Source organism: Rhizobium sp. BR 250, assembly GCF_047445855.1.
Classification (GTDB): Bacteria; Pseudomonadota; Alphaproteobacteria; order Rhizobiales; family Rhizobiaceae; genus Agrobacterium; species Agrobacterium tumefaciens_I.
Window position 1 is genome coordinate 110,950 of sequence record NZ_JARWKW010000001.1, and the last position, 115,343, is coordinate 226,292.

Annotated in this window: 103 protein-coding genes, 2 tRNA genes and 1 riboswitch (2 of these 106 only partly in view); of the genes, 55 read left to right on the plus strand and 50 right to left on the minus strand. The window is 60.1% G+C overall.

The window, feature by feature from the left end:
* The 11 genes from QD336_RS00595 to QD336_RS00645 form a co-directional block, all read left to right on the plus strand.
* On the plus strand, positions 1-1,831 hold the 3' portion of the coding sequence (locus QD336_RS00595; protein WP_499168835.1) for an SPOR domain-containing protein. It extends 1,205 nt beyond the left edge of the window; the window shows 1,831 of its 3,036 coding nt (coding positions 1,206-3,036); its start codon lies beyond the left edge, outside the window; it ends in the stop codon at positions 1,829-1,831.
* A 233-nt stretch (positions 1,832-2,064) separates the two neighbouring features.
* A complete protein-coding gene (nagZ, locus tag QD336_RS00600; RefSeq protein ID WP_499168836.1) occupies positions 2,065-3,081 on the plus strand; it encodes a beta-N-acetylhexosaminidase in 1,017 nt (338 codons plus the stop codon).
* A 58-nt stretch (positions 3,082-3,139) separates the two neighbouring features.
* Complete coding sequence (locus QD336_RS00605; protein WP_499168837.1) at positions 3,140-3,988, plus strand: segregation and condensation protein A; 849 nt, start codon at positions 3,140-3,142, stop codon at positions 3,986-3,988.
* Complete coding sequence (gene scpB, locus QD336_RS00610) at positions 3,978-4,712, plus strand: SMC-Scp complex subunit ScpB (RefSeq protein ID WP_269341178.1); 735 nt, start codon at positions 3,978-3,980, stop codon at positions 4,710-4,712. The genes QD336_RS00605 and scpB overlap by 11 nt, the downstream gene beginning before the upstream one ends.
* A gap of 127 nt (positions 4,713-4,839) precedes the next feature.
* Complete coding sequence (locus tag QD336_RS00615; protein WP_003509722.1) at positions 4,840-5,046, plus strand: twin-arginine translocase TatA/TatE family subunit; 207 nt, start codon at positions 4,840-4,842, stop codon at positions 5,044-5,046.
* A gap of 157 nt (positions 5,047-5,203) precedes the next feature.
* Positions 5,204-5,947: a Sec-independent protein translocase protein TatB gene (gene tatB / locus QD336_RS00620; RefSeq protein ID WP_499168838.1), complete on the plus strand. Its 744-nt coding sequence runs from the start codon at positions 5,204-5,206 to the stop codon at positions 5,945-5,947.
* Complete coding sequence (gene tatC / locus QD336_RS00625) at positions 5,944-6,747, plus strand: twin-arginine translocase subunit TatC (protein ID WP_269341181.1); 804 nt, start codon at positions 5,944-5,946, stop codon at positions 6,745-6,747. The genes tatB and tatC overlap by 4 nt, the downstream gene beginning before the upstream one ends.
* A 102-nt stretch (positions 6,748-6,849) precedes the next feature.
* On the plus strand, positions 6,850-8,133 hold the full coding sequence (gene serS, locus QD336_RS00630) for a serine--tRNA ligase (protein WP_499168840.1): 1,284 nt from the start codon (positions 6,850-6,852) through the stop codon (positions 8,131-8,133).
* A 176-nt stretch (positions 8,134-8,309) separates the two neighbouring features.
* A complete protein-coding gene (surE, locus tag QD336_RS00635; protein WP_269341183.1) occupies positions 8,310-9,080 on the plus strand; it encodes a 5'/3'-nucleotidase SurE in 771 nt (256 codons plus the stop codon).
* Positions 9,077-9,730: a protein-L-isoaspartate(D-aspartate) O-methyltransferase gene (locus QD336_RS00640; RefSeq protein WP_269341185.1), complete on the plus strand. Its 654-nt coding sequence runs from the start codon at positions 9,077-9,079 to the stop codon at positions 9,728-9,730. Before surE ends, QD336_RS00640 begins: the two co-directional genes overlap by 4 nt.
* Positions 9,731-10,075: 345 nt before the next feature.
* Complete coding sequence (locus tag QD336_RS00645; RefSeq protein ID WP_499168842.1) at positions 10,076-11,653, plus strand: peptidoglycan DD-metalloendopeptidase family protein; 1,578 nt, start codon at positions 10,076-10,078, stop codon at positions 11,651-11,653.
* A gap of 106 nt (positions 11,654-11,759) precedes the next feature.
* On the opposite strand, the gene QD336_RS00650 is transcribed toward QD336_RS00645, so the two are convergent.
* From QD336_RS00650 to moaA, 7 genes are all read right to left on the minus strand, one after another.
* Positions 11,760-13,022, minus strand: a complete 1,263-nt coding sequence (locus QD336_RS00650; protein WP_499168843.1) for a hypothetical protein — start codon at positions 13,020-13,022, stop codon at positions 11,760-11,762.
* Positions 13,023-13,062: 40 nt separating this feature from the next.
* On the minus strand, positions 13,063-15,039 hold the full coding sequence (locus QD336_RS00655) for a phospholipase D-like domain-containing protein (RefSeq protein WP_499168844.1): 1,977 nt from the start codon (positions 15,037-15,039) through the stop codon (positions 13,063-13,065).
* A 138-nt stretch (positions 15,040-15,177) separates the two neighbouring features.
* Positions 15,178-15,693 (minus strand): molybdopterin-guanine dinucleotide biosynthesis protein B, encoded by a 516-nt coding sequence (mobB, locus tag QD336_RS00660; RefSeq protein WP_269341192.1) that lies wholly within the window; start codon positions 15,691-15,693, stop codon positions 15,178-15,180.
* A complete protein-coding gene (gene mobA, locus QD336_RS00665; RefSeq protein ID WP_499168845.1) occupies positions 15,690-16,331 on the minus strand; it encodes a molybdenum cofactor guanylyltransferase MobA in 642 nt (213 codons plus the stop codon). Before mobA ends, mobB begins: the two co-directional genes overlap by 4 nt.
* Positions 16,328-17,527: a multidrug effflux MFS transporter gene (locus QD336_RS00670; protein WP_269341195.1), complete on the minus strand. Its 1,200-nt coding sequence runs from the start codon at positions 17,525-17,527 to the stop codon at positions 16,328-16,330. Before QD336_RS00670 ends, mobA begins: the two co-directional genes overlap by 4 nt.
* 1 nt (position 17,528) lies before the next feature.
* Positions 17,529-18,497 (minus strand): DMT family transporter, encoded by a 969-nt coding sequence (locus tag QD336_RS00675; RefSeq protein WP_499168846.1) that lies wholly within the window; start codon positions 18,495-18,497, stop codon positions 17,529-17,531.
* Between the two features lie 168 nt (positions 18,498-18,665).
* The gene (gene moaA / locus QD336_RS00680) at positions 18,666-19,715 is read right to left on the minus strand and encodes a GTP 3',8-cyclase MoaA (protein WP_499168848.1); all 1,050 of its coding nucleotides are present in this window, start codon (positions 19,713-19,715) and stop codon (positions 18,666-18,668) included.
* 132 nt (positions 19,716-19,847) lie between these two features.
* Here moaA and QD336_RS00685 point away from each other — a divergent pair, with 132 nt between their 5' ends.
* From QD336_RS00685 to QD336_RS00695, 3 genes are all read left to right on the plus strand, one after another.
* The gene (locus QD336_RS00685; protein WP_269341198.1) at positions 19,848-20,216 is read left to right on the plus strand and encodes a gamma-butyrobetaine hydroxylase family protein; all 369 of its coding nucleotides are present in this window, start codon (positions 19,848-19,850) and stop codon (positions 20,214-20,216) included.
* 231 nt (positions 20,217-20,447) lie between these two features.
* Positions 20,448-22,259, plus strand: a complete 1,812-nt coding sequence (locus QD336_RS00690; protein ID WP_499168850.1) for a monovalent cation:proton antiporter-2 (CPA2) family protein — start codon at positions 20,448-20,450, stop codon at positions 22,257-22,259.
* Between the two features lie 50 nt (positions 22,260-22,309).
* Complete coding sequence (locus QD336_RS00695) at positions 22,310-22,918, plus strand: pyridoxamine 5'-phosphate oxidase family protein (protein WP_499168852.1); 609 nt, start codon at positions 22,310-22,312, stop codon at positions 22,916-22,918.
* A 177-nt stretch (positions 22,919-23,095) separates the two neighbouring features.
* Here QD336_RS00695 and QD336_RS00700 read toward each other — a convergent pair whose 3' ends face one another.
* The 8 genes from QD336_RS00700 to QD336_RS00735 form a co-directional block, all read right to left on the minus strand.
* Positions 23,096-24,166 carry a GGDEF domain-containing protein gene (locus QD336_RS00700; RefSeq protein ID WP_269341202.1) on the minus strand — a complete coding sequence of 357 codons (1,071 nt, stop codon included), beginning with the start codon at positions 24,164-24,166 and terminating at the stop codon, positions 23,096-23,098.
* 547 nt (positions 24,167-24,713) lie between these two features.
* Positions 24,714-25,931 carry a molybdopterin molybdotransferase MoeA gene (locus QD336_RS00705; protein ID WP_499168854.1) on the minus strand — a complete coding sequence of 406 codons (1,218 nt, stop codon included), beginning with the start codon at positions 25,929-25,931 and terminating at the stop codon, positions 24,714-24,716.
* Positions 25,932-26,423: a cyclic pyranopterin monophosphate synthase MoaC gene (gene moaC / locus QD336_RS00710; RefSeq protein ID WP_499168855.1), complete on the minus strand. Its 492-nt coding sequence runs from the start codon at positions 26,421-26,423 to the stop codon at positions 25,932-25,934. It lies immediately after the preceding gene.
* Between the two features lie 6 nt (positions 26,424-26,429).
* Complete coding sequence (gene trpC / locus QD336_RS00715) at positions 26,430-27,245, minus strand: indole-3-glycerol phosphate synthase TrpC (RefSeq protein ID WP_499168857.1); 816 nt, start codon at positions 27,243-27,245, stop codon at positions 26,430-26,432.
* 10 nt (positions 27,246-27,255) lie between these two features.
* Complete coding sequence (trpD, locus tag QD336_RS00720) at positions 27,256-28,269, minus strand: anthranilate phosphoribosyltransferase (RefSeq protein WP_499168858.1); 1,014 nt, start codon at positions 28,267-28,269, stop codon at positions 27,256-27,258.
* A 14-nt stretch (positions 28,270-28,283) separates the two neighbouring features.
* Positions 28,284-30,176, minus strand: coding sequence for a peptidyl-prolyl cis-trans isomerase (locus QD336_RS00725; RefSeq protein WP_269341209.1), 1,893 nt, complete (start codon positions 30,174-30,176; stop codon positions 28,284-28,286).
* A gap of 270 nt (positions 30,177-30,446) precedes the next feature.
* On the minus strand, positions 30,447-30,581 hold the full coding sequence (locus QD336_RS00730) for a hypothetical protein (RefSeq protein WP_256387174.1): 135 nt from the start codon (positions 30,579-30,581) through the stop codon (positions 30,447-30,449).
* Positions 30,582-30,623: 42 nt separating this feature from the next.
* Positions 30,624-30,803: a hypothetical protein gene (locus QD336_RS00735; protein WP_046798466.1), complete on the minus strand. Its 180-nt coding sequence runs from the start codon at positions 30,801-30,803 to the stop codon at positions 30,624-30,626.
* Positions 30,804-31,240: 437 nt separating this feature from the next.
* Between QD336_RS00735 and coaD the strand changes: the two genes are divergently transcribed.
* From coaD to QD336_RS00765, 6 genes are all read left to right on the plus strand, one after another.
* On the plus strand, positions 31,241-31,735 hold the full coding sequence (gene coaD, locus QD336_RS00740; RefSeq protein ID WP_269341211.1) for a pantetheine-phosphate adenylyltransferase: 495 nt from the start codon (positions 31,241-31,243) through the stop codon (positions 31,733-31,735).
* 29 nt (positions 31,736-31,764) lie between these two features.
* Entirely contained in the window at positions 31,765-32,334 is a 570-nt protein-coding gene (locus tag QD336_RS00745) for a peptidylprolyl isomerase (RefSeq protein ID WP_499168860.1), read from the plus strand.
* A gap of 36 nt (positions 32,335-32,370) precedes the next feature.
* Positions 32,371-32,880: a peptidylprolyl isomerase gene (locus tag QD336_RS00750; RefSeq protein WP_046798353.1), complete on the plus strand. Its 510-nt coding sequence runs from the start codon at positions 32,371-32,373 to the stop codon at positions 32,878-32,880.
* 238 nt (positions 32,881-33,118) lie between these two features.
* Positions 33,119-34,201, plus strand: a complete 1,083-nt coding sequence (gene queA / locus QD336_RS00755) for a tRNA preQ1(34) S-adenosylmethionine ribosyltransferase-isomerase QueA (RefSeq protein WP_269341214.1) — start codon at positions 33,119-33,121, stop codon at positions 34,199-34,201.
* Positions 34,201-35,331, plus strand: coding sequence for a tRNA guanosine(34) transglycosylase Tgt (gene tgt, locus QD336_RS00760; RefSeq protein WP_269341215.1), 1,131 nt, complete (start codon positions 34,201-34,203; stop codon positions 35,329-35,331). Before queA ends, tgt begins: the two co-directional genes overlap by 1 nt.
* 171 nt (positions 35,332-35,502) lie before the next feature.
* Complete coding sequence (locus QD336_RS00765) at positions 35,503-36,660, plus strand: aminodeoxychorismate synthase component I (RefSeq protein ID WP_499168863.1); 1,158 nt, start codon at positions 35,503-35,505, stop codon at positions 36,658-36,660.
* A 125-nt stretch (positions 36,661-36,785) separates the two neighbouring features.
* On the opposite strand, the gene QD336_RS00770 is transcribed toward QD336_RS00765, so the two are convergent.
* The 8 genes from QD336_RS00770 to QD336_RS00805 form a co-directional block, all read right to left on the minus strand.
* Entirely contained in the window at positions 36,786-38,063 is a 1,278-nt protein-coding gene (locus QD336_RS00770) for a type III PLP-dependent enzyme (RefSeq protein WP_499168865.1), read from the minus strand.
* Positions 38,047-39,579 (minus strand): AMP-binding protein, encoded by a 1,533-nt coding sequence (locus QD336_RS00775; RefSeq protein WP_499168867.1) that lies wholly within the window; start codon positions 39,577-39,579, stop codon positions 38,047-38,049. Before QD336_RS00775 ends, QD336_RS00770 begins: the two co-directional genes overlap by 17 nt.
* The gene (locus tag QD336_RS00780; protein WP_499168868.1) at positions 39,576-39,839 is read right to left on the minus strand and encodes an acyl carrier protein; all 264 of its coding nucleotides are present in this window, start codon (positions 39,837-39,839) and stop codon (positions 39,576-39,578) included. The genes QD336_RS00775 and QD336_RS00780 overlap by 4 nt, the downstream gene beginning before the upstream one ends.
* Before the next feature lie 106 nt (positions 39,840-39,945).
* Positions 39,946-40,686 carry a hypothetical protein gene (locus QD336_RS00785; RefSeq protein WP_499169245.1) on the minus strand — a complete coding sequence of 247 codons (741 nt, stop codon included), beginning with the start codon at positions 40,684-40,686 and terminating at the stop codon, positions 39,946-39,948.
* A 286-nt stretch (positions 40,687-40,972) separates the two neighbouring features.
* Entirely contained in the window at positions 40,973-42,100 is a 1,128-nt protein-coding gene (locus tag QD336_RS00790; RefSeq protein ID WP_499168869.1) for an S-(hydroxymethyl)glutathione dehydrogenase/class III alcohol dehydrogenase, read from the minus strand.
* Positions 42,101-42,251: 151 nt separating this feature from the next.
* Positions 42,252-43,709, minus strand: a complete 1,458-nt coding sequence (gene trmFO / locus QD336_RS00795; protein ID WP_499168871.1) for a methylenetetrahydrofolate--tRNA-(uracil(54)-C(5))-methyltransferase (FADH(2)-oxidizing) TrmFO — start codon at positions 43,707-43,709, stop codon at positions 42,252-42,254.
* Positions 43,710-44,231: 522 nt separating this feature from the next.
* The gene (locus QD336_RS00800; protein WP_003495735.1) at positions 44,232-44,375 is read right to left on the minus strand and encodes a DUF1127 domain-containing protein; all 144 of its coding nucleotides are present in this window, start codon (positions 44,373-44,375) and stop codon (positions 44,232-44,234) included.
* 454 nt (positions 44,376-44,829) lie between these two features.
* Entirely contained in the window at positions 44,830-44,976 is a 147-nt protein-coding gene (locus tag QD336_RS00805; RefSeq protein WP_173987005.1) for a DUF1127 domain-containing protein, read from the minus strand.
* A gap of 648 nt (positions 44,977-45,624) precedes the next feature.
* Here QD336_RS00805 and QD336_RS00810 point away from each other — a divergent pair.
* A tRNA-Leu gene (locus QD336_RS00810) sits at positions 45,625-45,707 on the plus strand.
* 240 nt (positions 45,708-45,947) lie between these two features.
* Positions 45,948-47,426 carry a trigger factor gene (tig, locus tag QD336_RS00815; protein ID WP_269341224.1) on the plus strand — a complete coding sequence of 493 codons (1,479 nt, stop codon included), beginning with the start codon at positions 45,948-45,950 and terminating at the stop codon, positions 47,424-47,426.
* 138 nt (positions 47,427-47,564) lie between these two features.
* Here tig and QD336_RS00820 read toward each other — a convergent pair whose 3' ends face one another.
* Positions 47,565-48,344 (minus strand): carbon-nitrogen hydrolase family protein, encoded by a 780-nt coding sequence (locus QD336_RS00820; protein ID WP_499169246.1) that lies wholly within the window; start codon positions 48,342-48,344, stop codon positions 47,565-47,567.
* Positions 48,345-48,994: 650 nt separating this feature from the next.
* Here QD336_RS00820 and QD336_RS00825 point away from each other — a divergent pair.
* Positions 48,995-49,642 carry a hypothetical protein gene (locus tag QD336_RS00825; RefSeq protein ID WP_499168874.1) on the plus strand — a complete coding sequence of 216 codons (648 nt, stop codon included), beginning with the start codon at positions 48,995-48,997 and terminating at the stop codon, positions 49,640-49,642.
* 246 nt (positions 49,643-49,888) lie between these two features.
* Here QD336_RS00825 and sthA read toward each other — a convergent pair whose 3' ends face one another.
* The 3 genes from sthA to QD336_RS00840 all read right to left on the minus strand — a co-directional run bounded on the left by sthA (position 49,889) and on the right by QD336_RS00840 (position 54,619).
* A complete protein-coding gene (gene sthA, locus QD336_RS00830) occupies positions 49,889-51,292 on the minus strand; it encodes a Si-specific NAD(P)(+) transhydrogenase (RefSeq protein WP_499168876.1) in 1,404 nt (467 codons plus the stop codon).
* 743 nt (positions 51,293-52,035) lie between these two features.
* Entirely contained in the window at positions 52,036-52,569 is a 534-nt protein-coding gene (locus QD336_RS00835; RefSeq protein WP_269341227.1) for a DUF1003 domain-containing protein, read from the minus strand.
* A gap of 115 nt (positions 52,570-52,684) precedes the next feature.
* Positions 52,685-54,619 (minus strand): LTA synthase family protein, encoded by a 1,935-nt coding sequence (locus QD336_RS00840; protein ID WP_499168878.1) that lies wholly within the window; start codon positions 54,617-54,619, stop codon positions 52,685-52,687.
* A gap of 231 nt (positions 54,620-54,850) precedes the next feature.
* Here QD336_RS00840 and QD336_RS00845 point away from each other — a divergent pair, with 231 nt between their 5' ends.
* Complete coding sequence (locus QD336_RS00845; protein ID WP_269341229.1) at positions 54,851-56,530, plus strand: NAD+ synthase; 1,680 nt, start codon at positions 54,851-54,853, stop codon at positions 56,528-56,530.
* A gap of 90 nt (positions 56,531-56,620) precedes the next feature.
* On the opposite strand, the gene QD336_RS00850 is transcribed toward QD336_RS00845, so the two are convergent.
* Positions 56,621-56,998: a glyoxalase superfamily protein gene (locus QD336_RS00850; protein WP_499168880.1), complete on the minus strand. Its 378-nt coding sequence runs from the start codon at positions 56,996-56,998 to the stop codon at positions 56,621-56,623.
* A gap of 184 nt (positions 56,999-57,182) precedes the next feature.
* On the opposite strand from QD336_RS00850, the gene QD336_RS00855 reads away from it, so the two are divergent.
* A complete protein-coding gene (locus QD336_RS00855; protein ID WP_499168882.1) occupies positions 57,183-58,013 on the plus strand; it encodes a TolB family protein in 831 nt (276 codons plus the stop codon).
* A gap of 211 nt (positions 58,014-58,224) precedes the next feature.
* A riboswitch (cobalamin riboswitch) is annotated at positions 58,225-58,408 on the plus strand.
* Between the two features lie 95 nt (positions 58,409-58,503).
* Positions 58,504-59,220 (plus strand): 5,6-dimethylbenzimidazole synthase, encoded by a 717-nt coding sequence (bluB, locus tag QD336_RS00860; protein WP_269341232.1) that lies wholly within the window; start codon positions 58,504-58,506, stop codon positions 59,218-59,220.
* A 199-nt stretch (positions 59,221-59,419) separates the two neighbouring features.
* On the opposite strand, the gene QD336_RS00865 is transcribed toward bluB, so the two are convergent.
* Complete coding sequence (locus QD336_RS00865; RefSeq protein WP_499168884.1) at positions 59,420-60,535, minus strand: DUF2865 domain-containing protein; 1,116 nt, start codon at positions 60,533-60,535, stop codon at positions 59,420-59,422.
* 136 nt (positions 60,536-60,671) lie between these two features.
* Complete coding sequence (locus QD336_RS00870) at positions 60,672-62,987, minus strand: NADP-dependent malic enzyme (RefSeq protein WP_269341234.1); 2,316 nt, start codon at positions 62,985-62,987, stop codon at positions 60,672-60,674.
* A gap of 228 nt (positions 62,988-63,215) precedes the next feature.
* On the opposite strand from QD336_RS00870, the gene QD336_RS00875 reads away from it, so the two are divergent.
* Positions 63,216-64,052: a UDP-2,3-diacylglucosamine diphosphatase gene (locus QD336_RS00875; protein WP_269341235.1), complete on the plus strand. Its 837-nt coding sequence runs from the start codon at positions 63,216-63,218 to the stop codon at positions 64,050-64,052.
* 494 nt (positions 64,053-64,546) lie between these two features.
* Here the strand turns inward: QD336_RS00875 and dgcA are convergent, their stop codons facing one another.
* Positions 64,547-65,530: an N-acetyl-D-Glu racemase DgcA gene (gene dgcA / locus QD336_RS00880; protein ID WP_499168887.1), complete on the minus strand. Its 984-nt coding sequence runs from the start codon at positions 65,528-65,530 to the stop codon at positions 64,547-64,549.
* Positions 65,531-65,673: 143 nt separating this feature from the next.
* On the opposite strand from dgcA, the gene QD336_RS00885 reads away from it, so the two are divergent.
* The 5 genes from QD336_RS00885 (at position 65,674) to QD336_RS00905 (ending at position 70,750) form a co-directional block, all read left to right on the plus strand.
* A complete protein-coding gene (locus QD336_RS00885; RefSeq protein ID WP_269341237.1) occupies positions 65,674-66,834 on the plus strand; it encodes an ABC transporter permease in 1,161 nt (386 codons plus the stop codon).
* A gap of 10 nt (positions 66,835-66,844) precedes the next feature.
* Positions 66,845-67,684 (plus strand): ABC transporter ATP-binding protein, encoded by an 840-nt coding sequence (locus QD336_RS00890; protein ID WP_499168889.1) that lies wholly within the window; start codon positions 66,845-66,847, stop codon positions 67,682-67,684.
* Positions 67,685-67,692: 8 nt separating this feature from the next.
* A complete protein-coding gene (locus QD336_RS00895) occupies positions 67,693-69,063 on the plus strand; it encodes an MlaD family protein (RefSeq protein ID WP_269341239.1) in 1,371 nt (456 codons plus the stop codon).
* Between the two features lie 15 nt (positions 69,064-69,078).
* The gene (locus tag QD336_RS00900) at positions 69,079-69,684 is read left to right on the plus strand and encodes an ABC-type transport auxiliary lipoprotein family protein (protein ID WP_499168891.1); all 606 of its coding nucleotides are present in this window, start codon (positions 69,079-69,081) and stop codon (positions 69,682-69,684) included.
* Positions 69,685-69,784: 100 nt separating this feature from the next.
* Entirely contained in the window at positions 69,785-70,750 is a 966-nt protein-coding gene (locus QD336_RS00905; RefSeq protein ID WP_499168892.1) for an alpha/beta hydrolase family protein, read from the plus strand.
* A 30-nt stretch (positions 70,751-70,780) separates the two neighbouring features.
* Here QD336_RS00905 and QD336_RS00910 read toward each other — a convergent pair whose 3' ends face one another.
* The gene (locus QD336_RS00910; RefSeq protein ID WP_499168893.1) at positions 70,781-71,218 is read right to left on the minus strand and encodes a PACE efflux transporter; all 438 of its coding nucleotides are present in this window, start codon (positions 71,216-71,218) and stop codon (positions 70,781-70,783) included.
* A gap of 674 nt (positions 71,219-71,892) precedes the next feature.
* On the opposite strand from QD336_RS00910, the gene QD336_RS00915 reads away from it, so the two are divergent.
* The gene (locus QD336_RS00915) at positions 71,893-72,141 is read left to right on the plus strand and encodes a hypothetical protein (protein WP_499168896.1); all 249 of its coding nucleotides are present in this window, start codon (positions 71,893-71,895) and stop codon (positions 72,139-72,141) included.
* Positions 72,142-72,281: 140 nt separating this feature from the next.
* Here QD336_RS00915 and QD336_RS00920 read toward each other — a convergent pair whose 3' ends face one another.
* The 4 genes from QD336_RS00920 to QD336_RS00935 form a co-directional block, all read right to left on the minus strand.
* Positions 72,282-72,470, minus strand: coding sequence for a hypothetical protein (locus tag QD336_RS00920; protein ID WP_269341244.1), 189 nt, complete (start codon positions 72,468-72,470; stop codon positions 72,282-72,284).
* 283 nt (positions 72,471-72,753) lie between these two features.
* Positions 72,754-72,984: a hypothetical protein gene (locus tag QD336_RS00925; protein WP_269341245.1), complete on the minus strand. Its 231-nt coding sequence runs from the start codon at positions 72,982-72,984 to the stop codon at positions 72,754-72,756.
* Between the two features lie 203 nt (positions 72,985-73,187).
* Positions 73,188-73,439 carry a hypothetical protein gene (locus QD336_RS00930; protein WP_499168898.1) on the minus strand — a complete coding sequence of 84 codons (252 nt, stop codon included), beginning with the start codon at positions 73,437-73,439 and terminating at the stop codon, positions 73,188-73,190.
* 237 nt (positions 73,440-73,676) lie between these two features.
* Positions 73,677-75,029, minus strand: a complete 1,353-nt coding sequence (locus QD336_RS00935; protein ID WP_499168899.1) for an O-antigen ligase family protein — start codon at positions 75,027-75,029, stop codon at positions 73,677-73,679.
* 269 nt (positions 75,030-75,298) lie between these two features.
* Between QD336_RS00935 and QD336_RS00940 the strand changes: the two genes are divergently transcribed.
* Positions 75,299-76,375 (plus strand): acyltransferase family protein, encoded by a 1,077-nt coding sequence (locus QD336_RS00940; RefSeq protein WP_499168900.1) that lies wholly within the window; start codon positions 75,299-75,301, stop codon positions 76,373-76,375.
* Here QD336_RS00940 and QD336_RS00945 read toward each other — a convergent pair.
* Positions 76,367-77,071, minus strand: a complete 705-nt coding sequence (locus tag QD336_RS00945; protein WP_499168902.1) for an SGNH/GDSL hydrolase family protein — start codon at positions 77,069-77,071, stop codon at positions 76,367-76,369. The two genes, QD336_RS00940 and QD336_RS00945, sit on opposite strands and share 9 nt — an antisense overlap.
* 49 nt (positions 77,072-77,120) lie before the next feature.
* On the opposite strand from QD336_RS00945, the gene QD336_RS00950 reads away from it, so the two are divergent.
* The gene (locus QD336_RS00950) at positions 77,121-78,194 is read left to right on the plus strand and encodes an acyltransferase family protein (protein WP_499168904.1); all 1,074 of its coding nucleotides are present in this window, start codon (positions 77,121-77,123) and stop codon (positions 78,192-78,194) included.
* A 300-nt stretch (positions 78,195-78,494) separates the two neighbouring features.
* Here the strand turns inward: QD336_RS00950 and QD336_RS00955 are convergent.
* Both QD336_RS00955 and QD336_RS00960 read right to left on the minus strand, forming a co-directional pair.
* A tRNA-Lys gene (locus QD336_RS00955) sits at positions 78,495-78,570 on the minus strand.
* Positions 78,571-78,725: 155 nt separating this feature from the next.
* Positions 78,726-78,980 (minus strand): GlsB/YeaQ/YmgE family stress response membrane protein, encoded by a 255-nt coding sequence (locus QD336_RS00960; RefSeq protein WP_269341403.1) that lies wholly within the window; start codon positions 78,978-78,980, stop codon positions 78,726-78,728.
* Between the two features lie 122 nt (positions 78,981-79,102).
* Between QD336_RS00960 and QD336_RS00965 the strand changes: the two genes are divergently transcribed.
* The 3 genes from QD336_RS00965 (at position 79,103) to QD336_RS00975 (ending at position 85,582) form a co-directional block, all read left to right on the plus strand.
* Positions 79,103-81,736, plus strand: a complete 2,634-nt coding sequence (locus QD336_RS00965; protein WP_499168906.1) for a mechanosensitive ion channel family protein — start codon at positions 79,103-79,105, stop codon at positions 81,734-81,736.
* 338 nt (positions 81,737-82,074) lie between these two features.
* Positions 82,075-84,588: a GcvT family protein gene (locus QD336_RS00970; protein ID WP_499168908.1), complete on the plus strand. Its 2,514-nt coding sequence runs from the start codon at positions 82,075-82,077 to the stop codon at positions 84,586-84,588.
* 160 nt (positions 84,589-84,748) lie between these two features.
* Positions 84,749-85,582, plus strand: a complete 834-nt coding sequence (locus QD336_RS00975; RefSeq protein WP_269341253.1) for a response regulator — start codon at positions 84,749-84,751, stop codon at positions 85,580-85,582.
* Positions 85,583-85,613: 31 nt separating this feature from the next.
* Here the strand turns inward: QD336_RS00975 and QD336_RS00980 are convergent, their stop codons facing one another.
* Positions 85,614-87,170 carry a phospholipase D family protein gene (locus QD336_RS00980; protein ID WP_499168909.1) on the minus strand — a complete coding sequence of 519 codons (1,557 nt, stop codon included), beginning with the start codon at positions 87,168-87,170 and terminating at the stop codon, positions 85,614-85,616.
* 159 nt (positions 87,171-87,329) lie between these two features.
* Here QD336_RS00980 and QD336_RS00985 point away from each other — a divergent pair, with 159 nt between their 5' ends.
* The 3 genes from QD336_RS00985 to QD336_RS00995 are packed head-to-tail and all read left to right on the plus strand — an operon-like array spanning position 87,330 to position 88,649.
* Positions 87,330-87,644: an ArsR/SmtB family transcription factor gene (locus QD336_RS00985; RefSeq protein ID WP_006697387.1), complete on the plus strand. Its 315-nt coding sequence runs from the start codon at positions 87,330-87,332 to the stop codon at positions 87,642-87,644.
* On the plus strand, positions 87,641-87,997 hold the full coding sequence (locus tag QD336_RS00990; protein WP_499168911.1) for an SRPBCC family protein: 357 nt from the start codon (positions 87,641-87,643) through the stop codon (positions 87,995-87,997). The genes QD336_RS00985 and QD336_RS00990 overlap by 4 nt, the downstream gene beginning before the upstream one ends.
* A 43-nt stretch (positions 87,998-88,040) precedes the next feature.
* A complete protein-coding gene (locus QD336_RS00995; RefSeq protein WP_269341256.1) occupies positions 88,041-88,649 on the plus strand; it encodes an ATP-dependent Clp protease proteolytic subunit in 609 nt (202 codons plus the stop codon).
* Positions 88,650-88,658: 9 nt separating this feature from the next.
* On the opposite strand, the gene QD336_RS01000 is transcribed toward QD336_RS00995, so the two are convergent.
* A complete protein-coding gene (locus tag QD336_RS01000) occupies positions 88,659-88,982 on the minus strand; it encodes a hypothetical protein (RefSeq protein ID WP_499168912.1) in 324 nt (107 codons plus the stop codon).
* Here QD336_RS01000 and QD336_RS01005 point away from each other — a divergent pair.
* The 6 genes from QD336_RS01005 to istB all read left to right on the plus strand — a co-directional run bounded on the left by QD336_RS01005 (position 88,966) and on the right by istB (position 95,038).
* Positions 88,966-89,313 carry a hypothetical protein gene (locus QD336_RS01005; RefSeq protein ID WP_499168914.1) on the plus strand — a complete coding sequence of 116 codons (348 nt, stop codon included), beginning with the start codon at positions 88,966-88,968 and terminating at the stop codon, positions 89,311-89,313. The two genes, QD336_RS01000 and QD336_RS01005, sit on opposite strands and share 17 nt — an antisense overlap.
* 9 nt (positions 89,314-89,322) lie before the next feature.
* Entirely contained in the window at positions 89,323-91,197 is a 1,875-nt protein-coding gene (locus tag QD336_RS01010) for an AAA family ATPase (RefSeq protein ID WP_499168916.1), read from the plus strand.
* A gap of 294 nt (positions 91,198-91,491) precedes the next feature.
* The gene (locus tag QD336_RS01015) at positions 91,492-91,770 is read left to right on the plus strand and encodes a PAN domain-containing protein (protein WP_499168917.1); all 279 of its coding nucleotides are present in this window, start codon (positions 91,492-91,494) and stop codon (positions 91,768-91,770) included.
* Between the two features lie 300 nt (positions 91,771-92,070).
* Entirely contained in the window at positions 92,071-92,613 is a 543-nt protein-coding gene (locus QD336_RS01020) for a hypothetical protein (protein ID WP_499168918.1), read from the plus strand.
* A gap of 96 nt (positions 92,614-92,709) precedes the next feature.
* A complete protein-coding gene (gene istA / locus QD336_RS01025) occupies positions 92,710-94,236 on the plus strand; it encodes an IS21 family transposase (RefSeq protein WP_499168920.1) in 1,527 nt (508 codons plus the stop codon).
* On the plus strand, positions 94,226-95,038 hold the full coding sequence (gene istB, locus QD336_RS01030) for an IS21-like element helper ATPase IstB (RefSeq protein ID WP_499168922.1): 813 nt from the start codon (positions 94,226-94,228) through the stop codon (positions 95,036-95,038). The genes istA and istB overlap by 11 nt, the downstream gene beginning before the upstream one ends.
* A 49-nt stretch (positions 95,039-95,087) precedes the next feature.
* Here the strand turns inward: istB and QD336_RS01035 are convergent, their stop codons facing one another.
* The 7 genes from QD336_RS01035 to parE form a co-directional block, all read right to left on the minus strand.
* The gene (locus QD336_RS01035) at positions 95,088-96,578 is read right to left on the minus strand and encodes a DUF4236 domain-containing protein (protein ID WP_499168924.1); all 1,491 of its coding nucleotides are present in this window, start codon (positions 96,576-96,578) and stop codon (positions 95,088-95,090) included.
* 240 nt (positions 96,579-96,818) lie between these two features.
* Positions 96,819-97,739, minus strand: a complete 921-nt coding sequence (locus QD336_RS01040; RefSeq protein ID WP_499169247.1) for a TIR domain-containing protein — start codon at positions 97,737-97,739, stop codon at positions 96,819-96,821.
* A 5-nt stretch (positions 97,740-97,744) separates the two neighbouring features.
* The gene (locus QD336_RS01045; RefSeq protein ID WP_262513489.1) at positions 97,745-98,443 is read right to left on the minus strand and encodes an adenylate/guanylate cyclase domain-containing protein; all 699 of its coding nucleotides are present in this window, start codon (positions 98,441-98,443) and stop codon (positions 97,745-97,747) included.
* Positions 98,444-98,454: 11 nt separating this feature from the next.
* The gene (locus QD336_RS01050; RefSeq protein ID WP_499168925.1) at positions 98,455-99,021 is read right to left on the minus strand and encodes a Pycsar system effector family protein; all 567 of its coding nucleotides are present in this window, start codon (positions 99,019-99,021) and stop codon (positions 98,455-98,457) included.
* A 10-nt stretch (positions 99,022-99,031) separates the two neighbouring features.
* On the minus strand, positions 99,032-99,817 hold the full coding sequence (locus QD336_RS01055; RefSeq protein WP_499168926.1) for an E2 domain-associated cysteine-rich protein: 786 nt from the start codon (positions 99,815-99,817) through the stop codon (positions 99,032-99,034).
* Between the two features lie 8 nt (positions 99,818-99,825).
* Complete coding sequence (locus QD336_RS01060; protein ID WP_499168927.1) at positions 99,826-101,352, minus strand: adenylate/guanylate cyclase domain-containing protein; 1,527 nt, start codon at positions 101,350-101,352, stop codon at positions 99,826-99,828.
* A 193-nt stretch (positions 101,353-101,545) separates the two neighbouring features.
* Complete coding sequence (parE, locus tag QD336_RS01065) at positions 101,546-103,666, minus strand: DNA topoisomerase IV subunit B (RefSeq protein ID WP_499168929.1); 2,121 nt, start codon at positions 103,664-103,666, stop codon at positions 101,546-101,548.
* A 224-nt stretch (positions 103,667-103,890) separates the two neighbouring features.
* Between parE and QD336_RS01070 the strand changes: the two genes are divergently transcribed.
* The 4 genes from QD336_RS01070 (at position 103,891) to pyrG (ending at position 108,114) form a co-directional block, all read left to right on the plus strand.
* Positions 103,891-104,772, plus strand: coding sequence for an alpha/beta fold hydrolase (locus QD336_RS01070; protein WP_499168930.1), 882 nt, complete (start codon positions 103,891-103,893; stop codon positions 104,770-104,772).
* 212 nt (positions 104,773-104,984) lie between these two features.
* Positions 104,985-105,755: a triose-phosphate isomerase gene (tpiA, locus tag QD336_RS01075; RefSeq protein ID WP_269341260.1), complete on the plus strand. Its 771-nt coding sequence runs from the start codon at positions 104,985-104,987 to the stop codon at positions 105,753-105,755.
* Between the two features lie 115 nt (positions 105,756-105,870).
* Positions 105,871-106,326, plus strand: coding sequence for a preprotein translocase subunit SecG (secG, locus tag QD336_RS01080; protein WP_269341261.1), 456 nt, complete (start codon positions 105,871-105,873; stop codon positions 106,324-106,326).
* Positions 106,327-106,476: 150 nt separating this feature from the next.
* A complete protein-coding gene (pyrG, locus tag QD336_RS01085; RefSeq protein ID WP_499168932.1) occupies positions 106,477-108,114 on the plus strand; it encodes a CTP synthase in 1,638 nt (545 codons plus the stop codon).
* A gap of 663 nt (positions 108,115-108,777) precedes the next feature.
* Here the strand turns inward: pyrG and fumC are convergent.
* Positions 108,778-110,169 (minus strand): class II fumarate hydratase, encoded by a 1,392-nt coding sequence (gene fumC / locus QD336_RS01090; protein ID WP_496153802.1) that lies wholly within the window; start codon positions 110,167-110,169, stop codon positions 108,778-108,780.
* A 412-nt stretch (positions 110,170-110,581) separates the two neighbouring features.
* Between fumC and QD336_RS01095 the strand changes: the two genes are divergently transcribed.
* Positions 110,582-112,531, plus strand: a complete 1,950-nt coding sequence (locus tag QD336_RS01095; RefSeq protein ID WP_499168934.1) for a L,D-transpeptidase family protein — start codon at positions 110,582-110,584, stop codon at positions 112,529-112,531.
* A gap of 96 nt (positions 112,532-112,627) precedes the next feature.
* On the opposite strand, the gene QD336_RS01100 is transcribed toward QD336_RS01095, so the two are convergent.
* Complete coding sequence (locus QD336_RS01100) at positions 112,628-113,329, minus strand: HAD family hydrolase (RefSeq protein WP_269341266.1); 702 nt, start codon at positions 113,327-113,329, stop codon at positions 112,628-112,630.
* 190 nt (positions 113,330-113,519) lie between these two features.
* Between QD336_RS01100 and rpiA the strand changes: the two genes are divergently transcribed.
* The 3 genes from rpiA to gor all read left to right on the plus strand — a co-directional run.
* Positions 113,520-114,215, plus strand: coding sequence for a ribose-5-phosphate isomerase RpiA (gene rpiA, locus QD336_RS01105; RefSeq protein WP_269341267.1), 696 nt, complete (start codon positions 113,520-113,522; stop codon positions 114,213-114,215).
* A 16-nt stretch (positions 114,216-114,231) separates the two neighbouring features.
* Positions 114,232-114,798: a DUF2059 domain-containing protein gene (locus tag QD336_RS01110; protein ID WP_269341268.1), complete on the plus strand. Its 567-nt coding sequence runs from the start codon at positions 114,232-114,234 to the stop codon at positions 114,796-114,798.
* 201 nt (positions 114,799-114,999) lie between these two features.
* A protein-coding gene (gor, locus tag QD336_RS01115) for a glutathione-disulfide reductase (RefSeq protein WP_499168936.1) crosses the window boundary here: on the plus strand, positions 115,000-115,343 show its 5' portion. The gene runs 1,045 nt beyond the window's last position; only the first 344 of its 1,389 coding nucleotides appear in the window; its start codon is at positions 115,000-115,002; the stop codon falls past the right edge of the window.

Consider the following 115,343-nt stretch of genomic DNA (forward strand, 5'->3'; position numbering starts at 1 on the left):
GCCAGCGGAAGAGCCGGATTTTGCGGATTTTGCCGGCTTCAACGATGATGATTTCGAGCTTGCGCTCGATGATCTCGATCTTGATCTGGATCTGTCTGAAATCGCCGAAGCGGAAGTTGCGCCCGCACCCGCGCCACAGCCCGTGCGTCCGCAGCAGGCCGCGCCGGTTGCCGCTGTTGCGCCGCAGCCGGTGAGGGAGCAGCCCGCGCCGCAGCCGAGCCCGGTCCCCGTTGTCGCCGCCGCGCCCGTCGCTGCCGCTCCGGTTCAGCCGCGCCCTGTCGCCGCGCAGCCGGCCGTGCCGCAGACGCTGGAAAGCCTGCCATTTGATCCTTCGCAGATCGGCGAGACGGAAGAACACCCGGAAACCATCGTCGAGATGGATGTGCCGGAACTGCCGGTCGGGGTTTTCGAACCGAAGCCCGCCGCTCGCCGTCACGAGGAAGATCTCGATATCGATACCGAGCTTGCAACGCTGTTTGCGCCAGCAGTTGCCGGCGGTCTCGACCGTCACAAGCATGCGGAAAACCGCGGTGCCGTCCAGGCGCGTCCTGTGCAGGCTCCGGAAGAGGCGGACGAATTCGAGCGGGCGCTGGAAGAAGATTTCCGCCGCTCCATGCAGGAGGCTGCCGCTTCCCGTGGCAATGCGCCGCGTGATGCCGAAAATACCTATGTCGATCATCAGGCCGCCTATCGCGACGAGGATGAACGCGGCGGTCGCCGCTGGATCATGCCGGTTGCCGCAGCAATCGGTCTGGTGCTGATCGGCGGCGGCGTTTACGCGCTGGTTTCGGGCGGTTCGTCGAGCACCGGCTCGAATGGCGCGCCGGTCATCATTTCCGCCGATAATGATCCGATGAAGGTCGTGCCGGAAAATCCGGGCGGTCGCGTCGTGCCCAACCAGGACAAGGCGGTTTATGACCGCGTGGCCGGTGGCAGCGCCGCCGATCCGAAGCAACCGGCGCTGATCTCCAGCAGCGAGCAGCCGGTCGATGTGGTCCAGCGCACGCTGATCCCCGAACAATTGCCGCTGGAAGGCGAAAACGACGCGGATATGCAAGCTGCCGGCACGCCGGTTGGCGAGACCGAGGATCCGCGCCTGCTTTCGCCGGAAGAAAAGGCTGCCCAGAACGAAGGTGCTGGCGCAACTGGCGTTTCGCCGCGCAAGGTCCGCACCATGATCGTCAAGCCGGATGGCTCGCTGGTTGCCCAGGAAGTCGATGCGCCGGCTGCCCAGCCGCCAAAGGCCGACAAGGTGGCGGAGCTTGCCGCACCGCAGACCGCCAAGCCGGGTGAGGGCGCTCCCGCCGTCATCGCCGCTTCGCGGGTTCCGGTGACGCCGGAGCAGCCGCAGACCCATACGCCAGCTGCGACTGCGCCTGCTGCGACCACACCGGCCGCAACACCGCCGGCCGCACAGTCCGCAGCACCCGTTCCCGCGGCGCGTCCGTCCTCGCAGCCCGCCAATGTGGTGGCAACGGTGACCAACCAGGGCAATGTTCGCCCGACGGCAACCGCTCCCGCCCAGCCGCCGGCTGCACAGCAGCAGACGGCTGCCGCCACACCGGCTGCGACCAGCGCGCCGTCTGCCGGTGGGTATTACATCCAGATCGCCTCGCTGCCGAGCCAGGCCGAAGCGCAGAAGTCCTACCAGAACATGTCGACCAAGTTCGGCTCGGTCATCGGTGGACGCGGCGTCGATATCAAGGCTGCCGAAATCGCCGGCAAGGGCACGTTCTACCGCGTCCGCATCCCGGCGGGTGACAAGAACGCGGCCGTGGCGCTGTGCGAAAAGTTCCGCGCAGCCGGTGGCAGCTGCCTGGTGGCGCGCTAAGGAGACACGCCGGGGCTAGTGCCCCGGCGCTGATTGTCTAATGACGCTGACGGTGCACCTATCCTCCGTCATGCCGGACTTGATCCGGCATTCCAGTCACGGCGCGTCCGCGCCTTGATCGCGCTGGACCCCGGCTCGGAGGCCGGGGTGACGAACGTTAAACGTCACCGCCCTCGCATCGGCCGAGGAGCAGGCAAAATTCTTCCCATCTATTCCAAGACAGGCGTGACATCATGACCGATTGCAAAGCTATGATCCTCGGATGCAGCGGGCTTTCGCTGACCGCCGACGAGATCGCCCTTTACCGCAACGAGCAGCCATGGGGCTTCATCCTGTTCGGTCGCAATATCGGCGAGCCGCAGCAGATCACCGACCTCGTCGCTTCCATGCGCGATGCCGTCGGGCGGCCGGATGCGCCGGTTCTGATCGATCAGGAGGGCGGACGGGTCCAGCGCATCAAGCCGCCGATCCTGCAGGCCTATCCGAATGCCCGCATTCTCGGTGAAATCTATGAGCGCGACCGGGGTGCCGGCCTGCGCGCCGCCTGGCTGATGTCGCGCCTGCACGCTTTCGACCTCATGAAATTCGGCATCAATGTCGACTGCTTGCCGGTGCTCGACGTGCCGGTGGAGGGTGCGAGCAACGTCATCGGCAACCGGGCTTACGGTTACACGCCGACCATGGTGGCCGAGATGGGGCAGGCGGCAGCCGACGGGCTGAAGGCGGGCGGCATGCTGCCTGTCATGAAACATATGCCGGGCCATGGTCGCGGCATGGTGGATTCGCACCATGAATTGCCTGTTGTCGATGTGCCGCTCGATGAGCTGGATGCGCACGATTTCGTGCCGTTCCGGGCGCTGAACCGCGAATTGATGGCGATGAGCGCGCATCTGGTGTTCAACGCCATCGACCGCGAACGGCCGGCGACGACCTCGCCGAAGGTGATCGAGGAGATCATCCGCGGTCGCATCGGCTTTGACGGTCTTTTGATGTCCGATGATAGTTCCATGAATGCGCTGAAGGGCACGCTCGGTGAAAGAGCTGCGAATATTGTTGCGGGCGGCTGTGATATAGTCTTGCATTGCAACGGCGTGATGGGTGAAATGCTGGAGGTCGTGAAGGAGGTCCCCGTTCTTTCCGGCCGTTCGCTGGAACGGGTGCGGGCCGTGGAAGCGGGGTTCCCCGCCGCCGACCCGTCCGACGAGGCGGAACTGAGAGCCGAATTCAACGCCATGTGGGCCGTTTCCTGACAGTCGGGCGGCGGCCGCTCACTCGGGACGACAGGCCGGACGCCCGGCGGATGGAACAATGGCCGCAGACAAGTCTCGCAATTCAACACCGATGGACAAGCTCTGGCAGGATGTGACGCCGGAGCGGCTGACGGGCGAGGCCGGGCTGGTGATCGACGTTGCGGGTTTTGAAGGCCCGCTCGATCTTCTCCTGCACCTTGCCCGCACCCAGAAGGTCGATCTGTCGCGCATCTCGGTGCTGGCGCTCGCCGAACAATATCTGCAATTCGTGGAAAGCGCGCGGCGCGTGCGCATCGAGCTTGCCGCCGATTATCTGGTCATGGCGGCCTGGCTCGCCTTCCTCAAGTCCAAGCTGCTCATTCCGCAGCAATCCAAGGATGACGGCCCCTCGGGTGAGGAAATGGCCGCGACGCTCGCCTTCCGGCTGAAGCGCCTGGAGGCGATGCGCGAGGCGGCCGAACGGCTCGTCAACCGCGCCCAGTTGGGCCGTGATGTCTTCGCCCGTGGCGCGCCGGAGCATATTCCGCATTTCAACCGCTCGGCTTACGAGGCCAATCTCTACGATCTCCTGAGCGCCTATGCCAATCTGCGTCAACGGCAGGCCATCACCCAGGTCACGATTGAAAAACGGCAGGTCTGGTCGCTGGTGGAAGCGCGCGAGCTTTTGACCCATCTGCTTGGCGATGTCGGTGAGTGGACGGTGCTCGATCAATATCTGCTGCAATATGTGCCGGATCCCGCCATGCGGGTGACGGCGATCGCCAGTGCCTTTGCCGCTTCGCTGGAGCTGGTGCGCGAGGGATCGCTGCAAATCCGGCAGGAGGGGGCTTTCCAGCCGATCTATATGCGCCGGGGCACAAGGGATGAGCGCGGAGCCAATGCCGGGGGGACCGATAATGACGAATGACGATGAGACCGGCGAGGCGATGATTGTGACAGATGGGGTGGGAATCGAACCCACGGTATTTTCCGAACGCCAGCTGAAGGAGGCCGAGCGCATCACCGAGGCTCTGGTCTTCGCCTCGGCCGAGCCCGTATCCGTGGCTTTCATCGCAGAACGTCTGCCGCGTGGCATGGATGTCGTCGCCATTCTGCAGCGTCTGAAGGTTCTTTATGCGGAGCGAGGTGTCAATCTCGTGCAGGTGGGCGGGCAATGGGCCTTCCGCACCGCTGGTGATCTTTCCTTTGTCATCCGCGCCGAAGAAAAGGAGCCGAAGAAGCTGTCGCGCGCGGCGCTGGAAGTTCTGGCGATTATCGCATATCATCAACCGGTGACACGCGCTGAAATCGAGGAGATTCGCGGTGTGCAGACCTCACGCGGCACGCTGGACGTGCTGATGGAGGCGGGCTGGGTCCGGTTCCGGGGCCGCAGGCGCACGCCCGGCAGGCCGGTGACGATCGGCACCACGGTGGAGTTTCTCGACCATTTCGGCCTCGAGGAATTGCGCGATCTGCCGGGCCTTGAGGAGCTGAAGGGGGCAGGGCTGCTTTCGGGCCGCATCCCCTCCAATTTCGGCGTGCCCCTGCCGATGATGAGCGACGAGTTGCGTGAAGACGAAGACCCGATCACGCAGCTTGATCTGGAAGAACTGGGCCTGCTTGCGCCCGGCGGCGGCGATGGCGACGATTGATATAGCCGGCATCGGGCGACACCACGAAAACTTTATGCGCACTCGCTGTTGAAGCGACGATTTGTCGTTTGAAAAAGCCTTTCAAACGTCTTACATCGTCTGAAAGCGAAATTCAGGAGTTTCAGTTATGGGTTCTTTTAGTGTGTGGCATTGGCTCATCGTGCTGGTGATCGTTCTCGTCCTCTTCGGACGCGGCAAGATCCCGGAATTGATGGGCGATGTCGCAAAGGGCATCAAGAGCTTCAAGAAGGGCATGGCTGACGAAGACCAGACGCCGCCGCCGGCCGATGCCAACACGAAGACCGTCGACCACAAGGCTGACGAGATCAAGTAAGCGGCCTGTTGCCGCCTGGTGTGAGACTGGCGCTAGAGCGCCGTGCGTCCTTTTGGGCGCGCAAGGGACGCTCTATCACTTGTATGTTGCGCATCGTTCCTGTCGAAGATCGATTCCGATTTTCGGGCCGATGCGTTAGGGTCTCGGGAGCATATTGATGTTAGATATCGGCTGGAGCGAGCTTCTGGTGATTGCGGTCGTCCTGATCGTGGTCGTCGGGCCCAAGGACTTGCCGCCCATGATCCGCGCCTTCGGCAAGACGATGGCCGGCCTTCGCAAGATGGCGGGGGATTTCCGCACCCAGTTCGATGAGGCCCTTAAAGAGGCCGACATGGACGATGTGCGCCAGACCATTTCCGATGTCCGCAATCTCAACCCGACAAACTCGCTGCGCGATGCGATGAACCCGCTTCGCCAGCTCGGCAACGAGATCAAGTCCGATCTGCAGAAGGCGACGACCCCGCCGGACGGGCTTTCGTCCACACCGGCACCGGCGACCAGCGAGCCGGTCGCGCCGCTGGTCAGCGTACCCGAGCCGGAAATGAAGCTGCCGGATGCGCCGCCCGCTGTTGTCGCCGCATCCACCGCGCCGGTTGCCGCCGCCGTGGCGGCGGAAGAAAAACCGAAGCGCGCACGGGCGAAATCGATTGCCACCGTCGAGTCCGAAGCGGTTGTCGCCAAGCCGAAACGCGCCACCCGCAGCAAGGCCGACGCGACGCCCGAAACCGTCGTTTCCGCGAAGACCAGCGAACCCGCCGCCTCAAAGCCCGCCGTGAAGGCTGCCGCCAAAAAGGCGACCGTCAGGAAGGCCGCAGCAGAAAAGGCCGTGGCGGCGGCTGATGCAAAGCCGGTAAAAGCGGCGAAAACCAAGGCTGCAAAGCCCAAAAAGGATGAAGCATGAGCGGGGATATCGAGGACAAGCCGCAGCCGCTTATCGAACACCTGATGGAGCTGCGCACACGGCTGATCTGGGCGCTCGGTGCGTTTTTTGTCGCCTTCATCGCCTGTTTCGCCGTAGCCAAGCACCTCTTCAACCTGCTCGTCATCCCCTATAAATGGGCGGTGATCTGGGCCGGTCTGGATGTGGCGAAGTCGTCGCTGATCTATACCGCGCCGCAGGAATTCTTCTTCACGCAGATCAAGGTCGCGATGTTCGGCGCCATGGTGATCTCCTTTCCGGTGGTCGCCTCGCAGCTTTATAAATTCGTGGCGCCGGGCCTCTACAAGAACGAACGCGCCGCCTTCCTGCCATTCCTGATCGCTTCGCCGATCCTCTTCCTCATCGGCGCGGCTCTCGTCTATTTCTTCTTCACGCCCATGGTCATGTGGTTCTTCCTCGCCATGCAGCAATTGCCCGAGGATGGCGAGGTGGCGATTTCGCTGATGCCGAAGGTGTCGGAATATCTGAGCCTCATCATGACGCTGGTGCTGTCCTTCGGCCTGGTGTTCCAGCTGCCTGTCGTCACCACGCTTTTGGCGCGCGTCGGGCTTTTGACCAGCGACTGGCTCAGGGAAAAGCGCAAGTTCGCCATCGTCATGGCCTTCGTGGTCGCGGCCGTGCTGACGCCGCCGGACCCCATGTCCCAGATCGGTCTTGCGCTGCCTGCGATCATTCTCTACGAGATTTCCATCTACATGGCTCGACTCGTGGAGAGGAAGCGCGCTGCGGAATCCGCAAGCACGGAGCTGGAGGAGACCTGATTTTCCTGAAGGTCTCACCGCTCGAAAAATCTCCTCGCGCCGGGTTCATGCCCGGCGTTTTGCTGTAAAACACGGGTGATGCAACAACGGTCTGGAACGACGATGCACGACATTAAATGGATACGCGAAAACCCCGAAGCCTTTGATGCGGCGCTTGCGCGCCGTGGCGCGGAGCCTGCTGCCAGCGGCCTGATCGCGCTCGATGAAAAGCGCCGTTCCGTCATCCAGTCCCTGCAGGACATGCAGTCCCGTCGCAATGCCGCCTCCAAGGAAATCGGCGCCGCCATGGCGCAGAAGAACATGGAGCTTGCGGAAAAGCTGAAGGCGGAAGTCGCCGACCTCAAGGACAACATGCCGCGCGCCGAGGAGGAGGACCGTCAGGTCACCGCCGAGCTGAACGATACCCTGTCGCGCCTGCCCAACATACCCTTTGACGATGTGCCTGATGGCAAGGACGAGCACGACAATGTGGTGGCCCGCGTCGTCGGCCAGAAGCCCGGCTGGAACCATGAGGCCAAAGAACACTTCGAAATCGGCGAAGCGCTCGGTTATATGGACTTCGAGCGTGCCGCCAAGCTTTCGGGTGCGCGTTTCACCGTTCTGACCAGCCAGCTCGCCCGTCTTGAGCGTGCGCTTGGCCAGTTCATGATCGACCTGCACACCTCCGAACACGGTTATACCGAAGTCTCCTCGCCGCTGATGGTGCGCGACGAGGCGATGTTCGGCACCGGGCAATTACCGAAATTCTCCGAAGACCTGTTCAAGACCACCGATGGCCGCTGGCTGATTCCGACGGCGGAAGTGACGCTGACCAACCTCGTGTCCGGCGAAATTCTCGATCAGGAAAAACTGCCGCTACGCTTCACCGCGCTGACGCCGTCCTTCCGTTCGGAAGCGGGTTCGGCCGGCCGCGACACGCGCGGCATGCTGCGTCAGCACCAGTTCTGGAAGTGCGAACTCGTCTCCATCACCGATGCGGAAAGTGCTGTCGCCGAACATGAGCGCATGACGGCCTGCGCCGAGGAAGTGCTGAAGCGTCTTGGCCTGCATTTCCGCACCATGACGCTCTGCACCGGCGATATGGGCTTCAGCGCCCGCAAGACCTACGATCTGGAAGTGTGGCTGCCCGGCCAGAACACCTATCGCGAAATTTCCTCCTGCTCGGTCTGCGGCGATTTCCAGGCGCGGCGCATGAATGCGCGTTATCGCGGCAAGGACGACAAGGCGACGAAGTTCGTTCACACGCTGAACGGCTCTGGCACGGCTGTCGGCCGCTGCCTGATCGCGGTTCTCGAAAATTATCTGAACGACGACGGTTCCGTCACAATTCCGGACGTGCTGCTGCCCTATATGGGCGGTCTGAAGCGGATCGAGAAGGCGGCCTGACGCTTGCCAATACCGTCATTCCGGCCTTGAGCCGGAATCCAGTCAGCCCAAGTCCTTGGGCTGAAAAGACTTTTCCCGTCGCGCGGACGCGCGTCGACTGGATGCCGGATCAAGTCCGGCATGACGGTGGAGCGGATGCTCCGTTCGCAGATGAAATGAATAGCGGGAGATGAGACATGCGGATTTTGCTGACCAATGACGACGGTATCCATGCCGAAGGTCTGGCGGTGCTGGAGCGTATCGCCCGCACGCTGTCCGACGATGTCTGGATCGTGGCGCCGGAGACCGACCAGAGCGGTCTCGCGCACTCCCTGACGCTCTCCGAGCCGCTGCGTCTGCGCAAGGTCTCCGACAAGCATTTCGCGCTGCGCGGCACGCCGACCGATTGCGTCATCATGGGCATTCGCGAAGTCCTGCCGGAAAAGCCGGACCTCGTGCTCTCCGGTGTGAATGCCGGTGCGAACATGGCTGATGACGTGACCTATTCCGGCACCATTGCCGGCGCCATCGAAGGTACGCTGCAGGGCGTGCGTTCCTTCGCGCTTAGCCAGGCCTTCAGCCATGCCGAAGGCCGCGTGGTGCCGTGGGAAGTGGCCGAGACCTATGCGCCGGATCTGCTGCGCAAGCTGATGCATGTGGATCTGCCCGATGGCACCTTCCTCAACCTCAATTTCCCCAATTGCGCGCCCAAGGATGTGCAGGGCGTGTCTGTCACCGGACAGGGCAAGCTCGATTTCGGTCTGACAGTGGAAGAACGCCAGGATGGCCGCGGTTTCCCCTATTATTGGCTGCGCTTCGGCGAGCGTCTCGGCACCTTCCGCGAAGGCACCGATATCCACGCCCTGAAGCATGGCAAAATCTCGGTCACGCCGCTTAAGCTTGACCTGACGGACTACTCGGTCAAGGATCGGGTTGCGCAAGCGCTTGGATTCGGAGTCGCCGATTGAAATCCGCCATGGTCGAAAAGGAAGGTTTTGCCGCTCTCGTTCTCCGCTTGCGGGGCGAGGGGATTTCCGATCTCGACCTTCTGACGGCGGTTGAGCAGACGCCGCGTTCCAAATTCGTGCCGCCGCAATTTGCCGCCGATGCCTATTCCAGCCGCACGATCCCGATCGACTGTGGTTCCTTCATGGAAGGGGCGGACATGGCGGTGAAAATCCTTTCACGCCTGCAGCTGAAACCCGGTCAGCGCGTGCTGGAAATCGGTACCGGCAGCGGTTTCATGACGGCGATCATCGCGCGCCGGGTGGAGCGCGTCTTTTCGCTGGAGCGTTACAAGACGCTGGTGCAGCAGGCGCAGAACTGTCTCGACGATCTTTCCATCCGCAACGTCGTCATCCGCCAGGCGGATGGCAGCAACGGTCTGGTGGGCGAGGGCACCTTCGACCGAATCGTCTCGACTGCGGCCTTCACCACCATGCCCCGCTTCTTCGCAGAGCAGATCGTTTCCGGCGGCATGATGATCGCGCCGATCATCGTCGAGGATGATCGCTGCGTGATGACACGCTTTTCCAAGACCGGCAGCCGCTTCGAGAAGGAAGAGCTGTTCGAGGCCCCCTACCTGCCGCTCAGCACCCATATTGCCCGGCATTTGTGACGAAATGAAAATTTTGAAGGCAATTCATTTTTGTCTTCTAATGTTCTGAATTGTCGCAACTATCTGATTTTCAATATCATTATTGTCCCGGCATGACGCATCTGGTTTTCGTCATGGTTATCGAAGTGTCAAAAAAGCACTTAGCGGCTTAACGTTTTAACGGCGTGGTAACACTAACGCGCTTTAATCATAAACATCGACGCATGGTTTTCCCCACCTCGGGAAATGGGCCTTGCAAGAAATGAAAGTTGTGCCGGATCGATCTCGATGCGGCGGGTTGGCGTCAGTGTAGATCGAGTCATGCGTATGAGACATTCGTCTAAAATCGGAAAATCAGTCGCAAAAATGTTCGCAGCGGCATTGCTGGCAAGCGTCGCAACGGGCTGTAGCTCGGATGCAACGCGGTTCAGCGGCCTCTTTTCCAGTGGACCGGATCGGATGACTACGGCGTCAATTCCAGCCCGTCAGGGCGGCGGTGCTTACGGGCAGGTCCCGGTTCCGCAGGGCGACATGAATGGCGGTTATAACGGCGGTTACGCCGCTGCCGCGCCGCAGGGCGGATATGCCAACCAGAACATGGCGGGCAATTCCTATCCGCAGGCCGGTGGTTATGGTGGCGTTCAGCCCTCCACGGCGCGGGCTTCGGCCTCGCCGGTGCAGCGCTCCGACCTGTCGGCGCCGACGGCGGTGGCAAGCCGCGATCCGTCGACCCGCAACGAAGCCATGGCGCAGCCTTTCCCGTCCGCTCAGCCCAAGGCTGCCCCGTCTCTCGCCGCACCTGCGCAGCAGGCCGCCGCTCCCGTCGACAATCTGACGACGGCGACGGTTCGTTCCGACAAGAACGGCTGGCACACGGATGGCGCATCTTCGGTGACGCTGCGTCCCGGCGAAAGCATCGCGACACTCTCCAACCGTTACGGCGTTCCGGAAAAAGAACTGATGCGCGTCAACGGCCTGAAGACCGCGGCCTCCGCGCAGTCCGGCCAGTCGATCATCATCCCGAAGTTCGGCCAGGTTCGCAACGCTGCCAAGGATGCCGCCGGCAATATCGCGCTCAACCGCAATGGTGACCAGCCGACGCCGCTGCGCGGCCCCGAAGGGAACGTGGCCGTGCTGCCGTCGCAGGCCGCCGCCCGTGACAAGGTTTCCTCCGAGACCGGTAAGCTGACGCCTCCGGGCGGCAAGCCGCTGCCGCCGAGCGGTGGTTACAAGGTTCAGCCGGGCGACAGCCTGGCGAAGATCGCCCGCGAAAACGGTGTCTCCGTCGCTGCGCTCAAGGCCGCCAACGGCATTTCCAACGAAAGCATCCGTGTCGGCCAGACGCTTGCCATGCCGGGCGCTTCGACGGACGCCATCAAGACGGCGTCGGTTCCTGCCAAGGAAGCGGCTGCCGCCAAGCCGGTCGAAACCGCATCCATCAAGCCTGAGCCCTATAAGGCACCCGCTGCTGCTCCTGCCGCGACTGCACCCGCCACACCGGCGACCGCAAGTGTCAGCGACATCGAGAAGAAGGCGGACATGGCCTCCGTCGCGCCGGAATCCACCGGCATCGGCAAATATCGCTGGCCGGTTCGCGGCGCCGTCATCAACAATTTCGGTGACAATGTCGAAGGCAGCCGCAACGATGGCATCAACATCTCCGTTCCGGAAGGCACGCCGATCAAGGCCGCCGAAAACGGCGTGGTCATCTATGCCGGCAATGGTCTGAAGCAGCTCGGCAACACGGTTCTCGTCCGTCACGATGACGGCAAGGTCACCGTTTACGGCAATGCCGCCAATCTCGACGTACAGCGCGGCCAGAAGGTCCAGCGTGGCCAGACCATCGCCACCTCCGGCATGACCGGCAGCGCCAAGCGTCCGCAGGTTCACTTCGAAGTTCGCAAGGATGCGACGCCGGTGAACCCATCAGGTTTCCTTGAATAGGTATTGCGTCTCAAGGAATGATGAAGCCGGGTGATGAGCCCGGCTTTTTCATTTTTGGCGGGGAGCGGCCTGCCGTCAAGTACCCCAAATGGCGAAGCCCCAACGCTCAGAATATGATCGTCTGCCCCTCGGTGCGGGCTTGGGCCTTCGAATAGCTGACGAGATGCTCGGTGTGGCCATCGCGGTTGACCAGCCGGATTTCGCCGCCCTTGTTCGAGAGCTGAATGGAGCCTTTCGGTAGAAGCACCGTGGTCGCCATGCCTCCGGCAAGCGTGACGCTGCCGATTGCGAAGCGGTTTTTCATCTTGTCGACCAGGAACCAGCCTTCAAGCGAGACGGTGGCAGCACCGCTGTTGATAAGGGTGACGGTCTCCTGACCGGGGTCCTCACCGACAGGATTGACCAGCGCGGCCAGAATTCGCATCGATCCACCGGTGATCGGCTCGATCTGTACCGGCTGCCCGACGAGCGGCACGTCGCGTGGTTCGCTTCCGGCCGGGCCGAGAAAGACCGGATAGAAGGTGCGGATATGCTGGTCATCCGCGCTGCGGAACAGCTTCAGATCGTACCGTGCGCCATTGATCACCGCTTCCTTCGGCGCGCGGGCACCGAGATGGGCGCGAACCGTGCCGATCGCCATCAGACCTTCGACGCTGCATCCGACGAAAAAACCACCTTTCGGCTTGGTCAGCGGTCGCACCGCGCCACGCTCATAATCCGGGGCGTCCCAGCGATAGGAGATGGTCACCGATTCCGGAAAACGCTCCTGGCCATTGTCATACATGCCGCGCAGATAGACGATGCGATCGTCCTTGAAGCCCGGAAAGCGGTTTCGGTCGATCGTGCCCGCAAGACCGTCATCGAGATGGTACTTGTACCAGAAATGGTAACCCTGAACCTTCGGTCCTTCCTGCTCGCCGACGAAGATATGCTCGAACCCGGTGAGGGCGGGATCGCCGCCCTGGGCGAATGACCGGAACCATTGTTCGAGAAGAACCGCGTACCAGCGATCCCGCGAGACGGCCGTGCCCGTCGCTTCGCTGACATAAGCACGGGCAACTTGCATCGGTGGCGTATCGACGACGGCCTCGAGGAGGTCGTGAACCTCCTGACGTTCCTCAGGGGTTTCGAGTTCGGGATCCTGCTCGTCCAGGGCATAATTGTCGAAGAGCCGCGTCACCCGCTCGTAGGTCAGCATTTTCCGCGCCGGGATCACGACGCTTTGCAGCAGCTTGATATCCCGGCCCCCGGCTGACGACGATACGACGGACACATAGCCACGATCGGCATCGCCCTGCGCCCCATCCAGAATGGGCTGCACGCCGTTCCCCGCCTGATCGGCGTCCCAAATCTGCTGATAGATATCCATTCAAGTCCCCTGTTCGATGATGTCAATCCGGGTCGTCTTGTCAGCCGCGTGCAAAGTAGCGCATGAGCGCGCCCTTTTTGCCGTCGGCATATGGGTCGAGCCATGTGTCGTCCGTGGCCAGGAAACCCGACCATCCTTTCCGACCCTGGCGCTTGAGTTCCGCCTCGATCGCCCTGAAACGATAGTGATCGTAGACGTCGAGAATATGTACCGCGTAGGCTGCGGCGAGGGCCTTGTCGCCGCGCACGATCACCATATTCTCGTCGTTCGAATAGGACGCCTTGAAACCGAGATTGTGGCTGCCGAAAATGACTGCGCAGTCGTCCGACAGCGGATCGATGACGACCACCTTGTCGTGGATGATCGCGCCGATGCCCCCTTTGGCCGTGAGTTCCTCGCCGCCGAAATCGGCCAGAAGATCCCGGTCGTCCAGACGCGATGCCCGCACGATGGAAACATTAGCTTCCGAGAAGACGTGTGGAGATACCGCTTCCTCGTCATCATCCGGATCGTCCGGGTCGTTCTTGCGGCCTGGAACATAGTTCGGCATCGCCTGGGCGCTCGATACGGCGCCGGTAACGATGAGCTGCTGGTCTCTCCGGCCGATTTCGATAGCCTCGCCCACGATGCAGTCCTTGCCGCGCTGGCCGGGGTAGAAGGCCAAAAACAGGATCGCCTGTTCGGCCCTGCGCATCAGGCGGTATACTTCCTGCAGATCGGGCGGGATTGCCGCGCCCTTGCGGCGCGCCTTCATATTGGGCGAGAACCAGACATCCAGCCTTGCGCCGTTGGCGAGCGTGAAGCGTGCCGGCGTTTCATTCGATGACCGGAACGCCGCGGCCTGCTGGTTGTCGGGCATGCCGTCATCGAATTCCTCGGGAAGCGGAAGAGCATCCGCCAGCATCCGGCGCCAGTAATCGGCAAAACCCTTGGCGACGTGCCTGTCCTCGATCAGGATGGCGTTGTTCGTTTGTCCCGCAACGCCGGTTGGCGTCCAGTTGGTGCTGCCGGTAAAAACCGACTGTGGCGTCTCGTCTTCCCCGAGATGAACCACGAATTTATTGTGGCCGATATGGGTTGAGTTGTTGAACATACGATGCTGGATATCGACGCCGGCGTCGATCAGCGCCTGGCGCGCATGGGCATTGCGGACATCCCACGCACCTTCCACCAGACCGGTATTTGCCAGAATCACGCGGATGCGGTCCTTGTGCTTCAAAAGCAGTTCGACGAGTTCGCGGTCATCGAGTTCGTAGAGTGCCAGGAGGAAGGAACCCGGCCGCTCGAACAACTCGCGCAACATCGGAAGAACATCCCCGGCAAGATATTTCCGGATGCCGTTCTTGGGATCGGAAATCATCTCCATCAACTCGTTCGGCTTTTTGATGCCGTCTTCCCAGATGACATTGCGCAGCCACTGCGCCGCCAGAATGCCGTTGGTGAAGGTGGACTGGAACGGACCAAGCCGGCGCGTGACATGGATGGCATTGGTGGCGACCGCCGGACCGAGATAAGCGAGCGGCCGGGGTGTTCCTTCGTAAGCCTTTGTTTTCGTCTTCACCGGCCGGTTCTGCGCGTCGAGAACCGGTTTGCCATCGGCATCGCGCTTGACCACTTCGACCTCGGCGGGTGCGGGATCCTGAACGGGTTCCAACCCCGGCCGAAGGTCGCCGAGCGGCCGGATTTCGTAGCGGACGAAAACCTCGGAGGGGCGCAGCTTCGCCTTGTTGCGGCGTTTGCGAAGCGTGAGATCGCGCCACGACAATTTCTGGACCGGCCAGACGGAGGTGGTTTGTGGCAGCCAATGGGGGTTGCGCTGGCCCTTGAACGCTACCCAGGCGGCGCAGGTGACCCGATCTTCCTTGCCATCCTCCCGAAGGGAAACGCTGCCATCGGCCGCAAGGTAGACACGGACGACCTCGAAGCCAAGGCAACCCTCTATCTTGCCGTCGATATCCCAGGCGAGATAAGCGACTTCGTTATTGGCATAAGCATGCGCAGAAACGATCTTCCCCATGGTCATCCCCCCCAAATTCAGGGGAGTATGCTACTCTAACGTGTCACGGGGAAGACACTCGCGCACGATTTTTGTTCTTTTTCCTGAATTTGGTCCGACCATCGCAATTGCCGGGAAACAGCCCGGAATCGGGTCGATCTAAGGCCTCACCAGTCCCACCGTCTTCTCGATGAAATCGGCAATGGCCCCGGTATCGTCGAGATCGAAAACGGGCAGCTCCGTGTCGGACACGGCATGATCGGCGGCAATCGCGATGATATGCGGATCGAGCGGCGCGAGCGGTTCGGTTTTCGCCGCTTCGAGCCTGCGCGCCTCGATCTTCGGCACGGGCTCGTATTTATAACCTTCGATCAGCACGAGATCACAGGGGGCGAGGCGGGAAAGAATATCCTCGAAGGAGGGTTCCGGTTCGCCGCGCAACTCATGCATGATGGCGAAACGGGTGCCGGAGACGATGGTAACCTCATGGGCGCCCGCCTGACGGTGACGCCAGCTATCGGCGCCGACCTTGTCGATATCGAAATCATGATGGGCGTGCTTGATGGTGGAGACGCGGTAACCGCGCGCCGTCAGTTCGGTGACGATGCGCACCGCAAGCCCGGTCTTGCCCGAATTTTTCCAGCCGGCGATGCCGAAGACCTTCTGTGTCGTCATGGTCCCATACTCTCCAGATAGCTTCGCGCGAGCGCCAGTTCATCCGGCGTGTTGATGTTGAAGAATGGATCGAGGCTGCCCTTTGCCGTTTCCAGCGGCGGAAAGGCCACGCCAATGGTGACGTGCCGGGCAAGATAGGCGCGGATGCGGCGGTTCGCATCGTTCTTCAGCCATTCCTCCAGATCGTCGGCAAGCGCCACCGGCCACAGCGCGAAGACCGGGTGAAGCTGGCCGCTGGAGGCGGCGATGACGATAACATCCTCCGACAGGTGCTCGCCAAGCCTTGCCACGAGATCGTCCGGGAAAAACGGGCTGTCGGCCGGCACGGTCAGGAAATGACTGCCCGTGGCCTCGCGATTGCGGAAGTGCCGCATGCCGGCGAGAACGCCCGCGAGCGGCCCGGCATGGCCGTTCACCGTATCGGGCAGAAGCGGCAGGCCGAAACCTTCGGCCCAGCTGCCCTTGTCGGTGATGGCGGCATTGATGGTGACATCGCAGACCTGCGGCGTGATGCGGCGGATGACATGGGAGATGAGCGGCGCATCGTGGAGCGCCACCATCGCTTTGTTGCTGCCCATGCGCCGGGAAAGCCCGCCGGCGAGCACAAGACCGGGTATGTTACGGGGAGGGGCGATCATTGCCGCTGTTCCTGCAGCCTTACGACATAGGTGGTGAGAAGGGCGACAAGGCCGGTCGCCAGCATTACCAGAAGAAGCGGCCAGGTTCCGTCCTCTTTGGACAGGACGGAGGAGGCGAGCACCGAAAGCGCCGCGCCGCCGCCGATGGTCATGGCACCGCCGAGACCGGAGGCGGAGCCGGCCAGATGCGGCTGGACACTGACCATGCCGGCATTGGCGCTCGGCAGCGTCACGCCGTTTCCAACGCCGATCAGCGCAAGCGGCACGAAAAACGCATAGGCGCTTTCCGCCCCGACCAGGATCAGCGCGATGGCGGTGACGATGCCGGTGATGGCGATGACATTGCCCGACAGCATCATGCGGGTGATGCCGATCTGGCTGGCATAACGGCCGGAGACGAAATTGCCGAGCATGTAACCGCTGGCCATGAAGAAGAACTGCAGGCCGAGCATGGCGGGTGTCAGCCCGTAAAGCACGCTGCCGACGAAGGGCGCGCCGCCGAGGAAGGAAAAGAACATGCCCGACGAGAAGGTCGAGGTCAGCGCATAACCCCAGAACAGCGGCGAGCGCAGAAGCTCCGGCCAGGCATGGAACTGCTGCGAAAAGCTCGCAGACTTGCTGTGATTGGTTTCGCCGAGATCGAACCAGGCGAGCACCAGAATGCCGGCGCCGAGAAGCGCAAGCAGCGCAAAGCTGGACTGCCAGCCGGAGAAGTCGTTCAGCAGGCCGCCGACCGTGGGGCCGACCATCGGCACGACGGACATTCCCATGGTCACATAGCCGATCATCGAGGCCGCCTGTTCCATCGGCACCATGTCACGCACGATGGCGCGGGCGAGCACGAAGCCGGACACGACGGCCGCCTGCGCCACGCGCCCGATCATGAAGACGGTGATATCGGACGCCAGCATGCAGATGAGCGTGGCGGCGATCATGATCGCGATGCTGGCGAGCATCACCGGACGGCGGCCGAACAGATCAGAGAGCGGGCCGATCACCAATTGCAGCAAGGCCGTGGCAGCAAGATAACCGGAGACGGCAAATTGCATCACGGCGTAGTCGATCTCGAAATAGAGTGCCATGGCCGAAAGCGAGGGCAGGAACAGGTTCATGCACAGCGCCGCGACGCCGGCGATGACGACAAGCGTGATGATATGGGGCGGGGTGGTGCGGTCGAGGAAACGGCTGCTTCTCATGTCATTCTCCCGCCTCTTCCGTTACGGAAGTTTTCGTAACGGAAGCCGGTCGCACCGTGGTTGCGGCCGTGGGTGTCGCGGCCGCGCGCTTGGCCATCTGCGAGCGCTTGCGCAGGCTTTCGCGATAGAAGGTATAAAGGCCGGAACCGATGACGATCATGGCGCCGACGATGGTGTAGCTGTCGATCTTTTCATTGAAGAAGAACACACCGATCATGAAACCCCAGAGCAGGCCAGTATAGCGGAACGGTGCGACGAAGGAGATTTCGCCCGTGCGCATCGACAGGATGATGGCCTGGTAACCGACCAGCACCAGAATGGCCGAACCGGCAAGATGCGATACGATCGTGAAATTCATCGGCTGCCAGCCGCCGAAAGGCACGATCAAAAGCCCGCCCACCGCCATGTTGACGAAGGCGGTGATGACGGTGATGGCGAGCGAGGGCACATCGGCATACATTTTCCGGGTCAGCAGATCACGCGCGGCAGTGGCCGCGAGCGACGCGACGACCAGCAGCGCCCCCGGCGTGAAGCCTTCCGGGCCGGGCCTGATGATGATGAGCACACCGATGAAACCGACGATGATCGCCACCCAGCGCCGCCAGCCGACCGGCTCGCGCAGGAAAAGTGCCGCCCCCAGCGTCACCACCAGCGGCAGGGACTGGAGAATGGCCGATGCGTTGGAAAATTCGATGAGGCCGAGCGCCGTCAGATAGAGAACGGCGGCTGTCACCTCGCAGAGACAGCGCAGGATGATGATGGGCCGCAACAGGGTCTTCAGCGGCCGGAGCGCCCCGAAATGCCGGGCAGCGACATAGATCAGCACCACGGTCATGATGCCGCGCACAAACATGATCTGGCCGGTATTGATGTAGGGGGTGACGGACTTCGTCAGCGCGTCGTTGGCCGTGAAGCTTGCCATTGCGAGCGCCATGAAAAGTGCGCCGCGCGTATTGTCCGTCAATGCCATTCCCAAATATCCCAGACCATGCGCGGTAGCCGCCGCCCTTGCCGGGCGGTGTGGGCCGCCTCTCGGGCACGACCACGCATTCCTCCATGCATAGAGACGTGGCACGGTAGAGCTGGCAATTCAACCGTTTATATGGGTGGGTGGACGAGAAAGAAGTTCAGCCGCCGCTTAGCCGCCGGTCACGCTCATATGACGGGCGACAGCCGGGCGCTTGTGGGTCCGGTCGATGATGAAATCATGCCCCTTCGGCTTGCGCAGCAGCGCTTCGTCGATGGCGGCGGAAAGATAGGCGTCACTGTCGGAAGCGCGCAGCGCCGTGCGCAGATCGGCGGCATCGTCCTGGCCGAGACACATATAAAGCGTGCCGGTACAGGTGAGGCGGACGCGGTTGCAGCTTTCGCAGAAATTATGCGTCATCGGCGTGATGAAGCCCAGCCTGCCGCCGGTTTCCTTCACCGTCACGTAACGGGCGGGGCCGCCGGTCTGGTAATCGCTGTCGATGAGCGTGAAGTTCTTTTCGAGATCGGCCCGCAGCTTTGAGAGCGGCAGGTAACGGTCGGTGCGGTCTTCCTCGATCTCGCCCATCGGCATGGTTTCGATGACGGTCAGGTCCATGCCGCGGCCATGGGCAAAGCGCATCAGCTCCGGCATTTCGGCATCGTTGAAGTCCTTCAGCGCCACCGCATTGAGCTTGACCTTGATGCCGGCCGCCTGTGCCGCATCGAGCCCTTCCATGACCCGGTCGATATCGCCCCAGCGGGTGATCTGGTGGAATTTCTGCGCATCGAGCGTATCGAGAGAGACATTGATGCGGCGCACGCCGCAATCGGCAAGTTCGGCTGCGAATTTTGAAAGCTGCGAGCCGTTGGTGGTCAGCGTCAGTTCGTCGAGCGTGCCGCTTTGTACATGCCGGCCGAGGTTCCTCACCAGCGACATGATGTTCTTGCGCACCAGCGGCTCACCGCCGGTCAGCCGCAATTTGCGCACGCCGCGCGTTATGAAGACGGAACAGAGCCGGTCGAGTTCTTCGAGCGTCAGCAGATCCTTCTTCGGCAGGAAGGTCATGTGCTCGGACATGCAATAGGTGCAGCGGAAATCGCAGCGGTCGGTCACGGAGACACGCAGATAGGTGATGGCGCGGCCGAAGGGGTCCACCATCGGGGCGTTGTTTTCCGCCAGGGTTTTCGCCTTTTCAAGCGAGCCGGAAAAACCGTTCACGTCTCCATCCTCATTGCGTCACGCGCCGGACACACGGGGCCGAATGTGTGGCCTACAGCTGATGTAGTGGCTTGCCTATCGTGAGGCAAGTCCGTAATTCTGACGCATATGACGAGCCTGCGGAAGTGAAAAATGAGTGATGCCTGGCCGACCGAGCTGCTTGTGTCGAAAGACCGGCGTGAATTGACCGTTTCCTTCGATGATGGAAGCATTTACCGGCTTGGCGCCGAGATGCTGCGCGTGCTTTCGCCCTCGGCGGAAGTGCAGGGCCACGGACCGGGACAAAAGGTCACGGTGCCGGGAAAACGCAATGTCGCCATCCGTTCCATGGTCGCGACCGGCAATTACGCGGTGCGCATCGTTTTTGACGATGGCCATGACAGCGGCATCTACACCTGGAAATATCTGAAGGAGCTGGGTGAAACCGGCGACGCGCTGTTTGCGGATTATGAGCGGCAGCTTGCGGAGAAGGGCTTGAGCAGGGAGCCGCGCTCCCGGTAGGCGATATGTCTTGCCTTTGCCGGTTGCCACATTTGCCTCCCTCATTCCCGTGGCGAGCACCGGGATGAGGAAGAGGGGCTGCCGCATCTGTAGCCATCATGTCCCGGCAGCAAATAACCCGTTGAATCCATGCATCGTCCTTCACGAAAATCGTTTTCGATTCTCACGCCGATGCGCTAGGAAGTGGGGGAGGGAACACCCTCGTCTAATCAATTTTCAGCGGGGTGGCGTGTGGCTGTAGAAGCGAACGGAAATGATCTGGCCCAGGTGGTCGTGCTTTTGGCGGCTGGCGTTGTGGCCGCGCCGATCTTCAAGCGCATCGGCCTTGGCTCGGTGCTGGGTTATCTGGCCGCCGGCCTTGTGATCGGGCCTTATGGTCTCGGTTTCTTCTCCGATTCACAGGCCATCCTGCACATAGCGGAACTGGGCGTGGTGATGTTCCTGTTCATCATCGGCCTTGAAATGCAGCCGTCGCGGCTGTGGTCGATGCGGCAGGATATTTTCGGGCTGGGCGCATTGCAGGTGCTGGTCTGCATGGGCGGCCTGACGCTGGTGGGTGTCAGCCTTGGCTTTCCCGTCATCATGTCCTTTGTTGCCGGCACCGGTTTCGTGCTGACCTCGACGGCGATCGTCATGCAGATGCTGCAGGAGCGCAACAGCATGTCGAGCCTGAAAGGCCAGCGTATCATCGCGATCCTGCTGTTCGAGGACCTCGCCATCGTGCCGCTCCTGGCGCTTGTCGCCTTTCTCGGTTCGGGTGGGGAGCATGTGACTGCCTCGGAGCGCTGGCTTTCGATCGGCATCGCGCTTGCCGCCGTCGGTGCGCTCATCCTCGCCGGGCGTTATCTGTTGAACCCGTTCTTCCGCCTGCTGGCGGCCTCCGGCGCGCGCGAGGTAATGACAGCCGCGGCGCTGCTGGTGGTGCTGGGGTCGGCGCTTTTGATGCAGGTCAGCGGTCTTTCCATGGCCATGGGGGCGTTTCTGGCCGGCGTGCTTTTGTCGGAATCCTCCTTCCGCCATCAGCTCGAGGCGGATATCGAGCCGTTTCGCGGCATTCTGCTCGGCCTGTTCTTCCTCGGCGTCGGCATGGCGATCGACCTTGCCGTCATCGCCTCCAACTGGCAGCTCGTGGTCGTCAGCGTCGCCGGCTACATGCTGCTGAAAGCTTTCCTGATCTATGGCGTGGCGCGGGCGCTCGGCACCACGCGGCGTGAAAGCCTGGAGCGGGCGGTGCTGATGGCGCAGGGCGGCGAATTCGCCTTCGTGCTTTATTCCGCCGCCGTCAGCGCCGGCATTCTCGACCGGGAGGCCAACGCCATCCTGACGGCGACCATCATCATCTCCATGGTGCTGACGCCGCTGATGGTCATCCTGCATGATCGGCTGGTGCCGGCGGCGGTTCCCAATACCGACGATCTCGATGTGCCTGAGAATGTCGAAGGCAGCATTCTCTTGATCGGCTTCGGGCGTTTCGGCCAGATCGTCAGCCAGCCGCTTCTGGCGCGCGGCTATACGCTGTCGCTGATCGACAAGGACGCGGAGTTCGTGCGCGATGCGGCGGAATTCGGTTTCAAGGTCTATTATGGCGATGGCTCGCGGGCGGAAATCCTGCACGCAGCGGGCGCCAGCACGGCGCGGGCCGTGCTCATCTGCGTCGACGACAAGGAAGCGGCCGTGCGGATCGCGGAGATCGTCAAGCACGAATTCCCGCTGGTTCCCGTCCTTGCCCGTGCCTTTGACCGTGGTCACGCGATCGATCTTCTGAAGGCGGGCGTCGATTACCAGATTCGCGAGACGCTGGAATCGGCCTTGAATTTCAGCGAGGAAGTGCTGGGCGCCATGGGCGAGGAGCGGGAAGACGCTGCCCGCCTGGTGGAGGAATTCCGCGACCGCGACGAGGAGCGTTTTGCCATGGAAGTCGTCGGCGGCATTTATGCCGGCCGTTCGCTGATCCGCGGCAATGCCCAGCCGGCCGATCTCGTTGCCGCACGCACGGCGCGCGAGCGGGCGGAACGGGAAAGGGCGGAAGCGGCGGAAGAGTAGGGGGTTGCGCCATTCGGTGGCGCAGCGTGATTTCGAGGGATTGAACGGATATGACGATCATTCGTACGGTTGAGGAACTGAAGGCCATTTATGACGGCACGAGCGAAGCCTCGGTCGCCAAGGTGACGGCCACGCTGACCGCGGAATACCGGCAGATGATCGAGGCATCGCCGTTCCTCGCGCTGGCGACGGTAGGGCCGGAAGGAATGGACTGTTCGCCGCGTGGCGACAAGGGTGGCGTGGTGCGGGTGGCCGACGACAGGACGGTGCTCCTGCCGGACTGGCGCGGCAACAACCGCGTCGATTCGCTTCTGAACATTGTGCGCGATCCGCGCGTGGCGCTGATGTTCCTGATCCCCGGCTCTAATACGACAATGCGCATCAATGGCCGCGCCGTGGTTTCCGTCGATGCCGAGCTGTTACAGAGCTTCGAGATGGACGGCAAACATCCGCGCACCGTCATCGTCGTCACGATTGACGAGGTTTATTTCCAGTGCGCCCGGGCGCTGATGCGCTCGGAACTATGGAACCCCGACAATTTCGTCGATCCGGCTTCGCTGCCGACACCCGGCCTGCTGCTCAAGGCGGCGAAGGCGGAGTTCGATCAGGAGACCTATGACCGGGAATGGGCGGCGCGGGCGGCGAAGACCATGTGGTGATGCGCTCTGTTTGGGTGAGCATCGGATCGCAGCGAGAGCGCGGCGACTAGACCCGGGGTCCAGCCGATGCGCGTTCATGCGGTGAGAGAGTCTTTTCAGCCCAAGGACTTGGGCTGACTGGATGCCGGATCAAGTCCGGCATGACGGTTGGGATGTTTTTGGACGCCGCCACCCTTCTTACGTCCGATAAATCAGCCAGTTCTTGCCGACATAATTCTTCTGCATGCCGTCTTCGTAAAACACGGAACGGTTCCGGCCGGTTTCCTTGGCATGGTAGAGCGCCGTATCGGCATGGGCGTAAAGCTCGCTCGGATTGCCGGCCTGGGCGGCGGAGGCGAAGCCGATGGAGATGGTGACCGTGCCGTAATCGGCGCCTGATCTCGAATTGCGGAAAGGCGTGCTTTCCAGTGACAGGCGGATGCGCTCGCACACCACCATCACCTCTTCCGGCGTGTTGCCGTCAAGAATGATGGCGAATTCCTCGCCGCCGCTGCGGGCGACGAAACCATCCTTGCGCACATTGGCGCGGATGACCGAGGCGACGGTGGCGAGGATCTTGTCACCGACCGGATGGCCGAATGTGTCGTTGATCCGCTTGAAGTGATCGATGTCGAGCAGCACGAGCGTGGTATATTGCAGGCCGATGGAGCTGTCATAGACGGAGGCAAGCCGGTCGTCGAAGGCGCGGCGGTTGGACAGGCGCGTCAGCGAATCCGTATTGGCGATGCGCTTGTATTCATCGAGTTCGAGGCGCACCTGATGCATTTCCTCGGCATGGCGGTTGACGTCGTTGAACGCCTTTTCCCCATCGATGATCTTCGAACCGGTGGCCTCGGCCAGCAACGCGATCGCATTTCTGAGAATATTGCTGCTGGCGGCATTCTTGTCATCGATGCGCTGGCGCGTTTCTCCGAGAATTCTGTTGTAGTTCTCGATGGAAGATTGTTCACGCTTCAGCGTGCCGAGCAGCGCCTCCAGCTCGCGCCGCAGCTTCTCTTGCGCATCGTCGATGGAGCGGTTGGGATTACCTTCGCCGTAACGCGAAGAGAGATCGTCCAGATCCTCCTGCGTGACGCGGTTTCCAAGTGCCGCCAGATCCTTCGTCAGCGCCGGGTTTGAGCCGATATAGGCTTCGTAAAACAGGCTGTAGTTACGCGGGATCGGCGAAACACCCATGCTCCGCATGGCATAGGCAATTTGCCCGGCAATGTCTGGCCCCGTGGTTTTGGGCGTGGATGCCGTGTTCATCAAGAAACTCCAGTGAGTCTGCTTATCGACTATGATTATTATTATTAAGCTCGTTTTAGAAAGCTTAATTTACGGGAAACTAATTTTTATTTCCGGAAATTTCATTTTCGCCGTTTTTTATCTTATTTAATTGATAATTATAAGTAATTTTCATTTTCGAAGAGTTCCTGAAATTTTCCTCTCTACTATTCGTCTTGGTGACAGCATCGCATTTACTCTGTCAATCCCAATAAAGGATTCATGTGATTTATTTTGGCACAACAATGTCGCGAAATAGTTTCGGGATGCATCGAGAGGGTGGATTCTGAATACGTCGAGTTTCCCGCTTTCGGGCGGTTTCTTTTGTCATGCGTGTCAGGAGACAGGAATGTTACAGTCCTGTTCGAGGTTGCGATGCTGTCGCTTCGCCTTTCCCTCAATCGCAGAACCGTTCCATCTCTTTGTTTTCGCGCATTTCAGGATGGATGACGGCGCAGCAATTCTTCCGCAGGTTCGGGAGGGACGCCCATATGTTGCCGGTCGTAAACCCGCCCGGAGGGCCTGGGTGTCAGAATTTCAGTCGTATCACCGGGCATATCGCGCCGGGCGCCGCTTCCGGCGCATGCGGCGGGCGCACGATCAGGCCATCGGAATGGGCCAATATCTTCATCATGGATGAATCCTGCTTCGCATGGGCTTCCGCCACCAGCACACCGTTTTCGTCCGTGCTGAAACGGGCGCGCAGATAGTCCTGCCTATGGTCGTTGGCCTTCAGCGGGGTCGCGGTGCGGGCTGTCGTCCCGCGCTCCAGCGGTGCCCGGCGGGCGATCCTGCGGATCAGCGGTTCAAGGAAGAGCAGGCCGCAGACAAGGCTGGCGACCGGGTTTCCGGGCAGGCCGAGAACCTGCATGCTGCCGATGGCCCCGACCATCAGCGGTTTTCCCGGACGCATGGCGATGCGCCAGAAATCGAGCTGCATGCCCTCCGCCTTCAATGCCGCCTGCACCAGATCATGGTCGCCGACCGAGGCGCCGCCCAGCGTCACCAGCACATCCACCCCGGCCGCGACGGCCTTGCCGATGGCGGCGCGGATGAGGCTGTCATCATCGGCAATGATGCCGAGATCGATGACCTCGGCACCCGCCTGCCGGGCCAGTGCGGCGATACCGAAGGTGTTGGAGGCAATGATCTGCGCGGGTTGCGGTGCGCTTCCCGGCGGCAGCAATTCGTCGCCGGTGGCGAGGATGGCGATGCGTGGCCTGCGATAGACGGAAAGTGCGGCGTGGTTCATGGCCGCCGCCAGCGTCAGGTCGGTGAAGCCAAGCTCGCGCCCGGCCTCCAGAGCCGTTTCGCCCTCGGCAAAGTCCTGCCCGTGCGGGCGGATATGTCGCCCGGCGGTGACAGCGAAGCCGGTGCGGATTTTACCGTCTTCCAGCGCTTCCGCATCTTCCTGAATGAGGATCGTATCGGCGCCCTCAGGCACGGGTGCGCCGGTGAAGATGCGCACGGCTTCGCCTTTGCCCACCGTCCCCGTAAAAGCATGGCCGGCAGCCGCCTGGCCGATGACGGTGAGGACCGAGCCGATCTCCGGCGCATCGGCGCTGCGCAATGCGTAGCCATCCATGGCCGAAGCATCGAAGGGGGGCTGGGTGAGGCGTGCGGCCAGATCTGTCGCGAGAACGCGGCCATCACAGTCGGCAAGCGGCAGGGTCTCGCTGTCCGTTACCGGAGCTGCTGCTTCCAGAAGGCGTTTGATGGCCTCGTCCACGGGCAGCAGCGGTTTCATTCAGCTCTCCTGCCGGTGAAAATCACCGGATTTGCCGCCGCTCTTTGCAAGAAGGCGGATATTGACGATTTCCATCGCCTTGTCGGCGGCTTTCGCCATGTCATAGATCGTCAGGCAGGCGATGGAGACAGCGGTCAGCGCTTCCATTTCCACGCCGGTCTTGCCGGACAGTTTCACCATGGCCTCGACCCGGAGGCCGGGCAGGGCGGTATCCTCGGTGATGTCCACCGCCACCTTGGTCAGCATCAGTGGATGGCAGAGCGGAATGAGATTGGCCGTCTGCTTGGCGGCCATGATGCCGGCCAGCCGGGCGGTGCCGATGACATCGCCCTTCTTGGCATTGCCCTGCCGGATGAGCGCCAGCGTTTCCGGCTTCATCTTCACAAAGCCCTCTGCGACGGCGACACGGACGGTTTCGGCCTTGTCGCCGACATCGACCATATGCGCCTCGCCGGCGGCATCAATATGGGTGAGCTTGGTCGTCTCACTCATCGGGGTTTATTCCGCTGCCAGAATGCCGGATTGGCCCGTCAGCAGCGCTTTGGTGGCCGCCGTCACATCGTCCTTGCGCATCAGGCTCTCGCCGACGAGGAAGGTGCTGATGCCGCTCTTCTGCAGGCGCTGGCAGTCCTCGAAGGTGAAGATGCCGCTTTCGCCGACCAGCAGCTTGTCGGCCGGCACGAGGCCCGCCAATTTCTCGCTGGTTTCGAGGCTGACTTCGAAGGTGCGCAGGTTGCGATTGTTGATGCCGAGAAGCGGCGAGGCGAGCTTCAGCGCACGTTCGGTTTCCTCCGCATCATGCACTTCCACCAGCACATCCATGCCGAGCGAGAAAGCCTCGTCTTCGAGGCGTTTCGCCTCGTCGTCGGAAAGCGATGCCATGATGAGCAGAATGCAGTCCGCGCCCCAGGCACGGGCCTCATGCACCTGATAGGTGTCGAACATGAAATCCTTGCGCAGCGCCGGCAGGGCGCAGGCATTGCGGGCGGCAGTCAGGAATTCCGGAGCGCCCTGAAAACTCGGCGTATCCGTCAGGACCGACAGACAGGCGGCGCCACCCGCCTCATAGGCGGCCGCCAGCGCCGGCGGATCGAAATCCGGGCGGATGAGGCCCTTGGAGGGGCTGGCCTTCTTGATTTCGGCGATGAGGCCGAATTTGCCTTCGGCCTGTTTTGCCCGGAGCGCCTTGTAAAAACCGCGCGGCGCGGTCTGGTTTGCGGCCATGGCCTTCAGATCGGCCAGCGAAACCTTCGTCTTGGCGGCGGCGATTTCCTCGCGCTTGTAGGTCTCGATCTTTTTGAGAATGTCGCTCATGGTTTCGCTCTCATTCCTCGTTGGATACAGCGACCAGACGGTCGAGTGCGGCGGCGGCCTTGCCGCTGTCGAGCGCCTCGCTGACGATCGTCATGGCCTGGCTCAGCGTCTCCGCCTTGCCGGCGATCACCAGCGCCGCCGCGGCGTTGCAGAGCGACACGTCGCGATAGGCATTGCGGCGGCCGGAGAGAACCTCGCGCAGTGCTGCCGCATTGGCGATGCCGTCGCCGCCCTTCAGATCGTTCATTTTGGCCGGTTCGACGCCGAAATCCTTCGGCGTCAGGTCGAAGGTGCGGATCTTGCCATTTTCCAGCGCCGCCACATGGGTAACGCCGGTGGTGGTGACTTCATCCATGCCGTCGCCGTGCACGACCCAGATGCTTTCCGAACCGAGATCGCGCAGCACTTCGGCAAGCGGCACCAGCCAGCGCGGCGAAAAGACGCCGAGCAATTGCCGTTTGGCGCCGGCCGGGTTGGAGAGGGGGCCCAGCAGGTTGAAGATGGTGCGCGTGCCGAGTTCGACCCGGCTCGGGCCGACATGGCGCATGGCGGAATGGTGCATCTGCGCGAACATGAAGCCGAGACCCGCCTCGCTGATGCAGCGGGCGATGAGTTCGGGACCGATATCGAGCCTCACACCAAGCGCGGACAGCGCATCCGCCGTGCCGGATTTGGAGCTCAGCGCCCGGTTGCCATGCTTGGCAACCGGCAGGCCCGTGCCGGCAACGATGATCGATGCCAGCGTCGAGATATTATAGGTGCCGATGCCATCACCGCCGGTTCCGACGATGTCGATGGCATTGGCGGGGGCCGAAACCGGCAACATGCGGGCGCGCATGGAGGAAACGGCGCCGACGATTTCGTCGACCGTTTCGCCACGCACCCGCAGCGCCATCAGGAAACCGCCGATCTGCGACGGGGTGGCTTCGCCCGACATCAGAATGTCGAAAGCCGTACGCGCATCCTCGCGGTTCAGGCTTTCTCCGTTCGCGACCTTGGCGATCAGCGGCTTCAGTTCGGCCATGTCTCGCCCCCCGGTTAGAAACCGACCATCGCCTGATCGGCGAGGGCCTGGTTGATCGTCACACCATAGTCATTCTGCAGACGGTTGACCATCTGGTCCAGCATGTCGTCGCCGGCCGCGCGGGCAATGGCGGCGAACTGCTGGTCGTCATTGGCAAGCGCATCTGCCGGCGCATTGGTGTCGACCGAGGTAACCTTGAAGAGGATGCGGCTGGAGCCATCGGCGTCAGCCGCCGTACCCACCTTGCCCTCGGCGCCCGAAAAGACCGCGGCGATGGTCTGGCGACCGAAAATCGCGTCCTCGCTGGTGCGGCGCAGGCCGGATTTTTGCTCGACGGCAAGGCTCAGTTCACCGGCCACGGCTTCCAGCGTATCACCCTTTTCAACGCGGGCCTTCAGCTCTTCAGCCTTGGCGGCAAGCGCGTTGCGCTGCTGCTCCGCCGTCCAGTCGGCCACGACATCGTCGCGGACTTCGGCAAGCGTGCGGTCGCGGGCGGGAATGATCTGCTCGACGTCGAACCAGATATAACCTTCACGGCCGAGATTGATCGGCAGGGCTTCGGTGGCGGGTTCGGTCTTGAAGACCTCCTGCGCCAGCTGCGGCGAGGGCAGGCCCTCAACGGCATCGCCCTTTTCATTAAGGCCGGCGGCGTCAATCGCATCGATGGTGACGGGCTTCAGGTTGAGCTGCTTGGCGGCATCGGCGAGCGAGGAGCCACCGGCGCGCAGATCCTCGTAACGGTCGTGCACATTGGTGATTTCTTCCGCTGCGGCGGTGGTGGCGAGATCCTTGCGGATATCTTCCTTGGCTTCATCCAGCGTGCGGGTGGTTTCCGGCTTGATGCCCGTGACGCGCAGCAGGACCGGGCCGAAGGAACCTTCAACCACCGGCGATACGCCGCCATCCTTCTGGATGGCGAAGGCCGCATCGGCAATCGACTGGTCGGGGATGGTATCCTTGGTGAATTCGCCGAGGGTGACGTCGGACGCGGTCTTGCCCTGATCCTTCACCACCTGCTCATAGGTGGTGTTGCCGAGGCGGATCTGTTCTGCGGCAGCGGCGGCCATTTCCTTGTCCGGGAAGGTCAGCTGCTCCACCGTGCGGCGGCCGGCGGTGCGGAAACTGTCCTTGTGGCTGTTATAATAATCGGCGATCTGCGCGTCCGTTACCGAAGCCGGCTCGGCGATATCGGCAGGTTCCAGCTTCACATAGGTGAACTTGCGGAATTCCGGCGCGCGATATTTCGTCTTGTTGGTTTCGAACCAGGGTGTGAGCACGTCGTCACCCGGTGCCTTGACCGGCGGGATGACGGCGTTGGAGAGAATGACGTAATCGACGGCGCGCTGTTCGTTGCGATACTGCTTCAGCGCATCCACCAGCACCTGCGGTGCGGCAAAACCATCGGAGACGGCTTCGACGATCTGGCTTCGGACAGCAACCTTGCTGCGTTCCTTGATGTAATCGTCCTCGCGGAAGCCGGAATTGCGCAGGCGTTCGCTGAAGAGATTACGGTCGAACTGGCCGTTGACCGACTTGAAGGCCGGGTCCTCGGCGATGAGGTTGGCGAGACGGTTTTCCGAAAGGCCGAGATTCATCTTCGAGGCCAGTTCATCAAGCGCCGCACCGGCCGCAAGCTGGCTGAACACCTGGCGGTCGATGCCGAAGGCCTTGGCCTGTTCGGTCGTCAGCCTTGTGCCGAACTGGCGGCTGAGATCGGAAATCTGGCGCTGATAGGCGAGGCGGAATTCCTGCGGGCTGACCGTCTGGTCACCCACCGTCATGACGGCGTGGGAATTGGCGGTGACAAGCGATGCGGAGACGCCCCAGACGCCGAACGAAACAACAAGCAGGAGAAGCAGCAGCTTGGCTGCCATGGTTCGAGAAGCATTTCTCAGGGAATCGAGCATCGTTATGCAAACCTCACAGGAACGTCGTCGCGGTTGCCGGCTATCCGGCCCGCAACGTATCGGCGTTCCTTAAATCAATCCAAAGGGAAATTGAAGGGAATTTGCCTTGGAAAAACGGGGTTTTGAAAACGCTTGTGTGATTGGAGGGCGGTTTTTCCGCCGTCATCTTCTCCGCATTGCTCTGTGAGGCGGCAAAATAAAACCGCCCGGAGGGTCCAGGCGGTTGCAAAGAATCATTCTTGAAGCGGCCGTGAAGGCGGTCCGCCGCGCTCAGAAGGCGCGGTCGCGCCGGATCATCGCCTTGAATTCCTCGTCTTCACGTCGCATCTCGGCGACGACGGAGATCATGGATGTCACGAACATTACGCTGATCAGGGCCAGAAGCATCGTCAGAAATGTGAACATGATATCGTCTCCGGGAGTTTTGAGGAAATTCTCCCCGTTTACTCAGTAATAATTCATATACTGGTAACGGGCGGTCAGCTGCGGGTAGTCCGGTCCCTGGGCTTCAGGCTTCTGCTCATAAAGGCTAAACGTCGTTGCTACCATTGCGATAACCAGTACTGTCCAGGCGGTGCTGATGACGCTGATTTTCGCCGAAGTAGACTGTTTTTCTCTTACAAACATCTGTCCGTTCCTTTGGTTCTTTCTTAACGCTGCATGTCTCGACATGTTCCGCGTCAACCGTAAAAATCGATTAGCATCGCCCCGGTGAAACTTCCTTGAATGGCTCGTTCATCTGGCGTTCAGGAAACTGGCTAAAGCCGTCAATCGAGAAAAAAATACTCGGCTGCGAATGACGAGATGACCGAAAGGACGATCATGAAGGCCAGCATTTTCAATTCTCCGGATGCTTAACGAGTGAGGGGCGTTTCGGTTTCCCGATGTTGTGGATTTAAACAAAATAGCTCTGAAACCGCACTGAACGGCCCATTCATCCGGGGTTCACGCCGCCGCCCTGGTTGTGCCAAACGGTTATAAAGTCTTGCGCCGCGTGTCTCTCCATGACAAAAGGCGGGCACATGATACCCAGCATCGAAGCGCGCCCACCACCTGAGAGCGATATGACGATTGCCTTTTATCCAGGATCCTTCGATCCGATGACCAACGGACATCTGGATGTGCTTCTCCAGGCGCTGAACGTGGCGTCGAAAGTCATCGTCGCCGTCGGCATTCATCCCGGAAAAGCACCGATGTTCAGCTTCGAGGAGCGGGCCGCGCTGATCAAGCAGGCGCTTGCCGAGCAGCTGCCGGGCGAGGCGGCGCGCATGGAGGTCGTTTCCTTCGACAATCTGGTCGTGGACGCAGCCCGCCAGCATGGCGCGCGCCTTCTGCTGCGCGGCCTGCGCGATGGCACCGATCTCGATTATGAAATGCAGATGGCCGGCATGAACCGCCAGATGGCGCCTGATATTCAGACCGTGTTCCTGCCCGCCGGCACCTCGTCGCGACCCATTACAGCCACATTGGTCCGGCAGATCGCCGCCATGGGCGGCAATGTCGAAGCCTTCGTGCCGAAAGCCGTGCTTGAAGCCCTCAACACCAAGCTGAAGCGCTGACTTCAGCCTCACATTCTGGAGCCAATCCGATGAAACTCGTTCGATTTGCCTTTGCCGGTGCCATGTTTGCCGGTGCGCTTGCCGCCAGCACCATTGCTTCGGCCGCCGAACTTCTGACCATCCAGCTGAAGGACGGTCCCGTTGTCATCGAGCTTGCGCCTGACGTTGCGCCCAAGCACGTGGCGCAGATCGAGGCGCTGGCAAAGAAGGGCGCTTATGACAATGTCGCCTTCCACCGCGTCATCGATGGTTTCATGGCGCAGACCGGCGACGTGCAGTTTGGCAACATGGAGAAGGGCTTCAACGCCCAGCGCGCCGGTACCGGCGGTTCCGACATGGCCGATATTCCGGCCGAATTCTCCAAGACGCCGTTCACGCGCGGCACGGTCGGCATGGCCCGCTCCAGTGATCCGAATTCCGCCAATTCGCAGTTCTTCATCATGTTTGCCGACGGTTCGTTCCTGAACGGTCAGTACACCGTGGTCGGCAAGGTCGTGTCCGGCATGGAAGCCGTCGACAAGATCAAGCGTGGTGCCGGCGGCAACGGCGAAGTTTCCAACCCCGACCGGATGATCAAGGTCACCGTCGGCAAGAAGTAAGGTAGGGCAATAGAGCCCGAACAGAGGAGAATAACCATGGCCGAGATCAAGGATCCGGAAAACACCATCATCATGGAAACGACGACCGGCAAGGTCGTGATCCAGCTGCTTCCGGAAGTGGCTCCGGGCCACGTCGCCCGCATCAAGGAACTGGTATCGGAAGGCGCTTATGATGGCGTCGTGTTCCACCGCGTCATCGAAGACTTCATGGCCCAGACGGGCGACGTGAAGTTCGGCAAGAAGGGTTCGGAAAGCTTCAACCCGGCCCGCGCCGGCATGGGCGGCTCCGAGAAGGAAGACCTGAAGGCAGAATTCTCCGCCATTCCGCACGTACGCGGCACCTGCTCCATGGCCCGTTCGCAGAGCCCGAACTCCGCCAACTCGCAGTTCTTCATCTGCTTCACGGATTCTCCGTGGCTCAATAAGCAGTACACCGTCTGGGGCCAGGTCATCGAGGGCATGGAAGCCATCGACAAGGTCAAGCGCGGCGAGCCGGTGAAAGATCCCGATTCGATCGTTTCCATCAAGCTTGCTTCTGCGGCTTGAGAGTAAAGATTTTCTCCCGCCTTGCTGAACTGCAGGGCGGGCGGATGTTTTGCTGATGGAGTGTTCCTCGCACTCGGCGTCATCCTCGGGCTTGACCCGAGGATCCATCACCCGGCGATGTCATGGGTCCTCGGGTCAAGCCCGAGGATGACGTCGAGGGGAGGAAGCCCCTTCACCAACAACGACCCGCCGGCAGTTTGCTGCGAGGCGGGTTTTGATATTTTCGAGAGCCCTTGCAATGCGTGTAGACCTGTTCGATTTCGATCTGCCCGAGGAGAATATCGCCCTTCGCCCGGCGAACCCGCGCGACAGCGCGCGCCTTTTGGTGGTCGATCCGAATGCGGATCGCATGGAGGACCATCGCGTCTTCGACCTGCCGTCCTTCCTGAGGCCCGGCGATGCGCTGGTTTTCAACGATACCCGCGTCATTCCCGCCCAGCTGGAAGGTGTCAGGCTGCGCGAGGGGGCGCCGGAGACGGCGGTTTCCGCCACGCTGCACATGCGTGCCGACCAGTCGCGCTGGAAGGCCTTCGCCCGGCCCGGCAAGCGGATAAAAGAGGGCGACCGCATCCGTTTCGGTTACGAGCGCGACAATGCCTGCGGCCTTGCCCATCTGGAAGCCACCGTCGAGGAAAAGGGCGAGGACGGCGAGATCACCCTGCTGTTCGACGTTTCCGGCCCGGTGCTGGATGAGGCGATCGCTTCCGTCGGCCATATTCCGCTGCCGCCTTACATTGCCGCCAAGCGGCCGGAGGACCAGCAGGACCAGACCGACTACCAGACCATTTATGCCCGCGAAAAGGGTGCGGTTGCTGCACCCACCGCCGGGCTGCATTTCACGCCTGATCTGTTTGCGGCGCTCGACAAGGCTGGCATCGAGCGGCATTTCGTGACGCTTCACGTTGGGGCAGGCACCTTCCTTCCGGTGAAGTCCGACGATACGGACGATCACAAGATGCATTTCGAGATCGGCCACGTATCGCAGGAAACCGCTGACCGGCTGAATGCGGTGAAGGCGCGCGGCGGGCGGATCGTCTGCGTCGGCACCACCTCGCTGCGCCTGATCGAAAGTGCCACCGACGAGAATGGTGTGATCCACCCATGGTCCGATGCGACCGGCATCTTCATCACGCCCGGTTATCGTTTCCGGGCAGTCGATATTCTGATGACCAATTTCCACCTGCCGAAATCGACGCTGTTCATGCTGGTTTCGGCTTTCTGCGGTCTCGAAACGATGCGTGACGCTTACAAGCGCGCGATCGAAACCGGATACCGCTTCTATTCCTATGGCGATTCCAGCCTGTTGTTCCGGAAAAACTGATGCACGATAAATTCACCTTCACCCTGAAAGCCACGAGCGGCGGCGCGCGCCTTGGCGAGGTCGCCATGCCGCGCGGCGTCATCCGCACGCCCGCCTTCATGCCGGTTGGCACCGTCGGCACCGTTAAGGCCATGTATCTGGATCAGGTGCGCGAACTGGGCGCCGATATCATTCTCGGCAATACCTATCACCTGATGCTGCGGCCGGGCCCGGAGCGTGTTGCGCGCCTTGGCGGCCTGCATGAGCTGATCCGCTGGCCGCATCCGATCCTCACCGACAGCGGCGGTTTTCAGGTCATGTCGCTGTCCGGCCTGCGCAAGCTCGACGAGAAGGGCGTGACCTTTAAGAGCCATGTGGATGGATCGCTGCACCACATGTCGCCGGAACGCTCCATCGAAATCCAGGGCATGCTCGATTCCGATATCCAGATGCAGCTCGATGAATGCATCGCGCTGCCGGCCGAGCGCAAGGAAATCGAGCGCGCCATGGAAATGTCGCTGCGCTGGGCTGAACGCTGCCGCGTCGCATTCGGTGAACAGCCCGGCAAGGCCATGTTCGGCATCGTGCAGGGCGGCGACCAGCCGGACCTGCGCATCCGTTCCGCCGAAGGGCTGAAGCAGCTTGATCTCAAGGGTTATGCGGTCGGTGGTCTTGCCGTTGGTGAGCCGCAGGATGTGATGCTCGGCATGCTCGATATCACCCTGCCGGTGCTGCCAACCGAAAAGCCGCGTTATCTGATGGGCGTCGGCACGCCTGATGACATCCTGAAATCGGTGGCGCGTGGCATCGACATGTTCGACTGCGTGATGCCGACCCGTTCCGGTCGCCATGGCCTCGCCTTTACCCGCCGCGGCAAGGTCAATATCCGCAATGCTCGCCATGCCGAGGATATGCGGCCGCTCGACGAGCAGTCCAACTGCCCGGCCTCGCGCGATTATTCCCGCGCCTATCTGCACCATCTCACCCGCGCCAACGAGGCGCTGGGCGGCATGCTGCTCTCCTGGCACAATCTTGCCTATTATCAGGAGCTGATGCAGGGTATCCGCAAGTCGATCGAGGAAGGCCGTTTCGCCGATTTTTATGCGGAAACCATCGAAATGTGGGCGCGGGGCGATATCGACCCGGTTTAATGGGTCGCGACGTCTCTACACACTCGACGTCATCCTCGGCCTTGTGCCGAGGATTTGCCGAGGTAGCTGAAATCAACGGGCGGCAGATCCTCGGGACAGGCCCGAGGATGACGACGGAAAGGTCTCTCCGCCACTCTGAAACCCCGAACTTACCCACTACGGATTTTTTCCTTGGCACATGCGCCTTACGTTCTTTTCCGGGATGATACGACCGGCACGGTGACAGCCTTCACCGAGCCGGAAGAGATCATCGTCGCGGACGAGCCGGAGGCTTTCTTTGTCGCGCTTCAACGCATGGAAGAGTTGCGGCGCGCGGGAAAATATCTCGCCGGCTATATGTCCTACGAGGCCGGTTTCCTGTTCGAGCCGAAGCTTGCGCCTTTTGCCGCCGAGCCCCGCAACGTACCGTTTCTGAACTTCGGCGTCTTCTCCGGCCCGCAGCCGGATGAAGGCCGCTTTGCGCGGCCTGAGGAGGTGCCGGATGCGGACGCGTTTCTGACCGATCCGGTGGCGGCATGGACGCTTCCCGAATATAAGCAGCGTTTCGAGAAGCTGCACGACCATCTGCGCCGGGGTGATTGTTACCAGGGCAATCTGACCATGCCCGTTCATGCCCGCTGGAATGGCGATCCGCTGACGGCCTTCTGGTCGCTGATCGAACGGCAGCCGGTGAAATACGGCGCGCTTGTTGATCTTGGCGGCCCGGTCATCCTGTCACGTTCGCCGGAACTGTTTTTCTCGGTCGATGGCGAGGGTTTCATCGAAACTCATCCGATGAAGGGAACGACGCCGCGCGGGGCGGATGCGGAAGAGGACCGGGCAATCATCGCGGCGATGCTTGCGGACGAAAAGACGCTTGCCGAAAACCGCATGATCGTCGATCTGCTGCGCAACGATATTTCCCGCATCACCGAAGTCGGCAGCCTCGATGTGCCGCGCCTGTTCGATATCGAGACCTATCCCACCGTGCACCAGATGGTCAGCCATGTCAGGGCGAAGCTTTTGCCCGAGGTGACCGTGGAGGACATCTTTGCGGCGCTGTTTCCCTGTGGCTCGGTCACCGGCGCGCCAAAAATGTGGGCGATGAAAATCCTGCGTGAGCTGGAAGCGTCGTCGCGAAACGCCTATTGCGGCGCGATCGGCTTTATATCTCCGGATGGTGATATGCGCTTTTCGGTGGCGATCCGCACGATGACGCTGTTCGATGACGGCCGTGCGGTCTTCAATGTCGGTGGCGGTATCGTGTTCGATTCCGTTGCCGAGGCGGAATATGACGAGTGTCTGTTGAAATCGAAATTCGCGGTGGGGGACAGGTTGCTGCGAGGGTGAGCGAAGATTTCAGCCCAAAGACCTGGGCTGACTGGATACCGGCTCAAGGCCGGTATGACGGAAGGCTGAAACATCGCGAATATGCCCGCGGAAAAACGGCCCGGTTTTTCGCTATTGGAATGTGGTCAGCGCCCGATCACCGCGAACACACCACCTTCCACCAGCACTTCCTTCGCCGCCGCATGGCTGAGAAAACCTGCAGGGCTGGCGGTCGCGCCATAAGCCCCTGATTGCAGGATGGCGAGGAGATCTCCGGCCTTCAGCTTCGGCAGCGCCGCATTGCGGGCCAGCGTGTCGAGCGGCGTGCAGAGCGGGCCAACGATGGTGGCCGTCTCCTCATGCGCCGCCTGCATCATGGCCGGTGCGACGATGGGGTAGTTGCGTTTGACGATCTGGCCGAGATTGCCGGAGGCGGCGAGGTGATGGTGCATGCCGCCGTCCGTCACCACGAAGGTGGTGCCGCGTGATGTCTTCACCGAATTGACTTCCGCCACATAGAGACCGCCGGGACCGGCAAGGAAGCGGCCGGGTTCGACGATGACATGGGCATCGGCGATCAGCGGGTGCTCTTTAAGAAGCGCCTTGAGATCGGGAATGGCGGCGGCCACCTTCGCGAGATCGAGCGGTGTTTCCCCGGCGAAATAGGGAATGCCAAGGCCGCCGCCGAGATCGATGGTTTCGAGCGGCTTGCCGAGCATGTCCGCCATGCGCGCGGCAAGAGCGATGGCGTGTCGCCATTGGGAGACAAGCATGTCGGCATCGAGGATCTGCGTGCCGCCGTAAATATGGATACCGACGAGATCGATATGCCGAATGTCCGCAAAGAGCTTCAGGACGTTTTCCAGCTCTTCTTCATCAAAACCGAAGGCCGTGGCCTTGCCGCCCATGCGCATGGCGCCCGCCTGCGCATCCGGCACCGGGTTGATGCGGATCGACGCCTTCACCGGCTTGCCGATTGCCTCGATGCGGGCGATTTCCTCGGCGCTCTCGATGTGGATTTCGCCGATACCGCCCTCGATGACCTCGCGCAATTCGGCCATGCCCTTGCCGGGGCCGGCGAAGATGATGTTTTCCGGCGCGACACCGGCCTTCACGGCAGCGCGATATTCGCCGACGGAGGCGATTTCAGCGCCCGCACCTTCCTGCCGGAACAGCGCGATGATGGCGGGCAGGGGATTGGCTTTCACCGAATAATAGATATCGGCAAAGCCTGCGAGCGCCGTTTCGAGATCGCGGTAGGCGCGGCGCATGGCGCTTGCGTCATAGATGAAGCACGGCGTTTCCGTCCCGGCGATGATATCGCCAACCGCAAGTCCGCCGATCATCAGATCGTTTTCGCGAATGTCGAATAACCCGGCCGCAAGGGTCGGGCCGTGGTTCTGGGATTTATCCGTGGGCGCCATTGTCCGTCCGTTCGCGCACCAGCGCGCGGTAGTCCACCTTGCCATTGGCCGTTACCGGCAGTCGTTCCACCAGTTCGATGGTGCGCGGGATCATGAAGGGGGCGAGCATTTCGGCAGCCTTTTTCAGCGCTGCCGACACATCGATATTCTCATTGGCCGCGGTTGCCACGGCATGCACCTTTTCACCGGCAAAGGGGTCGGGCAGGCCGATGACGGCGACCTCACGAAAAAGCCCCGTCGACATCAGGCTTTCCTCCACCTCGGTCGGGCTGATGCGATAGCCGGAGGATTTGATCATCGCATCGTTGCGGGCAACGAAGCTGAAGAAACCGTCTTCATCCTCCACGGCCAGATCGCCGGAATAACACACCGTCTCGCCGCCGAGCGTCGCCGGAATGAAGGGGTGCGGGCGCAGCACCTTTGCCGTGTCTTCCGGGCGGTTCCAGTAACCGAGCGAAACGGTCGGGCCGCGATGCACGAGAATGCCGGGTTCGCCCGGTTTTGCCCTTTGTCCCTTATCGGTGACGATGAATATCTCACATTCGGGAATGGCCTTGCCGATGGAGGTCGGGCGGCGGTCGATTTCATCCGGCGGCAGGAAGGTGGAGCGGAAGGCTTCGGTGAGGCCATACATCAGGTAGATTTTCGTATCCGGCAGCTTCTCGCGCAGCGCCTTTACGGTTTCCTGCGGCACACGCCCGCCGGAATTGGTGATGTAGCGCAGATGCGGCAGCGGCGTTTTCGCAAGCAAAGGGGCCGCCCGCGTCAGGATCGCCCAGATCGTCGGCACACCGGCAAGACCGGTCACTGCGTGGTCACGCAGATCGCGGACAATCTCGTCGCCCAGCCGGAAGGTGGAGATGATCGTGGTCGCGCCCTGTTCCACCGCCGTCAGCAGCTGGTTGAGGCCATAATCGAAGCTGAAGGGCAGGAGGGAGAGAATGCGGTCCTTGCCGGTAATATCGAGATAGGTGCGCACGATGCGCGCGCCGGCCAGAAGATTGCGATGCGACAGCATCACACCCTTGGGCGAACCGGTGGAGCCGGACGTATAAAGGATGGCGGCAAGGTCCTCGCCGATTGCCGCCGAAGGGCGGGCGGACGGGCTTTTGCGTGCCGCGATCTCTTCCGCAAGCAGGATAGTGACATCGGGAAGGTCACCCAGCGCCGCCTTCAGTTCACCCATCATCGCCGCGTTGCTGATGACGATCCTTGCGCCGCAATCGCTGACGATATGGCGGATCTGCTGCGCCTTCAGCAGCGCATTGACGGGCACGAAAACGCCGGATGCCATGCTCACGCCAAAGATCGACCAGCATTCTTCGATGCCGCGCGGCAGGTAGATGACGATGCGGTCGCCGCGTTCAACGCCCGCTTCCTGCAATGCCGCCGCACAACGTGCCGCCGCCTCCGCGAATTCGCGATAATTCAGCGTTTGTTCCTTGTGAACAAGCGCCTGATCCTCGCTTGCCGCCCGTGCGGTGAGAAGATGGTGCAGCAGGAAATGGGGTGTCATCTCCTCCGTTCCCTGAGAACGAAGGTGACGAGATCGGCGGGTGTACCGAGATTGTCCGGCGTGAAATGCTCGTCATTCAGAATGATGCCGAAACTTTCGCCGAGAAAGACCATCAGCTCCAGAAAACCGAGCGAATCGATCACGCCTCCTTCGAGAAGCTCGGTATCGGTGGAGAAGGGCGCGTAGGCGGGAAAACGGTCGGCAAGGTAGGAATAAATGGTGTCGGCAATGTCGATTTCATTTTCTTTCGCTACGAGCATGCTTGTTCTCCAATTTCCCGTTTGATCCGCTCGGACCCGCCCCGGAATGCCGTTTCGCCTGTAAAGGCCAGGATTCCATCGGGTCGCGCAGGATTCACTAGAATACCTAGGGTGGCAATAACACCAACTCTGAGTAAGTTTCGTTAATAAACCGTGGGTTCCATGCGCCTTTTACTTGTATCGGTGCGAATTTATGTGCGGCAAAGCCGCCAGCATGCCGGTCTTTTTCGCAAGCCGAGATTGTCAGGGCAAGTCGGCCTTTGCCAAGCAGGTGGCGGGCAATGGCAGGCAGATGCCTTTGCGCAATCTGCCGGTCCTCGCAATAGATCAGGCGGGCGGAGGGCAGTTTCCTGGTTGTGGTTTTCAGGAATACCAGCGGGTGGCGTCGCCCTTCCGCCTCCATGATGGCCACGATGCAGCCGAGACGGATGTGGTCTTCCAGCACGTCGCGTGTTTCAGAAGACAGGGTTTCCGCCATTGTCTGCGTCAGCGGACGAAGCCGCGCGCCTGCGGGGCGAAATGCCGCCAACGGCAGGGGATAAAACAATGTGTAATCCGTCACCGTGTGAAACCCCAGCCGCTCGTTCAGCTTGCAGGCTTCGGCGGAGGGCGTGAGATCGGTGAAGAGTTCGTTTTCGTCAGATGACGCCATTTGCAGCATGCGCGGCGCGAACCAGCGGCAGGACGGCTCGACATACCAGCTTGAAAGATTGACGATAACCTGGCCGGTATCGGGCAGGCGGCTTCTGATCGTCAGCAGGACGCCTGCGGCAACGTCGCCCTTCATCAGCAATTGGCCGATCGGGCCGAGTTCGCGCCGTTCGTGATGTTCGCTGATGAGCGACAGGCCGCGCGCCCAGAAGGCCTCGCTTTTTTCCGGAAAACCTTTCGCCAGAAGGCCAACGGCGGCGGAGCGGTTTCCGTTGTCGATCAGTACGATTTTCAGGGGTCGCTCTCCGCTGTCTGGCCTTGCTCTGGCCGGGGAGAGATTTTCAACTCCGCCGCGCAGTATTGGCATACGAGGATAGATTTACTGTCCCGTTAATCGCAATGGCTGCAAGGGGCTGGCGGCGATCACATTTGCATGAATGGACGGGCGCGCGATAATGCGCACCCGTCTTCATCTTCATCGATCAATAAACAACGACGCCGCGGATCGATTCACCCTTGTGCATCAGCTCAAAGCCCTTGTTGATGTCTTCAAGCGGCATGGTGTGGGTGATCATCGGGTCGATCTGGATCTTGCCTTCCATGTACCAGTCGACGATCTTCGGCACATCCGTGCGGCCGCGCGCGCCACCGAAGGCGGTGCCCATCCAGTTGCGGCCGGTGACCAGCTGGAACGGACGGGTGGAGATTTCCTGGCCGGCGCCGGCAACGCCGATGATGACCGATTTGCCCCAGCCGCGATGCGAGGCTTCCAGTGCCTGGCGCATGACCTTGGTATTGCCGGTGCAATCGAACGTGTAGTCCGCACCGCCGATCAGGTCGCCATTACGCTTCGTCATGTTGACGAGATAGGGCACGATGTCGTCGCCGACTTCCTTCGGGTTGACGAAATGGGTCATGCCGAATTTTTCGCCCCAGGCCTTGCGGTCCGGGTTGATGTCGACGCCGATGATCATGTCCGCACCGGCAAGGCGCAGGCCCTGCAGCACGTTGAGGCCGATGCCGCCGAGACCGAAAACGATTGCCGTGGAGCCGATTTCGACCTTGGCGGTGTTGATGACGGCGCCGATACCCGTCGTCACGCCGCAGCCGATGTAGCAGACCTTGTCGAAGGGCGCGTCCGGGTTGATCTTGGCCAGAGCAATCTCCGGCAGGACCGTGTAGTTCGAGAAGGTCGAGCAGCCCATATAGTGATGGATCTTGTCCTTGCCGATCGAGAAGCGCGAGGTGCCATCAGGCATCACGCCCTGGCCCTGCGTGGCGCGGATCGAGGTGCAGAGATTGGTCTTGCGCGAGGTGCAGGAGTAGCACTCGCGGCATTCCGGCGTATAGAGCGGAATGACGTGGTCACCCTTCTTGACCGAGGTGACGCCGGGGCCGACATCAACGACGATGCCCGCACCCTCATGGCCGAGGATCGCCGGAAACAGACCTTCCGGATCGGCGCCTGAGAGGGTGAAATCGTCGGTATGGCAGATACCAGTGGCCTTGACTTCGATCAGCACTTCACCGGCGCGGGGACCTTCAAGCTGAACGGTCATGACCTCAAGCGGTTTTCCTGCCTGAATGGCAACAGCGGCGCGAACGTCCATATTCGATCTCCTCAGTCTTTATAATGTCGAAGTAAAAAGGTTTTGCCCGAGCGCGGCTGGCCGGGCAAGGCAAAATCCGGTGACCCGGAATGGAAAAGGGGCGTGTGCGGACACACGCCCCTTCATTTTGGCTGATAGATGCGTGGCAGGCCTATGGCGTTGCGTCGCCCGCTTGTTCCGTTGCGACGTGTTCCACGCCAAGCCACGCCGCACAATCCTTGAGCGCCCGCGCTGCGACGAGCTGGCGCTTCATGATGGTCTTGTCCTTGCCGCGGAAGCGCTTCACGCCTTCCGGCTTGACGATGGAGCCCGGCGCCAGTTCCGGGAACAGGCCGAAATTGATATTCATCGGCTGGAAGGAGCGCTTGCCCGGCTCATCATCGGAGGAGAGGTGGCCGCCGGTGATGTGGTTGAGCAGCGAGCCGAGTGCAGTGGTGGCAGGCGGCAGGCTAGGGGCCTCACCCTTCTGTTCGGCGGCGGCGAAACGGCCGGCGAGAAGGCCGACGGAGGCGCTTTCCACATAACCCTCGCAACCGGTGATCTGGCCGGCGAAACGCAGGTCCGGCCGCGATTTCAGCTTCAGCGAGTGATCGAGCAGGATGGGGGAATCGATATAGGTGTTGCGGTGCAGTCCGCCGAGGCGGGCGAATTCCGCATTTTCGAGGCCCGGAATCATGCGGAATACATCCGCCTGCACGCCGTATTTCAGCTTGGTCTGGAAACCGACCATGTTGTAGAGCGTGCCGAGCGCATTGTCCTGACGCAGCTGGACGACGGCATAAGCCTTGACGGTGGGGTTATGGGCATTGGTCAGGCCCATCGGTTTCATCGGGCCGTGGCGCAGCGTTTCGCGGCCGCGTTCGGCCATGATCTCGATCGGCAGGCAGCCGTCGAAATACGGCGTGCCTTCCCATTCCTTGAAGCCCACCGTGTCACCGGCGATCAGCGCATCGATGAAGGCGTTATATTGCTGCTCATCCATGGGGCAGTTGATGTAGTCCTTGCCGGTGCCGCCGGGGCCGACCTTGTCGTAACGCGACTGATACCAGCAGATATCCATGTTGATGCTGTCGCGGTGCACGATGGGGGCGATGGCGTCAAAGAATGCCAGCGCATCTTCGCCCGTCTGGGCCTGCACCGCAGCCGCCAGATCCGGCGAGGTGAGCGGGCCGGTGGCGATGATGGTGCTGCCCCATTCCTTTGGCGGCAGGCCGGTTACTTCTTCGCGCAGGATGGTCACCAGCGGGTGACTTTCCAGCTTGTCCGTTACAGCCTGCGAAAATCCGTCGCGGTCGACGGCAAGCGCGCCGCCGGCCGGCACCTGATGTTTGTCGGCGCAGGCCATGATCAACGAACCGGCAAGCCGCATTTCGGCGTGAATGACGCCGACCGCATTGGCCGTCGCATCGTCGGAGCGGAAGGAGTTGGAACAGACCAGTTCCGCCAGCGTATCGCCCTTATGCGCATCCGTGCCGCGCACGCCGCGCATTTCATGCAGGATGACGGGCACGCCGCTCTCAGCAATCTGCCATGCGGCTTCCGAGCCGGCCAGTCCGCCGCCCACGACGTGAATGGGAGAAATGGTCTTGTCTTGCATGCTGGCGTCCATGGGCCCCCGCGGGGCAAAGCTCCCGTCCGGCGGCGATTTTTCGAGTGATGGTTCCGCGCGGGTCCGTTCAGGACGCGGCATTGTCTGCGGATGCACTAGCATGCATGGCCGGGGCAGCCAAATGTTTTTGCGGGTTGGGGGGCTGTGGGGTGTCAGGCTGCCAGGTTCTCGGCAGGGCTGAAAAAGCAGGCAGGTATTTGGGGGGGGGGGCGAGTGGTCACTGCTTGTTTCCTCTCCCCCGCGGGGGAGAAGTCCGCGGCAGCGGGATGAGGGGGCGACGGTAGAGGTAATCGGCAACGTTGCCCCCTCATCCGGCCCTTCGGGCGACCTTCTCCCCGGCGGGGAGAAGAAATATACCGCGATGCTGCGGTCTTCCTTGCAGCCCATGATTCTGGATGCGATGGCGAAGGCCGATCTCCAGCAAACACCCAGAATCAAAAACGGCGCCAGAGGCGCCGCTTTTTAACCTGTCGCTCGATCGTCGCGCCCTGGAGGTCGGGCAGCGGGACGATCGTTTACGCCTTAGCGGAACGAACGGGCTGCTACGTTACGAATGTCGTAACGGGTCAGACCGATGTCGCTCAGAGCCTGGTTGGAGAGGCTGCCGAGTTCGTTGATCGTGCGGCGGTAGGAGATCCAGTTCTTTGCAATGCGGATAGGGTTCATGGTCGTTTCCTCAATCTATCTTTGTGATTTCGTCTGCCGGCTCAGTGTTTCTCTGTGCTCTCGGCTGTTGAGGTTTTATATATAGACATTGAGCCATGTTGTGCAGTGCAGAATTTAGGCTACTGCCATGCATTTGTGCACTATGTCGGCTAAATTTGCGGCTTTGAATATCATCTGAGCAAAATATGAGCGGAAATGCCCGCGTTTCAGGCGTTTTTGACGGATTTGGCAGGGGTTCCGGGCTTTAGCCGTGTCGAAGGAGGCACAAAAGAGGGCAAAGAGTGCCGCATGGGGCCGTATTCGACCGATGCATTTTTCATCCAGGCGCCGCGCATGCGCAAGGAAGCGTGGCCGGGTTCAGGATTGCCCAAACGAAAAAAGGCCAGAGGCGGGAGCCTCAGGCCTTTTTGGGGAGGTCGTCTTCGCATCCGCCGCATTTGAGCGGCGGGGCGTATTAGATGCCGACGGCGGTCTTGGCGACGCGGCGGATGTCCTGACGGCCGATGCCGAGGTCATTCAGTTCGCGGTCGCTCATGCGGCCGAGTTCGGTTACGGTCTGACGATACTTGCGCCAGTTGGTCAGCGAGCGTGCAATGTTCATTTTCATCTTCCTCTTCGTGCGGTTCAGTCTCTACGGCCAGTCTTGGGAGGCTTTGGTCCGGGGCTGAACTGATCTCTGTATGACCACGAATATAATCGGTTTAAGCGAAACAAAAACAGACAAAGCAAGATGTCACCTATGCATGAAATGCAAGGCAATCCGGTAAATCGCCCCGATTGCGGCGATTCATGCATAATTTGTGACCAATTTATGAGCTTTTGGTGGCTGTGGAAGGGTTTGTGATGCGAAGACGCGGGGCAAGGCCGGTGCGGGGCGGCGGGCAGGGGCGGAAGGACGGCTTGCGGATTTGACGACCGGGGACCCTTCGGCGATGTCAGCCGCAGGCGGTGCTATATATAATGTCAGCATAGCCGCATAAATATTGCCCGCTTTGCCGCATGCGCTTCCCGCGCAGATGTGTGACTGGACCGGGAGCCGAGGTTGTAAAGGTGCGGACGGTTTTCCGGTGCGGGATAAAGCCTGCCTGATTGCCTGTTCGTTTCCGTCCTGGGCCGGCGGCCAGGGTGGAAGAGGGCCGCCCGCCTTCCATCAGCGCGGCGGGCTCAATAAAAGTCCGGAGGAAACGAAAGGCGGCGATAAGGCGTGCTTGACCCTTTCTGAACATTGTGACATACCGCCGCCCAACGTGCGGGTATGGCGGAATTGGTAGACGCATTGGTTTTAGGTACCAACGCTTCGGCGTGGGAGTTCGAGTCTCTCTACCCGCACCACAAGCAAGGCATGGCTGTGCCACGCTTGCGCCAGAGTGCATCTTTATAAGATGCGGGGAGCTTCGGGGTTCATTTCTCCCCTTTGGTCTTTTTCTCCGGTGCAGGCGTAATGATGTGCGGCAGGCGCTTGTGTAAAGAAATAAGGGAAGCCACGGCCGGGGAACGATGTTTCCGGCGCAGTGCTCGAAAGTAAACCAACGGCTGTCTGAGCACCGCCGCCATGATGTGAAGGTTAGGAAAATGCAGGTTATCGAAACGCTCGCTGAAGGGCTGAAGCGCGAACTCAAAATCGTTATCCCGGCTGCCGACATGAAGGCCCGTCTGGATGAGCGCCTGGTTGACGCCAAGGACAAGGTTCGCATCAACGGTTTCCGTCCCGGCAAGGTGCCGATGGGCCATCTGAAGAAGATGTACGGCAAGTCCATCATGGCTGACCTCGTCAACGAGCTGGTTCGTGAAAAGCCTTCCGAAATCCTTTCCAGCCGCGGCGAGAAGTCTGCTACCCAGCCGGCGATCTCCATGACCGAAGACGAGCAGGAAGCCGAAAAGATCCTGTCGGCCGAATCCGATTTCGAATTCACCGTTGCTTACGAAATCATCCCGGCCATCGAACTGAAGGCCAATGACGGCATCAAGGTTACCCGCGAAGTTGTTGAAGTCTCCGAAGACGAAATCAACGAGCAGATCCTCAAGATCGCTGAAAGCGCCCGCACCTACGAGACCAAGAAGGGCAAGGCTGCTGACGGCGACCGCGTCACCATGAACTATCTCGGCAAGGTTGACGGCGTTGCCTTCGACGGCGGCGCTGCTGAAGACGCAGAACTGGTTCTCGGTTCTGGCCGCTTCATCCCCGGCTTCGAAGACCAGCTCGTTGGCGTCAAGGCCGGCGACGAAAAGACCATCACCGTGACCTTCCCGGCCGACTACCCGGCTGCGAACCTCGCTGGCAAGGACGCCAACTTCGACATCACCGTCAAGGAAGTTGCCGCCGCTGCTGCCGTTGAAATCAACGACGAACTGGCCACCAAGCTCGGCCTCGAATCGGCTGAAAAGCTGAAGGAAATCGTCAAGGGCCAGATCGAAAGCCAGTACGGCAACGTCACCCGCCAGAAGGTCAAGCGTCAGATCCTCGACCAGCTCGACGAAATGTACAAGTTCGACACGCCGGCTGGCCTCGTTGACGCCGAGTTCGACAACATCTGGCGCCAGATCAACACCGATCTTGCCCAGTCCGGCAAGACCTTCGCTGACGAAGACACGACCGAAGAAGAAGCCCGCGAAGAATATCGCAAGCTTGCTGAACGCCGCGTCCGTCTCGGCCTCGTTCTCTCCGAAATCGGCGAAAAGGCCGGCGTTGAAGTGACCGAAGAAGAAATGCAGCGCGCGCTGTTCCAGCAGCTGCAGCAGTTCCCGGGCCAGCAGAAGGAAATCCTCGATTTCTTCCGCAACACCCCCGGCGCTTCCGCTTCGCTGCGCGCTCCGATCTTCGAAGAAAAGGTCATCGACAAGCTGCTCACGGAAATCTCGGTAACGGACAAGACCGTTTCCAAGGAAGAGCTGCTGGCTGACGACGGCGAAGAAGAAACGGAAACCAAGAAGAAGGCTCCGGCCAAGAAAAAGGCTGCTGCCAAGGCTGACGACGCCGCTGAAGGCGAAGAAGCCGCTCCGAAGAAGAAGGCTCCGGCCAAGAAGAAGGCCGCTGAAGGCGACGCCGAATAATCTTGTTCAGTGCAAGCTGATTGAACAAAAGGCCGCGGCGAAAGCTGCGGCCTTTTTTGTTTCGTCTGGGCGAGCCGTCCGTTCCGCTTTGCGCGGTGGCCAGCGGAGCCAAACAGCGCCGCTGGCCGATCTCGACTGTTAAAATCGCTCCCGGCTATCGCTTCTGGGATCATTATTCACCTGATGAGGCGCATAAAGATCGCCACGGGCTTTTCGCCGCCATGGTCGCGCGGGATTTTCACGATCGATGGTAATGTCTGCTATGGCGATAGCCGGTAAACCATTCATCGGGCATTGCGCTGCCCATCGGCCATCCGGTGCGGCGATTCCCGAGGGAGCAGCTGTGCTCTGAGCCGCCAGGGTGGAATAGCTGGCCCAATAGGTGTTGCTCACGGCATGCCCCAATATCTCGGCGGCAAATGCCGGGGCATTGGACGGGCCATCGCCTGCGGTGGAAAACAGCACGCAATCGACGTTCAGCTTCTCGTATTCCATGAATATTTCCGGGTAGTGCGCTTCCATTCCAAGCGCGCAACCGAAACGCACGCCATCAACTTCAAACGTCACCGGTACACTTCCCGGCGAATACATGAACGAGATTTTGGTGTTCGACAGCAGGCGCTCGTCGTAACGCGTTACAAGCTTCCCGCGATCGGAGATGACATACAGGCTGTTATACGGCCGGTGAGGCGGCGTAAGCTGATGAACGGACCCGACAATCGTCCAAAGCTTCAGCTTACGCGCCAGTTTTCGCGTCGCCTCCAACTCTTCGCGCAGAGTTTCCCATTCAAAGCGTGTCCAGTCGGAAGGGCCGATTTCCCGCGGGCCACTCTCCGACATTATCCGTTTATGAGGCCAGCATGTTGAGCCTTCGGGGAAATGTATGATGCGAGCACCAGCCTTATGAGCCTCGCTCATAAGATGGCGCATTTCCTGTCCGCAGGTCTTTAGGGCAGAGACGTCACGAGGATCGTTGAACAAGGATGTCTGTGCGACAGCCATCCGTATTGAGTTGCTCAAAGGAGCGTCCGGTATTCTACGAATATGCTGGAGAGCAGCTGTATAAGATTCGCCGGTTTTGGCGGCGCGAGCTCTTACGCGGCGTTTTAGATTGCCATTTTGCGTCATTGTCAGGCCTTTCAGGTCTCGGACGCAGTTCCCCAGCAACTCGCCCGAAACGATCGGACCCAAGACAGTTGCCCGAGACTATAGTCCCTTTGCCTCCGTTGAAGACCCTGCTGGGGAAGGTCGTGGAGGTTAGGCGCAGGCTACGCGGTGACAAATATCGGTTGGAAACCGCCGATTCGTCAAGCGGCCGAGGCACCGGGCCAAATGAAGCTTCCCGATCACAATGCAGTGCAGCATGATTTTTTGCTGCATCTGCTCTTGTTCATCTCCCGTTCATCTGGCACCCTGCGCAGCATGATTTGCCCCGGTCGCAGAATGCGGCCGCTCGGGCATTGTGCGCCGCTTTGATGTGGCGTCATCGCTGCCAAACCATTGGCCTTGAGCTTTTACCGTGCCTGCCGGGTTCTCCCCGCGCGCCCTTAATTTGCCAGGGGACAAATATGTCGCTCCGAACGGGTTCCGCCCTTTTATTATCGCTCTTCACTGCCGCCGGTGGCGCCCATGCGGATGAGGCCGGCTTGATCTGGAAGCCGGTCAAGAACTCCGACCGCTCCTATACGGCCCGCATCGGTGCGAAGCTGCCGGTCGATACGCCCATTCGGGCGGGGCTGGAAATGGGCATGAGTGCTTCGAAGGCGGGGCAGGTGGTGGATACGCCGGTGCGGGTGTGGGGCAATGTCACGCTGCTGGCCGAACAGCTGCCCGGCGTCTCGCTTGCGCGTGATGTCGGCGTCATCTTCAATGCCCTGACAGGCTCGAGCAGCGTTTCCATGACCTCGCAGCAGAAGCGCATTGTCACGCCGGAACTCGACATCGAGGCGAACCGTAATTTCACCGTGCGTTATGACGGCACGGCGCAGCAATGGAATGGGCTTGATGTATCGCAGTCGCTGCGGTTGTCCCGCGCCGAAACCGGCACGGCCTTTATCCTGACAGGGGCGAGCCGCAACAGCTTCAACGAGTTCAGCAGCGGCGTGGCGGTGGAGCAGAAGATCGGCGATCACCTGACCGTGCGGGGCACGCTCGATCAGGGATATGCGGATCATTTCCGGCCGGGGGTGAGTGCGCGGTATAGCATTCGGTGGTGAGGGACGGACTGTTAGCGCGGTGGTCGTCTCTGGATAAAGGGGAAGAAGCAGAGGAATGTCTTCTTCCGCCATGCCGGACTTGATCCGGCATCCAGCCACGGCGCGTCTGCGCCGTGAGGAAAGTCTTTTCAGCCCAAGGACTTGAGCCGGCCAGGCCCCGGATCAGGTCCGGGGTGACGAGGAGGGGAGGCTACGACCCTGCCAAAAGCGTTCGCATGGCATTTGTGGTCCCGCTGAATACGCCGCTTAATCCTTCTTGATCTCACCCATGCGGTTCCACGCATCCAGCCCGGCGATCTTGTAGGCCTCGGCGAGTGTCGGATAGTTGAAGGTATTCTCGACGAAATATTCCACCGTGCCCTTCAGGTTCAGCACCGCCTGGCCGATATGCACCAGTTCGGTGGCACCTTCGCCGACGATGTGGACGCCGAGCAGGCGACGGGTTTTCAGCGAGAAGATCATCTTCAGCAAGCCGCTGTCGAGGCCCATGATGTGGCCACGCGAGGTTTCGCGAAAATGGGCGATGCCGCATTCATAGGGAATGTTGCGTTCGATGACTTCTTCTTCCGTCAGGCCACAGGTGGAGATTTCCGGTACGGCATAGATGCCATAGGGGAAAAACTGCGGCGGTTCGCCGGCCGGTGCGCCGACGGCATGGCGGGCGGCGATGCGGCCCTGTTCCATGGAGGTGGAGGCAAGGCTCGGGAAACCGATGATATCGCCCGCGGCATAGATGTTCGGCACCGAGGTCTGGAAAGTCTCGGGGTCGACCTTCAGGCGGCCACGGCTGTCGGCCTCCAGCCCGCAGGCGGAAAGATTGAGCGTATCGGTGGCGCCGACGCGGCCGGCGGCGAAGAGCACGGTCTCGGCTTTCAGCACGCGGCCATTGCTGAGCGAAACGAGGCATTTGCCGCTTTCGTCGCGTTCCACCTTTTCCGCCTTCTGGCCGAAGATCAGCTTCATGTTGCGGTCGCGCAGCTGATAGGTGAAGTCCTCGACGATTTCCTTGTCGATGAATTCCAGCATCGTTTCGCGCGGCTCAACCACCGTCACCTGCGTGTCGAGCGCGCTGAAAATCGTGGCATATTCGATGCCGATGACGCCGGCCCCGACCACGACCATGGAGCGTGGCAGTTCCTTGATCTCGAGAATCTCGTCCGAATCAAGCACCGCCTCACCATCGAAGGGAATGTGCGGCGGCCGGTAGGGGCGCGTGCCGATGGTGAGCAGGATGGACGTGCCGGTGACGTTCATGATCTCGCCGTCGTTCTTCACCACCTTCATGGTGTTGGCGTCAACAAAGCTTGCCGTGCCGCGAATATGCTGCACGCGGTTGCGGGCGAACTGGTGCTCCAGCACCTCGACCTCATGATCCAGCGTGATGAGCAGGCGGCGGCGCAGGTCTTCCGCGTCGATCTCCTGCTTGACGCGATAGGAACGGCCATAAAAACCGCGCTCGCGCCAGCCGGTGAGGTTGAGCGCGGTTTCGCGCAGGGTCTTTGATGGGATGGTGCCGGTATGCACCGAAACGCCGCCGACGCGGCTGCCTTTCTCGATGACCAGAACCCTCTTTTCGAGCTTGGCGGCCTGAATGGCGGCCCGTCTTCCCGCCGGACCGCTGCCGACAACAATCAGATCGAACTGGTACATGAAAAACCCCGGAACAGAATGTATTTGGATACCGGATGTCGCACCCGGCATGGCGTCGCTGCGAAATGGTCGTGATGCCATTTTGACGACGGGGAGTGATTCCCCTTCAGCCTTGCCCGCTAGAGTGCAATGCAACAAACGCCTGCGTCAATCTGTAGCGTAAGAATCTGACGGATTCGTAACTGGGGGTGAAGTTTCGGGAGGTTGTCTGTTCACGGCGAACCGAGGTGCGTGCGGCTCACCCCCCTCTGCCCTGCCGGGCATCTCCCCCTCAAGGGGGGAGATCGATCTGCGGCAAGGTCTCGCCCATCTCGACGGTTGAGAATGAAGCGGTAGGAGAGCCTCCTGCCGATCTCCCCCCTTGAGGGGGAGATGCCCGGCAGGGCAGAGGGGGGTGAGCCGCACACACGTCCTGAAAAGGCCCCCAAAAACCCAACAGCTTCATCCCGCGCGGCGCCGCCGGGCGGGGGATGGATGGAGAACGTCGGGCGATTGCCCGGCTGCGCTTCAGTTGGGGTTGGTGTGGGTCGGATGCGTTGCGCAGCCGGGTCTTTCACCATGCCGTATCTCGCAAGGGCCGTGCACCGCGCCTTGCGAAATGGTCCTGTCGTCACGAACGTGCCACCGTCCCCATCAGAACCGTCCCTCGGTTTCCGCCACGTCTGGCGCCCACCCGGCAGGACTGGTGAGAGGATAACAGCGGTGAACCGGGCGGGGAAAAGCGGGGATGAGTTTTTCCGGCGTCAGTCTTCCTTGCGGGTGACGTGGCGGTGCAGGGCGGCGAGATCCTGCCGGAGTGCGGCCAGTTCGGCCAGCACCTTCACATCGATCTTTTCATGCAGTGAAAGCACTTCCAGCTCGGCCTTCAGGTTCACTTCATAGTCCTTGGCGGCCTCAAAACGGTCGCGGGCGGCCTGCCGGTTCTGCGACATCATGATGATCGGCGCCTGGATGGCCGCCAGCATGGAAAGCAGCAGGTTGAGGAAGATGAAGGGGTAGGGATCAAAGGCGCCGGTGGTCAGGATGATGGTATTAATCACGGCCCAGAAGATCAGGAAAAAACAGAATGCGAGGATAAAACCCCAGGAGCCGCCGACCCTGGCGATATTGTCGGCCAGCCTGTCGCCTAACGTGGCGCCGGCGGAAAATTCCGCGTTGGTATCGCGCGAAATCAGCTTTTTCTGGTGCGACAGTTCCAGAATGCGCCGCTCCACTTCGCCGATTTCGCGGGAGGAGCGTTTGAAATGCGAAACGATATAGTCGGAGATATCTGACACGGCGTGTCTCCGGTTCTGATGGGGCGATGCGGATGTTTCCCGAGATAAACCCGCATGGTGGCGGAATTCAAACGATTTCCACCACCATGCGGTTCAGCGCCCCCGCCGAAAAACATCACACGGAGGGCGTGCCCTCATGCAGCCAGTTGAAGCCGGGGAAGAAGCGTTCGCGGCCATATTGCTGGCCGAACATCATGTCGAACTGCAGCAGGCGGTAATCGCGCACCACGTCCGGAACGGCGTTCGGCGCGATTGACCAGTCGGGCAGGGCCTTGCCGTCGCTTGCCACCAGCATATGGCGGTCGATGACGGAAAATTCCTGCTGAACGTCACCCAGCGTGCCGGTATAGAAGGGATCGGAGAAACCGGCGGTCTTCAGCACATGGTAGGGCAGAAGCGCCGGGCTGATGGTGCCGATATTCCTGCGCACGCCCTTCTTCGATGACCAGACGACGAGCGGCGTCTCGTGCTCCTTCTTCATCACCTCCAGCGGCGCGCGGCGGCTGGCCACCATGCCCGGCATGTAACCGCTTTCCACGAAGGCCTGGCCGAGCGGCGGCAAGTGATCGCCGAAGAGGACGATGATGGTTTCCCGGTCGCGCTTTTTTGCCCAGCGCATCAATTTGGCGAGCGACTCGTCGGCTTCCGCTACGCCCTGAGAATAGGTGGCGAGCGCCTGCGAGGCCGAGGCGGAAAGGCTGCCTTCGATGCCGATGGTATTTTCGGCATACCGGGTTGCCTCGTAGGGGCCGTGCCCCTGCAGGGTGACAGCAAAGAGGAAGAGCGGGTTCTTCGCCGTGTCGGCGGTCGCCATGATCTCGTCCATCAGCGCATCGTCGGAGGCGAAGTTGCCGCGTTTTTCCATGGGTGGCAGCGTTTCTTCGGAGCGGAACTCCTCGAAGCCGAAGTTTTTATAGACCTGCTTGCGGTTCCAGAACCATTCCTGGAATGGATGCATGGCGATGGCGGAATATCCTTCGCCGCGGAAGAAGCTGGCGAGCGAGGGCACAGGGCGACGGATATATTGCTGATAAGGAATGCTGCCATAGGGCAGGAAGGCGTTGGAAAAGCCGGTCAGCGCCTCGAATTCCACATTGGCTGTCATGCCGCCGAATTCCGGCGAGAACACGTTGCCGGACTGCTTGGCGCGGATCGTCGGCATGGGATCGGCCGACAGTTCGACGTTTTCCAGCCGGGTCGGATCCCACAGCGATTCACTCATCAGCATGATGACATCGGGGTAATCGCCCTTGTTGGCGGCGAAGGAGGCAGGCTTCGAGGTAAGGTCGGCGATGCTGTTGTCGCCATAACCCTCGGGCGCCGAGACATTGGCCATGGGAATGTTGAAGGCGAAGGCCATCAGGAAGCCGTTATGGCGGTAATTTTYCTGCTGGTCCCACATCATGGGAATGATGTTGAGGCGATCGCGCACCCAGGAATAATGCGAATAATCCATCAACGAGGCGAGACCGGCAAGAAGCGGTAGCGCCAGCACGAGGCCTGCCACGCGCTCGCGCCAGCTCAAGCCTGGCGAATGGCGGCGCGCCAGCAGCCACAGCGCCACAAGTGCGGCGATGGCGGCACAGATGCCGAGGCCCACCAGCACCGCCGTCAGGGGCTGGGCCTTCAGCATGGTGGGCAGAAGCTCGAGGATCTGCCGGCCGAACAGCAAGTCGGAGGGATAAAGCGGATCGGAGAGGTAGGTCTGTTTCTGCGCCGAAATCAGCCCCGTCAGCGCGCAGAGCGGAGTGACGGCAATCAGAGACAGGTAACGCCGGCCAAGCAGCGCGTCCAGCGCCAGAAGAAGGGCGAGCACGGCGGCGATGGTGGTCACGCCCGGGCGGGCGGACGAGGTGAGGAAAGCGCCGACATCATGGAGCGAACCGCGTGCGATCCACTCCAACGCCACGACGAGCACGATGGATGCGACCGTCAGATTGGCAAGCGTATAGGCCGCGCCCGAAAGCTTCGAAAGGCTCCTAAGTCCCGCAGGCGAAAAGACGAAACCAGCCTTTTCGGAAGCCGTTGTTTTTGGCGCCGAATCTCTCAAACCTGTTACTCCGGTATTGCAGGCGGCAGCACCGATCCGGGGAGGTGAATCGGGCGTCGCAAAAGTGTCATGTAACTGTCACATAAGCGCGATGAATGCGACATGAACTTTGCGCAACCTGGCGGGCGCGGCGATAACCTTCGTGTGAACGCGGATACCTGTTCGCGCAGCCGGGTTGCGGCATGCAATTGCCGCGTTGCGGAGCGGCCACGGGCGCGGTATTGAATGGGCATGAGCGACAGACACGATATCAAGAACCATCTCCGGATTGCCGTCGGGCAGTTCAATCCGACTGTTGGCGACGTGGCGGGCAACCTCGCCAGGGCGCGTGAGGCGCGGGCCGATGCGGCGACGCAGGGCGCCGATCTTCTGCTTCTGACCGAGCTGTTCATATCCGGCTATCCGCCTGAGGATCTGGTGCTGAAGCCGGCTTTCCTGAAGGCTTGCCTCAAGGCTGTCGAGGAACTGGCGGCCGAAACCGCCGATGGCGGGCCGGGCGTGGTTATCGGTTTCCCGCGTCAGGGCGAGACGGGCCGGCACAATTCGGTGGCGCTTCTGGATGGCGGCAAGATCATCGCGTTGCGCGACAAGATCGACCTGCCGAATTACGGCGAGTTCGACGAAAAGCGTGTTTTCTCCGAAGGGTCGATTTCCGGGCCCTATAATTTCCGCGGTGTCAGGATCGGCATTCCGATTTGCGAGGAAATCTGGAACGATATGGGCGTGTGCGAGACGCTCGCCGAAAGCGGGGCGGAAATCCTGCTGGTGCCGAATGGCTCGCCCTATTATCGCGGCAAGCTGGATGTGCGCCATCAGGTGGCGCTCCGGCAGGTGATCGAAAGCGGCCTGCCGCTCGTTTTCGCCAACCAGCTGGGCGGGCAGGACGAGCTGGTGTTCGACGGCGCAAGCTTCGGCTTTAATGCCGACAAGACGCTTGCCTTCCAGATGAGCCAGTTCGAGGCCACGCTTGCCGTTACCGACTGGAAACGCACCGCGGATGGCTGGCATTGCGAAAGCGGGCCTTTCTCGAAAATTCCGGAAGGTGAGGAGGCGGATTACCGCGCCTGCATGCTGGGCTTTAGGGATTACGTCAACAAGAACGGTTTCAAGAGCGTGGTTCTCGGCCTTTCCGGCGGCATCGATTCGGCGATCTGTGCCGCATTGGCGGTCGACGCGCTGGGCGAGGAGCGGGTGCGCTGCATCATGCTGCCCTACCGCTACACCTCGGAAGAATCGCTGAAGGATGCGGCCGATTGCGCAAAGGCGCTTGGCTGCCGTTATGACATCGTGCCGATTGCCGAGCCGGTGGAAGGTTTTCTCTCGGCGCTTTCCGATCTCTTCGAGGGAACGGAAGAGGGCATTACCGAAGAAAACCTGCAGAGCCGCACACGTGGCACCATCCTCATGGCTGTCTCGAACAAATTCGGCTCGATGGTGGTGACGACCGGCAACAAGTCGGAAATGTCGGTGGGTTATGCGACGCTTTACGGCGACATGAATGGCGGTTTCAACCCCATCAAGGACCTCTACAAGATGCAGGTCTATGCCATTTCCAGCTGGCGCAACGCCCATGTGCCGCCGGGGGCGCTCGGCCCTTCCGGCGAGGTGATCCCCGCCAACATCATCGCCAAGGCGCCGTCGGCCGAATTGCGTCCCAACCAGACCGATCAGGATTCGCTGCCGCCCTATCCGGTGCTGGACGATATTCTGGAATGCCTTGTCGAGAAGGAAATGTCGGTCGAGGAAATTCTGGCACGCGGCCATGATGTGGCAACGGTGCACCGGGTGGAGCATCTGCTTTATCTGGCCGAATACAAACGCCGGCAATCGGCCCCGGGTGTGAAGATCACCAAGAAGAACTTTGGGCGGGACCGGCGTTATCCGATTACCAACCGGTTCCGGGATCGGTGATCGCGGGTAGGTTCGGCGGGCGCTCGGTTCACAATAAGCCTTCGTGTTTAAACGGACGGCGCGGAGAAAACCCCGCGCCGCCCGCTCATCTCAAATGACCTGCCCCACATCGATACGGTTGCCATCAGGGTCTTCAAACACAAAGGCCCTCAGGCCATAGTCCTTGTCCTGCAGCCCTTTGATGATACGCAGCCCATGGCTCTTGCAAATCGCATGCAGCGCATTGACATCGCTCACCAGCATATGCGCCACGTTGAAGGGGGCTGCCTTATGCGTCGGCTGCAATGTCAGGTGCAGTTCGGCATTGCCCTGTTTCAGGATCATGAAACCGACGGGATTGCCGTTTTCGAAGGTCTTTTCGAAACCAAGCACACCGACATAAAAATCATGGGCCTTTTCGATATTCCTGACAGGAAGCATTGCGGCGATCCGCCCGAAGCGGATGCCGTGATCGGCGATGGTATTCATCGCGGAACCTCGGGTCTGGGAGAAACGGCAAGCGGTGCGGACGGTGCCGGGGCGCTGGCGTTTTTTCCGGTTTGAATTTGCAGGACGGTGCCTGCCGCCCTAGGATCATAGCCACGGCGGCGGCGGATGCAAATGGAATGTCTGCGCCGTTCCGGTCGGAACATTGACAAGCCCGGGAGGCAGAATGCGCAGCTCCATCGAAATCTTCAACATCCGCACCGGCAAGATGCGGGTGGTGTGGCAGACAGCTGAGCTGTTTGAGGCGCCGAACTGGTCACCGGATGGCAAATATCTGCTGCTGAACAGCGAAGGGCTGCTTTATCGGCTGTCCCTTGCCGGTGATGTTTCGCCGGAAAAGGTCGATACCGGCTTTGCCACGCTCTGCAACAACGATCACGGTATTTCGCCCGACGGTTCGCTTTATGCCATTTCCGACAAGGTGGAATTCGGCAAAAGCGCCATCTATCTGCTGCCTTCGGCGGGCGGCGCGCCGCGATTGATGACGAAGAACCTTCCTTCCTACTGGCATGGCTGGTCTCCCAACGGGAAAGGTTTTGCCTATTGCGGCATTCGCGATCAGGTTTTCGATATTTATTCCATGGACATAGACAGCGGTGTTGAAACACGCCTTACCCATGGTGAAGGCCGCAATGACGGGCCGGATTATTCGCCGGATGGCGCGTGGATCTATTTCAATTCCAGCCGCACCGGGCTGATGCAGATCTGGCGGGTGCGGGTGGATGGCTCTGCCGTCGAGCGCATCACCGACAGCGCCTATGGCGACTGGTTTCCGCACCCGTCTCCGAAGGGTGACAAGGTGGTGTTCGTTTCTTATGACGGTGATGTCTTCGACCATCCGCGCGATCTTGATGTGCGGGTGCGGCTGATGGATATGGATGGCGGCAATGTCGAAACGCTGTTTGAGCTTTTTGGCGGGCAGGGCACGATGAACTCCCCCAACTGGTCACCGGATGGGGATGAGTTCGCTTATGTCAGATATTTCCCGGTGGGGTGATGCGATTCTGACGAGGTGGTGTACCCCCTCCCGTCATGCTGGACTTGGTCCGGTATCCAGCCAGCCCAAGTCATTGGGCTGAAAGGATGCCCTCCGCTGCGTGAGAGCCGCGTCGGCTGGATTCCGGCTCAAGGCCGGAATGACGGAGGTGAGGAGCACGGTCATATTGTCGCGCGGCCTTGGCGATACTTGCGTTCGCAAGCCTTTTTGCCCATAGCTTTACCAGTCAGGTGCCCGCCCTTGCGGCGGGAGAATCGGGAATCCGGTGAGAGACCGGAACGTGCCCAACGCTGTGAGGCGGATGCTCTTTTTCTCATGCCACTGAAGCAATTCGGGAAGGCGAAAAGGGGCGGATGAAGCTTAGTCAGAAGACCGGCCTGGCAGGATAGACCGAACCGCGCGGACGGCGGCAGGTTGCTGAAAAAGTGCGTCGTCGCTGCAAACCGGCATGGTTTCGGCACCGGCGCGCCCGCATTGTTGGGGATAAACGATGCCGACCGAACCGCCTCTAACCACGTCGCCTGACGTTAACCCATTTAGTCACGCACTTTCGCCCGTCCGCCCGTTTTCCGGGGAGGAGCGCGAGGCGATCTACCGCGCCATCGAGACGCGGCGCGATGTGCGCGACCAGTTCCTGCCGGACCCGCTGCCGGATGATCTCGTCGAGCGCCTCCTGAAGGCGGCGCATTCCGCACCTTCCGTCGGTTTCATGCAGCCATGGAACTTCACCCTCGTCACCGATGGCGCCGTGCGCCAGGCGGCATGGGTGGCCTTCAGCCGCGCCAATGAGGAGGCGGCGGCGATGTTTGCGGGGGAAAAGCAGGCGCTTTATCGCAGCCTGAAGCTCGAAGGCATCCGCAAGGCGCCGCTCAGCATCTGCGTCACCTGCGATCCCACGCGCGGTGGCAAGGTGGTGCTGGGCCGCACCCACAATCCGCGCACGGATGTCTATTCCACCGTCTGCGCCATCCAGAACCTCTGGCTCGCCGCCCGCGCCGAAGGCATCGGCGTCGGCTGGGTCAGCATCTTCCATGACAGCGATGTTCGCGCCATTCTCGATATCCCCGAGCATATCGAGATCGTCGCCTGGCTGTGCCTTGGGCGGGTCAATGAGCTCTATACCGAGCCGGAACTGGCGGTGAAGGGCTGGCGCCAGCGTGTGCCGCTGGAGGAACTGGTGTTTCGCAACCGCTGGGGCGGGCGGTAAGGGAGTTAGACGGTCTGTGAGTGACGTGGAGCCTTGCCGCTTGTTTCTTCTCCCCGCCGGGGAGAAGGTGGCCCGAAGGGTCGGATGAGGGGGCACGCTCTCCGAATATCTCGACCCTTGTCACCTCATCCCGCTGCCGCGGACTTCTCCCCGGCTGGGAGAAGAAGCAAGTGGTACCTGCCCGGATCCAAAACATATGTCACTGCTGCGGCTGAATGCCCTTCAATGCCGGGTTCTTCAGGTCGATCCGGCCCGTCTGGTCCGGCAGGAATTTCGGGCCGATAACGCGCACCTTGGCGTCGTTCGGATCATAGTCGCGCTCGGGCACGGGCTGTTCCGGTGGCTTGGCGGCCTGTTGCTGTTCGGCGGGTTTCTGCTGCTTGTCGCCACTCTTGTCACCTTGGGGTGATGGAATGGTGGTGATGCTGGAATAGGGCTTTTCGGATTCCGGCCGGGCGGCGTCTTCCTGCTTTTGCATGTCTTCGTGATAGGCCGCCATGTTGCAGGCGCAGCCGGGCGCTTTCGTTGAGGAATTGCGGTAGGCGAAGGCGGTCGGCAGGTCCTTGTAGGGTTTGCCGGTTTCGGCGGAGATCATGTCGGCGGTTTCCTGATCCGCCATGGAATGGAAATAAAGCTCCGTCTCGGTTCCCGGGCACATTTTCTGGCATTGTTCGGCCTGGGCGCGGAAATCGAGCGGTGAGGCATTGGAGGCGATCGGGAAGAACGAGCCGTCGCAGGTGCGCACGCACAGTGTGCGAAGCCCACCCTCGGCGGCGGCGTTGGGGTAGGGTGAAAGCCCCGCTTGTCCCGGTTCGTTGCCATTTTGCCGGAAGGCATCGGGATAACGCGTTACATCGGGCGCCGGCGGCAATTGCGCGTTCGTTTCCGGGGCGGGGCTGCAGCCATTGGCATCAAGGGCGGCGAGAATGCGCTGGCGTCTGATGTCGCCGTTGTCGCTGCGCGCGGTTGCCATGGCATCGTCGCGGTCGCGGATGATGGCGTCGCGTTCGCTCTCCGCCTCGGCGAGCGCATCGCCGATTTCAGCGCAGAGGCCGGCATTGGGATTGCCATAAACAGTGACGCTGCCTGACGAACAGCCATAACCGCGCAGATCGTTCCTGATCTTGCGGATCACGATGTTCTGGCGCGCGAGCGCATTGGCGTAGCGCCGCACCTCGGCCGTGTTGCCGACGACGCGCGGCGGCTCGCGCAACTGCGCATAAAGCGTATCGCAGACCTGATCCGCAAAAGCGGCGGCCGGGGCCATGAAAACAAGGGGAAGCAGGAGGCCGATGATGCGGCTGCGCCGGGTCAATTGTGCGATCCGTTCGATGTCCCCGGCCGGTGGCAGGGGCGTTATACTTCACGAAATCCGTGTTTCAGGAAGATAACATAAGCTGTTGCCGCAATGCGGCAACAGCCTGTTCAAAATTGCGTTAATGCGGCCTCTATCACACCGAAGGGTGCGAGGCCTGCACCACGGCAAAGGCCGCCATGTTGACGACGCCGCGCGAGGTGACGCTGGGCGACAGGATATGGGCGGGCAGGGCAGTGCCGAGCAGGATCGGGCCCACATGCAGGCCCTCCGTCAGCGTGCGGGTGACGCCGAGCGTGATGTTGGCGGCATCAAGGTTCGGGAAGACCAGCAGGTTCGCTTCACCCGTCAGCACGCTGTTCGGCATGGCGCGCTTGCGCAGCGCTTCCGACAGCGCCGAGCCGCCCTGCATTTCGCCGTCCACTTCCAGTTCCGGTGCGGCTTCCTGCACGATCTTCAGGGCGCGGCGCATCTTGCGGGCGCTTTCGGAATCGCGCGAGCCGAAATTGGAGTGGCTGGCGAGTGCCACCTTCGGCGTGATGCCGAAGCGGCGGATTTCCTTGGCCGCGAGAATGGCCATTTCCGCCACTTCCTCGGAGGTCGGGTCATAGTTCACGAAAGTATCGGTGAGGAACAGCGCGCCCTGCTGGGTGATGAGCAGGCTGAGGCCCGCAAAGGAACGCACGCCTTCCTGCTTGCCAATGATCTGGTTCACGTCGCGCAGGTGGCGGTCGTAGCGGCCTTCGATGCCGCAGATCAGCGCATCCGCTTCGCCACGCTTCACCGAAAGCGCGCCGATGACGGTGGAGTTGGTGCGCACGATGGTACGCGCCGCTTCCGGGTTGATGCCGGCGCGGCCGACAAGGGCGAAATAATCATCGACATAGTCACGGTAACGCGGATCGTCTTCCGGATTGACCACCGCGAAATCTGCATGCGGGCGGATGCGCAGGCCGAAGCGCTTCAGGCGCGTTTCGATGATCTGCGGACGGCCGATGAGGATCGGAATGCCGGTGCCTTCTTCAAGCAGCACCTGGGCGGCACGCAGCACGCGCTCGTCTTCGCCTTCGGCAAAGATGATGCGCTTCTTTTCGGCGGCCTTGGCGGCGTTAAAGACCGGCTTCATGATGAAGCCCGAGCGCCAGACGAAACGGTTCAGCTGGTCGAGATAGGCTTCGAAATCGGTGATCGGCCGGGCGGCGACACCGCTTGCGGCGGCGGCACGGGCAACGGCCGGCGCGATGCGCAGGATGAGGCGTGGATCGAAGGGCGAGGGAATGAGATAGTTCGGGCCGAAGACCGGCGTTTCGCCGCTATAGGCCCTGGCGGCCACTTCGGAAACTTCCTCGCGGGCAAGCTCGGCGATGGCCTGCACGGCGGCCATCTTCATTTCTTCGTTGATGGTCGTCGCGCCGCAATCCAGCGCGCCGCGGAAGATATAGGGGAAGCAGAGAACGTTGTTCACCTGGTTCGGGAAGTCCGAACGGCCGGTGCAGATCATCGCATCCGGACGGGCCGCACGCGCCGCCTCCGGCATTATCTCGGGATTGGGGTTGGCGAGTGCGAGGATCAGCGGATTTTCCGCCATGCGCTCCAGCAGTTCCGGCTTCAGCACGCCGGCGGCCGAAAGGCCGAGGAAGACATCGGCGCCGTCGATGGACTCAGCCAGCACGCGCTTGTCGGTCTTCTGGGCGTAGACTTCCTTCCACTCGTCCATCAGCGTGTTGCGGCCGTCATAAACGAGGCCTTCAATGTCATGGACCCAGATGTTTTCCTTTTTCGCGCCCATGGCGACGAGCAGGTTGAGGCAGGCAAGGGCAGCAGCACCCGCGCCGGAGGCGACGATCTTGACGCTCGCGAGCGACTTGCCCGCCAGTTCCAGCGCATTGGTGACGGCGGCGGCAACGATGATCGCGGTGCCGTGCTGGTCGTCGTGGAAGACGGGGATATTCATCTTCTCGCGCAGCTGGCGTTCCACCTCGAAACATTCCGGCGCCTTGATATCCTCAAGGTTGATACCGCCGAAGGTGGGCTCCAGCGCCGAAATGGTCGACACCATGTCATTGATGCCGGGGGCGTCGATCTCGATATCGAAGACGTCGATGCCCGCGAATTTCTTGAAGAGGACGGCCTTGCCTTCCATGACGGGCTTGGAAGCAAGCGGGCCGATATTGCCGAGGCCGAGCACCGCCGTACCGTTGGAGATGACGGCGACGAGATTGGCGCGGGCGGTATATTCCGCTGCGGTTTCCGGGTTTTCATGGATGGCGAGGCAGGGGGCGGCAACACCCGGCGAATAGGCGAGCGCGAGATCGCGCTGGTTGCCGAGTGGCTTGGTGGCCTGGATTTCCAGCTTGCCGGGGCGCGGATAGCGGTGGAAAAAGAGCGCCTGTTCCTCGATGTCGGCCTTTGCCGTGTTGGCGGGCGTGTTGTTCTTATCGTGAGAGGTCATTCTTCCACCGTCATGTCTGGTTCAATTCCGGCCCTCTGAATACAACAAACTTCCCTGCGGTACAGCCGTTATTTACGGGCATCTTATGCAAATGCGGCCACGGCTTATTCGCGTTTTCGTGAAGGCTTTCGTCATATTCCCTATAAAAACCGGCGTCTGTCATGTTGCTGCAACACGAGTCTGGTTCTGAGAGGTAAGAAAGCCGCAGGGACGCAACCGAACAGGGGGATGAAATCCGTGGCCGGTCAAATCGAAACCAGACAGTTCAGAACGCTTTTCATTTCGGATGTTCATCTCGGCTCCAAGGCGGCCAAGACGGACTATCTGCTCGACTTCCTGAAATATCACGAGGCCGAGACGATCATTCTCGTGGGCGACATCGTCGACGGCTGGCGCCTGCGCCGCAGCTGGTACTGGCCGCAGGGCTGCAACGACGTGGTGCAGAAGCTGCTGCGCAAGGCCCGCAAGGGCACGCGCATCGTCTATATTCCCGGCAATCACGATGAATTCCTGCGGGAATTCCCCGGCATGCATTTCGGCGGCATCGAAGTGGCCGAGCGCATGATCCACGAGGCGGCCGACGGCAAGAAATACCTCATCATCCATGGCGACGAGTTCGACGTGGTGGTGCGCAATGCCCGCCTGCTCGCCTATCTTGGCGACTGGGCCTATGACGCGGCCATCGCCATCAACATCGCCATCGCCGCCGTGCGCCGCCGCATCGGCCTGCCTTACTGGTCGTTTTCGGCCTGGGCCAAGCTGCAGGTCAAGCACGCGGTCAACTTCATCGGCGAATTCCAGCGCGTGGTGGCCGACGAGGCGCGCCGCAACAATGTCGACGGCGTCATCTGTGGCCATATTCACCATGCGGTGATGGAGGACATGGACGGCATTCGCTACATCAATACCGGCGACTGGGTGGAAAGCTGCACGGCGATTGCCGAAAATGCCGATGGCAGCTTCGAGCTGATCACCTGGATGCAGACGAGCGGTGCTTCCGAACATGTTTCGGGAGAAATGGAGCCGGTGGAAATCCCGGGTCTGATCGGCAAGCACGCGGCTTGAATTGCTGCTTGACGGGGGCGGTTCATCGCCAGGCGTGGCCCCACTCTCTGTCGTCATCCTCGGGCTTGTCCCGAGGATCGGCAACCGATCGATTTTACGCGACGTGGATAGATCCTCGGGACAAGCCCGAGGATGACGCTGAATCTGCGGCAAAGTGGGTGGTCGTCTTGATGTGATGCTGCATGGACCGCTTTGACGGTCGGCGCAGTGTTTGCACGCGAAACCCGAACGTTACCACCACTCCCATAATTCCGGCCGGGCCGGACAAATCAGCGTCTTCATAGACGAACCGCAGCTAGCTCATATGGAGCGAGCTGTCACCGCTTGTTTCTTTTCCCCGAGGGGGAGAAGTCCGCGGCAGTGGGATGAGGGGGCGAGGGTGGAGATATCCGGAGAGCGAGTTCCCTCATCCGATCCTTCGGGCCACCTTCTCCCCGGCGGGGAGAAGAAACCAGCCGCGACGTTTGCATCCCTTTCCCTCCGATATTCTGGGTTTACCCCCACAATTCCGGCCGCGCCGGATAAACCAACGAGCCCTCATAGACCAAGCCGGGCTGCCGGTCCTCAGCCAGCAGCAGCGGCCCGTCGAGATCGGCAAAGGTCGCGCCTTGAGCGGCCAGCACGGCAGGTGCCATGCCGAGCGAGGTGCCGAGCATGCAGCCGACCATGATGGTGAAGCCGAGCCGTTCTGCTTCCGCCTTCATGACAAGCGCTTCCGTCAGGCCGCCGGTCTTGTCGAGCTTGATGTTGATCGCGTCATAACGGTCGCGCAGGCCGGCGAGGTCTCTCGTCGAATGCACGCTTTCGTCGGCGCAGATCAGCACGGGATGGTCGATGCGGGCGAGGATGGCGTCCTTGCCGGCGGGCAGGGGCTGTTCGATCAGCGATATCTTCAGTTCGGCGGCCAGTCCCAGGTAATATTCGATATTCCCGTCGTTCCAACCTTCGTTCGCATCGATGATGATGCGCGCCTCGGGCGCTGCGGCGCGCACGGCCCGCAGGCGGGCTTCGTCATCGGCGGTGCCGGTCTTGATCTTCAGGAGTGGGCGGGCGGCATTCTCGGCGGTCTTCGCGGCCATGGTGTCGGGGTCGGCAAGCGAAATCGTATAGGCGGTGACGAGTGGTTCAGCCGTCTGCCCGAGAACCTGCTCGGCGGCACTCTTGCCGCTCATCTTCGCTTCGAGGTCCCACAGCGCGCAATCGACGGCATTGCGGGCGGCACCCGGTTTCATCACCTGCTGCAACTCCTGCCGTGTCAGGCCGCCGGCGATCCGCGCTGCCATCGCCTCGATATCGGCAATGACGCCTTCGATGCTTTCACCGTAACGCGGATAGGGCACACATTCGCCTTTGCCGGCGAAGGAACCATCGCGGATGGTGCACGTTACGACATCCGCATGCGTGCGGGTGCCGCGTGAGATGGTGAAGCTGCCGGCGACGGGGAAACGGTCTGTTGTGGCTTGAAGGTAACGGGGCATGTTTTTTCACTTCTGATTGGGCGGCAAAAGACACATGACGCCAAATTTATCACGAATTGTCGGCGGTCACTGTGGCCTGCCGGAGACCGAAACGTTATGAAACCTTTAAGATTCTCGTGACGGCTGCACTCGCTCGGAGCATTATGCAAGAACAGGACCCACGGCAACAGGCGAACCCGGCCGCAATCACCGAAGGCGACACCGTCTCCGGCGGCGGCTTGCGTTATGTCATGAGCGGCTCGTGGCGCAACAGCAATCTCTCCGGCGTTTTCCACACTCTCGAAAAGATCGAAAGAACCAGATCCGCCGGCCCGGTGGAGATCGATCTTTCTTCCGTCGAGGCAATCGATACGACGGGTGCGTGGATCATCCAGCGTCTGCGGAAAGACCTCGAGAAAAACGGCGCCACCGTGACGGTGACGGGCAATGACCGTATCCAGGAGGTCATCGGCCAGTTGCCCGAAAAGGTGGATATGGAGGTCGAACCCGCCGCCCGCGAGGGGCTGGTCGAACGTATCTTCGCGCCTGTTGGCAAGGCCGTCATCCAGAACGGCGCGGATTTTCTGGCGGGCATGTATATTCTCGGCTCCGCAGTGCGTGGCGCCCAGATGAAGCTCGGGCGCGGGCGTGGCGTGTCGCCGGCGGCGATCGTCAACCAGATCGACCATATGGGCGTGCGCGCCGTGCCGATCATCATGCTGATGTCGTTCCTGATCGGTGCGATCATCGCCCAGCAGGGCGCGTTCCAGCTCAGATACTTCGGTGCTGAAGTCTTCGTCGTCGATCTCGTTGGCATTCTGCAATTGCGTGAAATCGGCGTTCTGCTCACCGCGATCATGATCGCCGGCCGTTCCGGCAGCGCCATCACGGCGGAAATAGGCTCGATGAAGATGCGCGAGGAAATCGACGCGCTGAAGGTCATCGGGCTTAACCCGGTGGGCGTGCTGGTGTTTCCGCGGCTGGTGGCGCTGACCATCGCGCTGCCGCTTTTGACCATTCTCGCCAATTTCGCCGCCCTTTTCGGCGCGGCCGTCGTGGCGCTGCTTTATTCCGGCATCACGTTTGAGGTGTTCCTGTCGCGCCTGCACGGCGCGGTGGAGGAATCGACCATCGCTGCGGGCATGATCAAGGCGCCATTCATGGCGCTCATCATCGGCATCGTCGCGGCGGTGGAGGGCATGAAGGTGGGCGGCTCGGCGGAATCGCTCGGCCAGCACGTCACCTCCTCGGTGGTGAAGTCGATCTTCGTCGTCATTCTGGTGGATGGCCTTTTCGCCATCTTCTACGCAGCCATCGATTTTTAAGGGGGCCGCGTTGGAGAAACAGGACCAGACACCGCAGCAGCAGACCAGAACCGGAAAAGACGGCAAAGAGGTGGTGCTTTCCGTCGAGGGCGTGACCGTCGGTTTCAACGGCCGGAACGTGCTCGAAAATCTCGACCTCGATGTCTATCGCGGTGAAATCCTCGGCTTTATCGGCCCCTCTGGTGCTGGCAAATCCGTGTTGATGCGGGCGATCTTGCGGCTCCTGCCGCGGCAGGCGGGTGCGATCCGCATTCTCGGCACTGACTACGACAGGGCAAGCGAAGACGACCGCATGATGCTCGACCAGCGGCTCGGCGTGTTGTTCCAGCAGGGCGCGCTGTTTTCCGGCCTGACGGTGAAGGAAAACATCCAGCTGCCGATGCGGGAATATCTGGACCTGCCGAAGAAGCTGATGGACGAGCTTGCCTACCTCAAGATCGAGATGGTCGGCCTGAAGCCCGATGCCGGCGACAAATACCCGTCGGAGCTTTCCGGCGGCATGATCAAGCGTGCGGCCCTTGCCCGGGCATTGTCGCTCGATCCCGACCTCGTCTTCCTCGATGAGCCGACATCCGGCCTCGATCCCATCGGGGCGGCGGAATTTGATATGCTGATTTCGCGCTTGCGTGATTCGCTCGGCCTGACCGTTTATATGGTGACGCACGACCTCGACAGCCTGTTCTCCGTCTGTGACCGCATCGCGGTTCTCGGCCAGAAGAAGGTGCTGGTGGAAGGGACATTGCAGGACATGTTCGCCTGCGACGACCCGTGGGTGCAGTCCTATTTCCGCGGCAAACGGGCGCGCTCTGTCGTTCTTCCGGACGGCAAACATGAAAATCCGGTGGAGTAACGAGAAGCATGGAAACCAAGGCGAACTACACCATAGTCGGAATTTTCACGCTGATCGTGATCGCCGCCGCATTCGGCTTCGTTTACTGGATGGCGGAATTCGGCCGTGGCGGTCCGACCGCGCAGCTTGTCGTGCGCATTCCGGGCTCTGCGAATGGCCTTTCCGTAGGTTCTCCCGTGCGCTTCAACGGCATTCCCGTCGGCACCGTGCGTGGCCTTGCCATCGACCGCGATGACCCGGCCTATTCCATCGCCTTTACTGAAGTGCAGGCGGATGCGCCGGTTTTTCCGTCTACTCGCGCCGTGCTTGAAATTCAGGGCCTGACCGGTGCCGCCTATATCGAGCTTTCCGGCGGCAACAAGGATGGCGAGCGCATTCTGCAGAAAGCCGTCGAAAGTGGCGTTCCCGCCGAGCTGACGGCCGATCTTTCCAGCGTTACCAACCTGCTTGCCACGGCTGATAAAATCCTGAAGCGCGCCGATGGTGCGATCGGCGAATTGCAGGGCTTTGTGCAGGATGCCCGTGGCCCGTTGACGCAGACGGTGCGTAATGCCGAGAAATTCTCCGATGCGCTGGCGGCCAATTCCGACGGCATCAAGAACTTCATTGCAAGCTTGAGCTCGCTTTCCACCACCGTGCAATCGGTCTCGGTGCGCCTCGACGGCACGCTGACGGCCATCGAAGATCTGGTGAAGGCGGTGGATGCCGGCAAGATCGATTCCATCCTTTCGAATGTCGACAAGGTGACGAAGGATGTCGCTTCCGCCTCCAGCGACATTCAGGGCATCATGGAAACCGTGCAGAGCACGGCGCGCAATTTCGAGGCGGCGAGCACCGAGGTGCAGACAGTCGTGAAGCGCGCGGATGAGCTTCTTGCTTCCGTCGATCCCGCCAAGGTCAGCACCGTGGTGGGCGATGTTTCCGCAGCGACCGCCGATGCGCGTGACGCCGTGGCGAACTTCAAGCGGATTGCCGATGATGTGGGTGCGCGCCGCGCCGATATCGATCAGGCGGTTTCCGACTTCACCGAGATGGGCCGCAAGCTGAACCTTGCCTCCAGCCGTGTCGATGGCATTCTCGCCAGGGTGGATGGCATGCTTGGCACTGACGATGCCAATTCCCTGTTTGCCAAGGCGCGCGAGACGCTGACCTCCTTCAAGGCGGTGGCCGACAATCTCAATGCCCGCATCGGGCCGATTGCCGACAATCTGACCCGCTTCTCCAGCTCCGGCCTGAAAGATTTCCAGGCGCTGATCGGCAGCACGCGGGTCACTGTCGACAATCTCAACAATGCCATCACCAATATCGACCGCGATCCGCAGCGGTTGATTTTCGGCGGCGAAACCGTGAAACAATATGATGGCAGAACAAGGCGCTAAGAGGGGTATCGGCCAATGAGACTATCGATGAACGGCCAAAAACGCCGCGCCCTCCTTCTGGCTCCGCTATTTGCCGCCTTGATGGCAGGCTGTGCAGGTGCGCCGACGAACGATACCTTCGATCTTTCCGTATCCTCGGCGGCGGTAGCGCAGGGGCCCTCGCTGAAGAGCCGGCAATTGCTGATCGCCGATCCGACCGCCCTGAAGGCGCTCGATAGCGAAAACATCGTGGTGCGGCTTTCCGGCTCGGAAGTGCAATATCTCGGCAATTCGCAATGGAGCGACCGCCTGCCGCGCATGGTGCAATCCAAGCTAGTGGAAGCCTTCGAGGATACCGGCAAGCTCGGCGGCGTCGGCCGGCCGGGGCAGGGGCTGGCTATCGATTATCAGGTCGTGACCGATATCCGCGCCTTCGAAATCGATACGGCAAGGAACATCGCCAATATCGAAATGTCGGTGAAGCTCCTGAACGACCGCAACGGCACGGTGAAGGCGCAGGAAGTGTTCCGCGCCAGCGCCCGCGTCAGCGGTTCCGGCAACGCCAATTTCGTCAAGGCGCTCGACCAGGCCTTTGCCGCCGCCACCCGCGACATCGTGGCCTGGACGCTGAAATCGCTTTAAGCGCCCGGCAGTCATTGCCGTCACGAGAAACCGCTTTATGTTTGCGCAGGACCGGTCGCCGATCGGTTTATGCGTAATGTTGCCGATCCGTGAGTTCGTGATGCGATTTCTGCTGCTGCTTTGCCTTATGCTTTCCGCACTGTCCGGAACGGATGCCGCCACGGCGGCCGGTCTCCGGTTGGTCGATGTTCCAGCCGCGAATGGCAAAGCCGCCATGAAGGCTGCGGTGTGGTCGCCCTGCGCGGCCGCGCCGGGAGAGGTCAGGATCGGCCCCTTCCTTTTGCCCGCCGTGCGGGATTGCCCGATCCCTCACGGGAAATATCCGCTCGTTGTCATCTCCCATGGCTTTGGCGGCACCTATTTCAGCCATCGCGACACGGCGGCGGCGCTGGCGGATGCCGGCTTCATTGTCGCGGCGATCAATCACCCCGGAGACAACGCGCTTGAGATGAAGAAGGCGGGTGAACTTTCCGCGCTGACGAGCCGGCCGGCGGATATTGCCCGAGTGCTGGATCATCTGCTCGCAGGCTGGAGCGAAGCCGGTTCCATCGATGCCGGGCGGATCGGCGTCTTCGGATTTTCGCGTGGCGGTTATACAGCGCTGGTGCTTGCCGGCGGCATTCCCGATTTTGCCAATGCCGGGCTGCCCTGTCCTGACCCGCAGGCGCCGATTTGCACGCAGATGCGGCAGAAGACGGCGTTGCCGCAGCACGGTGGTCAGGACAGGCGCGTGAAGGCTGTGGTCGTTGCCGACCCGTTGAATGCCTTTCCCGGCGCGGGCGACCTGAAGGCCATCGCGATCCCCGTCCAGCTGTGGAGTTCGGAACAGGGCGGCGATGGGGTTGTGCCGCAGGATATTGCAAGGCTGCGCGACGATCTGCCGGTGAAACCGGATTATCGGATGGTGAAAGGGGCAGGGCATTTTTCGTTCATTGCCCCTTGCCCGCCGGAGATGGCAAAAGCCGCGCCCCAGATTTGCAGCGACGCGGCGGACTTCGATCGGGCGGAGTTCCATCGCGGTTTTAACGCCGATGTCGTCAGTTTCTTCAAGGCGTCGCTGCGCTGAACCGCTCTTGGCGGACGCGGAAGCCGTCGATCAGGCGGCGTCCTGCTGCGATTGCCATTCCGGCAGCGGGAAAACCCGGTCGTAGCTCCAGTTGAAGACAAAAGCATAGGCCACGTAAAACAGCGCAAACGAGATATCCATCACCAGCGCGTGGGCAAGGCTGATATTCAGATACCAGGCGATGAAGGGCATCAGCACGATCAGGAGGCCGAGCTCGAACAACACGGCGTGGGCGACCCGGATGGCCGGGGTCTTCAACGTCGTGCCCTTCAGCCGCTGCATGGCATGGTCAAAGCCAAGATTGTAGACATAGTTCCAGATCGTGGCGAGCGTGGCGCTGACGAGGCCGACGATACCGATATCTTCCATCGGCATGCCAAAGAGCAGCGCGCCCAAGGGGATGACGAGCAGAAGGCCGATGATTTCAAAGCTGAGCGCGTGGCGGATACGATCTTGCAGGGAACGCATTTCATTCTCCGGTATGTGACCGGGCCGTCCCGCATGCTGTCGCCAATATGGCCGAGGTCGTCCTCGCGCTGAGGCATATAGAGCTTTTGGGCGGAATTTTCAAGCTTGGGGCTGAGGGCAGCCGCTGTCACGGGGATGGTGCCGCTTGTTTCTTCTCCTCGAGGGGGAGAACGTCGCGGCAGCGGGATGAGGGGGCGAGGGCAGAGATATCCCTTGAGCGAGCCCCCTCATCCGACCCTTCGGGCCACCTTCTCCCCGGTGGGGAGAAGAAACAAGTGGCAGCGCCTTGGCCTCTCTTGGGGAAAGGGCGAAGGCTGCGGGAACAAGACCCGTGCTTTTTCGTTATCGCTCATGGAAGGAGGCGTGCCATGCAGCAGAATTCCTCTGGAGGAAGAACGATCAGGGCCGCCAACACGGCGAAGGTTTCGACTTACACGCCAAGCCTCATTTCCCTGAAGGGAAGTTACGTGGCGATGATATTTCGCAGGCCGCTTTGCCGAAATCCGCTGGATGTGCGGAAAAAATAGGGCGATGACAGTGCCCTTTCACTTGGCTGCACATCGATGACGACTGCCGAAATGATGATGAGCTTTAGATGTCTCTAAAGTGTGATTTTCAATCCGGCGCGTCTCCACCTAGACTGGAGATTGCCACAAAAGCGAAGGGAGAATGACATGAAATCAGTTCTCATTATCGCCGCTGTCTTTGGTTTTTCCGCCAGTGCAGCGCTTGCGGAATGCGCAGGTCATGAAAAGATCAACGCTTCCGTTCCTGCCGTAGACCGTGAATTCAAGACCGCAAGCATCGTGCCGCCGACGGACCCCGTCGACAAACCCGTCGTCATCCTGAAAAAGACCGACCGCCTTCCGGCTGCGGTTGCGACGACCGGTGAGCCCGAGGCCGCAATGCAACGCATGCAATAGCCCGGAACAACAACCTCTTCATTCAGAAAATCCCGTGCGTGAGGTGATCCGCACGGGATTTCGCTTTTTGAAAAACGGGAAGCAGGAACGTCTTGCGGTGAGGCCTGCCTTGCGAGCCTTCTCCAGCATTTCCATGGCAACTAGCTATCGAGTTTGAGCGACAGCTGCTTCGGCCCTTCGTTCTTTTTGAGAACATAGAGCGGCCGGGTGATGATGACTTCCGTTCGCCGCTGCAGTTCGCGGCGCCGTTCAAGCGCGCGCTCACGCATGTCGCGCGAGCGGGCCACGACGGAAAGGGCATTTTCTATGGTTACGTCTGCTGTGTTCATCGCTGACCTCCATAATGTTCACTTTATGTTCTCATTATTAGGGGCTTGTGTCAACACTGTGGCAGGGTGGCCGGCGAGCGATGTGCCCGTGGAATAACAAGCCTCCGGGTGCGACCGGCTGCACCGGGTGTTGCCCGTCGCACAGGACCGGCCGCACCGGAACATTGTTACGGCGCAAGCCGACGCTTCCGACGGGCGACAGGGACGCTCCGGATCTCTTCGATCGATTTTTACGATGATTGTCTCGACGGCGCGGGCGCTGATCCGCCCCGGCTCGAAGATGTCAGGAGAGGGGACGTTGATCCGGCGCGGGAAGGCCGCCGGCGGACATGAGGTCGGTGAGATACTCGCTGGCGAGTGCAACGATGGCAAGGGCGGCCTGCTGGCGGTTCCAGCCGGCATGTTCCGCTTTTTCGATCAGCCCGTGAATGGAAGGCTCTAGCGCGAACTGACACTCGGCCTGGTAGTCCATGGTGTCGATCGAAAGCGACGGGGAATTGATTGCGGCCCGCATCGTTTGGTCTCCCTGTTTTCCGTCATGCCCATCATACGCGAAACGCAAATCGGAACATGCACATTCAGAGGCCGGTGATATCGGGTATGCTCTACAAGGCCCGTACATCACTGGCAGCGAATCCCCCAGCAGGCGGACGTTAACGGCAAGTCTTGATGGCTGTCAACGAGCCTGCGGCGGCGATGACCCCGCCAGACGCATTTTCAGAGCCTTCTATTCCGAAAAGGCTTTCGCCTCCAGATCAGCAGCGCCATGACATAAAGCGCAAAAATCACGAACCAGGTGACGGGCAGCACCATGAAAAGCGCCGCATAGGCGCAATTTCCCTCAAAACAGGACCCGAGAAATCCGGAATCGGCCAAGGCCGCCGACAATAAAAATGCACATACCCCGCTCCCGACCGCGCCGAGGACGAAAATCAATATGTTGACGATCAATCTCATGGTCCCGATCATAAGGATGATTGAGACAGCTTTGGGGAAAGGCCGTCAGTGGAAGGCCGATTTCATCCTTCGTGGGACGCGGCGTTGCGCTGCCGGCGGTGGCGACGACATTGTGCGCGAGCTCTACCGAAGGCGAAACGGGTCGCATAGGCAACAAGGGTTCATTCTATGCTTTAAATAAGCATCACAATAACTTGTTATCTATTGGGAAATTTGTGGATTATGAGGAGCTTGTCTCTCCGCCCCCCACTATGACTGTGCCATGCTCACATACCTTCTTTGCGGATATTCATCGGGGGAATGGTTTAGAGTTCTGCGCAAGATCGAGGGCCCCCTGACCAGGCGGAAGTCCAGATCCAGGGCCGTGTAGCCGATCAATAGTCCTGCCCAACACATGAAGGCGGGATTGACGTCGAGTTCTTCGAAAAGATAGCCGCAGGTCAATGTCACTGCCACGTAGAGGAAAAAACGGATCTTACGGCGGCGGAATATGAGATAGGCGACGGAGCCCAATACGAAAATGCTGATGAGGACGCCGGCCGTGAAGGCTGTCGAGATAAAGCCATTGTGAGGGCTGCCGAAATGGCCAAGCGCGTTCATTTCGGCCACTCTGGCACTAAGCCCTATGCCGAACGGACTATTCATCGCGACCTGCACACCATATCCGAGTGATTCCAGCCGGTCGAAAACGTTGGAGGCTGCGTTGTCATCTTCAACGAACCGTTTCGCAACCGCGCCTTCGATCAAGCCGAAAAGACCGAGCGGAAGAATGATCGACAATAAGAACGCGCCGAGGGCGGCGTATAAGGCCGTCAGCTTGAGTTTTTTGTTCGACAGGGAGTGGGTGTAGGAAAGGATCGAGACCAGAAGGACCGTTCCCATGCCGGATCTGTTCAATGTGGCGCTGAAAGAAATTATGTAGAGAAGAAAAAACGAAGCAAATATAAGAAAACTCCGGCGCTTTTCCGCCAGATATGCCGCCGCCGCCGCCGCAAGGGCAAATACCGGCCCGGCCTCGTTGCCCTGGGACCACAGGCCTCCGGCTTTCTCGAAACGTATCAGTGAAGCATTGACGTCGCCCGTTGCTGCGGCGTCTGCCACGGCCTGGTAGTCAAATTCGAGAGCCAGCCCGAACCTCGAAAGGGTAGAGGGGCTATAGAGATCGAACAGCAGACACATGACGGTTGCGCCGAAACCCAATAATACGCCCCAGCAGAATAGTTCAAGGCAATCCTCCTTGAGTAGGGCGAAAGTAAATGGCAGGAAATACAGGATGTATAAAAACGTAAAAATCGATGAATAATGTTCTCCGTCCGCTCGATTATACGACAATAGCAGAGCTATGAACAATGTCATGACTATGGGCGTCGTGTGGATCAGGAAAAGTGTGGAGTTGATTATTCTGATGTAGACCAGATAAATGATGGGCAGCGTGGTTATGACGATGATGTCGGTAATTCTTAAAAAAGGAACACCGAAGGCGGTCGGGATCACGTTGAGCTGTGAAAAGAAACCAAAAGCCAGGACGAAACACTGGATCAGAAATCTGGGGCCGACTATCCTGCCGGGATAGTAGGGCATGGCGTTGACGAATGCGGGCATCCTGCTTGCCAGCCGTCGATTGTGGTGCTTAGATTGTTGCACGAGATTGAATCTCTCAATTATTTATAAGAACGTCATCAAGCTAAATTAGAGAATATTTTTTCTTTGTTCATTCGTAAGCGGGTGAAATCCGCATCGATTTCCGACATGTCGGCGTCAGCGCAATATTCATTTTGTCCCAATATTTTATTGTAAATAAAAAACTAATATACCGAATGCGTGGTCTACGACCAGATGGGTATTTAATTTATTTAAGCTAAGAGGCGATTTTGATTAAGAATCTCCATGTCCTTAGGGCTGTCGCGGCGCTGATGGTCGTATATGTCCACATCGGCCCAGAAATGCGTCAGGTATATGACAATTTCCCCATGCTGGTTTCTGGTAATGCCGGCGTTGACATATTTTTTGTTCTGTCCGGATTTCTTATGGTGTTGACCACCGAGCAATCGAAGCTGACGCCACTGGTATTTTATTTCCACAGAATAGCGCGAATTGCTCCCCTCTATTGGGCGATAACGACTGTAATATGCCTCGCTTATCTTGCGGGGATGAAGCCTATCGGGGTGGTTGATCTGCCATTCGATCTTGTCTTGCGGTCGTATCTGTTTCTGCCTGTCGAGCGCGATGGGCTGTATCAGCCGATAGTCTATGTGGGCTGGACCCTGATCTATGAGGTCTTTTTCTACTTCATTTTTGGTGCATTTGTAAGTTTGAAGGACAGGGTCCGCGCTTCCGTCATGGTAACGGGCATCATTCTCGCATTGGTCCTGCTGCCGTTTGTCCTGAGGATAGAAAATTCCACGTCTGCCTGGTTTTACACCAGGCCGATCATGCTGGATTTCGTGTTCGGCATCTGGCTCGCGCGCCTTTCCATGAGGGCCGATCTGCAACGCCTTCCCGCTTCCGTGTCAATTGGAGGGATATTGGCGGGGATATTGTTGATTGTGCTGCCGGACATCACGCCGATACCGCAGTTGGACGGTTTCATCAGGCCGCTGACATGGGGTGTGGGCGGAAGTCTCATAATCCTTGTGCTGATCGCTCTGGAGCGGCAAGGCCGGACCCTTGATTATCCGTTCCTCATCACAATTGGCTCGGCGAGCTATGCGATATATCTCACGCATCCTCTCGTCCTGCATCTCGTATCGAAAATTGCGTCCCGTTTTGTCGATTTCCCCGTGATCTTTGCGGCGATGACATTGATAGGCGGGCTGGGGCTGATTTTGCTGGTTGGGGTTATGTCGTGGCGTCTGTTGGAGGCGCCAATGCATAAGCTCATGCGGAAATGGCTGTCGATCTATCTGCTTCGCGCCAACCGGGGCGAAGCGACGGTTCAGCTAAGGTGAGACTGTCAGGCAGATCTTTTTTGCAAGCGCCTTTGCCAGGGACTGATTGGCTGCGGGGCTGAGATGGAGGCCGTCGACCCATTTGGTGGCAACATCGGCCAGGGCCTGCGGCGCCTCGACCAAAGCCATGTTCCTTGCCTGCGCGGTGTTGCGGACGACGTCCCGGTATCGCTCCACGCCCGCGTCTACCGCGTTATCAGCGATCGGCGGAGGCGTGACAAGAATGACCTTGCTGCCTGCCGAGATACGGCGGTCAATCAGGCTCTGCAGATTTGCATGAAACTCTTGCGTTGTGAGGGTTCTTTCCAGTTTGCCGAAATTGCCGGCATCGTTGGTGCCGTACATTAGTACCGTCAGGTCGCCATTGCTGGAGGAAGCCCACCGTTTAATTCCGTCAATGCTTCTGTCTCCGGGGAAGCCATGGTTTACGATCTGGACGCCGGGCAGGGATTTTCCCACTTCTTCGGGGTAGGGGGTACGGCTTCTTCTCGCCCATCCATTGTTGATTTTCGGTGCCCCGTTCATCTCGGCTTCGTCGAAGCCGTAGGTGAGGCTGTCTCCTTCAAAAACGATCTTCGAACCCGGCTTCAAGGAAACCTGTTCGGGCAGGCATGTTGCGGAAACCGGGGTGGAAAAGAAAATGGCGCTCCCCATCGCGGCTGCGGCGGTGGTGCGCAAAAAAGCTTTTGGCTTCATATGTTAAATCCGTTATACCTTATACAGTATATTTTTCAGGATATTTTAAATGATATTTAATTTGCAGGTTTTGAGAGCGGTTGCCGCTTATCTTGTTTTTTTTCATCATTTTGTTCCAAATCTAACACCCTATTTCCCCAATGCAAAGAGCTATGAGTTCGGCGCCGCAGGGGTCGATATATTTTTTGTATTGAGCGGTTTTATTATGGTCGTCACGACTTTTAATAAAGAGAGCGATCCTTTTCGATTTATGCTGAACAGAATTGTTCGCATCGTTCCCATGTACTGGATCGTAACGCTTTTTGTTGTTGCTTTGTTTTTGATAGGTTTTCGCCCTGTCGGCGTGATGGAGCTGCGCGCGGATTATATATTCAACTCGCTGTTTTTTATACCGTTTACGCGCAACGGTCTGTGGGAGCCAATTCTGTCGGTGGGATGGACGCTGAATTACGAGATGTTCTTCTACGTTGTCTTCGCCTCTCTCCTGCCAATAAAGAACTTCCTCCTCAGGATTTGCTTCCTTTCGGCAGTTCTGGCGATTTTTGTCGCTTCCGGCGAAGTTCTCCCGCTCGGATATATGGCATATTACGCAAAGCCGATAATACTGGACTTCGTCTTCGGGGTCGCCATCGGAGCGGCATATCTTTTGACCGGAGCACGGTGGTCGGACAATAAGGCCGCCGCGGCTGCGGGTTGGTCTTTCCTGATTTTGGGCGTGGTGCTGATCGCGGCTACGGGCTTTGGCCTGGGGCTATCTCACAGCACCGGCATATTCCGGCCTCTGAGCTGGGGCGTGGCTGGATTTCTATTGGTGTCCGGATGTGTGTTGCTGGAGAAAAACGGATTTCGTCTAAAGAACAAATGGATTATCGAGCTTGGTAATGCCAGCTACTCAATTTATCTCATACACAATCTGCTCATTCAAACATCCGCCAAAGCTGTCAATGCGCTTTGGGGTCCGGGCATCCTTTCGGTAGCCTTGGCTGCCATCTTGGCCCTGTTCGCCACGACGCTGCTGAGTTTGATGGCCTACCGCTTCGTTGAGGCTCCGTTAAATCAAGCCTATCGCCGTAGAAGTGCCTCCGCACCAAAAGCGGAAGCGGCGGTTAGTCAGAACGGGTGATTTTTCACTCTGTCATGAAAGGTATCGCTGGCGTTCGACGAGCGCCGCAGCTTGGCAGAGAGGTTTTCTGTGGGCGGCTTCAGTGGGCGCTCACAGCCGCGTTTCGCGCCTTTTGATCAGGAGGGTGCGTCCGCTGCATCCGTGCCGCCGAGGGGCGGGAACATTGCTATGGCGAGTTGCTGGCGCGAGGGTGCGGACCTTGTCGCCAAAGGCGGATTTCAAGGTCATTTTATTCTAGGCTGCAGGGGAAAAATTCGAGCCGCTTTGCGGCTGAATTAAACACTAAGTGTTTGGAAAGATTGGTGGGTGATGTAGGGCTCGAACCTACGACCCGCTGATTAAGAGTCAGCTGCTCTACCAACTGAGCTAATCACCCGACCGGCACCGTGTGGCGGTGTGAGGGGGGCTATAAAGGGGAAGTTTGGGCTTGTCCAGCGCGGAAATGAAATTTCTTCGATTTTTATGACGAAAAAATTTCAGTCGCGCTGGAAAAGCCTGAAAATCCGGGGTTTTACGGATTTTTCTTTTTGGTCATCCGCGCCTGAAGGCTCTGCCGATGGCGATGAGGATGCAGGCGCCGACGAAGCCGGCGATGAGATAACCGAGCCAACCCTGTAGAGCGATTCCAAATACCGACAGGATGGCGTTGGCGACGATCGCGCCGACGATTCCAAGAAGGATGTTCATGAAAACACCCATATTGCTTTTCATGAATTGTTCGGCGAGCCACCCGGCGACACCACCGATGATGATGGCTGCGATCCAGCCAATGCCAGCAGATTCCATGATTTCCTCCCATGTTGCTGCATAATCGAAGGTGATGATTCTCGTGGTGAAAAGCAAGGTAAACTCCTGAAAACCTCGCTTTATGCGGGTGGTTTTCCGCGCGGCAGGCGCTAAATAGCCTGATGCGGCGTAAAGAGACGAAAGGCATGGATGTGCGGTTGATGGTCGGCGGATTGATGGATGGCAGGCGGGTGTTCGGCGAGCGGGCGGGCGCTGGCCGGCGAGGTGGCGGCATGGCCCCGATACTGGCCGTTCTTTTTGCCCTCTTCAGCAGCCTCTGGGTGATGCCGGCTCTGGCGCAGGAAACAACGACGCCGGCAACGCCGGGCGCCATCCAGGTCTCGACGGTCGAGCAGGCGAGATCGGATCTCGAAAAATGGAAGGCGGATATCGCATTCATCTCGGGGCAGGTGGAGGCGGGCGGACGCGACGATGTCCAGCTCGTCGACCTCAAGGGACGGGCCGATGGCATCGCTGCCGATGCCGCCGCCGCCAATGCCAAGCTTCGGGCGCGGCTGGACCAGATCAAGACCCGGCTGGATGCGCTGGGTGCGGCGCCTGGCGAAGGCCAGCCATCGGAGGCGAGCCTCGTCACGGAGGAGCGGAACCKGCTGACGGCGGAGCGCGGCGAGTTGAATGCCATGGCCGGCGAGGTGGAGGCCACCGCCAACAATGCCGCGCAGATTTCCAACAATATCACGGCGGTGCGCCGGGCGCTTTTCGCCGCCACCCTGTTCAAGCGCACGGAAGTTTCCGCCCAGACACTTGGGGATGCGTCTTCCGCCTTTCTGGCTGAACTCACCAACCTCAACAATGCCTTCAGCAACTGGGCGGCCTATGTCTGGAACTACAAGCGGCTGCCGATGTTCGGCGCCGTGATGCTGTCGATCATGGCGGCGCTGCTGTTTCTGGTCGGCGGTTACCGCTTTTTCGGCAGCCGCATGGACCGCCGCGCCTTCACGGGCGAGCCTTCCTATCTCAGAAGGCTTTCGGTGGCCTTCTGGTCGACCATGGTGCAGTCGCTGTCGCTGTTCCTGTTTCTCGTCACCTCGGCCTTCTTCCTCGATAATTTCAACGTGCTGCGGTCCGACATAGCGCCGATCCTGTTCGGGGCGATGGCGATCACCGGTTTCGTTTATTTCGTCTCGCGGCTGAGCTATGCGATCTTTGCGCCGACACAGCCGGAATGGCGCCTGCTGAAGGTATCGAACAAGGGCGCACATACGCTGTCTTCGGCGGTGCTGCTGATGGCGCTCGTCAATGGTCTCGATTACCTGTTCGGCACCATCAGCGAGACGCTTTATTCGCCGCTGATCGTCACCGTCGCCAAGAGTTTCGTCGCCTCCATCATCATCGGGCTCATTCTGCTCACCGTGTCGTTCCTGCGGCCGATGATCGGTGAGGGGCAGGATTACGACACCGGCAACCAGCGCCTGCCGCGCTGGCTCGTCATTCTGTTGCGGGTGGGCGGTCTCATCCTCATCGGCGCCTGCCTGACCGGTTATGTCGGTCTTGCGCGCTTCCTCGCCACGCAGATCGTCGCGACCGGCGCGGTGCTGGCGACCATGTATATCGGCATTCTCTCCGGCAAGGCGATTTCGCGGCAGGGCGCCTTTGGCGAATCCCTTGCCGGGCGTTATCTCGCGCGGCGCTTCGGCCTTGGGCCGGTTGCGCTTGATCAGGCCGGCCTTGCCGCGGGGCTTGGCATTTATGCCGTGGCGCTTGCCTTCGGCGTGCCGCTCATCCTGTTTTCCTGGGGCTTTCAGCCGGGCGATATCGAAAGCTGGGCCTATCGCCTGCTGACCGGCATCACCGTCGGCAATGCCTCCATCTCGCTGATCGGACTTTTCGGCGGCGTGCTCGTCTTCGCCATCGGTTACATCATCACCCGCTGGTTCCAGAAGTGGCTTGATAACAACGTCATGGCGCGGGGCCAGGTGGATGCCGGGGTGCGCAACTCGGTCAAGACAGGCATCGGTTATCTCGGTATCGCCGTTGCGGCGATCTTTGGTGTCTCTTCCGCCGGTCTCAACCTCTCAAGCCTGGCGCTGGTCGCCTCCGCCCTTTCGGTCGGTATCGGTTTCGGTCTGCAGAACATCGTCTCGAACTTCGTCTCCGGCCTCATCCTCCTGGTCGAGCGTCCCTTCAAGGTGGGCGACTGGGTGGTGACCGGCACGACGGAAGGCACCGTCAAGCGGCTTTCCGTGCGCGCCACCGAGATCGAAACCTTCCGTGGACAATCGATCATCGTGCCGAATTCGGAATTCATCAACTCCTCTGTCGGCAACTGGACACACCGCAACCGCATCATGCGGGCGGAAATTCCGGTGTCTGTTGCCTATGATTCCGATCCGCAGCAGGTGATGGATATTCTGCTGGAGCTGGTGCGCGCCCAGCCGCCGGTGCTGCGCAATCCCGAACCGCATGTGGAATTTCTGCGTTTCGGCGATTTCTCTCTGGATTTCGAGCTGCGCTTCCACCTTGCTGACCTGTCGAACGGGCTTGCCGTGAAAAACGCGCTGCGCATCGCCATTCTCCACCGCTTCCGCGAAGAGGGCATCGCCATCCCGTTCCCGCAGCGCAACCTCAACATCCATGTGGAAGGTGACGCCAATCCGCAGATGCTGGCGGCGCTGCTTTCGGAAGAGGGCGACAAGGCGGTGGTGGCCCATACGGGGGCGGCGGCGCCAGAGAAAGAGCTATCAAAGAGCGAGAAGGCGGCTGAGCCGAAGGAGAAATCTGGCGCGAAAGCGTAGCAGGCTGTTGCTTGAGGGTGCCGAGTCCCGGGCAGGGGCTCGCCGCCTGTCACCTTCTCCCCGCGGGGGAGGAGGTCGCGGTAGCGGGTGGTGGGAGCTAGCGTCGGGATATTCGGCAACGTGGCCTCCTTATCCGGCCCTTCGGGTCACCTTCTCCTCGGCGAGAGAAGAAAGGGGTGGGAAGCCTTTCACCCGGCATGCCGTCATTTTCACGCCTGTCGCAGCACCCTATGGCCATGTCGCAATCAGGCGGCTGAACAACCCGCAAGCGCTTCATATTCCTCCCATCCAATGTCGGCGGAATAAGGCAAGGCCGGCGCTTTTCAGGGGTTCTGTAAATGAAGACACATGCACGGGCGGTGGTGATCGGTGGCGGCGTTGTCGGCGTCTCGACACTTTATCATCTTGCCAAGAAGGGCTGGAGCGACAGCGTTCTCATCGAGCGCAAGGAACTGACCTCGGGCTCCACCTGGCACGCGGCCGGCCTCTTGCCGCTGTTCAACATGAGCTACTCGGTTGGCCAGATCCACAAATATTCCGTGAAGTTCTACGAGGAGCTTCAGGAAGAGACCGGCATGAATGTCGGCTTCTCCAAGGTTTCGAACATCCGTCTCGCCCGCACCAAGGATCGCTGGGACGAATATATGTATTATGCCGGCATTGCCGAGACCATCGGCGTGCGTGTCAACATGCTGACGCCGGAGCAGGTCAAGGAAATCTGGCCGCTCTGTGAGACGGACGGCCTGCTCGGCGCGATCCAGCATCCCGACGATGGTTATATCCAGCCCGCCGACCTGACGCAGGCGCTGGCCAAGGGCGCGCGTGACCGTGGCGCCACCATCTACCGCAACACCACCGTCACCGCCATCGAGCAGCTGGAAGACGGTCACTGGAAGGTGACGACGGACAAGGGCGAAATCATTGCCGAACATATCATCTCCTGCACGGGCTCCTTCGCCCGCAAGACCGGGGAGATGGTCGGCATCAACATCCCGGTCATTCCGGTCGAGCATCAGTACATCGTCACCGAGCCGCACCCGGCCATTCAGGAACGCCGCCGGCAAGGCCTGCCGGAAATGGGTGTCCTGCGCGAGTCTGACTCGGCCTGGTACATGCGCGAAGAAGCGGGCGGCCTGATCCTCGGTCCTTACGAAGTCGGCGCGCCGGTCTGTTATGTCGACGGTCCCTCCGACGACAGCGAATATGAGCTGTTCCAGGAAGAGCTTGACCGTCTGATGCCGCATATCGAAACCGCCATGGTGCGCGTTCCGGCCTTCGGCGAAGTGGGTATCAAGAAGGTCTATAACGGCGCGATCGCCTATACGCCGGATGGCAATCCGATCGTCGGTCCGGCTCCCGGCCTGAAGAATTTCTGGCTGAACGAAGGTCACTCCTTCGGCATCACCGCCGCCGGCGGTGCCGGCTGGCAGCTTGCGGAATGGATCGTCGACGGCGAGCCGACGCTCGACCTGATGGGCGTCGATCCGCGCCGCTTCGGTCCTTACGCAACGGAAGGTTACCTCATCGCCAAGAACGAGGAAGCCTATGCCAACGTCTTCACCATGCATTACCCGGACGAGGAGCGCTCCGCCGCCCGTCCGCTGAAGACGACGCCGGTTTATGATCGCCTGAAGAAGCTCGGCGGCGTGTTCGGCTCCGTCTATGGCTGGGAGCGCGCCAACTGGTATGCACCGGAAGGTTATGCGCTGCGTGAGGAAGATCTCGGCGTCGGTGCCGATGTCATCACCAACCACAATCACGCGCCGGCGCTGGAAGACGGCCGCATCGTTGAAAAGTGGTCGTTCCGCCGTTCGAACTATTTCGAACATGTCGGCAACGAGGTGAAGAACGTTCATCAGAATGTCGGCGTGCTCGACATGTCGGCCTTTGCCAAGATGGAGGTTTCCGGCCCCGGTGCGCGCGCCTGGCTCGACAGCATTCTGGCCAATGCGGTGCCGAAGAAGCGCGGCCGTATCGCGCTTACCCACCTTCTGACGCCGAATGGCGGCGTGAAGGCGGAATTCACGGTCTATGAATGGGCGCCGGGCCGCTTCTACATGGTTTCGGCCGGTGGTCTGGAAGCGCATGACCATGACGTTCTGCGTCGTCTGGCACCGACCGATGGCTCCGTGGTGCTGCAGCCGATCACGCAGAAATACGGCGTGCTGGTGCTGGCCGGTCCGAAGTCGCGCGATCTGCTGAAGAAGCTCACCCGCACCAGCCTGGAGAACAAGGATTTCCCCTGGCTCACCGGCAAGCAGATTTCCGTCGGCGTGGCGACGGCGCATGCGCTGCGCGTCAACTTCGTCGGCGAGCTTGGCTGGGAGCTGCACCATCCGATCGAGATGCAGAACTACATCTTCGACAGGCTGATGGAAGCGGGCGCCGAATTCGGCATCAAGCCCTTTGGCATCCGCGCCATGGTCTCCATGTCGCTCGAAAAATCCTACCGCAACATGGGCCGCGAGCTTTCCGTCGAATATAACGCCTATGAATCCGGTCTGGACCGCTTCCTGCGTCCGGAAAAGGACTTCATCGGCCGCGACAAGCTGGTGGCCTATAAGGAAGCCGGCGTGAAGTGGGTCTTCTCGACGCTGACCGTATCCGGCAATACCGATGTCGATGCGCGCGGTTCGGAAGCGATCGTGGATGCAAACGGCGCGCTTGCCGGCCGTGTCACCAGCGGCGGTTTCGGCTGGCGTATGGGCAAATCCATCGCGCTCGCCATGCTCAAGCCGGAATATGCGGCTGTCGGCACCAAGCTTAAAATCCGCATTCTCGGCACGTCCTATGATGCCGAAGTGGTGGAAGAAAGCCCGTTCGACACCGATAATGCGCTTCTGCGCGCATAAGACCATTCCCCTCCCAAAGCTGGAATACGGCCCCCTCGCGGGCCGTATTTCCGTTTAAGTAAGCATGTGCTCAACTGGCCTTCCGGCAAAAGTGTTATTAATCATTCTGAAAAATGCGGCTGCTATCTTTCGCTGACATACGATGGGGGATCGGGGCAGAATGAATTTTCTAGGCATCACGGGCATGCAATATTCTGGCGTGCCTTTCAGCAATAACCGCATTTTGCTGGCGGAAGACAGCAATGTGTTCACCCAGATGGTGAGCATGCGCCTGAAGGAGCTGCTGGGCGTTACCGTGGAGGTGTGCCGCAACTTCGAGGAGCTGCAGGCCTGTTACGAACATTCTCCCGAACCGGTGACGCTCGCCATTTCCAACATCAACCTGCCGGGGGCGGAAAAGGGGGAGGCGCTGGAATATCTGATCGATCTTTCGATCCCGACCATCGTTTTCACCAGCACCTTCCATGAAGCGACGCGCGAAACGCTGATCGCCAAGGATGTGGTCGATTATATTCTGAAAGACAATATTTTCGCCGTGGACATGCTGACGGAATCCGTCTGTCGCTTCCTTACCAACCACCGCCATCATGTGCTCATCGTCGATGACAGCCCGACGGCGCGGGCGCTGCTTTCAAGCCGGCTGAAGCGTTATAATTTCCGCGTCAGCCTGGCGGATAGCGGTGCGAAGGCGCTCGATATATTGAAGGCCAATCCCGATATCGGCCTTGTGGTGACCGACTACAACATGCCCGATATCGATGGCTTCGAACTCACGCGGCGCATCCGCACGGTGCGCGGGTCGCATGAGCTGCGCATCATCGGTGTTTCCTCCTCCACCAACCGGCTGCTTTCGGCGCGGTTCCTGAAGGCGGGTGGCAATGATTTCATGCTGCGGCCCTTCATCGACGAGGAGTTTTACTGTCGCGTCAACCAGAACCTCGATACGCTGGTGCAAATACAGCTGGCCAAGTCCGGCGTAAGGCCGGCGGCCTGAGAGGAGGCGGCTTTGGCGGGCCTTTCGACCGTCAAAGCTGCGATTCCAATGGCAGGAAGCGCATGATGCCCGCGACGATGCGGCGGCTGATGGCCGCGTCGGGTTCGCGCCGGTATGTCTTCGTCCGCCCCTGTTCTTCCGTCGTCCAGACAATGCGTTTGCGGCTGTCCACATCCAGTTCGAAGCTCATCGTGCGGCGGATTTCCCCGGTGAATATCTCGTCCATACGGGCGACCAGCGGCGGCGAATTGAACACGACACCCATTTCGGTGTTGAGCGAAGCGGAGCGCGGATCGAAATTCAGCGAGCCGATATAGCCGGTCCTGCCATCGCGGGTGAAGGCCTTGGTATGCAGGCTTGCCTGTCCCGAACCGCGTAGCGTGAAGTTCGATTGATCCGCCTGCGCGCGCAGCTCATGCAGGCGTACCCCACCAAGGAGAAGCGGTTTGCGATAACGGGCGTAACCCGCGTGAACGGCGGCCACATCCGTTGCGGCCAGCGAATTGGTGAGGATGGCGAGCGATACGCCGCGTTCGGCGAGATCGAGAAAAATCTCCATGCCCTCCCTGCCGGGAATGAAGTAGGGGGAGGTGATGTGCAGGCTTTCGCCTGCCGCCTGCATCAGGGGCAGCAGACTTTCCATCAGGAAATTGTGGCCCTTGCGGCGTTTGCCTGCCGCCTTTTCCGGCGGGTCGGCGAGAATATCCGCCGTATCCACCCAGTGCAGCCGGTCCGACATCAGGAAATGATCGCGGCCATATTGGCTCTCCACCCGCTCCAGATAGGGTTTGGCGGCTTCGCTTTGCGGCAGGGCGTCCAGTTCGTGCCGCAATCTGGCAAGCTTGTTCGGTCTGCGCGCCAGCAGCGAGCGTACCGGCACGGAAACGGCGCTGTTCCAGTAATCGTCGAAGATTTCGGTGGCGTCGGCGACGATCCTGCCGAAACCGAGAATGTCGAAATCGTGGAAATTCGCCCGCTCGGCGGCATCGAAATAGGCATCGCCAATATTGCGCCCGCCGACGATTACGGTGCGCCCATCGGCAATCCATGCCTTGTTGTGCATGCGGCGGTTGACGCTTCGAAAGCGCAGCACCAGTTCGACGCTTCGATGCAGGATGTTTTCCCGCGCCCTCGTGGGGTTGAACAGCCTGAGCTCGATATTGGAATGGCTGTCGATGGCGTGGAAGATGCGGTCCGAGATGGACACGCCGAGGTCATCGAGCAGCAGCCGCACGCGCACGCCGCGATCGGCGGCGGCGATCACCTCGCGCATCATCAGCCGCCCGGTCAGATCGGCATTCCACATGTAATACATGAGATCGAGGCTGCGCCCGGCGGCCCGTGCAGCCGCCACGCGCACGGCGAAGGCATCCAGGTTGGAATGCAGCAGGCAGAGCGCATTCTTCTCGTTCCAGCCGTTCCTGATCGATTGCCAGTGCCTGTCCAGCGCGGTTCCATCCTCGGCGACGGGCAGGGCGGTGGAGGGGCGCTTGGGAATGGCCTTTTCCCGCTGTTTGCCGATGACGACGAACAGGCTCGGCCCGATGACCAAAAGAAGAATGACGATGAAGACCGTAAATGCAGTCACTTGTTTTGATCGCTCCCGGCCCGAAGCCTATCAGGCCGGATGAAAACGCGCGAGGGGATAAAGCGTTCACGGCATCTCATGCCATGGGAATGAAAAAGGCGCGTTTTTCACGCGCCGAAAGAGCTTGCGAATGACATAAGTGTATGCTTATGTGTCGTCATGACAGAGAATGATATTTTCCGGGCACTGGCCGATCCGACGCGCCGTGCCATTTTCGAAAAGCTGGCGGACGGCGCCATGAACGCTTCTGCCTTGCGTGAGGGGATCGAGATAAGCCAGCCGGCCATGTCGCAGCATCTTTCAGTGTTGCGCGGGGCGGGGCTGGTGGTTGAAAGGCGGCAGGGCCGTTTCGTCAATTACGAGGTCGATCCGGAAGGGTTGACCCGCATTGCGGCATGGCTTGGCAAATATCGCGCTTACTGGCCGCAGCGCATCGAGGCTCTGAAGCTCCTGCTGAAGGATATGGATCAATGAACAGGCAGACACCGGAAGCGCCGGCAAACGGCATCGAGCTTGAATATGATCTGGACGAGCCGCCACAAAAGGTCTGGCGCGCAATCAGTATTCCGGCGTTTCGTGAAAACTGGCTGCCGAAGGAGGCCTTGGCGGAACCGGATGCGATCGATATCAAGCCCGGCGAGGAGGTGCGCTACCGGCTGCGCGAGGACAATCCGCCGTTTCTGGAAAGCACCGTCACCTTCAGGATTGCGGCGAATGCCCATGGCGGCACCAGCCTGCGCATCATTCACGACCTGCCCGCAAATACCGGCCGCATGACGAAGGCCGCCGCAAACCACAACGGTTCGCCGATCAAGCTCGCCGCCTGATCCGCCACATTCCCCGAATTTTTCAACCGACAGGAGTTCGCCGATGCGCGAAACGATGCAACTCGTCCCAATGGTAGTCGAACAATCGTCAAGGGGAGAAAGGTCTTTCGATATCTATTCCCGCCTGTTGCGGGAGAGGATCATCTTCCTCAACGGTGAGGTAAACGATACGGTCTCAGCACTGGTCTGTGCGCAATTGCTGTTTCTCGAAGCGGAAAACCCGAAGAAGCCGATCCATCTCTATATCAATTCGCCGGGTGGCATGGTGACCAGCGGTTTCGCCATGTATGACACCATGCGTTACATTCGCGCGCCGGTGCATACGCTGTGCATGGGCACGGCCCGCTCGATGGGATCGTTCCTGCTTATGGCGGGTGAGCCGGGCACGCGGGCGGCGCTGCCCAATGCCAGCATCCTCATTCACCAGCCCTCCGGCGGTTTTCAGGGGCAGGCGTCGGATATGCTCATTCATGCCGAAGAAATCAGGCAGACGAAACATCGCATGACACGGCTTTATGCCGAGCATTGCGGGCGCAGCTATGACGAGTTCGAAAAGGCGATGGATCGCGACCGCTTCATGACGGTGCAGGAGGCTCTGGAATGGGGCTTGATCGACCGCATTCTGGAAGTCCGCGAGGATGCGGCGGCTTAGGCTGGGGGCCTATTCGGATTTCCTGCTGATGTTGGCGCCGGCCGGCAGCACTTCCAGACTGCACCGGGCAAGCTCCGCCAAGACCTCTTCGAAACCGAAGCGGGATGTCCAGCCAAGCCCGTCTACGGCGCGAGCGGGTGAATAGACCCGGTCAATGATCGCCGGCAGCGCCCATCTCCGCTGCGCGAAAGCGGCGGCGAGAGCCGGGGTCCGCTGCCGGAGAACGGAAGCGGCATCTTCGGCGAGGCTGTCGCAATCGTCAGCGGAAAACGGGGTGGTTGCCGATATGATATAGCGCTGGAAATCGTCTCCCGCATTGGTCAACGCCAGCACATGGGCATCGGCGACATCGCGGATAGCCGAAAAGCAGGGCTACCGCTATCTGGCGGTGTCCTCCTCCGAGTTCGTCGGCGCGCCGCGGATGCAGAATGCCAAGGATCTCATTCGCTACGCGGGATATGATGCACCGCTGGGCGATCGCATCCGAATTCTCGCAGCGCTGGAAGAAATGGGGACGTTGACGCTTGCGGAATGCCTTTCTGTCGTTCGCGAAAGCAAGCCCATGCCAACAATCGCAACGATGATCCTCAAGAACATCCTTGAAGTCGACCTCGATAAAGCTCTGCTGGGACCGGAAACGGTCGTCAGGCGCATGGCGAAGTAGGGGCCGAAGATGTCAAACAGATCTGCCGAGCGGGAATCCTCGCTCGAAGCGGCTACCTATGCCGTCGCTCTCAAAAATGCTTTGAGGTTGTGTGGTGTCTACCTGAGTGAGGGACAGATCGATCATGCAGTCGGTCTCGTACTGCCAATCGAGGCCGACATGGAAGCCTATCGGGAGGCGGCTAAACTGGTCCTGCGAGAGACCAGCGTTTTGATCCGCTACGCAGTTACAACAATTGAGTTGGGCAGGCGAGGGGAGACATATTGCGAAGACGCTGGGAAAGTCCTGGCGCAAAAATCGGCTGTTGTCGTCCTGATCGAGAAAGGAACCAGGCTTTTGCCTGAGATCGCAATCGCCTTGGACCGCATCGTTGACGTCGGGTCCATCAAGCCGAACCACCTGATTTCGGCCGCGAAAAATGTATGGCAGATCGATATTGCAAGCGAGGCGGCCAGCCGGCTCTGCCACTATCCTCCAAGCCTCTTGTTCGGTGCGTTGCGAAAAGGACGTCCGATCGAAATCGTCTTGGAAAGGCTCGCGGACGCTTCGAAGGCTCCTGCGACCATGACTTGGGAGCCTTTGGTGGAAGACCTGGAAGGCTATGGCGAGGCGCGCGATTGGGCAGCGAACCTGGTCGTTGATCTCGCTGACTGGAAGGCCGGCAAGATCGCATGGCGTGATGTGGATGCAGGGCTTCTTCTCAGCGGTCCTCCCGGTACCGGCAAGACGCTCTTCGCATCGGCGCTTGCGCGCTCCTGCGGGGCGACATTCATCGGCACATCGAGCGCGCAATGGCAGTCCAAGGGACATCTCGGCGACATGCTGGGCGAAATGCGGAAGAGTTTCCGCGACGCAGCCGCCGCAGCTCCGTCGGTGCTCCTCATTGATGAGTTCGACAGCATCGGCGACAGGCGGACATTCAGAGGAGACAACGCAAATTACAGTCTTCAAGTGGTGAACGCCTTACTCGAACTGCTCGATGGATCCGCAGGCAGGGAAGGGGTGATCGTCATCGCTGCATCGAATTTTCCGAACGATATCGATCCGGCATTGCGTCGACCTGGCCGCCTTGACCGCCACATCGCGATCGAACTTCCCGATCAAGCGGCTCGCGAGCAGATGCTTGCGATGCATCTGGGCGCTGCCAGCGCTCCGGAGGACCTCACTAAAGCTGCTCTGGCAACAAGTGGGTATTCTGGCGCAGACATCGCGCAGGTCGCGAAGGATGCTCGCCGCTTGGCCCGTCGCCAGGGCAGGGAAGTCCGAGTGTCGGATGTGCTTGCAGTCGTGCCAGCAATCACACCTGTTGGCGACGACGAGCTTTGGTCAGCATCTGTACATGAGGCCGGTCACGCGATCGTCGGTACCGTTCTATCTGTGGCCGAGATCGAGATGATTGTCGTGGCGAGGGAGGCCAGCCACCGGGACGCGAGTATCGGGCACGTGCAATGGCGACGGAGTTACACACCAAATCGAAGCCGGCAGTCCTATATGAACGAGATTGCGATGCTGCTGGGCGGCATGGCTGCCGAAGAAGTCATCCTTGGTGATGTTTTTGATGGTTCCGGCGGCGTCGCTGGATCCGATCTTCAGCGAGCTTCGGATATTGCTACGATCATGCTCGCAAGTTTGGGGCTGGAATCACTCCAGTACTGTGATGTCTCAAGCTCCAAGGAACTAGAAGAGTTGCGCCGTGATGATCCTGTTCTACGGCGGAGGGTCGAGTGGTTGCTGGAGGCAGAACTGTTGAGAGCGACGACAATCATCCAAGAGCGGAGACAGGAAGCGAAAGAGATTGCACGAGCCCTCGCGAATCGCGGCGTAGTCTGGAGATGCGAGGTGATGGATATCTTTTCCGAAGCAGAGGGCGGTCGGACGGGTTGATGTTCGCTCGCCAGGAGTATTGCCAGGCAGTATAGGCTGAATCAAGATTCACTGCATCAATACCATAGCTGTTGTCAGGCGAAGCTTTGAGAGCGCATTACAGGGCCTGAATCCGGACCGCCTGGGGTCTCCAGCGGGCAGGGAGCCGGATTGATGCGCATGTCGGTAACGCCATCCGTGTCGCCGTGAACGCAGGTGAGATTCTTCGCTCCGGGGATTTCCTCCTGTGGCCGGGCGCTATGGTTCGCATGCGCGACCGCAGCCTACTCGGCCTCGAAGGCGGCGGACGTGATCATGTCCGACTTTACGAGTTATTCGGGAATGGATCTTCCCGGTGGTGACTACAGGCGGATCAGGGAGACCAACTATCTGGAATGCTTCGTCGCTTGCGTCGGCTACAATGCCTGCCGTGCCTTTGCCTACGTCTCCAAGAAGAAGGAGTGCTGGTTGAAGAACGCGCTCGGTCGGCAGAGGACCGCGAAGGGGGCGACCTTGGGGTCAAATGACTCTCGCTTTGCTAGAGAGCTCGACTCCGCTCTTCTATCAAGGCCTGCCTGCAGGGCCATGTCCTGACGTTTCCGGGACTGCATTTCTGGCCGGCTTCCGGAGCGTCGATCTCGTGGAGGCGATAGATGATGCCCTCAATCTCGACCGTGTCCCCGTCGATGACGCGCATCGTGACCACTGCCGCCGTCGGGCGGCTATCACCGCGAGGAATGGACGCAGGTGTCGAACCGTGGAAGAACTTATGTCTGATGCTCTGGATGCTGCGTGAAAACCGAGTTGGGGAAAACACGCCTTGCGTGTGCGATCCATAGTGCCCAAAGCATCGCAATGAAGTAGTCTGCGGCCGGTCGTTCAATGGAAACTAAAATGCCGCGCTATTCTGCTTTCTATGCTTATCCTCAAGGATCCGCGACAGTGAAGGATGCGATCCACGGAGCGGTTGAAAAGAGTTCGCGGGGAAACCTGGCGATCAAACCTTGGGAGAACATGAACATCGCAGGCTTCAAGCTCGATGATCTTGTGCGCGACCAGATCAAGGAGGCCGACGTTCTCCTCGCGGATATCACCTATCCGAATCACAACGTCCTCTACGAGATCGGATATGCGATAGCTCTCGAGAAGCCAGTTATCCCTACGCTCAATCTTGCCATCGACAAGGCGGCAGATCGGGTCAGGATGATCGGGCTGTTCGACACGCTCGGGTGGACGACCTACCACAACGCAGACGAACTGCACGGTTACCTGAAATCCTGGCAGGAAGTAAGCTGGTTCAACCGCTACGTCCGGAAGCGCGATCACTCGCAGCCGCTATTCATTCTGGACATGCTGGCGAAGACTGACTTCAGAAATCACATCTTCCATGCGGTGGATAATTCCAGCGTTAATGCCCGCACTGTTGATTGCCACTGAGAACTGACCCGGCGTGGCGTGATATTTCCATTGAGAATTGACCCATGTTCCAACCTTCCCTCGCATGTTTTCAGCGAGGGCTATGGAGTGATCGACATGGCGTTATTGAGCGTGATCCGACGCTGGCATTTTCGAGAACATTTATCGATCCGGGAGATTTGCCGCAGGACTGGCCTATCCCGGAATACCATCCGCAAATACCTGCGTCTGGACGGCGTGGAGCCGAAGTTCAAGGTCCCAGAGCGGCCGAGCAAGCTCGATCCTTTTGCCGATCGGTTGTCTGCCTGGCTGAAGACCGAATCCAAGAAGAACCGCAAACAGAAGTGGACGATGAAGCAGTTACATGCCGACCTGATGAACCTTGGCTACGAGGGCTCCTACAATCGGGTGGCCGCATTTGCCCGGGAATGGCGTGATGACCGGCAGAGAGAATTGCAGACGACGGGCCGCGGGACATATGTGCCCCTGGCGTTCGATCCCGGCGAAGCTTTCCAATTCGACTGGTCGGAGGACTGGGCGATCATCGGCAATGAGCGAACCAAGCTTCAGGTGGCACACACGAAGCTGAGCTACAGCCGCGCCTTCATCGTGCGGGCCTATCTCCTACAGACGCACGAGATGCTGTTCGATGCCCACAACCATGCATTCCGCGTGTTCGGAGGCATCCCCGGCCGTGGCATCTACGACAACATGCGCACCGCGATCGACAAGGTCGGCCGCGGCAAAGAGCGTGACGTCAACGTCCGCTTCCAGGCAATGGCCAGCCACTACCTGTTCGAACCCGAGTTCTGCAATCCGGCTTCCGGCTGGGAGAAGGGACAGGTCGAGAAGAACGTTCAGGACGCGCGTCATCGTCTGTGGCAGCCAACGCCGCGCTTTCCATCGCTGGATGCTCTGAACGACTGGCTCGAGCAGCGCTGCAAGGAGTTCTGGGCGCAGACCCCACACGGCCAGATGCGTGGCTCCATTGCCGACATCTGGGCGGAGGAAGCACCCGCGCTTATGCCCGTTATCCGGCCGTTTGATGGGTTTGTCGAACACACCAAGCGTGTCTCACCGACCTGCCTCGTCCATCTGGAGCGCAATCGCTACAGCGTCCCGGCGTCCTTCGCCAATCGACCGGTGAGCCTGCGGGTCTATCCGGATCGTGTCGTGGTTGCTGCGGAAGGCCAGATCGTTTGCGAGCATCGTCGTGTCATTGATCGATCTCATGATCGGCCGGGACAGACAATTTACGACTGGCGGCACTATCTGGCGGTGGTGCAGCGCAAGCCAGGTGCGCTTCGCAATGGCGCACCATTCGCCGAACTCCCCGAGGCATTCCGTTCCTTACAGCAATACCTGCTGAAGAAGCCGGGCGGCGATCGGGAGATGGTCGATATCCTGGCGCTTGTCCTTCAACACGATGAACAGGCCGTACTGTCGGCGGTCGACATGGCGCTGAAGTCAGGGGTTCCGACCAAGACGCATGTCCTGAACCTGCTGCATCGACTTGTTGACGGCAAATCCTTCACGCCGCCGACCATCGATGCGCCGCAAGCCCTGACGCTCATCAACGAGCCGAAGGCAAATGTCGAACGATACGATGCCCTGAGGAAGACGGAGGCCCGCCATGCGTCATAATCCAGCAAGCGGCGCGATTGTCATCATGCTGCGGCAATTGAAGATGCACGGCATGGCACAAGCCGTCGGCGAACTGACGGAGCAAGGATCGCCGGCGTTCGAGGCTGCCGTTCCTATCCTGTCGCAGCTCTTGAAAGCGGAAACAGCCGAACGGGAGGTGCGATCGACCGCCTATCAGCTCAAGACCGCCCGCTTTCCTGCCTATCGTGATCTGAATGGCTTCGATTTTACCAGCAGCGAGATCAACGAGGCGCTCGTGCATCAGCTTCACCGCTGCGAGTTCCTCGACGACGCCAACAACATTGTCCTGGTCGGTGGCCCCGGCACGGGCAAAACGCATATCGCGACGGCAATCGGCGTTCAGGCCATCGAGCATCATCACAAACGGGTTCGGTTCTTCTCGACCGTCGAGCTGGTCAACGCGCTGGAACAGGAGAAGGCGCAAGGACGGTCTGGGCAGATCGCCAACCGGCTCGTTCATTCCGATCTCGTCATCCTCGATGAGCTCGGATACTTGCCGTTCAGTGCGTCAGGCGGTGCGATGCTGTTCCATCTGCTGAGCAAGCTATACGAGCGAACCAGCGTCATCATCACGACAAACCTCAGCTTCAGCGAATGGGCCGGCGTCTTCGGCGATGCCAAGATGACCACCGCGCTGCTGGACCGGCTCACGCATCATTGCCACATCCTTGAAACCGGAAACGACAGCTTCCGCTTCAAGAACAGTTCTGCGCACGACACCAAAACGACAAAGGAGAAAACGAGGAACTTGACCACGACCGCAGACCCGAAACATACCTAACAGGCGGGTCAATTCTCGGTGGAAACGCCGGGTCAGTTCTCAGTGGCAATCAACACACCATGGTTTTCGTGTATCGTACCGTTCTTTCCTCCTCGCCTCCAACTATCGACTCCGATCGTGTCAGATCATGTGATGTGGCGATAGGAGAGGGCGATACCGGCGTCGCGAGAGCATCTGTCGATTGAAGCAGTGGAGGATTTGCGCCTTGGGCAGAGGAGGCCGCCGTCTCTGCAGATAAGGTTCCGGAAATCTCCAGCACCAGGTTCGGCTGCAGGCCTGTGTCAGATTTCTGTTTCCCCGACCCGATAACGAGGGCGAGCGCAGGAAGCCCAAGAGTAAGCCCCAGTATCGTGAAGGCTGCGGTCCTGAGACGATTGCGCTTCCGCACTGGTTCAACGAAAGGTGCTGCTTCTACCACATCGTTTGCAGGTGCCGAGGGCAGTTCGATGGTGCGTTCTCGCGGTAGTGTCGCCAGCTTCCGGCAGCCATCTGCAAAAGAGTCTGCAACTCCTATCCGGGAAAATTCGACGAGTTCGTTCACGCCGCTGTTGCTCGTGAAATGGATTGCCTCGTAAAGACAAACGGGGATCTGCCGGTTGTCCTTGAAACGGCGGTCGGGACCGCCGCTCTTGTTTGGATGCTTCCAGGTGTAATCCACGATCTTCGCGTCGCTCGGTACGCGCTCGGTTTCGATGAATCTGGAATCCTGCCACTTGATGTTTAGATTGACGTAGTTCACGGCACCGACCCGGCCGCCGTCCTGGACAAGGACGATGTCGGGCATGAAGAACATGATCTGCTTGCCCACATGAAGGGCAGGAGGTGTCACGTTGCTCTTGATAACCGAAGGAAGGCTGTAGGCGAGGGTGGTTGCTTTCCTGTTGACGAGGTGGGACGCTCCCGCGTTGCGCTTCCAAGCGGTGAGGTTTTGAACTGCGCCCCCGGCCTCGATGTGCCATTTCGCAGCGCATCCGTTGAGGCCGTCAAATCCTTGCACAAGATAATTGTACGCTGACTCCGCATCGCCTTCGAGATCGTAATAGAGAACGGTGGTTCTTCGGTACGAGTCTAACCACTTGCCGATCGCCCAGCCTGGAAGTGCCAGTGCGCAAAGCAACAATCCTGGGCCTCCGGACGCTAGGCCTGCAAATGCACCGATGCCCGCAGCCGTCCACATCAAAGCGGCGGACATCCGCGTTTGCCCAGCCTTCGAGTTGATCTCATTGAGGAGTTCCGAGAACGACTCGTCCTGCATGTACATGACGTCGCCGGACTCGATCTCGGTCATCGTGACGTCGCTGTTGTCGAAGGTCACATCAGGGGAAGGCTTATAGGGAGCGACTCCCGATGATCGACTCCGTCCAGCGTTGCCCAGCGTGGCGCGATAATAGAGACCACCGCGGCCTGCGTGGATGTAATGCCCGCGTGGACCTGTTCCAATCCGAAGGCCCTTGATGCCAACGGAAACGCCGACCCCGCCCTTGGAAAAGTTGAAGCGAAACGGTCCTGCTGAAACCGACTTTCGAATGTAAAATGGCAATTGCCGCCCCCCGACCAAGGCCTCCGCAGTTAAATCTGGCTTTCCCCGGCATTCGTCAGCTTTAATCGGTTCGACAACTAATCGAGGTTCTCCTCCGTTGAGAGGCTCGCTCCGAAAACATTGAATCTACGCAACACTCATAGGTTAGCTGGTTCGGAATATCGGGCAAGAAAAGAGCAAGCACAAGTCTGTTCCGGCAGTCCGGTACAATCAGAAGGGGCGTTAGGCTTGTTTCGAGAGCTATCCATTGAATGGTCCTAGCTTGAGAATGTGGGCGCGGAGCCTGTCGCAAGCTGGAGCCATGAGCGCGGCTGTATCCTGGCCGCCCTCGTACCTGTAGGGGATCGTCGTAATGCCACTCATATCACTGGGGAGTTTCACTTTCTCGTCGCGCGGCTCCATGAGGATTGCGCGCTGCCTGCCCAGCCTTCCCATGAACAGTCCGAGTTCGAACACGACGTTGTCTCGAGGACTCGGCCACGGCTTTCCACGGCTCTCGGTGAGATCGTCTGCGTGGGCTATCGCAACTGCGAAATCCGAGTCGTCGATCTGAGATTCGAGATCTTGAAGGGTGTAGTTTGCGACCTTGAAGACGTCATCTGTCCACAGGGTGGCTAGGATCGTTTCGGTATCGTGTTCGAATGCGTTGCGGACAAGACGGGCTACATGCCGTGCCTCGGCGGAAGAGATGATGAAAACGCGTGTTTTCTCTCTGAAGGCACCGACATGCTTGTTCCGTTCCAGAAGCCTACGTGAAAGTGCGCGGGCGATCTGCTTGTAGATATCAGGGTACTTTTTGCCAAGTGATGCGAACTGCTGAGAGGTCAGTTTGCCGACGATCGACGGCTCGTCTGCGACCACGGTTGCGGATCGGCGTTGCGTCGGTTCCACTGCTGCCATCTCACCGACGTGATCCCCACGTCCCCGCGCGCCGATGCGGCGGCCGTTGACGTGGATGCCGAAAGATCCGGACACGATCAGGAAGATATCATTGTCCTCTGCATTCTGCTCGATCAGTGTCTGCCCAGTATCGTATTCCAGCAACTCTGCGAGATCTGCTAGTTCTTCGGCCAACGAGGTATCACGGCCGACGATCGTCTGAGATAGGAATGCCTCGATTCTCAGGTCCCTGCCTTCGTCGCCTTGAAAACGTTCAAGCATCCTGCTCAAGAAAAGCTCCTCCAGTAGGTCGTTGACCAAATCGCATCGTTATTGTGCTGTGACCAGTTCCACGACTTCCATATGTTTTCTCCCTGAGGGCCATTCTTCTGGTCGTTCTCAAGGTAGTCGTATACCCGTTTGGTAATCCATGTCGGCTGATCCGCGTTGAGCGCCGTGAGCTTGGCGGCAAGATTGGCCGCATTCCCGATCCAGACAATATCATTGTCGCCGCGGACACCGGTCCTTGCAGCTCTGATTTCGGAAGTATCCACGCCGACGATGTGCCGGATTTTGAAGTCGGTCTTGTATTGCTTGCTCAACTCCGGCTGCACGATGTTTTTGATCGCATAGTTGATTTCAAGCGCGCAGGAGACCGCAACATTGCGTTGCCTGTTTGAAATGAAGATGCCCATCACGCGGTCGCCATCATAGGAAACGATGGTCCCGCCATGCTTGCGGATTAGGCGTGAGGTCGCATAGAGGAAGGTCTTGTAGACTTCGCCTGCGAACTGCCAAGTCTTCTTTTCAACGAGGTTCGTGGAGCCGTCCAGATCCGCGTACAGTATCGTGGCGGTTTTCAGATGTACGGCGTCATTCGAAAGTTTGAGGTCCGCTGGCTCCGGTACGGTCGTTCCTTCACGCACGTTCCAGTTAGTACGAAAGGTCGTGCTGGCATTGCCTCTGATATCGTCGGCTATCGTCATCGTGATACCCCTCAGCAATGCAATTGGTTGATTGCCCAGCGGATACAGAAGATCAGCGGAGGAATCGTCATGATTGCGAAAGCGGTCAGAACCAGGGATCCGGCCCAGTTGAACATTCGGAACTTCCGATGGGCGATCTTCGCATGGATCGCGGTCTGTACCGACAGATCACGGAGGTAGGTAGCGGTCGCTGAGTCGTTACCGGTTGGCATGTAGAGATCGGCTGCCATATCTGGATAGTCCTTCGTTCCTCCCTTGGCGATGTCACCGAAATAAAGAAGGTTCTTGTAATCGTCCTCGCGCTTATGCATCTGGTCAAGAAACTTGGGCATCAGGGATTTCAGGCTGATCATGGCGGCGATGAAGAGAAGGGGCAGGGCCGCTTTAAAGGCGTGGTTGTAGCCGAGAGGCAGTTCTTGCGGAGCCCGTAGGAGCGTGATGATTGCTCCCATCCAGACGGAGCAGAAGGTGAGGAGGGCAGCATTCTTGGCCTCGGCAAATTTGGCGAAATCGATCATCCTGCCGTGGTTGGCCGAGAGCAGCTTCTCATATGCTTCCTGTTGGTCGTTCTTGGCCATCCTTTTTTCCTCAGCCGGAAATCCGTGCAAGCGGGCAATCGTCCATTGTGCCGCAGCAGATCTGACTGGCGGCGCGTAAATGCGTGTAGAAGTCGGCTTCTGCTTTTCGCCAGTCGTCCATGTTAAGGACGAGTTCGGCAAGCAGCCGCGCGTGATCACCACAGGAGGCCAGCGGGAGACGACGAACATCAGCATGTTCGCATTTGCATCTTTGACGCAGCGTCATCACACGCCGCACGGTGGACACGACGGTGACCACGCGTCGGCCGTCCTGGAGAAGTGCGATATGCTCCCGGCGGCGCCCACGCCCCAAACGAAGGCGATCGTCTCTCAGCAAGGCCACGAACCTGGGACCAAGTGCCTCGGCATTCTCCTCCGCCATCGCCTGGAAACGCGCAGCCTCCGAACCATGCGCGCGAGCGTCAGCCTTGCCCGGCCAGCGCCGTAGCACGGCTGCTGAACGTTGGCGGAGCAGAAAGGTTAGAAGCTTTCCCCACCAAGCCTCCGCATCCTCGTGGTCCTTGATCTGCGTTGGTTCAACTTCACCCCAGTAGAGGCAGAACGTACCGCCTGGATTGATGTGTCGCTCTGCACAGAAAGACGGCAGGAGGGTAGCCTCCGCCTCTCTTGCCGACACCGTCTCCCCCTCCCGTGAGATTTCTAGGATGAACTCGGATGAGGGAGCGCCGGATGCGCTGGGCGGACGGACGCCGTATATCGCTCGTTCGTCATTGCCAGAGATGAGCCGGGCGTGGTTCTTATGGGCCACGCTGTGAAGATGTTCGATAGGCGACAACGCTGGCCTCAATCGATCTTCGCATGCGGGCGGAAAGGTGTCTCTGCCGCTCGAGCGATGGCAGGACTCGCCGCCGCATAGAGCACGGCCCGCGCCGCCTTTGCTGTGGAATCATCCTCGGCGGCAAGTGCTTCGAGTGCGACATCGTAGGTCAGGTTCGCGACCCGGCGGGACGACCCGAAGAGCTTCCGTACCGAAGACGGTCCCTCATCGTAGGCCGGCTGGCCGATTGCCGTTTGCGTTCCATCGCACCGCTTCTGTTCGGCCTCGGACAGCAGCACCGAGCGCCCGGCGGAGCACCGAACGCGGCTCCCCTGCATTCCAAGGCGCGTGATCGAACCCGGGCCAAAGTCAAAGCCGATGGCTAGGCCCAGATCGTCTGTGTCCACGCCGTTATCCTGAAGGCGTTCGAGAGCAAGATCGAAACTGCTGCGAAGTCCGCCAGCACAAAGTACTGCAGTGGAGATGGTGGCATCGGTGTCGGTGGTGTAGGCGGTGCCCTCAAGAATGTGACCATGGACGCAGTCGCCGATGAAGCGAATCCGGCGTCCGGAGAAATCCGAGGTGAGAACACGATCAAGTTCTGCGCGGATCACATGAAGGCAGCGGACGACATCTTCCGCGTCATCGTCGATGTGGGAGTCGACATAAGCGGTGAAATTATCCACATCGGCGTAGACCGAGACCATGTCCATACGGCGAGAGTTACCCGGCGTAAGAACGGTGATATCTAGGTTCTTCAAGGGGGGTGTCGCTCGAGAGAAGGAGAAGGCCCCGATGGGGTTGTTCTCGTTGTCCTTTCTCCACTCCCTTACAATCGAGTCCTTGCTCAGGCCGAGCTGGGCATTGTCTTCGCAGTGTGCGATTTCATCGTCCGTGAGCTTCGTCTTTGCAGGCATATCTACGGTGTCGAGATTGATCGCATCGCGGGCGTCGTTGCTCAGATAGATTCCGATCGCCTTATTGTTCGACGCGAGCTTTGCGGCGATGTTTGCCGGGCGACCGAGAAAAAGCGGCTCGCGGTAGCCATTGCGCCCGTTGTTTACGGCCAGCGCCTTTCCAGTGTCGATGCCGACGCGCACCTTCGCATTAGGGATATTCTCGTCATCGTCGCCGGTTTCGGCAAGAACATCCACGATCAGCTTTGCTATCGCCACCGCGCGGTCCACGCGGTCACCCGCCGCATCCGTTCCGTAAGGCTTGGCGATGACGGCGTGCAGACGCTGGTTATGGAAGTCCACCCGGATAGCATCTGCGTCGGCTAAGATGCGGTGCACTGCTCGGTAATGGAGATTCAGGAACCGGAGAGCGCGCTTGTGGGAGGTCTCTCCTTCGGTATCCGTCGACCAGAGCATCTCTTCGAAGTTGACGATGTCGATATAGAGATGAACGCCGTCCAGGCGATAGGCCTTGTTCGTTGGAATCGACTGAAGTGAGGTGGTTCGCGTGTAGTCGACCACCGTTACGTTTTCGACATCCTTGATGCGCGCGTCGATTGCAGTTTTGGCGCGGTCGTGCTTCCAGCTATTTGCCATTGCTACTCAACTCCAGGATTTCCGTGTGCTTTGGACGGTGTCCAACTTACGCGATTGTTTCACTGTTTGTTCTGTTGGGCATTTTCCGGGCACTTTCAGTGCCCGGAAATAGTCATTTGAGGTGTTGGCCAGTTTCAGTTTCCAAAATGGCCAGTACTAGGGCTATTTGGCCAGTACTAGGATTGGTTTCTCATCAGATATCCAGATTATCCGCAAAAGCCGCCCGTTCCTGAATGAAACGGAAGCGGGCATCCGCCTTTGTGCCCATCAGATTGTCGACCGCCTCGCGGGTGCCTTCGAAATCCACGTCATCAATCTCGACGCGCAACAGGGTGCGCTTTTCGGGATCCATGGTGGTTTCCTTCAGCTGCTGGGCCATCATCTCGCCAAGGCCTTTGAAACGGCCGATTTCGACCTTCTTGCCCTTGAAGACGGTTTCCATCAGCTCGGCGCGGTGGGCGTCGTCGCGGGCATAGGCGCTTTTGGCACCCTGACGGATGACGTAGAGCGGCGGCACGGCCAGATAGAGGTGGTTGCCGCGGATGAGTTCCGGCATTTCCTGATAGAAAAAGGTGATGAGCAGCGAGGCGATATGGGCGCCATCGACGTCCGCATCGGTCATGATGATGATGCGCTCATACCGCAGGTCTTCTTCGCGATATTTGGTGCGGGTGCCGCAGCCGAGTGCCTGAATGAGATCGGCGATCTGCTGGTTGGCGGAGAGCTTTTCGCGGCTGGCGCTGCCGACGTTGAGAATCTTACCGCGTAGCGGCAGGATGGCCTGGTTGGCGCGGTTGCGCGCCTGCTTGGCCGAGCCGCCAGCCGAGTCACCCTCGACGATGAAGAGTTCGGCATTTTCGGCCGTGTTCTGGGCGCAGTCCGCCAGCTTGCCGGGCAGGCGCAGCTTGCGCACGGCGGTCTTGCGGTTGACTTCCTTTTCCTTGCGACGCCGCAGGCGCTCTTCAGCGCGCTCGATCACCCAGTCAAGCAGCTTGTCCGCTTCGCCCGGATTGCCGGCGAGATAATGGTCGAAGGGATCGCGCAGCGCATTTTCGACGATGCGCTGGGCCTCGACGGTTGCCAGCTTGTCCTTGGTCTGGCCGACGAATTCCGGTTCGCGGATGAAGACGGAGAGCATGCCGGCTGCCGAAATCATCACGTCATCGGTGGTGATGTCCTTGGCGCGTTTGTTTTGCGTCAGTTCGGCATAATTCTTCAGGCCCTTGGTGAGCGCGATGCGGAAACCCGCCTCATGCGTGCCGCCTTCGGGCGTTGGAATGGTGTTGCAATAGGAATGGATCTGCGTGTCGCCGCCATACCAGGTGACAGCCCATTCCAGCGCGCCGTGGCCGCCGGTCTTTTCGGTGCGGCCGGAGAAAATCTCGCGGGTGACGGTGAATTCCTTGCCGAGCGTGGCGGCAAGATAATCCTTCAGGCCGCCAGGGAAGTGGAACACCGCCTTTTCGGGAATTTCGCCGCCGGCCGGCACCATGCCGGGATCGCAGCTCCAGCGGATTTCAACGCCGCCGAAAAGATAGGCCTTGGAGCGGGCCATGCGGAAGATGCGCGCCGGTTCGAACTTGGCGTGATCGCCGAAGATCTGCGGATCGGGATGGAAACGCACGCGGGTGCCGCGGCGATTGTGCACGTCGCCCAGCTCTTCCAGCGGACCGATCGGCAGGCCGCGCGAAAAGCGCTGGCGGTAAAGCTTGCGGTTACGCGCCACTTCCACTTCGAGAAGATCGGACAGCGCATTGACCACGGAAACACCGACGCCGTGCAGGCCGCCCGATGTCTCATAGGCCTTGCCGTCGAACTTGCCGCCGGCATGCAGCTTGGTCATGATGACTTCCAGCGTGGACTTGCCGGGAACCTGCGGGTGGTTTTCCACGGGAATGCCGCGGCCATTGTCGGTGACCGTCAGGAAACCTTCGGCATCGAGATGGACCTCGATGAAATTGGCGTGGCCGGCGACGGCCTCGTCCATGGAGTTGTCGATGACTTCGGCGAAGAGATGGTGCAGCGCCTTTTCGTCGGTGCCGCCAATATACATGCCCGGACGCATGCGCACGGGCTCAAGCCCTTCGAGCACGCGGATCGACGAGGCGCCGTAGTCGTCACCGGCAGGTGACGCGGGGGCGGGCGGAGCGGAAGTCGTGACGGCCGCAACGGCTGCGGGTTTCGGCTGCACATTCACGTTGGCGGCTGCGGTCGCCGAAGCCTTCACGGTTTTCGCCGTGTCCTCGTTCGTGTCCGTATCGCTGTTTCGTGCCGCCGGAAGACCGGAGAAGAGATCGTTGCTGTCGTCCATCATGTCCAAGGTTCAAAGTCGTGTGTCAGAATTTCGCCATGCGAATCATTATGCCAGTAGCGTCAATCATAACGCCAAACGCGGTTCCCGTCCGATTCCAGTGGGTCCGTCTGACAAGCGCGGCACATCCTATGCCACGATTGTGTCAGGGTTTCGCAACAGGAGGATTGCGCTGGCGATGCCGCAATGGCAAGTCTCGCAGCCACGAATGAACGGTTAGCCAAGGCATGTCCACAGCTCATTTCACGTTTTGTACTCTTTTTAGCCTGACTGTTGCGGCCATGCCGGTTGCGGCCTCGGCCGCTGAGGGGCCGCTGCGGCCTTTCAAGGACGAGCTGTTTTCCGCCCAGACGGTGCTTTCCACCGGCGATGGCGGCGCATCCGAAGTCATCGATTACCAGGAAATGCGCGACATCAACGGTCGCGACGAGGTGCCGGAGCGGCGGGTGAAACGGCAATATGTCGACATGACGCCGAAGAAGGCGCAGGCGCTGGAAACTGTTTCCGTCGAGGGCAGGGCGCTGGAGGTCGGCCGCGTCGGGCCGGCAAGCGGCCAGGCCTTCACGGTCATCTTCATCCATGGGCGCGGCGGTGACCGGCGGCTCGGCATGAACGACTACACCTTCGGCGGCAATTTCAACCGGCTGAAGAACCTCGCCGCCGCCAATGCCGGCACCTATTACGCGCCGAGCGTGCGCTCCTTCGACGAAAACGGCGTTGCCGATGTTGCGGCGCTGATTGCCGATGCGGCCAGAAAATCCGGCGGCAAGCCGGTGGTGCTCACCTGTGCGTCGATGGGCAGTTTTATCTGCTACGGCATCAGCCGCGACAAGGCGGCCGTCGCCAATCTCAAGGGTATGGCGATCCTCGGCGGTGCGGTTGATCCCGATTTTCCGAAAAGCGCCTTTGCCAAGGCGAAAAAGCCGGTCTGGTTCACCCATGGCAGCGCCGACAAGGTCTATTCGGCGGATCAGCAGGCGACGATCTTCCGCTCCTTGCTGAAGGCCGGCGAGCCGGCGCGGTTCACGCGTTACGAGACCGGCAGCCATGGCACACCGGTGCGCATGACCGACTGGCGGGCGGTTTTGAACTGGATTTTGAGCCGCTGAGGCCGCTATTTGGGTCGGGAGCGGCGAAATTTGCGAAATCGGCGGCCGTTTTGAACCTTCGGACCGCTTTTTTGTACCATTTGCGGCCAGCTGCGGTTAAAGGAATATCCCGGGATTTCCGGCAGGTCTTCTGTCGTGATTAAGGGCCGTGATACGGCTGAGGGAAGGGGCGCCGCCCAAGGCGGGCCTAAGACAAAGGGAATGGGATACGCATGACGCCGAATGTTCGACCGCTTGTTGCCGGAAACTGGAAGATGAATGGCACGCGTGCCTCGCTCGATCAGATCAAAGCCATGGCAGAGGGCGTCAAGGGCGCGCTGTCCGAAAAGGTGGATGCGCTGATTTGCCCGCCTTCGACATTGCTCTACGTGGCAACGGCGCTGTGTGATGACAGCCCGCTGATGATCGGGGCGCAGGATTGCCATCAGAACGCATCCGGCGCCCATACCGGCGATATTTCCGCCGAGATGATCGCCGACTGCTTCGGCACCCATGTCATCGTTGGCCATTCGGAGCGCCGCACCGACCATGCCGAGACCGACCATCTCGTGCGTGCAAAGGCCGTTGCCGCCCATCAGGCCGAACTCATCGCCATCGTCTGCATTGGCGAGACGGCGGATGAGCGCAAGGCGGGCCAGACGCTCGATATCCTCAAGCGCCAGCTCGCCGGCTCCCTGCCGGATGAGGCGACGGCCGAAAATACCGTCATCGCCTATGAGCCCGTCTGGGCGATCGGCACGGGTTTGACGCCGACCGTTGAAGACGTGCGCGAGGCCCATGCCTTCATGCGTGATGAGCTCGTCAAGCGCTTCGGCGGTGCCGGCAAGACCATGCGCATCCTCTATGGCGGCTCGGTAAAGCCCGCCAATGCGCTGGAACTGATGGGTGTCGAGAACGTGGATGGCGCGCTGATTGGCGGCGCGAGCTTGAAAGCCTCGGACTTCCTGTCCATCTATGCGGCATACGAGCAACTGACGGCTTGATCCAAGCTTTCCTGTCACGGGGATGGGAAAGGGGCTTGGAATAAGCCTTCGCCTCATGTAAAGAGCCGCAAAACCTTCTTTATGGTGCTCCGCGCGGGGCATGGAATGGATTGTCATGCAGACCGTTTTGATTGTTATTCACCTCATGATCGTGCTGGCGCTTGTCGGCGTGGTCCTGATCCAGCGTTCCGAAGGCGGCGGCCTCGGTATCGGCGGCGGTTCGGGCTTCATGTCCGCGCGCGGAACGGCCAATGCGCTGACGCGCACCACGGCGATCCTTGCCGCGCTGTTCTTCGCAACGTCGCTCGGCCTTGGTCTTCTGACCCGCTACGAATCGCGCCCGACCGACATCCTGAACCGTATTCCGGCCACGCAGGGCCAGGGTAACGGCATTCTCGATACGCTCGGCCCGTCCACGACGCCCGCTCCGGCTCCGGCTGAAAATGGCGTTCCGACCAATAATGGCGCTGCCGCTCCTGCGCAGACCACGCCGGCTCCGGCCGCTTCCGGTTCGGCCGCTCCGGCCCCGGCACAGCCCGCCGATCCGAACGCAGTTCCGACCGGTCAATAAGCCCGGTTTTGATTTAACGCTCCGGCAGGCCAAAAGCCTGCCGGTTTTCTTTTGTTCGCATTCCGGCTTGCCCCATCGCAGATTCGTCAACAGCGAATTTTCGAAACAATGAAATTTGGGCTGGCGGAATCAGAGGTAAAAAGGTATCCGGTGAATCCCATGGCGCGATATGTATTCATCACAGGCGGCGTGGTCTCCTCTCTCGGTAAGGGCATCGCAGCTGCGGCACTCGGAGCTTTGCTGCAATCCCGTGGTTATCGGGTGCGGCTTCGCAAACTCGACCCCTATCTGAACGTTGATCCCGGCACCATGAGCCCGACACAGCACGGCGAAGTGTTCGTGACGGATGACGGTGCCGAGACGGACCTCGACCTTGGCCACTATGAACGCTTTACCGGGCGTTCGGCCACCAAGACCGATAACATCACCACCGGTCGCATCTACAAGAACATCATCGACAAGGAACGGCGCGGCGATTATCTCGGCGCAACGGTTCAGGTCATTCCGCATGTCACCAACGAGATCAAGGATTTCGTGATCGAAGGCAATGACGATTACGACTTCGTCATCTGCGAGATCGGTGGCACGGTGGGTGACATCGAGGCGATGCCGTTCATGGAAGCGATCCGTCAGCTCGGCAACGACCTGCCGCGCGGCACGGCGATCTATCTTCACCTGACGCTGATGCCTTATATTCCGGCAGCCGGCGAGCTGAAGACCAAGCCGACCCAGCATTCCGTCAAGGAACTGCAGGCGCTCGGTATTCACCCCGACATCCTGCTTGTGCGCGCCGACCGGGAAATCCCGGAAGCGGAACGCCGCAAGCTTTCGCTATTCTGCAACGTGCGTGAGTCCGCCGTCATCCAGGCGCTCGATGCGGCGAATATCTATGACGTGCCGATGGCTTACCACAAGGAAGGCCTCGATTCGGAAGTGCTGGCCGCTTTCGGCATCGAGCCGGCGCCGAAGCCGCGTCTGGAACAGTGGGAAGAAGTCTGCAATCGCATCCGCACGCCGGAAGGCGAAGTGACGATCGCGATCGTCGGCAAATATACCGGCCTCAAGGATGCCTATAAGTCCTTGATCGAGGCGCTGCACCATGGCGGCATCGCCAATCGCGTCAAGGTCAAACTGGAGTGGATCGAGTCGGAGGTCTTCGAAAAGGAAGATCCGACGCCTTATCTCGAAAAGGTCAACGGCATTCTGGTGCCCGGCGGCTTCGGCGAGCGCGGTTCGGAAGGCAAGATCATGGCGGCGCAGTTCGCGCGTGAGCGCAACGTGCCTTACTTCGGCATCTGCTTCGGCATGCAGATGGCGGTCGTGGAAGCGGCCCGTCATCTGGCCGGCATCGAAAATGCTTCCTCTACCGAATTCGGTCCGACATCCGAGCCGGTCGTTGGCCTGATGACCGAATGGGTGAAGGGCAACGAGCTGGAGAAGCGCTCCTCCAAGGGCGATCTCGGCGGCACGATGCGTCTCGGCGCCTACAAGGCGGCACTGAAGAAAGATACGAAGATTGCCGATATCTACGGCACTACGGATATTTCCGAGCGCCACCGCCACCGTTACGAGGTGAATGTGGACTACAAGGACCGGCTGGAAAATTGCGGCCTCGTCTTTTCGGGCATGTCTCCGGATGGTGTCCTGCCGGAAACGGTGGAATATCCTGACCATCCGTGGTTCATCGGCGTGCAGTACCACCCGGAACTCAAGAGCCGTCCGCTCGACCCGCATCCGCTTTTCGCCAGCTTCGTCGAAGCGGCGATGGAGCAGAGCCGCCTGGTTTGATGGTTTGAATGATTACGAAGAGGGCCGCGACAGCGGCCCTTTTTGTATTGATGGTTGCCGCCACAAATTTTAGGTGTTCGCTTCTACTCAGAGCTTGATGGTGGTTGACCGCTTATTCCGAGTCTATTGTAAGTGGCGTGCCCAATATAACGAGACTTCGTGTCGCCCTTTTCCATAATCGAAATAATCGATCGGGAGACCGGCCGCACGCTTGGCATCCATCTCGGCCTTTCGTTCTTCCATGCACGAGTTATCGAGCATTGAGGCGACTTTATGCGGATTTTTGTTTGAAACAAGATATGCTTTTGTGGTCCGCTCTAGGCAGTCACCCAATTTTCTCGCGGCTGACGTCAGGCGGCGTATCTCTGGGGTATTGTAGGGTGAAAGTGTATTACACGACGCTAGAGCCAGTACGAGGCTCAGGATAATTCCCGTATATCTCAATGTAATCCCCGCTCAGATCGAAGCTTAGTTGAGTATCAGTCCTATCACTGAGGCGCGTGTTTCAACACCGCAATCGAAAATCACCACCTAGCAATCGTCCCATAATCCACCTCGCCAAAGTGGATATTGAATCAGCCTCGGCTTGCGCCGTCGCCTCTCATGCCCAAAGCAAAAACGGGCCCGAAGGCCCGTTTCCATGTCCGTTGCGTATGACCCGGCTCACTTCGGCCCGATCATGTTTTCCGGGCGCACAAACTGGTCGAATTCCTCGTTGGTGAGGTATCCGCCGCCGACGGTCTCTTCGCGCAGCGTCGTGCCGTTCTTGTGTGCAGTCTTGGCGATCTTGGCGCAGATGTCGTAGCCGAGCTTGCCGTTCAGCGCCGTCACCAGCATCAGCGAGTTTTCAACGCCCTTGCGGATATTGTCTTCACGCGCCTCGATGCCGACGACGCAATTGTCGGTGAAGGAGACGGCCGCATCGCCCAGAAGCTGGACGGACTGCAGGAAGTTGTAGGCCATCATCGGGTTGTAGACGTTGAGCTCGAAGTGGCCCTGCGAGCCGGCAAACGAGAGCGCCGCGTTGTTGCCGAAGATGTGGGCGCAGACCTGGGTCAGTGCTTCCGACTGGGTGGGGTTGACCTTACCGGGCATGATCGACGAGCCGGGCTCGTTTTCCGGCAGCGACAATTCACCGAGACCGGCGCGCGGGCCTGAACCGAGGAAGCGGATGTCGTTGGCGATCTTGAAGAGTGCAGCGGCAGCCGCATTGATCGCGCCATGCGAGAAGACCATGGAATCATGCGAGGCAAGCGCTTCGAACTTGTTCGGCGCGGTGACGAAGGAAAGGCCGGTGATCTTGGAAATCTCGTCGGCAACCTTTTCGGCAAAACCGATGGGAGCGTTGAGGCCCGTGCCGACGGCCGTGCCGCCCTGGGCGAGCTTGGAAAGCGCGGGCAGGGTGGTTTCAATGTTGGCGATGGCGGAGGCGACCTGCGCGGCGTAACCGGAGAATTCCTGGCCGAGCGTCAGCGGGGTCGCATCCTGCGTGTGGGTGCGGCCGATCTTGATGATCTTCTCGAACTGCTTGACCTTGGCTTCCAGCGCCTTGTGCAGGTGCTTGAGGCTGGGCAGCAGGTGGTGAACGATCTCTTCCACGCAGGCGATGTGCATCGCCGTCGGGTAAGTGTCGTTCGAGGACTGGCTCATATTGACGTGGTCATTGGGGTGGACAGGCTTCTTGGTGCCCATTTCGCCGCCGAGCATTTCGATCGCGCGGTTGGAAATCACCTCATTGGCATTCATGTTGGACTGGGTGCCGGAGCCGGTCTGCCAGACGACGAGCGGGAAATGCTCGGTCAGCTTGCCGTCGATGACTTCCTGCGCGGCGGCAATGATGGCGTCGCCCACCTTGGGATCGAGACCGGCAAGCGCCATGTTGGCGCGGGCGGCGGCCTGCTTGACGATGCCGAGTGCGCGAACGACAGAGGCGGGCTGCTTTTCCCAGCCGATCTTGAAGTTGCCGAGCGAGCGCTGCGCCTGCGCGCCCCAGTAGCGATCGGCCTGAACTTCAATGGGGCCAAATGTATCGGTTTCCGTCCGTGTGGCTGTCATCAATCTTGCCTTTTTACTCGTGTTCCTCCGCCAAAACGGCGCCTTCGTCCGCCTTGCGCGCGCCGATATATAGAATCATCGCGCCGGCAATGAAAGCGCTGCAATGCGGCAGGGGCAGATATTTCCCGCCCTGGAAAAGCGATTTCGCCAGCCGGGGCGACGAAGGGTGAAAAAGGCGACGGCGTGTCATTTTTACTACGTGGCGAAAAGGCCGGAAAACCGGCGTTTCACGGCCGTCCGAATAAGGCGGTGAGCCAGGGCAAAGTTAATGAAATAAATGGAAATTTAACCATTCTCGCCAATTCTGGAAATTACGTTTTTATGGCTTTGGCTGTATTATGAAGTTCATTTCGGCACGGTTGTGGGCTTTGGGCGTTTTCTTTTCAACGGGCCGTTGATCGGCTAGACAGGCATGAAACTGATGCCCGCCGTTTCGCAGGCGGTGCTGGGTGCTACGAGGATCAAATTGCAAGTCACATCTGGAAAAACATCGGCAGCGCTGGTGCTGGCTCTCGGTCTTTCCGTTTCCACCGCTCTTCCCGGCAGCGCCGGCGCGGTGACCCTGATGGATCTTTTGCGCGGTGGTCCCGGCAAGATCGCGCGTGATCGCGGTGAATTGCCGCCGGCCGGCATCGTCACCTCGCCCTCCGGATCGAGCGCAGGCCAAAGTGCGGATGCTTCCGATCCCGAGCCGCTGCCGCGTGTTTCCGGCCCGCGCTATTACGACTACAAGGCGGATACGGCCCGTCTCGTGAACACCGCGAATTTCGGTGAAGGCCTCGCCAATCTGAAGTTCAGCGCTACCCCCGAGATCGCCAAGTCGCTGGAAGCCTATTACGGCGCCGGCGGCAAGACGCTGTGGGTTTCGGAAGGGGAGTTGACCGCGCGCGCCAACGCTGTCATCGCCTTTTTCGAGACGGTCGGTGAAAGTGGCCTCGATCCGGCCGATTACAGCATTTCGTCACCGGCAAGGGATGTGACGGCCAGCATCAGCAATGCTTCCGGCACGGCTGCAACCGGTACGCCGGTGGAGACGGCCTCGGCACCTGCGTCCGATGCCTATCAGCGGGCACAGATGCAGTTTGAGCTGGCGCTTTCCGCCAAGGTTCTTGCCTATGTGCAGGATACGACCCGTGGCCGCGTCGATCCGAACCGGCTTTCCGGTTATCACGATTTCAAGCGCAAGACGGTCAACCTCGCACCGGTGCTGAAGCTTGCGGGCCTGAGCCCCGATGTCGCCGCCTATCTGCGCAGCCGTGAACCGTCGAGCGCCGAATATCTGGCGCTGAAGACAGAACTCGCCCGCCTGCGCGGCGAGGGTGACGCGGCTCACACCGTTCGCGTTCCTGCCGATCTGGTGCTGAAACCCGGCAATAGCAGCGCCGATATGGCCAATGTCGTCAAGGCGATCGAGCATCGCGCTTCGCCGGCCTTCAAGGCCGAGCATGCGGCGATCATTTCCGCCTATCAGCAGACGCCGGATTATACACCCGATCTCGTCGACCTGGTGAAGGCATTCCAGAGCGAAAACGGCCTGAAACCCGATGGCGTCATCGGCCGTGCCACCGTGCGCGCCATGGTCGGCGAAAGCAATGACGTGAAGATCGCCAAGGTGCAGGTGGCCATGGAGCAGGTCCGCTGGCTGCCGGCCGATCTTGGCCAGCGTTACGTCTTCATCAACCAGCCGGCCTTCATGGCCTATTACCACAATGAAGGCGCCGAACAGTTCGGCATGAAGGTCGTGGTCGGCTCCAAGGCCAACCAGACCTATTTCTTCCAGGACGAAATCCAGACTGTCGAGTTCAACCCTTACTGGGGCGTGCCGCAGTCGATCATCGTCAACGAGATGCTGCCGAAGCTGCGCCGCGATCCGTCCTATCTCGACCGGCTCGGTTACGAGGTGCAGGTGGGCGGCCGTGCGGTTTCTTCCACCAGCGTCAACTGGTACGGCTCCACCAATGCGGTTTCCGTGCGTCAGCCGCCGAGCAGCGACAATGCGCTGGGCGACCTGAAGATCCTGTTCCCGAACGCACATGCCATCTACATGCATGACACGCCGGCCAAGAGCTTCTTCAACCGCGACATGCGGGCGCTGAGCCATGGCTGCATCCGCCTCGTCGATCCGCGCCGCATGGCGGCCGCGGTTCTCGGCACCAGCATCGACAAGGTCGGCGAACAGATCGCGTCCGGCAAGAACCGCGCCGTGCAGGTGCCGGAGAAGGTTCCGGTCTACGTCGCTTACTTTACGGCTTGGCCGGACAGGGACGGCAAGGTGCAGTTCTTCGATGATGTCTATGATCGCGACAGCTATGTGCAGAAGGCGTTTGCCGTGACGACGAAGGCGCGGGCCGCGTCGATCTGATCAGCATACCATCGAGAAAAGCGCCGGAAACGGCGCTTTTTAGTTTATAGGCAAAGTCTGTCAGGAATGTCGGGTGTGACGGCAACATCCAGCCTCTCAGGCCGCGGCCGCACCCTTCGCAACCAGTTCCTCGAACAGCGCGGGCGTCAACTCAGCGAAATCGTCGATCACGACATCCGGCTCGAGTTCCACCATCGGCACATCCGAATAACCGAAAGCCACGCCGATCGACGGCACGGCCGCGTTCCTTGCGGCGAGAATATCGTTGATGCTGTCACCGACCATGATCGAGCGCTGCACGTCACCGCCGGCCTTTTCGATGGTACCGAGAATATGGCGCGCATCCGGCTTGCGGAAGGAGAAGGTGTCGCCGCAGGTGATGGCGGCGAAATAACGGGTAAGGCCCAGTTCTTCGAGCAGCGGCAAAGCGAGGATTTCGGTCTTGTTGGTGCAGACGGCGAGCGTGATGCCGGCTTCCGAGAGTGCATCCAGCGCGCTGATAATACCGGGATAGGGCCGGCTTTCGCCGGGCATTTCGGCGCGGTAGTGGGCGATGAAACGCTCATAAAGCGGTTCGATCTCGGCTTCCGGCAATTCCGTCTCGCGCAATGCGAAGGCGCGCTTGATCATTATCCGCGCGCCCTGGCCGACGAGATGCGTCAGGTCGTTATAGGTGACAGGGGCAAGTCCGGCTGCGGCGATGGTGTGGTTGAGGCTCGAGACGAGATCGGCGGCGGTATCGACCAGCGTGCCGTCGAGGTCAAAAATGGCGAGCGGGGAGAGCGGGCGGGATGTCACGGAAACGGGCCTCTTGCGGAATACGGGTGCTGAGCTATCGGTGCTTTCATTCGCGCCAAGCCTAGGCAAAGGGGCGTGTCTTTGCAACCGCGTCACAACGTTCTGTTCGTTGCCTTGAAAAAGGCTTTCGTTTGGCTTTCGACCCGTGTAAACAGCACGGCGACGATAAAGCTACCGGAGTTTCAGGCACATGGATGCCCGCCAGATGAAGATCAAGGCCGCCGAGGCCGCATTGTCCCACGTGCAGGACGGGATGCGGCTGGGTATCGGCACCGGTTCGACGGCCGAGGAATTCGTTCGTCTGCTGGCCGAGAAGGTCGCGGCCGGCCTGAAGGTCGAGGGCGTGCCGACATCCGAGCGTACCGCGCGTCTGTGCGTCGAGCTTGGCGTGCCGCTGAAATCCCTCGACGAATTGCCGGAACTGGACCTGACCATTGATGGCGCGGACGAGGTGGATCATGCACTGCGCCTCGTCAAGGGCGGCGGCGGCGCGCTTCTGCGCGAAAAGATCGTCGCGGCTGCGTCTGCCCGCGTGATCGTCATCGCCGATCAGAGCAAGGTGGTGGAGACGCTGGGCGCCTTTCCGCTTCCGATCGAAATCAATTCCTTCGGCCAGATGGCGACACGCATCGCCATCGAAAAACTGGCATCCCGTTCCGGGCTTTCCGGCACGCTGGCGCTGCGTTCTTCCGACGACGGCCCCTTCATGACCGATGGCGGACACCTGATCCTCGACGCATCTTTTGGCCGTATTCCTGATGCAGAAGCGCTAGCACGCGAGCTGAACACGATTCCCGGTGTTGTCGAGCACGGACTTTTCATAAATTTGGCATCGCTTGCCATTATCGCGGGTCCTGAAGGCGCCCGCGTGATGCAGGCAGTATAACAGGAGCGAGATTTTCATGGTCAAACTAGCGGGACTGGGCAAAGCTGCCGCTGCTTCGATCCTCATTTCCGGCATCGTGTTCGGTACTGCCGCACGCGCTCAGGAAATTTCGGAAGCGCATATCGCTGCCGCACGGCAGGCGATCACCTCTCTTGGCGTTACCGACCGTTTTGACGACATTCTGCCGGGTCTGGCGGAGCGTCTGAAGGCCGAACTCATTCAGGCCTCGCCGAATGTGCAGGACGCGATCACCGAGACCGTCGATGCCAAGGCGCTCGAGCTTGCGCCGCGCCGCGCCGATCTGGAACGCGAAGCAGCGCTGACCTATGCGCGCGCCTTCAGCGTTGAAGAGCTGAACGCCATTTCCACCTTCTACAGCAGTGAAGCCGGCAAGAAGCTTCTGAAGGACGGCCCGATCGCTACGCGCGAACTGATGAAGGCAGCTGATATCTGGGCAGCCGGCATCAACCGTGACCTCAATGCCGCCTCCATGTCGGAGCTGCAGAAGGTTGCCGGCGCTGATCTGAAGCCGCTTCCGGCCGATCAGAGCGCCACGGGCGGTGCTCCGGCACACAAGCCCTGATCGAAGGAAGGGCGCCGGGCCGAAAAGCGTAACGCGGTTTCGGCAAAATCCGATGCCCAGGCAAAAGCCACTTTCAGAAATATTCAAAGCCCGGTCGCAGGACCGGGCTTTTCATTTGTGCGTCGCAGCACCTATATGTGCCGTGAATACGCGCTCGCCCGTCTCGGGATGCATGGCGCGGTGTTGATCAGGGGTTTGACTATGACAGCTTATGACTACGATCTTTTCGTCATCGGTGGCGGTTCCGGCGGCGTGCGCAGCGGCCGCGTGGCAGCCTCGCTCGGCAAGCGCGTGGGGATCGCTGAAGAATATCGTTATGGCGGCACCTGCGTCATCCGCGGCTGCGTGCCGAAGAAGCTGTTCGTTTATGCCTCGCAATTCCCCGAACATTTCGAGGATGCCGAAGGTTTCGGCTGGAGCGTCGGCGAGCGCCGTTTCGACTGGAAGAAGCTGATCGCGGCGAAGGACAAGGAAATCGCCCGTCTGGAAGGGCTTTACCGCAAGGGGCTGGAAAACGCCAAGGCCGATATTTTCGATAGCCGGGC

What these genes read in the sequence shown, in the direction of transcription:
- nagZ (WP_499168836.1), top strand. Translation starts at nt 2,065, where the DNA reads ATGACCGATTGCAAAGCTATGATCCTCGGATGCAGCGGGCTTTCGCTG.
- QD336_RS00605 (WP_499168837.1), top strand. Translation starts at nt 3,140, where the DNA reads ATGGCCGCAGACAAGTCTCGCAATTCAACACCGATGGACAAGCTCTGG.
- scpB (WP_269341178.1), top strand. Translation starts at nt 3,978, where the DNA reads ATGACGAATGACGATGAGACCGGCGAGGCGATGATTGTGACAGATGGG.
- QD336_RS00615 (WP_003509722.1), top strand. Translation starts at nt 4,840, where the DNA reads ATGGGTTCTTTTAGTGTGTGGCATTGGCTCATCGTGCTGGTGATCGTT.
- tatB (WP_499168838.1), top strand. Translation starts at nt 5,204, where the DNA reads ATGTTAGATATCGGCTGGAGCGAGCTTCTGGTGATTGCGGTCGTCCTG.
- tatC (WP_269341181.1), top strand. Translation starts at nt 5,944, where the DNA reads ATGAGCGGGGATATCGAGGACAAGCCGCAGCCGCTTATCGAACACCTG.
- serS (WP_499168840.1), top strand. Translation starts at nt 6,850, where the DNA reads ATGCACGACATTAAATGGATACGCGAAAACCCCGAAGCCTTTGATGCG.
- surE (WP_269341183.1), top strand. Translation starts at nt 8,310, where the DNA reads ATGCGGATTTTGCTGACCAATGACGACGGTATCCATGCCGAAGGTCTG.
- QD336_RS00645 (WP_499168842.1), top strand. Translation starts at nt 10,076, where the DNA reads ATGTTCGCAGCGGCATTGCTGGCAAGCGTCGCAACGGGCTGTAGCTCG.
- QD336_RS00650 (WP_499168843.1), bottom strand. Translation starts at nt 13,022, where the DNA reads ATGGATATCTATCAGCAGATTTGGGACGCCGATCAGGCGGGGAACGGC.
- QD336_RS00655 (WP_499168844.1), bottom strand. Translation starts at nt 15,039, where the DNA reads ATGGGGAAGATCGTTTCTGCGCATGCTTATGCCAATAACGAAGTCGCT.
- mobB (WP_269341192.1), bottom strand. Translation starts at nt 15,693, where the DNA reads ATGACGACACAGAAGGTCTTCGGCATCGCCGGCTGGAAAAATTCGGGC.
- mobA (WP_499168845.1), bottom strand. Translation starts at nt 16,331, where the DNA reads ATGATCGCCCCTCCCCGTAACATACCCGGTCTTGTGCTCGCCGGCGGG.
- QD336_RS00670 (WP_269341195.1), bottom strand. Translation starts at nt 17,527, where the DNA reads ATGAGAAGCAGCCGTTTCCTCGACCGCACCACCCCGCCCCATATCATC.
- QD336_RS00675 (WP_499168846.1), bottom strand. Translation starts at nt 18,497, where the DNA reads ATGGCATTGACGGACAATACGCGCGGCGCACTTTTCATGGCGCTCGCA.
- QD336_RS00685 (WP_269341198.1), top strand. Translation starts at nt 19,848, where the DNA reads ATGAGTGATGCCTGGCCGACCGAGCTGCTTGTGTCGAAAGACCGGCGT.
- QD336_RS00695 (WP_499168852.1), top strand. Translation starts at nt 22,310, where the DNA reads ATGACGATCATTCGTACGGTTGAGGAACTGAAGGCCATTTATGACGGC.
- QD336_RS00700 (WP_269341202.1), bottom strand. Translation starts at nt 24,166, where the DNA reads ATGAACACGGCATCCACGCCCAAAACCACGGGGCCAGACATTGCCGGG.
- QD336_RS00705 (WP_499168854.1), bottom strand. Translation starts at nt 25,931, where the DNA reads ATGAAACCGCTGCTGCCCGTGGACGAGGCCATCAAACGCCTTCTGGAA.
- moaC (WP_499168855.1), bottom strand. Translation starts at nt 26,423, where the DNA reads ATGAGTGAGACGACCAAGCTCACCCATATTGATGCCGCCGGCGAGGCG.
- trpC (WP_499168857.1), bottom strand. Translation starts at nt 27,245, where the DNA reads ATGAGCGACATTCTCAAAAAGATCGAGACCTACAAGCGCGAGGAAATC.
- trpD (WP_499168858.1), bottom strand. Translation starts at nt 28,269, where the DNA reads ATGGCCGAACTGAAGCCGCTGATCGCCAAGGTCGCGAACGGAGAAAGC.
- QD336_RS00725 (WP_269341209.1), bottom strand. Translation starts at nt 30,176, where the DNA reads ATGCTCGATTCCCTGAGAAATGCTTCTCGAACCATGGCAGCCAAGCTG.
- QD336_RS00730 (WP_256387174.1), bottom strand. Translation starts at nt 30,581, where the DNA reads ATGTTCACATTTCTGACGATGCTTCTGGCCCTGATCAGCGTAATGTTC.
- QD336_RS00735 (WP_046798466.1), bottom strand. Translation starts at nt 30,803, where the DNA reads ATGTTTGTAAGAGAAAAACAGTCTACTTCGGCGAAAATCAGCGTCATC.
- coaD (WP_269341211.1), top strand. Translation starts at nt 31,241, where the DNA reads ATGACGATTGCCTTTTATCCAGGATCCTTCGATCCGATGACCAACGGA.
- QD336_RS00745 (WP_499168860.1), top strand. Translation starts at nt 31,765, where the DNA reads ATGAAACTCGTTCGATTTGCCTTTGCCGGTGCCATGTTTGCCGGTGCG.
- QD336_RS00750 (WP_046798353.1), top strand. Translation starts at nt 32,371, where the DNA reads ATGGCCGAGATCAAGGATCCGGAAAACACCATCATCATGGAAACGACG.
- queA (WP_269341214.1), top strand. Translation starts at nt 33,119, where the DNA reads ATGCGTGTAGACCTGTTCGATTTCGATCTGCCCGAGGAGAATATCGCC.
- tgt (WP_269341215.1), top strand. Translation starts at nt 34,201, where the DNA reads ATGCACGATAAATTCACCTTCACCCTGAAAGCCACGAGCGGCGGCGCG.
- QD336_RS00770 (WP_499168865.1), bottom strand. Translation starts at nt 38,063, where the DNA reads ATGGCGCCCACGGATAAATCCCAGAACCACGGCCCGACCCTTGCGGCC.
- QD336_RS00775 (WP_499168867.1), bottom strand. Translation starts at nt 39,579, where the DNA reads ATGACACCCCATTTCCTGCTGCACCATCTTCTCACCGCACGGGCGGCA.
- QD336_RS00780 (WP_499168868.1), bottom strand. Translation starts at nt 39,839, where the DNA reads ATGCTCGTAGCGAAAGAAAATGAAATCGACATTGCCGACACCATTTAT.
- QD336_RS00790 (WP_499168869.1), bottom strand. Translation starts at nt 42,100, where the DNA reads ATGGACGTTCGCGCCGCTGTTGCCATTCAGGCAGGAAAACCGCTTGAG.
- trmFO (WP_499168871.1), bottom strand. Translation starts at nt 43,709, where the DNA reads ATGGACGCCAGCATGCAAGACAAGACCATTTCTCCCATTCACGTCGTG.
- QD336_RS00800 (WP_003495735.1), bottom strand. Translation starts at nt 44,375, where the DNA reads ATGAACCCTATCCGCATTGCAAAGAACTGGATCTCCTACCGCCGCACG.
- QD336_RS00805 (WP_173987005.1), bottom strand. Translation starts at nt 44,976, where the DNA reads ATGAACATTGCACGCTCGCTGACCAACTGGCGCAAGTATCGTCAGACC.
- tig (WP_269341224.1), top strand. Translation starts at nt 45,948, where the DNA reads ATGCAGGTTATCGAAACGCTCGCTGAAGGGCTGAAGCGCGAACTCAAA.
- QD336_RS00820 (WP_499169246.1), bottom strand. Translation starts at nt 48,344, where the DNA reads ATGAGCGAGGCTCATAAGGCTGGTGCTCGCATCATACATTTCCCCGAA.
- QD336_RS00825 (WP_499168874.1), top strand. Translation starts at nt 48,995, where the DNA reads ATGTCGCTCCGAACGGGTTCCGCCCTTTTATTATCGCTCTTCACTGCC.
- sthA (WP_499168876.1), bottom strand. Translation starts at nt 51,292, where the DNA reads ATGTACCAGTTCGATCTGATTGTTGTCGGCAGCGGTCCGGCGGGAAGA.
- QD336_RS00845 (WP_269341229.1), top strand. Translation starts at nt 54,851, where the DNA reads ATGAGCGACAGACACGATATCAAGAACCATCTCCGGATTGCCGTCGGG.
- QD336_RS00850 (WP_499168880.1), bottom strand. Translation starts at nt 56,998, where the DNA reads ATGAATACCATCGCCGATCACGGCATCCGCTTCGGGCGGATCGCCGCA.
- QD336_RS00855 (WP_499168882.1), top strand. Translation starts at nt 57,183, where the DNA reads ATGCGCAGCTCCATCGAAATCTTCAACATCCGCACCGGCAAGATGCGG.
- bluB (WP_269341232.1), top strand. Translation starts at nt 58,504, where the DNA reads ATGCCGACCGAACCGCCTCTAACCACGTCGCCTGACGTTAACCCATTT.
- QD336_RS00870 (WP_269341234.1), bottom strand. Translation starts at nt 62,987, where the DNA reads ATGACCTCTCACGATAAGAACAACACGCCCGCCAACACGGCAAAGGCC.
- QD336_RS00875 (WP_269341235.1), top strand. Translation starts at nt 63,216, where the DNA reads ATGAAATCCGTGGCCGGTCAAATCGAAACCAGACAGTTCAGAACGCTT.
- dgcA (WP_499168887.1), bottom strand. Translation starts at nt 65,530, where the DNA reads ATGCCCCGTTACCTTCAAGCCACAACAGACCGTTTCCCCGTCGCCGGC.
- QD336_RS00885 (WP_269341237.1), top strand. Translation starts at nt 65,674, where the DNA reads ATGCAAGAACAGGACCCACGGCAACAGGCGAACCCGGCCGCAATCACC.
- QD336_RS00895 (WP_269341239.1), top strand. Translation starts at nt 67,693, where the DNA reads ATGGAAACCAAGGCGAACTACACCATAGTCGGAATTTTCACGCTGATC.
- QD336_RS00900 (WP_499168891.1), top strand. Translation starts at nt 69,079, where the DNA reads ATGAGACTATCGATGAACGGCCAAAAACGCCGCGCCCTCCTTCTGGCT.
- QD336_RS00905 (WP_499168892.1), top strand. Translation starts at nt 69,785, where the DNA reads ATGCGATTTCTGCTGCTGCTTTGCCTTATGCTTTCCGCACTGTCCGGA.
- QD336_RS00910 (WP_499168893.1), bottom strand. Translation starts at nt 71,218, where the DNA reads ATGCGTTCCCTGCAAGATCGTATCCGCCACGCGCTCAGCTTTGAAATC.
- QD336_RS00915 (WP_499168896.1), top strand. Translation starts at nt 71,893, where the DNA reads ATGAAATCAGTTCTCATTATCGCCGCTGTCTTTGGTTTTTCCGCCAGT.
- QD336_RS00920 (WP_269341244.1), bottom strand. Translation starts at nt 72,470, where the DNA reads ATGAACACAGCAGACGTAACCATAGAAAATGCCCTTTCCGTCGTGGCC.
- QD336_RS00925 (WP_269341245.1), bottom strand. Translation starts at nt 72,984, where the DNA reads ATGCGGGCCGCAATCAATTCCCCGTCGCTTTCGATCGACACCATGGAC.
- QD336_RS00930 (WP_499168898.1), bottom strand. Translation starts at nt 73,439, where the DNA reads ATGATCGGGACCATGAGATTGATCGTCAACATATTGATTTTCGTCCTC.
- QD336_RS00935 (WP_499168899.1), bottom strand. Translation starts at nt 75,029, where the DNA reads ATGCCCGCATTCGTCAACGCCATGCCCTACTATCCCGGCAGGATAGTC.
- QD336_RS00945 (WP_499168902.1), bottom strand. Translation starts at nt 77,071, where the DNA reads ATGAAGCCAAAAGCTTTTTTGCGCACCACCGCCGCAGCCGCGATGGGG.
- QD336_RS00950 (WP_499168904.1), top strand. Translation starts at nt 77,121, where the DNA reads ATGATATTTAATTTGCAGGTTTTGAGAGCGGTTGCCGCTTATCTTGTT.
- QD336_RS00960 (WP_269341403.1), bottom strand. Translation starts at nt 78,980, where the DNA reads ATGGAATCTGCTGGCATTGGCTGGATCGCAGCCATCATCATCGGTGGT.
- QD336_RS00970 (WP_499168908.1), top strand. Translation starts at nt 82,075, where the DNA reads ATGAAGACACATGCACGGGCGGTGGTGATCGGTGGCGGCGTTGTCGGC.
- QD336_RS00975 (WP_269341253.1), top strand. Translation starts at nt 84,749, where the DNA reads ATGAATTTTCTAGGCATCACGGGCATGCAATATTCTGGCGTGCCTTTC.
- QD336_RS00985 (WP_006697387.1), top strand. Translation starts at nt 87,330, where the DNA reads ATGACAGAGAATGATATTTTCCGGGCACTGGCCGATCCGACGCGCCGT.
- QD336_RS00990 (WP_499168911.1), top strand. Translation starts at nt 87,641, where the DNA reads ATGAACAGGCAGACACCGGAAGCGCCGGCAAACGGCATCGAGCTTGAA.
- QD336_RS00995 (WP_269341256.1), top strand. Translation starts at nt 88,041, where the DNA reads ATGCGCGAAACGATGCAACTCGTCCCAATGGTAGTCGAACAATCGTCA.
- QD336_RS01010 (WP_499168916.1), top strand. Translation starts at nt 89,323, where the DNA reads ATGTCAAACAGATCTGCCGAGCGGGAATCCTCGCTCGAAGCGGCTACC.
- QD336_RS01015 (WP_499168917.1), top strand. Translation starts at nt 91,492, where the DNA reads ATGTCCGACTTTACGAGTTATTCGGGAATGGATCTTCCCGGTGGTGAC.
- QD336_RS01020 (WP_499168918.1), top strand. Translation starts at nt 92,071, where the DNA reads ATGCCGCGCTATTCTGCTTTCTATGCTTATCCTCAAGGATCCGCGACA.
- istA (WP_499168920.1), top strand. Translation starts at nt 92,710, where the DNA reads ATGGCGTTATTGAGCGTGATCCGACGCTGGCATTTTCGAGAACATTTA.
- istB (WP_499168922.1), top strand. Translation starts at nt 94,226, where the DNA reads ATGCGTCATAATCCAGCAAGCGGCGCGATTGTCATCATGCTGCGGCAA.
- QD336_RS01040 (WP_499169247.1), bottom strand. Translation starts at nt 97,739, where the DNA reads ATGCTTGAACGTTTTCAAGGCGACGAAGGCAGGGACCTGAGAATCGAG.
- QD336_RS01045 (WP_262513489.1), bottom strand. Translation starts at nt 98,443, where the DNA reads ATGACGATAGCCGACGATATCAGAGGCAATGCCAGCACGACCTTTCGT.
- QD336_RS01050 (WP_499168925.1), bottom strand. Translation starts at nt 99,021, where the DNA reads ATGGCCAAGAACGACCAACAGGAAGCATATGAGAAGCTGCTCTCGGCC.
- QD336_RS01060 (WP_499168927.1), bottom strand. Translation starts at nt 101,352, where the DNA reads ATGGCAAATAGCTGGAAGCACGACCGCGCCAAAACTGCAATCGACGCG.
- parE (WP_499168929.1), bottom strand. Translation starts at nt 103,666, where the DNA reads ATGATGGACGACAGCAACGATCTCTTCTCCGGTCTTCCGGCGGCACGA.
- QD336_RS01070 (WP_499168930.1), top strand. Translation starts at nt 103,891, where the DNA reads ATGTCCACAGCTCATTTCACGTTTTGTACTCTTTTTAGCCTGACTGTT.
- tpiA (WP_269341260.1), top strand. Translation starts at nt 104,985, where the DNA reads ATGACGCCGAATGTTCGACCGCTTGTTGCCGGAAACTGGAAGATGAAT.
- secG (WP_269341261.1), top strand. Translation starts at nt 105,871, where the DNA reads ATGCAGACCGTTTTGATTGTTATTCACCTCATGATCGTGCTGGCGCTT.
- fumC (WP_496153802.1), bottom strand. Translation starts at nt 110,169, where the DNA reads ATGACAGCCACACGGACGGAAACCGATACATTTGGCCCCATTGAAGTT.
- QD336_RS01095 (WP_499168934.1), top strand. Translation starts at nt 110,582, where the DNA reads ATGAAACTGATGCCCGCCGTTTCGCAGGCGGTGCTGGGTGCTACGAGG.
- rpiA (WP_269341267.1), top strand. Translation starts at nt 113,520, where the DNA reads ATGGATGCCCGCCAGATGAAGATCAAGGCCGCCGAGGCCGCATTGTCC.
- QD336_RS01110 (WP_269341268.1), top strand. Translation starts at nt 114,232, where the DNA reads ATGGTCAAACTAGCGGGACTGGGCAAAGCTGCCGCTGCTTCGATCCTC.